The 115343-nt window shown below is 46.7% G+C and carries 95 protein-coding genes and 2 rRNA genes (2 of these 97 cut by a window edge); 21 read left to right on the top strand and 76 right to left on the bottom strand.

What is annotated here, in order from left to right:
• From xdp1 to MARGE09_RS05420, 15 genes are all read right to left on the bottom strand, one after another.
• Window positions 1–606 carry the 5' portion of an exosortase-dependent surface protein XDP1 gene (gene xdp1, locus MARGE09_RS05490; protein ID WP_236986342.1) on the bottom strand. It extends 153 nt beyond the left edge of the window, so only the first 606 of its 759 coding nucleotides appear in the window; its start codon is at window positions 604–606; its stop codon lies beyond the left edge, outside the window.
• A gap of 329 nt (window positions 607–935) precedes the next feature.
• The gene (locus MARGE09_RS05485) at window positions 936–3095 is read right to left on the bottom strand and encodes a di-heme oxidoredictase family protein (protein ID WP_236986341.1); all 2160 of its coding nucleotides are present in this window, start codon (window positions 3093–3095) and stop codon (window positions 936–938) included.
• A 521-nt stretch (window positions 3096–3616) separates the two neighbouring features.
• Window positions 3617–4048 carry an IS200/IS605 family transposase gene (gene tnpA, locus MARGE09_RS05480; protein WP_236986340.1) on the bottom strand — a complete coding sequence of 144 codons (432 nt, stop codon included), beginning with the start codon at window positions 4046–4048 and terminating at the stop codon, window positions 3617–3619.
• A 104-nt stretch (window positions 4049–4152) separates the two neighbouring features.
• Entirely contained in the window at window positions 4153–4641 is a 489-nt protein-coding gene (locus MARGE09_RS05475; protein ID WP_236986339.1) for a hypothetical protein, read from the bottom strand.
• Window positions 4642–4970: 329 nt separating this feature from the next.
• Complete coding sequence (locus MARGE09_RS05470; RefSeq protein WP_236986338.1) at window positions 4971–6338, bottom strand: DUF3943 domain-containing protein; 1368 nt, start codon at window positions 6336–6338, stop codon at window positions 4971–4973.
• Window positions 6339–6476: 138 nt separating this feature from the next.
• The gene (locus MARGE09_RS05465) at window positions 6477–7010 is read right to left on the bottom strand and encodes a lipid-binding SYLF domain-containing protein (protein WP_236986337.1); all 534 of its coding nucleotides are present in this window, start codon (window positions 7008–7010) and stop codon (window positions 6477–6479) included.
• Window positions 6998–8413 (bottom strand): MipA/OmpV family protein, encoded by a 1416-nt coding sequence (locus MARGE09_RS05460; RefSeq protein ID WP_236986336.1) that lies wholly within the window; start codon window positions 8411–8413, stop codon window positions 6998–7000. The genes MARGE09_RS05465 and MARGE09_RS05460 overlap by 13 nt, the downstream gene beginning before the upstream one ends.
• Before the next feature lie 151 nt (window positions 8414–8564).
• The gene (locus tag MARGE09_RS05455) at window positions 8565–9410 is read right to left on the bottom strand and encodes a hypothetical protein (RefSeq protein WP_236986335.1); all 846 of its coding nucleotides are present in this window, start codon (window positions 9408–9410) and stop codon (window positions 8565–8567) included.
• Window positions 9411–9559: 149 nt separating this feature from the next.
• Window positions 9560–10135 carry a lipid-binding SYLF domain-containing protein gene (locus MARGE09_RS05450; protein ID WP_236986334.1) on the bottom strand — a complete coding sequence of 192 codons (576 nt, stop codon included), beginning with the start codon at window positions 10133–10135 and terminating at the stop codon, window positions 9560–9562.
• 554 nt (window positions 10136–10689) lie between these two features.
• Entirely contained in the window at window positions 10690–12315 is a 1626-nt protein-coding gene (locus tag MARGE09_RS05445) for a phospholipase D family protein (protein ID WP_236986333.1), read from the bottom strand.
• A 76-nt stretch (window positions 12316–12391) separates the two neighbouring features.
• Window positions 12392–12763 carry a hypothetical protein gene (locus tag MARGE09_RS05440; protein ID WP_236986332.1) on the bottom strand — a complete coding sequence of 124 codons (372 nt, stop codon included), beginning with the start codon at window positions 12761–12763 and terminating at the stop codon, window positions 12392–12394.
• On the bottom strand, window positions 12760–13686 hold the full coding sequence (locus tag MARGE09_RS05435; RefSeq protein ID WP_236986331.1) for a hypothetical protein: 927 nt from the start codon (window positions 13684–13686) through the stop codon (window positions 12760–12762). Before MARGE09_RS05435 ends, MARGE09_RS05440 begins: the two co-directional genes overlap by 4 nt.
• Before the next feature lie 144 nt (window positions 13687–13830).
• A complete protein-coding gene (locus MARGE09_RS05430; RefSeq protein WP_236986330.1) occupies window positions 13831–14658 on the bottom strand; it encodes a transporter in 828 nt (275 codons plus the stop codon).
• A gap of 194 nt (window positions 14659–14852) precedes the next feature.
• Complete coding sequence (locus tag MARGE09_RS05425) at window positions 14853–15854, bottom strand: DUF1214 domain-containing protein (RefSeq protein WP_236986329.1); 1002 nt, start codon at window positions 15852–15854, stop codon at window positions 14853–14855.
• A 17-nt stretch (window positions 15855–15871) separates the two neighbouring features.
• Window positions 15872–16957 (bottom strand): DUF1254 domain-containing protein, encoded by a 1086-nt coding sequence (locus MARGE09_RS05420; protein WP_236986328.1) that lies wholly within the window; start codon window positions 16955–16957, stop codon window positions 15872–15874.
• 402 nt (window positions 16958–17359) lie between these two features.
• Here MARGE09_RS05420 and MARGE09_RS05415 point away from each other — a divergent pair, with 402 nt between their 5' ends.
• The gene (locus tag MARGE09_RS05415) at window positions 17360–17812 is read left to right on the top strand and encodes a MarR family winged helix-turn-helix transcriptional regulator (protein ID WP_236986327.1); all 453 of its coding nucleotides are present in this window, start codon (window positions 17360–17362) and stop codon (window positions 17810–17812) included.
• A 137-nt stretch (window positions 17813–17949) separates the two neighbouring features.
• Here the strand turns inward: MARGE09_RS05415 and MARGE09_RS05410 are convergent, their stop codons facing one another.
• The 5 genes from MARGE09_RS05410 to MARGE09_RS05380 form a co-directional block, all read right to left on the bottom strand.
• The gene (locus MARGE09_RS05410) at window positions 17950–18564 is read right to left on the bottom strand and encodes a hypothetical protein (protein WP_236986326.1); all 615 of its coding nucleotides are present in this window, start codon (window positions 18562–18564) and stop codon (window positions 17950–17952) included.
• A 266-nt stretch (window positions 18565–18830) separates the two neighbouring features.
• Window positions 18831–29066 (bottom strand): glycoside hydrolase family 6 protein, encoded by a 10236-nt coding sequence (locus MARGE09_RS05405; protein ID WP_236986325.1) that lies wholly within the window; start codon window positions 29064–29066, stop codon window positions 18831–18833.
• A gap of 1 nt (window position 29067) precedes the next feature.
• Window positions 29068–30420: an autotransporter domain-containing protein gene (locus MARGE09_RS05400; protein WP_236986324.1), complete on the bottom strand. Its 1353-nt coding sequence runs from the start codon at window positions 30418–30420 to the stop codon at window positions 29068–29070.
• 171 nt (window positions 30421–30591) lie between these two features.
• Window positions 30592–37932: a calcium-binding protein gene (locus MARGE09_RS21620; RefSeq protein ID WP_275068742.1), complete on the bottom strand. Its 7341-nt coding sequence runs from the start codon at window positions 37930–37932 to the stop codon at window positions 30592–30594.
• Between the two features lies 1 nt (window position 37933).
• On the bottom strand, window positions 37934–39286 hold the full coding sequence (locus MARGE09_RS05380) for an autotransporter domain-containing protein (RefSeq protein WP_236986323.1): 1353 nt from the start codon (window positions 39284–39286) through the stop codon (window positions 37934–37936).
• 454 nt (window positions 39287–39740) lie between these two features.
• Here MARGE09_RS05380 and MARGE09_RS05375 point away from each other — a divergent pair, with 454 nt between their 5' ends.
• From MARGE09_RS05375 to MARGE09_RS05360, 4 genes are all read left to right on the top strand, one after another.
• Window positions 39741–40691, top strand: coding sequence for a hypothetical protein (locus MARGE09_RS05375; protein WP_236986322.1), 951 nt, complete (start codon window positions 39741–39743; stop codon window positions 40689–40691).
• 2 nt (window positions 40692–40693) lie between these two features.
• Complete coding sequence (locus tag MARGE09_RS05370; protein ID WP_236986321.1) at window positions 40694–42094, top strand: c-type cytochrome; 1401 nt, start codon at window positions 40694–40696, stop codon at window positions 42092–42094.
• Window positions 42095–42107: 13 nt separating this feature from the next.
• A complete protein-coding gene (locus tag MARGE09_RS05365; protein WP_236986320.1) occupies window positions 42108–43328 on the top strand; it encodes a twin-arginine translocation signal domain-containing protein in 1221 nt (406 codons plus the stop codon).
• 149 nt (window positions 43329–43477) lie between these two features.
• The gene (locus MARGE09_RS05360; RefSeq protein WP_236986319.1) at window positions 43478–44056 is read left to right on the top strand and encodes a porin family protein; all 579 of its coding nucleotides are present in this window, start codon (window positions 43478–43480) and stop codon (window positions 44054–44056) included.
• A gap of 78 nt (window positions 44057–44134) precedes the next feature.
• On the opposite strand, the gene MARGE09_RS05355 is transcribed toward MARGE09_RS05360, so the two are convergent.
• A complete protein-coding gene (locus MARGE09_RS05355; RefSeq protein WP_236986318.1) occupies window positions 44135–46372 on the bottom strand; it encodes a DUF1631 family protein in 2238 nt (745 codons plus the stop codon).
• Window positions 46373–46709: 337 nt separating this feature from the next.
• On the opposite strand from MARGE09_RS05355, the gene MARGE09_RS05350 reads away from it, so the two are divergent.
• On the top strand, window positions 46710–47702 hold the full coding sequence (locus MARGE09_RS05350) for an adenosine kinase (RefSeq protein ID WP_236986317.1): 993 nt from the start codon (window positions 46710–46712) through the stop codon (window positions 47700–47702).
• A 110-nt stretch (window positions 47703–47812) separates the two neighbouring features.
• Here MARGE09_RS05350 and MARGE09_RS05345 read toward each other — a convergent pair whose 3' ends face one another.
• The 12 genes from MARGE09_RS05345 to MARGE09_RS05290 all read right to left on the bottom strand — a co-directional run bounded on the left by MARGE09_RS05345 (window position 47813) and on the right by MARGE09_RS05290 (window position 57874).
• The gene (locus tag MARGE09_RS05345) at window positions 47813–49039 is read right to left on the bottom strand and encodes a beta-ketoacyl-ACP synthase (protein ID WP_236986316.1); all 1227 of its coding nucleotides are present in this window, start codon (window positions 49037–49039) and stop codon (window positions 47813–47815) included.
• Window positions 49039–49770: a 3-ketoacyl-ACP reductase FabG2 gene (locus MARGE09_RS05340; protein ID WP_236986315.1), complete on the bottom strand. Its 732-nt coding sequence runs from the start codon at window positions 49768–49770 to the stop codon at window positions 49039–49041. The genes MARGE09_RS05345 and MARGE09_RS05340 overlap by 1 nt, the downstream gene beginning before the upstream one ends.
• Window positions 49771–49794: 24 nt before the next feature.
• Window positions 49795–50268 carry a hotdog family protein gene (locus MARGE09_RS05335; RefSeq protein ID WP_236986314.1) on the bottom strand — a complete coding sequence of 158 codons (474 nt, stop codon included), beginning with the start codon at window positions 50266–50268 and terminating at the stop codon, window positions 49795–49797.
• Between the two features lie 41 nt (window positions 50269–50309).
• Window positions 50310–50855, bottom strand: a complete 546-nt coding sequence (locus MARGE09_RS05330; RefSeq protein WP_236986313.1) for a DUF3261 domain-containing protein — start codon at window positions 50853–50855, stop codon at window positions 50310–50312.
• Between the two features lie 22 nt (window positions 50856–50877).
• Window positions 50878–53160: an MMPL family transporter gene (locus MARGE09_RS05325; protein WP_236986312.1), complete on the bottom strand. Its 2283-nt coding sequence runs from the start codon at window positions 53158–53160 to the stop codon at window positions 50878–50880.
• 143 nt (window positions 53161–53303) lie between these two features.
• Window positions 53304–54023, bottom strand: coding sequence for an outer membrane lipoprotein carrier protein LolA (locus MARGE09_RS05320; RefSeq protein ID WP_236986311.1), 720 nt, complete (start codon window positions 54021–54023; stop codon window positions 53304–53306).
• Window positions 54024–54067: 44 nt separating this feature from the next.
• Complete coding sequence (locus tag MARGE09_RS05315) at window positions 54068–54487, bottom strand: acyl-CoA thioesterase (RefSeq protein ID WP_236986310.1); 420 nt, start codon at window positions 54485–54487, stop codon at window positions 54068–54070.
• 75 nt (window positions 54488–54562) lie between these two features.
• Window positions 54563–55318, bottom strand: coding sequence for a glycosyltransferase family 2 protein (locus MARGE09_RS05310; RefSeq protein WP_236986309.1), 756 nt, complete (start codon window positions 55316–55318; stop codon window positions 54563–54565).
• Window positions 55299–55724 (bottom strand): ApeI family dehydratase, encoded by a 426-nt coding sequence (locus MARGE09_RS05305; protein WP_236986308.1) that lies wholly within the window; start codon window positions 55722–55724, stop codon window positions 55299–55301. The genes MARGE09_RS05310 and MARGE09_RS05305 overlap by 20 nt, the downstream gene beginning before the upstream one ends.
• Window positions 55724–56008 carry an acyl carrier protein gene (locus MARGE09_RS05300; protein WP_236986307.1) on the bottom strand — a complete coding sequence of 95 codons (285 nt, stop codon included), beginning with the start codon at window positions 56006–56008 and terminating at the stop codon, window positions 55724–55726. The genes MARGE09_RS05305 and MARGE09_RS05300 overlap by 1 nt, the downstream gene beginning before the upstream one ends.
• A gap of 103 nt (window positions 56009–56111) precedes the next feature.
• The gene (locus MARGE09_RS05295; RefSeq protein ID WP_236986306.1) at window positions 56112–56933 is read right to left on the bottom strand and encodes a lysophospholipid acyltransferase family protein; all 822 of its coding nucleotides are present in this window, start codon (window positions 56931–56933) and stop codon (window positions 56112–56114) included.
• Window positions 56915–57874 carry a chorismate transformation FkbO/Hyg5 family protein gene (locus MARGE09_RS05290; RefSeq protein WP_236986305.1) on the bottom strand — a complete coding sequence of 320 codons (960 nt, stop codon included), beginning with the start codon at window positions 57872–57874 and terminating at the stop codon, window positions 56915–56917. The genes MARGE09_RS05295 and MARGE09_RS05290 overlap by 19 nt, the downstream gene beginning before the upstream one ends.
• A gap of 197 nt (window positions 57875–58071) precedes the next feature.
• On the opposite strand from MARGE09_RS05290, the gene MARGE09_RS05285 reads away from it, so the two are divergent.
• The 10 genes from MARGE09_RS05285 to MARGE09_RS05240 all read left to right on the top strand — a co-directional run bounded on the left by MARGE09_RS05285 (window position 58072) and on the right by MARGE09_RS05240 (window position 65314).
• Window positions 58072–58833 carry a class I SAM-dependent methyltransferase gene (locus MARGE09_RS05285; protein WP_236986304.1) on the top strand — a complete coding sequence of 254 codons (762 nt, stop codon included), beginning with the start codon at window positions 58072–58074 and terminating at the stop codon, window positions 58831–58833.
• 10 nt (window positions 58834–58843) lie between these two features.
• Window positions 58844–59122, top strand: a complete 279-nt coding sequence (locus MARGE09_RS05280) for a phosphopantetheine-binding protein (protein WP_236986303.1) — start codon at window positions 58844–58846, stop codon at window positions 59120–59122.
• 118 nt (window positions 59123–59240) lie between these two features.
• Window positions 59241–59867: a COG4648 family protein gene (locus MARGE09_RS05275; RefSeq protein ID WP_236986302.1), complete on the top strand. Its 627-nt coding sequence runs from the start codon at window positions 59241–59243 to the stop codon at window positions 59865–59867.
• A gap of 4 nt (window positions 59868–59871) precedes the next feature.
• A complete protein-coding gene (locus tag MARGE09_RS05270; RefSeq protein WP_236986301.1) occupies window positions 59872–61296 on the top strand; it encodes an AMP-binding protein in 1425 nt (474 codons plus the stop codon).
• Window positions 61297–61361: 65 nt separating this feature from the next.
• The gene (locus MARGE09_RS05265) at window positions 61362–61706 is read left to right on the top strand and encodes an ApeI family dehydratase (RefSeq protein WP_236986300.1); all 345 of its coding nucleotides are present in this window, start codon (window positions 61362–61364) and stop codon (window positions 61704–61706) included.
• Window positions 61707–61709: 3 nt separating this feature from the next.
• On the top strand, window positions 61710–62600 hold the full coding sequence (locus MARGE09_RS05260; protein WP_236986299.1) for an LpxL/LpxP family acyltransferase: 891 nt from the start codon (window positions 61710–61712) through the stop codon (window positions 62598–62600).
• A 51-nt stretch (window positions 62601–62651) separates the two neighbouring features.
• Window positions 62652–63848, top strand: a complete 1197-nt coding sequence (locus tag MARGE09_RS05255) for a beta-ketoacyl-[acyl-carrier-protein] synthase family protein (RefSeq protein WP_236986298.1) — start codon at window positions 62652–62654, stop codon at window positions 63846–63848.
• The gene (locus tag MARGE09_RS05250) at window positions 63849–64640 is read left to right on the top strand and encodes a beta-ketoacyl synthase chain length factor (RefSeq protein ID WP_236986297.1); all 792 of its coding nucleotides are present in this window, start codon (window positions 63849–63851) and stop codon (window positions 64638–64640) included.
• Window positions 64640–65080 (top strand): ApeP family dehydratase, encoded by a 441-nt coding sequence (locus MARGE09_RS05245; protein ID WP_236986296.1) that lies wholly within the window; start codon window positions 64640–64642, stop codon window positions 65078–65080. Before MARGE09_RS05250 ends, MARGE09_RS05245 begins: the two co-directional genes overlap by 1 nt.
• A gap of 39 nt (window positions 65081–65119) precedes the next feature.
• The gene (locus tag MARGE09_RS05240; RefSeq protein WP_236986295.1) at window positions 65120–65314 is read left to right on the top strand and encodes a Trm112 family protein; all 195 of its coding nucleotides are present in this window, start codon (window positions 65120–65122) and stop codon (window positions 65312–65314) included.
• Window positions 65315–65353: 39 nt separating this feature from the next.
• On the opposite strand, the gene MARGE09_RS05235 is transcribed toward MARGE09_RS05240, so the two are convergent.
• Window positions 65354–65869, bottom strand: coding sequence for an RNA methyltransferase (locus tag MARGE09_RS05235; RefSeq protein ID WP_236986294.1), 516 nt, complete (start codon window positions 65867–65869; stop codon window positions 65354–65356).
• Between the two features lie 179 nt (window positions 65870–66048).
• On the opposite strand from MARGE09_RS05235, the gene MARGE09_RS05230 reads away from it, so the two are divergent.
• A complete protein-coding gene (locus MARGE09_RS05230) occupies window positions 66049–66546 on the top strand; it encodes a hypothetical protein (protein ID WP_236986293.1) in 498 nt (165 codons plus the stop codon).
• Between the two features lie 57 nt (window positions 66547–66603).
• Here MARGE09_RS05230 and MARGE09_RS05225 read toward each other — a convergent pair whose 3' ends face one another.
• The 8 genes from MARGE09_RS05225 to MARGE09_RS05190 all read right to left on the bottom strand — a co-directional run bounded on the left by MARGE09_RS05225 (window position 66604) and on the right by MARGE09_RS05190 (window position 74568).
• Window positions 66604–67968, bottom strand: a complete 1365-nt coding sequence (locus MARGE09_RS05225; protein WP_236986292.1) for a DUF58 domain-containing protein — start codon at window positions 67966–67968, stop codon at window positions 66604–66606.
• Window positions 67965–68975 carry an AAA family ATPase gene (locus MARGE09_RS05220; protein ID WP_236986291.1) on the bottom strand — a complete coding sequence of 337 codons (1011 nt, stop codon included), beginning with the start codon at window positions 68973–68975 and terminating at the stop codon, window positions 67965–67967. Before MARGE09_RS05220 ends, MARGE09_RS05225 begins: the two co-directional genes overlap by 4 nt.
• Window positions 68972–70291 (bottom strand): DUF4350 domain-containing protein, encoded by a 1320-nt coding sequence (locus tag MARGE09_RS05215; protein WP_236986290.1) that lies wholly within the window; start codon window positions 70289–70291, stop codon window positions 68972–68974. The genes MARGE09_RS05220 and MARGE09_RS05215 overlap by 4 nt, the downstream gene beginning before the upstream one ends.
• Window positions 70284–71453: a hypothetical protein gene (locus MARGE09_RS05210; RefSeq protein ID WP_236986289.1), complete on the bottom strand. Its 1170-nt coding sequence runs from the start codon at window positions 71451–71453 to the stop codon at window positions 70284–70286. The genes MARGE09_RS05215 and MARGE09_RS05210 overlap by 8 nt, the downstream gene beginning before the upstream one ends.
• 406 nt (window positions 71454–71859) lie before the next feature.
• Window positions 71860–72813, bottom strand: coding sequence for a stage II sporulation protein M (locus tag MARGE09_RS05205; protein WP_236986288.1), 954 nt, complete (start codon window positions 72811–72813; stop codon window positions 71860–71862).
• Window positions 72810–73502, bottom strand: a complete 693-nt coding sequence (locus tag MARGE09_RS05200) for an RDD family protein (protein ID WP_236986287.1) — start codon at window positions 73500–73502, stop codon at window positions 72810–72812. Before MARGE09_RS05200 ends, MARGE09_RS05205 begins: the two co-directional genes overlap by 4 nt.
• Window positions 73495–73971, bottom strand: a complete 477-nt coding sequence (locus MARGE09_RS05195) for a DUF4234 domain-containing protein (RefSeq protein ID WP_236986286.1) — start codon at window positions 73969–73971, stop codon at window positions 73495–73497. Before MARGE09_RS05195 ends, MARGE09_RS05200 begins: the two co-directional genes overlap by 8 nt.
• 90 nt (window positions 73972–74061) lie before the next feature.
• Complete coding sequence (locus MARGE09_RS05190; protein WP_236986285.1) at window positions 74062–74568, bottom strand: hypothetical protein; 507 nt, start codon at window positions 74566–74568, stop codon at window positions 74062–74064.
• 1074 nt (window positions 74569–75642) lie between these two features.
• Between MARGE09_RS05190 and MARGE09_RS05185 the strand changes: the two genes are divergently transcribed.
• Window positions 75643–76071 carry a hypothetical protein gene (locus MARGE09_RS05185; protein ID WP_236986284.1) on the top strand — a complete coding sequence of 143 codons (429 nt, stop codon included), beginning with the start codon at window positions 75643–75645 and terminating at the stop codon, window positions 76069–76071.
• A gap of 20 nt (window positions 76072–76091) precedes the next feature.
• Here the strand turns inward: MARGE09_RS05185 and MARGE09_RS05180 are convergent, their stop codons facing one another.
• From MARGE09_RS05180 to guaB, 11 genes are all read right to left on the bottom strand, one after another.
• Window positions 76092–77288 (bottom strand): lipase family protein, encoded by a 1197-nt coding sequence (locus MARGE09_RS05180; RefSeq protein ID WP_236986283.1) that lies wholly within the window; start codon window positions 77286–77288, stop codon window positions 76092–76094.
• 14 nt (window positions 77289–77302) lie between these two features.
• Window positions 77303–77833 (bottom strand): DUF6795 domain-containing protein, encoded by a 531-nt coding sequence (locus MARGE09_RS05175; RefSeq protein WP_236986282.1) that lies wholly within the window; start codon window positions 77831–77833, stop codon window positions 77303–77305.
• Window positions 77834–77866: 33 nt separating this feature from the next.
• Entirely contained in the window at window positions 77867–78160 is a 294-nt protein-coding gene (locus tag MARGE09_RS05170; RefSeq protein ID WP_236986254.1) for a PAAR domain-containing protein, read from the bottom strand.
• A 28-nt stretch (window positions 78161–78188) separates the two neighbouring features.
• On the bottom strand, window positions 78189–78776 hold the full coding sequence (locus tag MARGE09_RS05165) for a DUF6931 family protein (RefSeq protein WP_236986281.1): 588 nt from the start codon (window positions 78774–78776) through the stop codon (window positions 78189–78191).
• A gap of 98 nt (window positions 78777–78874) precedes the next feature.
• Window positions 78875–80950, bottom strand: a complete 2076-nt coding sequence (locus MARGE09_RS05160; RefSeq protein ID WP_236986280.1) for a type VI secretion system Vgr family protein — start codon at window positions 80948–80950, stop codon at window positions 78875–78877.
• Between the two features lie 567 nt (window positions 80951–81517).
• Window positions 81518–82099, bottom strand: a complete 582-nt coding sequence (locus MARGE09_RS05155; protein WP_236986251.1) for an Hcp family type VI secretion system effector — start codon at window positions 82097–82099, stop codon at window positions 81518–81520.
• 350 nt (window positions 82100–82449) lie between these two features.
• The gene (locus tag MARGE09_RS05150; protein ID WP_236986279.1) at window positions 82450–83916 is read right to left on the bottom strand and encodes a sigma 54-interacting transcriptional regulator; all 1467 of its coding nucleotides are present in this window, start codon (window positions 83914–83916) and stop codon (window positions 82450–82452) included.
• Window positions 83917–83970: 54 nt separating this feature from the next.
• Window positions 83971–85032, bottom strand: coding sequence for a hypothetical protein (locus tag MARGE09_RS05145; RefSeq protein ID WP_236986278.1), 1062 nt, complete (start codon window positions 85030–85032; stop codon window positions 83971–83973).
• 277 nt (window positions 85033–85309) lie between these two features.
• Window positions 85310–85987, bottom strand: a complete 678-nt coding sequence (locus MARGE09_RS05140; protein ID WP_236986277.1) for a PspA/IM30 family protein — start codon at window positions 85985–85987, stop codon at window positions 85310–85312.
• Window positions 85988–86252: 265 nt separating this feature from the next.
• Window positions 86253–87845, bottom strand: coding sequence for a glutamine-hydrolyzing GMP synthase (gene guaA, locus MARGE09_RS05135; protein WP_236986276.1), 1593 nt, complete (start codon window positions 87843–87845; stop codon window positions 86253–86255).
• 102 nt (window positions 87846–87947) lie between these two features.
• Window positions 87948–89423, bottom strand: a complete 1476-nt coding sequence (guaB, locus tag MARGE09_RS05130; protein WP_236986275.1) for an IMP dehydrogenase — start codon at window positions 89421–89423, stop codon at window positions 87948–87950.
• A 279-nt stretch (window positions 89424–89702) separates the two neighbouring features.
• Between guaB and MARGE09_RS05125 the strand changes: the two genes are divergently transcribed.
• Complete coding sequence (locus MARGE09_RS05125) at window positions 89703–90578, top strand: diguanylate cyclase (RefSeq protein ID WP_236986274.1); 876 nt, start codon at window positions 89703–89705, stop codon at window positions 90576–90578.
• Window positions 90579–90882: 304 nt separating this feature from the next.
• Here MARGE09_RS05125 and MARGE09_RS05120 read toward each other — a convergent pair whose 3' ends face one another.
• From MARGE09_RS05120 to MARGE09_RS05105, 4 genes are all read right to left on the bottom strand, one after another.
• Window positions 90883–91317, bottom strand: coding sequence for an ExbD/TolR family protein (locus MARGE09_RS05120; RefSeq protein WP_236986273.1), 435 nt, complete (start codon window positions 91315–91317; stop codon window positions 90883–90885).
• Window positions 91318–91559: 242 nt separating this feature from the next.
• The gene (gene dinB, locus MARGE09_RS05115; RefSeq protein WP_236986272.1) at window positions 91560–92603 is read right to left on the bottom strand and encodes a DNA polymerase IV; all 1044 of its coding nucleotides are present in this window, start codon (window positions 92601–92603) and stop codon (window positions 91560–91562) included.
• A gap of 49 nt (window positions 92604–92652) precedes the next feature.
• A complete protein-coding gene (locus tag MARGE09_RS05110) occupies window positions 92653–93207 on the bottom strand; it encodes a hypothetical protein (protein WP_236986271.1) in 555 nt (184 codons plus the stop codon).
• Window positions 93194–93850, bottom strand: a complete 657-nt coding sequence (locus MARGE09_RS05105) for a flagellar brake protein (RefSeq protein WP_236986270.1) — start codon at window positions 93848–93850, stop codon at window positions 93194–93196. The genes MARGE09_RS05110 and MARGE09_RS05105 overlap by 14 nt, the downstream gene beginning before the upstream one ends.
• A 709-nt stretch (window positions 93851–94559) precedes the next feature.
• Here MARGE09_RS05105 and MARGE09_RS05100 point away from each other — a divergent pair.
• The gene (locus tag MARGE09_RS05100) at window positions 94560–95816 is read left to right on the top strand and encodes a TonB family protein (protein WP_236986269.1); all 1257 of its coding nucleotides are present in this window, start codon (window positions 94560–94562) and stop codon (window positions 95814–95816) included.
• Between the two features lie 43 nt (window positions 95817–95859).
• Here the strand turns inward: MARGE09_RS05100 and folX are convergent, their stop codons facing one another.
• The 13 genes from folX to MARGE09_RS05035 form a co-directional block, all read right to left on the bottom strand.
• Window positions 95860–96252 carry a dihydroneopterin triphosphate 2'-epimerase gene (gene folX / locus MARGE09_RS05095; protein ID WP_236986268.1) on the bottom strand — a complete coding sequence of 131 codons (393 nt, stop codon included), beginning with the start codon at window positions 96250–96252 and terminating at the stop codon, window positions 95860–95862.
• A 9-nt stretch (window positions 96253–96261) separates the two neighbouring features.
• Window positions 96262–96900, bottom strand: coding sequence for a GTP cyclohydrolase I FolE (folE, locus tag MARGE09_RS05090; protein WP_236986267.1), 639 nt, complete (start codon window positions 96898–96900; stop codon window positions 96262–96264).
• Between the two features lie 147 nt (window positions 96901–97047).
• A complete protein-coding gene (locus tag MARGE09_RS05085) occupies window positions 97048–97473 on the bottom strand; it encodes a DUF2214 family protein (RefSeq protein WP_236986266.1) in 426 nt (141 codons plus the stop codon).
• Between the two features lie 154 nt (window positions 97474–97627).
• The gene (locus tag MARGE09_RS05080) at window positions 97628–100114 is read right to left on the bottom strand and encodes a VWA domain-containing protein (RefSeq protein ID WP_236986265.1); all 2487 of its coding nucleotides are present in this window, start codon (window positions 100112–100114) and stop codon (window positions 97628–97630) included.
• A 161-nt stretch (window positions 100115–100275) separates the two neighbouring features.
• Window positions 100276–100689: a hypothetical protein gene (locus MARGE09_RS05075; RefSeq protein WP_236986264.1), complete on the bottom strand. Its 414-nt coding sequence runs from the start codon at window positions 100687–100689 to the stop codon at window positions 100276–100278.
• Between the two features lie 13 nt (window positions 100690–100702).
• On the bottom strand, window positions 100703–100912 hold the full coding sequence (locus MARGE09_RS05070) for a SlyX family protein (protein ID WP_236986263.1): 210 nt from the start codon (window positions 100910–100912) through the stop codon (window positions 100703–100705).
• A gap of 2 nt (window positions 100913–100914) precedes the next feature.
• A complete protein-coding gene (locus MARGE09_RS05065; RefSeq protein ID WP_236986262.1) occupies window positions 100915–101379 on the bottom strand; it encodes a YcgN family cysteine cluster protein in 465 nt (154 codons plus the stop codon).
• On the bottom strand, window positions 101376–101672 hold the full coding sequence (locus MARGE09_RS05060) for a YcgL domain-containing protein (RefSeq protein WP_236986261.1): 297 nt from the start codon (window positions 101670–101672) through the stop codon (window positions 101376–101378). Before MARGE09_RS05060 ends, MARGE09_RS05065 begins: the two co-directional genes overlap by 4 nt.
• The gene (gene rnd, locus MARGE09_RS05055; RefSeq protein WP_236986260.1) at window positions 101669–102808 is read right to left on the bottom strand and encodes a ribonuclease D; all 1140 of its coding nucleotides are present in this window, start codon (window positions 102806–102808) and stop codon (window positions 101669–101671) included. The genes MARGE09_RS05060 and rnd overlap by 4 nt, the downstream gene beginning before the upstream one ends.
• Window positions 102808–103401: a recombination mediator RecR gene (recR, locus tag MARGE09_RS05050; protein ID WP_236986259.1), complete on the bottom strand. Its 594-nt coding sequence runs from the start codon at window positions 103399–103401 to the stop codon at window positions 102808–102810. The genes rnd and recR overlap by 1 nt, the downstream gene beginning before the upstream one ends.
• A gap of 33 nt (window positions 103402–103434) precedes the next feature.
• Window positions 103435–103767, bottom strand: coding sequence for a YbaB/EbfC family nucleoid-associated protein (locus tag MARGE09_RS05045; protein WP_236986258.1), 333 nt, complete (start codon window positions 103765–103767; stop codon window positions 103435–103437).
• A 47-nt stretch (window positions 103768–103814) separates the two neighbouring features.
• A complete protein-coding gene (gene dnaX / locus MARGE09_RS05040) occupies window positions 103815–105737 on the bottom strand; it encodes a DNA polymerase III subunit gamma/tau (protein WP_236986257.1) in 1923 nt (640 codons plus the stop codon).
• Window positions 105738–105878: 141 nt separating this feature from the next.
• Complete coding sequence (locus MARGE09_RS05035) at window positions 105879–106688, bottom strand: transposase (RefSeq protein WP_236986256.1); 810 nt, start codon at window positions 106686–106688, stop codon at window positions 105879–105881.
• Window positions 106689–106924: 236 nt separating this feature from the next.
• Between MARGE09_RS05035 and MARGE09_RS05030 the strand changes: the two genes are divergently transcribed.
• The gene (locus tag MARGE09_RS05030; protein WP_236986255.1) at window positions 106925–107749 is read left to right on the top strand and encodes an alpha/beta hydrolase; all 825 of its coding nucleotides are present in this window, start codon (window positions 106925–106927) and stop codon (window positions 107747–107749) included.
• Between the two features lie 20 nt (window positions 107750–107769).
• On the opposite strand, the gene MARGE09_RS05025 is transcribed toward MARGE09_RS05030, so the two are convergent.
• The 6 genes from MARGE09_RS05025 to MARGE09_RS05000 all read right to left on the bottom strand — a co-directional run.
• A complete protein-coding gene (locus MARGE09_RS05025) occupies window positions 107770–108063 on the bottom strand; it encodes a PAAR domain-containing protein (protein ID WP_236986254.1) in 294 nt (97 codons plus the stop codon).
• Window positions 108064–108091: 28 nt separating this feature from the next.
• Entirely contained in the window at window positions 108092–108679 is a 588-nt protein-coding gene (locus MARGE09_RS05020; RefSeq protein WP_236986253.1) for a DUF6931 family protein, read from the bottom strand.
• A 97-nt stretch (window positions 108680–108776) separates the two neighbouring features.
• The gene (locus MARGE09_RS05015) at window positions 108777–110852 is read right to left on the bottom strand and encodes a type VI secretion system Vgr family protein (protein WP_236986252.1); all 2076 of its coding nucleotides are present in this window, start codon (window positions 110850–110852) and stop codon (window positions 108777–108779) included.
• A 567-nt stretch (window positions 110853–111419) separates the two neighbouring features.
• On the bottom strand, window positions 111420–112001 hold the full coding sequence (locus tag MARGE09_RS05010; protein ID WP_236986251.1) for an Hcp family type VI secretion system effector: 582 nt from the start codon (window positions 111999–112001) through the stop codon (window positions 111420–111422).
• 601 nt (window positions 112002–112602) lie between these two features.
• A 5S ribosomal RNA gene (gene rrf, locus MARGE09_RS05005) occupies window positions 112603–112718 on the bottom strand.
• 223 nt (window positions 112719–112941) lie between these two features.
• Window positions 112942–115343 (bottom strand): 23S ribosomal RNA (locus MARGE09_RS05000); it runs 471 nt beyond the window's last position.

Below are 115343 nucleotides of genomic sequence, written 5' to 3'. Positions count from 1 at the left end.
GCGATTTGGATTATCGCTTAGCACATCGACATTATCTAAAGACCACAATTGTGTACCTACTAACCAGCTTGTTGAAGCTAACCCTTTAGGGTTGGCAGTTGCCGTATTGCCTTGACTTGCCACATCTAAAAAGTGGCCGCCATCCCAGTCATTAGCAAGCGCTTGGTCCCATTTATTCCCAGCGAAAGTATCCGTTGCAGAGCCCGTACCGGTATAAGCCAAAATAGTCATGTCACTATCGTTACGGTGCCAACCTATCGAAGCAAAATCCAGTGAGACCGCTTGATCAAACGTTAGCAGCATCATGTCGAAGTTTGGCCAGCTGTTATCTGCCGCATGGTTAGGCGAGTTGGCTCGCTCTACTCCTAAGCCGAAACGCCCAAAGGCACCAACCGCCGAACGGTGAATATCCGAGCCAAATTCCCGCCCCATGCGATCATCATAGTAACCACCCGTATAACCAGTAACACTGAGGTTAATCCCCCCTGCCGAGTATTCACGATGCATATCGTATAAACCCGAAGTATCGGTTAAATCAAAATCAATGGCTAAAGCCAACGCCGGCATAGCGAATATGCCTGCCGCGATACATTGCAACAATTTCATAGGGGTTCCTCAACATTACATAAGCTAGGCAGTTAATACTCCGCGCTGCACGCTTGAGCAAACTGTATCTATTATTCTATAAATACTCATCAGGCCATTAGAAGTGCAGACCTTTACGTTTTGCCAAGTAGGTCTCTTCCACAGCAGTACACAAGCAACAGCAAGTTTTCCACCAACAGCTTGCAAGCACGTTGAATATTCTACTCATCGCCCGTAAGCCTTACCGTTACGCACTGTTTTACTGACCATAAAAAAGGCAGCTAAATAGCTGCCTTAAACCAGAAGGCCCATTTGTAAATGGGCTCGACAGTGTATTTTTTAAATCATTCTTAAAGGGATTCGAGGAAACGCAACATTTGTTGCTGTTGCGCAGGCGTTAACTGTTGGTAGTGATTTTTTGAGGCCTCCCCTTCACCGCCATGCCACAAAATGGCCTCTTCAATAGAGCGCGCGCGACCGTCATGCAAATAGCTGTGCGCAGGTGTGCAAACTTCATCGCCTTGATGGCCTGTTGGGTTCGCTACCCCGCCGGCAACACATGCCGATAAACCCAAGCCCCATAACGGCGTTGTTCGCCACTCGGCCCCTGTTGCATTTCCTTCTGCGAGGTTATCTGCCAAACCTTCACCCATATCGTGAACTAGCATATCGGTATAAGGCTGAATATTTTGCCCTTGTAGCTCGGCAAATGGGTGGTATTGGCTGGTTGTATAACTGGCACGGTGGCACTTCTCACAGCCGGCATCCATAAACCATTGTTTACCCGCCACAACATCAGCATTCAACACATCGCGCTGCGGCCGCACACCCAACAGTGCAATGTATTTTACTAAGTCTTGAAGATGCTCATCGCTTAATGGGTTGTCGCTTTGCGGACAAGGCGCTTGGCCAGAGCCACAATCCAAGTTTGGCAGAACACTCGTTTTAACCCCCATATCAGTATTTAATGCGCCAGCGACTTGGTGCGTAATACTGCTAGCACCTGCCTTCCAACCAAAACGCCCCAAGCGCGACTCCCCTGTTACTGGGTCTGCCACAATACGCGCCTTACCTGAGATACCATCATTGTCGCTGTCGTTAATATCTTCCCACGCTAAAATATCGCTCTCGGCAATAGCTTCTAATAAACCCATGCCCACCAATTGTGGCGCTATGCGGGCTGAAAACTGCGCGGGCTCGACCTCGCTAAAAGCGTATTGCGGTGCACGCAAACCATTAACATCATGCCAGGCCGCAATAGAAACTTGCCCTTCGCCGCTAGGGGCGCCCATTAAACTAGGCTGCAACACCGCGCCGATGCGTGGATCTGGCTCACCGTTAGCATCGCCAACTTTAAACACCCACTTATCTAAAGGTACACCAATAGCCTCGGGCAGCGCACGGCCATTGCGCTTGTGGCATCCAGTACAGCGGTCGTTCACTGCATTGCCACCAGCCAGACCCACAACATCATCAAAAATGCCATTTTCAGCGTTTTCATCATGGCTGCCATCCACAAACGAGGAGTGATGCACATGCCGCCCCAACACAAATTTTTGGCCATTATCAAAACCGAGGTTAGTTGCCATTTGCATAAAATGGTTATCCGGTTCGCCAGAATGCATATAAGGCAAGGTCGTCTCACCACCCAACCAAGCTTGCTCTGGGATTTTTACTGAATCCTTCTGATGAAAACCACCGCCTTGTACGAACGTATCACCGTCAATATCCCAAGGCACCAGCCCTTCACCCACAATGTATAGGTAAGTGGTTCCATAGTAGTTAGCGCGCCCGCGCGGTAAGTTATCGGTTAAAAACTGACTCATCTCGAATTCAATTTTATCGCCAATATGTAACGGCCTATTCTCGCGATTATTCCAGGTGCGCTCTTTGTAATAATTAAAATCATCAACCCGTACCATGGTGCCGTTATCGTAATACTCGGCTACCGTATTTAGGCCGCGGTAAAACCATCGGTTCTCGGCTTCGGTATCATCTAATCGCCACTGGGTGAGAACGTTCATGCGAATGGTATCGCCGCCTTTTGCCACCTCATCAATAATTTCAATAGCAGCCGTGCGATGCTCCCAATAAAAAGTTAAAAAATGATCATAAGCTTGAAATTGATTCTCCTTCGCGTGGCGGTCGCGACCACGGTCGGCAAAGCGAGTAACTAACGCATCACCGCGATCAAATTTCACAGGGGCTTCTAACACGGTATCGGGGCCAAAAAGTGGCTTAAGCGCAACAGTTGCGGCGCTACTATTCGAGGCACTGGAGGAGCTAAACACTGGCATGCTGCTAGAACTAACAACCGCGAAACTGGACGATTCACCAGCACTAGATTGCCCTACACCTATACCTACACCCACATCTACACCGCCACTACAACCAGAAAGAAGAGCGCAAGCCAATGTAAAAGCCAACAAACGTTGAAGAGATGTTTTTACTCCAAAACATGAAATGGGCAGAACTGAACTGCAGCGTTGAAAGGCCTGAACGATTGCCATATTAACCTCTGATTATTGTTATAGCGCCTCAGTCATAAGGCGAATGAAGTAGAGGTTAGCCTCGCATATTGTGAATCTAATTCGTCCTACAACACGACTCGGCACGTGCCACTTTACGAAAACGTGATGCACTTTGCAGCATAGCCACCCAGAGGCAGCCACTGCACTTGACAAGACAGGCAAAAATTAAAGCTCTCGTTTACGCTGATAGCTATTTCTCATTACTCGAACAGGCGCTTTGGGAGTAAGGCCAATTTATAAACCGCAGTTAGTAAAGGGGTCTGCCACTAGTCTTTGACTACCCTTTTCCAGCCTTCGCCAAGGGGCTTACAAAGGGTGTAAGTCCCATCAAGCGACTGCTCAAGTTTATTCACTATGGTTATGGAGATGCGCCGGCATACTCCCTCATCGTTTTCGACTTTTGTTAAAGGAGTATGGGAGCCAGAGTTAACTGACCTCCGGCAAAGCCGGAGGCTTATTGGATGACGCCCTCGAAGGGCTCAAATTAAGCGCCCAAGGCGCTATACCTCGAGATTCAACTGATCCCGATGGATATCATTTTTCTCTTGGTTTCTTATGTATTCCCGCGCCATCATTTCATCAAGACCTACCGTCGACACATAATAGCCTCTAGCCCAAAATGCCTCTCCATTAAAGTTACGCTGCTTACCCTTAAAGCGTCTCGCTATCGAAATTGCGCTTTTTCCTTTTATAAAACCAACGGCACTTGATACTGACATTTTCGGCGGAATACTCAAGCACATGTGGACATGGTCAGGCATCACATGGCCCTCCTCGATAACCACACCCTTCTGGCGCGCCAATTCATGAAAAATATCTCCCAAGTGGTGTCGTAACGATCCAAATAACAGCTTGCGCCTCTTCTTCGGAATAAACACAACATGGTACTTACAATCCCATCTCGTATGGGCCAAACTCTTCGGGTCTCGCATAGGTTTATCTCTTATCTTTTGGTCGAGATCAGAGACTACCTGTACCGCGGTATAGGTAGAACCTATGGGAGTCACCCCAGCAGAGCTGGGGGTTTACCTAATGATTAATTACCCGTCTTAGGATTGGACCAACTTAACTCTTCTCCGTTTACACCATTATTAAGAGATACCTCTATAGATTTTTCAAAAATTTTCCAATCTTCATCAGTAAAACTCTGTATCGGTGTTGCCTCGATGGCCCAACGACCCTCTCGTTTACAAATTTCAAATTGAAACGGCTCCTTCTTTTGGGCATTCTTGATAATGAAACGAGAGCGCCGACAGCTAACCCCTTCTGAGGAGTACGTCGACATAATCAATAGCTTGCCAGCCATATCAGATGTAGAGGATTTCCAAACGACAGGTTTAAGATCCTTAACGTCATCCAAGGTATTAGCCACGAACTGCTTAAACTCAACCGCTTCTTCTTCACTAAACTCGGCCAATATTGAGTCCTTCAAGAAATTTACATTTAGAGCGAATGCAGCATCAGCCAAAAATGATGTGAACAAATAAATAGTTAGCAATTTGATTGCCACATTTCCATAACCCATTGTTCCAACCTCTAATTAAAGTGTATTTTGTAACTATTCAGCCATCTGTGAAATTGAGTGCTAATTGATTGTTTTCTAGGCCGCTCAAGCCATCTTCGACTTTGTGCTCCTCGTCTTTGTGCTTCTCAACTTTGTGCCCAGCAAAGTCTAATCTTGCATTCCTTATGCGGTGCAAAGCCTACTTCCACACGTCCTTGCTGGGGCTGGGCACTATGCACGCGATCCCAGCGCGTGCATACCTAGAAAACAATCAATCAGCCCTCTGAGTAAGCAAGATTTTTTATGGCGGCATAGTTACTATATCTTTACCAACATAAAGCAACACCGCGCTAATTTTCGCCACGACCAAAGCGGTAAACGGCCCTAGCGCTAATTGTCTGCTCATGAGTATAAAGTTGATCGCCATAATAGTGCTGCCAATCCAGTTGAGCTGCCCAATTAGAAGATATTTTATGATGCAAACCCGCCCCCACATTCCATAATAGATATTTTTCATCGCGGTCTTTTGCGAATATATGCTCGCCAACGCCCACGCTAACATAAGGGCGGGTACTGGACTGGGCATTAAAATAAAATTGATTATCAAGACTATAGTTTTCGTAGAAAACAGTATCCGTAGTGCTAACATACTCCAATTCATTCGCACGACCATATTTTAAGCGCAAAGAATATTGTTTCGAGAAATAGAGTCCCAAACTCACCTCGGGATAAGCCACATCTTTGTACCCCCATTTTTCATCCAGCGCAATATGGCCTACACCAAGAGTTAAGCCGATAATGCCGGTATCAATAGGGTCACCCGTAGCATCGTTATACCTGCTGTAATATTTAGATTCGGGACGCCCTATGGTATAGCGGGCATTAAACCTGAGCTGCTTATCAAGCTCACCGTTACCCACATCTACATCACCATAGGATACATACCCTGTGCCAGCCGCGATAAGTTGTCGATTAAAAAGGTTGTTTATACCAACACCGATAGCATCTACAGGATCTAAAAGGAATAGGCTTATATTCCCCCAGAATCGAGACCCCCACACCAAGCCACTGCGCTTGCGAATTTCTTGTTCCTTATTAAACGCCCACTCGCCATACGCCCAGCCTAATACAGGCGTCACCACAAGGTCTTGTATGGAAGGAATTTCGGCAAATGCCTCTAAACCATATTCCCAATAGAATGTAGACATCAGGAAAGAGTACATGAACGAATCCCACTGCCGGTAACCCGACTTTCGCGCCGTTTGGTAATACAGTCCTCCAGAGTATGGGTGGCCAATTAGGTTGATATACCAAATATCCCTATCCCAAACAGCTACCTCACTAACATTTTCCCACCATTTATCCTTCAATTTTACGTCATCTTTAGTCCACCCCGTATAGTCCTCTGGCAAAACCGATAAAACGCCAGCAACACCAAAACCATAAGCAGCAACAGACCACGTCATAGAACCCAAGCGAGCCCTATCCTCGCCGTTTTGAGGTTTAAATAACGACACCTTAAATGGCTTTTCGTAAATCGCTTTGTCGACACGAAGGCTTTCCCAGTTTGAATTAGTCGGTTGATTAATGTATTTCTTGATGTCAATCTCGGTAATTCTAGGATTTTCCGCGGCAGGCGTTACCGCAGGCGGCTCCTCGGCGGCAATGCTACGAACAGCGAAAGTAGTAACAATTAAAATCGCGAATATTATTTTCATAGTTCCTCGTTTAACGGATTCATACTGGGCGCCTTTAAGCTTTTTAGGCCAGTTATATCTCTTCAATTTTATCAACTGATTAATCTGCACCCAAACTGCTCGGTCGCCAAAAAACATCAGCGCCAGCCCCAAAATATATTAGGGCTTTAACATGTGGTAACTGTGCATGCCGACACTGCCTTCAATTAATAGCCCGCCGGCAATAATGGTAAAGATAGCGACATCTGCATTGTAGGCTGGCGTCCAACTTTTACCCCACACAACAGCCGTAGCATTCGCTTGCCCGCCGAACTGGAAATCTTGCTGTTGGAACTTGGCCAGCGCGGCCTGCGTTTTGAAAAATATAATTTGACTGTAAAGCTGCCCCCCAACATCCAGCCCTGCCATAAATTGCCAATGAATAAAACGAGCAAGCACATCATCATTTTCTAGCAGCCAACCCGTGCCAAATGCACCACCAAAACCCGTGCCAGCCCTCAACACCTTTGGAATAATCGCGACCGCTACAGCCTCATCAAAATAGGGTTTTAATTCGTCGATACTTTTATAGGGTTCAAGTGCATTTTTAATTTTTGGCGACTGACTAACAGTAGCCTGCCCTTTTTGTAAGCCTGCACAACCGCTTACAGCAAGTACCAATAGCACAAAAAAATAGAATTTTATCTTTTGCATTCAATATGCCCCGCTAATACATCCGACCCACCAGATACGTTACCCAAGATATCGCTCGACGCAAAAATACCCGAGCGATGTATAATAGAAACGCCAACATAACAATCACTTACACTTTTAGACTCACTAAATAGCCTTAGTGGTACGTCAAATTGCGCTTCCAAATAATTAAGGAAATGCGAAGTATTACCGTCACGCTTGGCTTGCTTCACTTGTTCAATTATTGGGATTTTATCCGCATAGGAGAATCCAAATCCAAAACCATAACGGAACAACTCAGCGCCATCCCAACCTTTGTAACCATGCCCCATCGACATAACGTACAAATTATATTCGTTAAAGTTGTCTTGCAGGCCATTTTCAAGTCGTCGATTGACCGAGCCTTTCAACCAAAACTCGGCACGCTCTCCAGCCTTAAGTAATCTTCCCAAAGTCACCCCTGCAAGATAGGTATCAACGTCCTCCGAACCTTGAATATGTGCCCGATGCACTTTATGAAACGTTTCTTCAGCGGTGTAACCTGAATGTAAGCGCCATGACCAAAGATTGGCGGAGTCTTTTTTAGTTTCATGTATTTGAGGGTTCAAGGTGCTGCCAAAGTTATACGTAAAACCAAGGTATAGTTTTAGCAACGAATCTTTATCCACAAGTGGACTCTGGTAAATAACGTCATCTAACGCCTCAATGCTGCCATTGAGAAAAATGGTCCAATTATTGAACACTTGAATATCTGCATTAAGGCCCGCGCGATAAATAAAGGCATCGGTACCAGAATAAACAGGTATATCCTCACGCGCCTCGCTCTCATCTACACCGTAGTAATAGTCGATGAAATTCTCATTCTGGTATATCGCTGCAGCAAAAGGCGAGATATTCCATCGCCCTAAACTAAAGCGATGTTTGTAATTAAGGCTCGCTTCTTGTCCTTGATGGCGGTCGAGCGTGTCATACACCCAACTCAAACCCAACTCTCCATCATCTAGCGGTGAAAATGAAACCGCCAGCCCACTCTCGAAAGTTTGTCTGCGCTCATTTATACCTTCGTAGAAGGGGCTACTTTCAGTTTCTAATCGATCAAATCGATACTGAGAAATTAAATCTATCGAAAACGGCGCTTTCAGTAAATGAACCCCAAATTGTGTTCCACGGCTGAATAGGTAATTGCCCTCGTACAAATACAGCGGTACAAGATCAGAGACTTTTTCATTTTCTATACTAGAGACCGTATCAACATACTTATAAGGGCTCTCGCCGAAACGCCGACCTGCGCCCAGTCCAACAGAACCCGGTGGCGCTTGAGTAAATGGGATATGAGTAATCTGTGTATCCGCGAGCGCAGGGAAAGCAGCGCCAGCCAAAGAGACTGTAGTGAGTATTCGAACCAACAAACTTCGTTGCGTCATACGAGTCACTTCCGTTATAAAAAATTGAGAGAAAGATGCTTATCAGTTTAATTTGAAAACAGTTTAATTTGAAAACAGTTTAATTTGAAAACAGTTTAATTTGAAAAAAAATCTAACGCTTATTCTAAATCAAAGTGGGTGTTAGTACGTTTTAAAATCGATACCCAAGACCAAAATACAACCCTTTATAACCATACTCGATTTTTTGCGATTCGGACTTTGAGAATATTTTTACGTGAGCATCAAAATAAGTTACGCCACCCATACCGACCCAGCGCGGATTGATGTCGTAAGTCGTATTAATCCGAGTTTGCGATATCGTAGCGTTATCACCGTCATAGGACCCAGTTATCGCCGAAAACATAGTCGATATAGACCATTTCTCGGTCAATTTAGATTCAATCTGAAAGCCAATTAGCGGTAATGGAGCCGTCGCTTTTGCGACTTCCGACCTTTTTTCTAGCAGCTCACTCGAGCCACCTTCTAGCGTACCAATGGCATCAAGGCTCAAATCTATATCGAGTAGAAAAATCCCAGCAAAAGCTGATATTTTGTTATAGCCATTGTTAAACGCCGTAAATTTGTAGTGCAAATTGACAAATCGGGTTCGATCCTTCGTCTGGATATAGGCTCGCAGATATACGGCATCCGGTAATTTAAAATTTGCTAGTTGAATATCACTATCGCGACGAGCGCCAAAGTAAGAAGCACTAAATTGATGCCGAGGACTAAGCGTATACTCGGCAAAAATCGTTTGAATAGCGTTGGTCGAAGGGAGATCCAAGTTACCCTCAAGATCAATAAAAATGGGTAAGTCTGAGTCGTAAGGTTCAATTTTCATTTTCGTATCAAAGTTGACCGTCGCAAAACCGCCACCGACAGCCCAAGCCCGAAATTCTCGTTTTGAATCCCCCTCCTGAGCAAACACACATGCAGAGCAAACCAAAAGCTTAACGCACACGAACATACAGGCTGCGAAGCGTATTCTAATTTTCACAGTTTTCACCAACATTTTTAGCCTAAGGTAACCAGCCGGTATGTAATCCGAATTTGAAGGGCGCCATAGCCGATACGCCTGTCAAGCATATAACCTGAGACTATTTAGCAGGCCATTAACGCATTTTTAGAGGTACCGTTTATTTAAACTCAGTTAAGCTCGTCATCTCGCCAAAATTTGGTGCCTTTAATCGTTGCCTGCAATGCCAAACCAGTTTCCGTTAACTGATAAACAGTAATACCATTGGCTACGGCTTCTGCCCCTAGCGCGGCACCTTTATCAGACGCCTTTGCTGCAGCATCGGTTTGCGCACCAAACACCCAACCGTGGGCAACAAAATTGTCCAATGCTTTTTGGGTATCAAATACCATGACAATGCGAAAATCTTTCACTCCTGCGCCAATTCCTATTCCAACCTCACCCATTTTCATGTAGGTCTTCTTACCTTGATTATCGACTACGCCATACCCCCCGCCAAAACTAGCAAGAATGACGTTCACATTGGCATTGCTAAAAACAGCATAACCCGGTGAAGATGCTATTTGAGCTTTGGTATTGGGCTTTTCTTTATATAAACGCGCGAGTGTTTCGTTGCGCATTTTTAAAACCACTTGTCGTTTTTCGGCAACGGTATCGACTTTTGTCGTCGCACAGCCAGAAAAAAATGATATCAATGCTAGCCCAGCAAGTAATTTAATTGTCCATTGCTTTTTAAATGTATTCATAAGGGCACCTCTAAAAATAGTAATTTTTGTGTGAGAGTAAGGAAGCACCGCCCGGAGAGCGGCAGTTTACGTGGTGTAAATCATTCAGCGCATCCTTGCGCTTCACCCTTCGGGCAGCAAGCTGTGCAAATTGATCCTCCAATTTGTGAGGACTCGAGGACGGAGCTAATGTGCATGGATGGACCGAATACAGGTTTTGCAGGAGCGAAAACCTGTAAGCCGCTATCGCGGAAAAAGTGCATTTTTAGAAATGCCCATAAATTAAACCTCTTTTTTCATAAAATAAATTTATCGTACATACAACTTATGTAACTATTCAGCCATGCTCAAATAGGTCGGCAAACTGATTGTTTTCTGGGCCGCTCAAGCCATCTACGACTTGGTGGTCCTGCAAAGTCTACCCCTACGCATTCTTGCTGGGGCTGGGCGCTATGCAAGCGTTCCAGACGCTTGAATGCCCAGAAAACAATCAATTCGCCTTTGGGGTAACCATCATTTCGAACCCACCTGGATAGTTACCAACTTATTAACACTATTACGGTTACTCAACCGCCCTAAAGCTGTGATCGAATAGGCAGCAACCCAAGAATATTCAATTTGAATCTTTCCCAAGCACTTGAGCCAGGCTCTTTACTGAACTCTTTCATCTGATTACCACTCCGCTCGAGCCATTGCAGCTTATTGTCTTCACTTAATACAACCTCATATGTTGAGTCATTTAAGCTTTCCCTTATACTTTTCAGGGCCGCATCTGCGGCATTCTCAGCGTAAATAATTACGCCCAACTCTGTATTTAAATTAGCGGATCTCGGGTCGAAATTAAAACTGCCAACAAATACAGCCTTATTGTCGACGACAAACATTTTGGTATGCAAGGTTGCCCCTGAATCCCCAATTTTTAAACGCTCAGCATCATTCACTTGAGTATCAGCCTTCGCTTCGTACAATTTTGCTCCGGTTTGTATAATTCGCTTGCGATAAGGCGCATAGCCGGCGTGAACGATTGAATGGTTATTTGCTTTAAAAGAGTTAGTGATGACTGTTACAGCCACACCGCGATCGTGCAAAGCCTGTAAACGTCTAATGCCGTCTTTTAGCGGCACAAAATATGGAGAAATAATCACTAAACTATGCTCGGCTTGTGAAATAGCCTCCCCCAAAGCCGAAACAATATTCGTCGCATTCTTAGCCTCACTTTTTAGCCCCTTCTCGGGCGCATCATAAACCAAGGTATACGGTGCCCAAAAAAACTGTTGATTAATATGGAGAGAGAAGCGTTCTAAATCTTCGAGCACCGCAAGTCCGTAGTCGCTATTTTTTGCACCTTGCCAGGTTTGCGCCAGTCGCTCGTGCATTCTCTGAAGCTCTAGAGCCAGATCTTGCCCCTTGTTTGACGCAACCGCCGTTACGGGCACGGCCGGACGACTGTTCCAATATTGGTCAAACATCGCAGACACCTCGCTCACTAAAGGCCCCACAGACAAAACATCCAAATCGTGAAAATTCATAGATTCGTGGGCGGCAAAGTATTCAGTGGCAATATTACGGCCGCCGATAATGGTGAACTGATTGTCTACGGTAAAAGACTTATTGTGTAAACGGCGATTAACTTGTGCTACCCGGTGAAAATCCAAGCCCCGAAATTTACGGTTAGCAAAAGGATTAAAAAGTCGAATCTGAATATTCGGGTGCGACTCCAATGCGAGCATGCCTGCGTCGTAGCCCTGAGTAAAAATATCATCGAGAAGGATACGCACCCTAACCCCACGATCAGCGGCTTGCAGCAAGCTATGTATTAACATTTGCCCCGACAAATCATTTTTAATTAGGTAATACTGTAAGTCGATGCTCTTTTCGGCGGTTTCGGCCATGGCCAATCGCAAAGCAAATGCCTCTACCCCCTCTGTGAGAGCGTAAAACCCCGATTGATCAGCCTTTTTATTCGCGCTCAAACGTTTGGCAAGCTGCCCCAATGATGTCTGTTGGGTATTTTGAATAACGTGGCTTTCTGGGTAGCTTTGCTCTAAATCGACGGTCGAGCAAGCGCTTACCAAAATACCTATACCAAATAGCTGTAAGATCTTAGCCCCTACACTGAAAAAATAGGTATATTTAGGCAAGTCGTTTTTGACATTTCTCCAATTCCAAATAAGCGAGTTACAACTATTTATCCTATTCAATACGAGCCTCTAATTTTTCTAATTTTAAAATTACCTAGTTTGCCATGGCCCCATAAATACAGCCGACAAATAGCATTTACTGTTTCTTACATTGATCCGGATGCACAGGCTCAAGTCGCGTAGCCCAAAGTGCGTTTTTACGCTGCCAGCGGTAAAGTGTTAGTGGATCAGCCTCTTTGTGATCAACAATTTCATAGTGCCGGTTAGCTTCAACAACCCACTGAAAATAACAGATATACTCATACAAGTGCGTGCGATAAACGGCTTGAATTGTATGAACGCCAGGCTGCAACCTCAAATCTGTTTGCTCGGCAATGGCATTGCCGTCCACGGATATAACCGGATGATTGGTTCGTAAGCTGGCAAGGTCCCCCTCTAACACCGGTGCGGTGACGCAACTGGACGCAACAGCCAAAAAAAGCCCAATAAGAATCAGCTTGCAGATCATTGAAACGTCAACCCAATATTATAACCTTCTAAATTTTTATCAAATACATACCCTGCACGCAGCCCAACAGTCCGCACGCCAAACCAGTCGAAGGGCACAATATTCCACTCCCAATCTAGGCCTACACCTACTTCGAAGTAGCGAGTAAATCCAATGGCTTTCGTGGATTGATCTAAAAAATCGTTGTAATTCATGTATATCTTCCACAGCCAAGGTCGCCCCTGCGAGTGCCACCGCGTTGCTGCTGCTAATTCGCTTTTTAATATTAACGACTGGCTCCAACCCCAGGTGTCCAAATAGGCGTAATCTTCACTGTCGGTGTCATCGTAAGAAACATTATATTGACCGAGTAATCGTGCCCGATAGCGACGCTGATACCACGCGTTATAATCGACCTGCAAACTACCGGTAAGGCCATATGATTGAAAAGCCGTACTCCGTGTTCCGTCACTCGGTAATATCTCGGTATCCAATTCGGATAATATATTTTGCAATTTAGAGTGAGTCGTGGTTTCTGCCATCGACACGGACATAAATGGTCGCACTCGCAATTGCTGACTAACCGGAATACTCAGGCCAAAGCTGCCGTGCAAAGCCAGAATATCGCGATCAACGATTAAATGAAGTGGCTGGTCATTCTTATCGAGAAATACTATCACTTCATCTAGCTGACCATGGACCAAGGCTCCGCCCCAATAGCCATCGTTGCTCCAACCATCAACGTTAAAGTCGGCCGTAAAACCCAAACTCGCTCGACCAACCTGCGACTGCCTATTGGGCAGGTTAACTTCTAGATTAATACCTTCCACACCAGGAGATGTTGTCAAATTAATAAAGGCGAGCGCGGCCTCTTGAATATCGATTTCGCTGAGTTCATCTAAGTAATCCACCTGGGCGCAAACACTATTTGATACGAATAGCATCAAGCATAAAATGCAATACGGCTTTGGCCGAAAAGTGTTTTTTTTAGATAGAACATTCAATATTAAAAATATCAATAGAAGGCAGCCCACTCTATTCGCCATTAACCTTTAAAATTACTATTTGTAGAGGTGCACTAAATTCAGTTAAGATTTTTTTGGGAAAACAAAAGAGGCCACCAAACGCAGTGACATACCCTCTGGCCCACTGTCCGTTGTAGTCGCCCAGTAACGTCCAAATGCACCGAGGCTAACCGCCTGGCCACCAAAGTTAAACACTTTCGAAACACCCGCCTGCACAGGTACAGTCCACTCTTTTCCCTTCCAGTCGTAGGTGCTTTCCGTTTGCAATACATAGGAAACACCTTTGCTGTTGGTGTAATTTAGAAATGGTTGAATAAACGTTGCGCTGATATCGGCACGATCATCGTCACCGGCAAACGATTCAATATGATTGGTTAAGGCACCATAAGTCCAAGAACCCGACTGTTTTAACGCCACAGCGGTGCCCCCCCCCCCCCACTTTTTAGCGCCCAGCAAATCATCCGTTGCAGTAGGAATATAGGCCACAGGCCCTGCCCCCCAGATCCAACCGCTGGCAGTGGCCGCTTTAGGTGAAAAGAACACACTTTGCACCACATCACCTAAGCCAGTTTGACTACCGGCGCCGGGGTAAATATCTTTTTGGTTAACCAGCGGTAAAATCGTACGACTAATAATATTCCAGTCTTCATTTAGCTCAAATGGCGCTACTGGTTGAATATTTATCGTTGTCCTTGTGCCCTTATCGTCTGGGCCAATGTTGCTATCGTAGTTATATTGAACCGGCACACTAATCAGCGCCGCCACAGGGTTAGCAAGCTGTTTGGCAAGCTGCTCATCGGTCTGCGCGCAAACCCACGCTGACTGAAGCAGCAGTGCACCAAAGGCGAGTTTTTTACAAATACTATTACCACTAATCAATACGTTTTTCATTTTCGGTTTCCAATAAAACATATTATTGAGAGTTTCAATCCAAAATCACTTTAGTCAGTCGTCAAGGGTACCTCACACCTAACAACCGTTAGACTAACGTCAAAAGTCGGCCACCCGCTCAATCGTCCAGAATGCAGGTTATGCAGTTCTTTAAAAGCCCTATTAATGGTAGAATAATGTCTCAGTCGCCCGCCTCACTTAACCAGCTCGAATGCTGGGAACGTCCATTTGCCGCTCAAGATCTCTTCGCGCGGCTGATACAGGCGCACGGCGTAGCTCCAACCCGGCGTAATGGGGATGCAGTTCACGCGCTCATCATCACAGCCGCCAAGGTGAATGGTGATGGAGCCGTCGTCATTGGGCTTGGCGCTGACGTTGTTGTAGTTGTTGCGGCCCAGCTTATTGGGCTCCATGAAGCCGTCTTGGTTGTAGACGGTAATGGACCAGAATGCATCTACGGGCACATCTTTAGCTGTAACGGCATAGGGCGTTTTGCCGTCGTTCTGGTCGACAGCGTCGACAAGATAAATAGCACCTTTTGCCGGCAGACCAGCCCACCCAGCAATGCCGCCAACTAGGAATTGCACAGGGTCCACATCCTCCTTCTGTCCAAAAGCAAGGCTAGAGTCAATGCTAAGCGCCGCTGCGAGATCATTAAGTGCCTTGCGCGCCACCGCCAGTTGTTCGGTATTCCAGTCCGGTGCCTCAAACGGCCCGGTGCCTCCACCAGAGACGACAACCCCATCTTGCGCGGCATGAGCGGCTTTTACATCATCGGGGTTATTCGGGTCGATGAAAGTGCGAAAAGCCAAAGCGGCAAAGCGCGTTCCGACGCTTTCCTCAGTAAGGCGGTAGGTGCCGGGCTTGGCCTCGACAAAACTGTAGTGATCCTGGTTCATCACATGCATCGACTGATAGCGACCATCGATATCGGGCATCGTGATCTCGACCGGTTTGGACAGATCGAGCATGAGCGAGGAATAGAGGGTATCCACGTTCATCCGGATCACGGGCTGGTTGTCTAGGTCCGCCGTCTTGCGCAGATGCATAATCTTGCCCATTTCGAGGCCATAAGCCTTGATATTCTGGCGGATCATGAAGTCCGTCTCCGCGCGGACAAGGCTTCCCAAGGTGGCATCTTTGGCAAACACAAGCGTTGGTAAACAAAGTATTAGTGCTAATAGTATTTTCATCATCAATTTTCCTTATTTACTTAATTAACGGGCTCAACATCGGGAAAGGTCCAACTACCATCGAGGATTTCGGGGCCCGGCTGATAAAGGCGGACACTATAATTCCAGCCCTCTATAATTGGCAGGCAGTTCTTCCGCCCATCGTCACAACCTCCGAGATGAACCGTCATCGAGCCGTCATCGTTGCGGTCACCCATGATCGAATTGATCACGTAGCCGTCGATGTCGTTCTTCTCAAAAAATCCTTGCGCATTGTAGAGGCTGACCGACCAGAACGCGCCCACCGGTACATCAGCTGGGACTTCGATCTTGTATTCGCCGACAGGGAGGTTGGGGACGTTGGTGAGATACATCGCCTCGGTCTCGGGCAGGCCGCCCCAGCCGACGGCCGCGCCGATTAGGTGGCGGACCGGAGAGACGCTTTCCCGTGTCCCGAAGGTCCTCTCACTTCCGACGACAAAAGGCAATAGCATACTGAGCCGCTCGATTATCGCCTGATATACGTCTTTATCGTAGTCTTGCAAAACGAAGGGCTTGGAAGAGACCGCCTCGATCTTCATCTGGCCCTGGATGGCATTCACTGCGGCGACGTCGCTGGGATCGTCGGCGTCAACCAGTGTGCGCATTAAGACGATCACGTAGGGCGTATCAAAAGTAGCCATGTCGAGTGTATAAGTGCCGCCGCCCAGGAAGACCTTGTTTATGTAGTGATCCTGATTGACGATCATCGCGGCCATGTAGCGCTCGCCTACCTCTGGCAAGCTCAGTGTCGCGCCTTCGGAAATATCGACGACTGCGGCGCTGTAGAGCGTATCGCGGTTCATCCTCACTGTCGGCTGGTTGTCGACCGGTGTTGGCTCGCGGAAGTGGTAGAACTTATTCTCGCCCCCGGCAAGCTTGACGTATTTGTCGAGTTCAATATCGGTGGCCGCGCGGATGAAGTTGTCGAGGCTCACCGGAACCTCGCCGGCTTTGAGCAGCTCGCTTGTATTGCTTTCAGCCCGGCTAGGCGTGGCTGCGGTCGCGTTTTGGTTTGTCGCGCAGGCTGTGAGGTTTAGGCACAGCGCCAAAGCTGCGATGCTGGATAATTTGATTTTGGTATTCATGTTGATTCCTATGGGTTTATTGCCGATCTGCTCATAACCAACTTAACGGCAATTTAAAATACAAAAGCTTTAGAGGCTTTACTGCGCGGCTCAATTATCCGGCTCGAAATGTTAAGAATCTCCATTTCCATTGATCCAGCCTTCCGGTTTGGCAATGCAATTGACTTAATTATGATTGGAATAATTAAATTGGGCAGTTATAAAGCAATGATCAAACATGAAGACCAATAGAGCACCATATCGACAAGAGTAGTTTCGATTCATTAAAGGCTTATCTTCACAAGAAGCTGCTTATCGGAGAGAAACCCACTATATTTGGGCAAACCAATAAACCATTTGATTGATGTCAACAATAGTTGATCTTGTCATGTATTTTTTACAAAACAAATAAGTAGTCACGCGATGCCAACAAAAATTAATTCCATTCAGAATAGTACCAGTTACTTGATAAGCCGATTAGCCCGTACAATGGAGCGTGAATTTGAACAGCACATAGAAGGGATAGGGCTAACGCGAGGTGCATTTGCTGTGCTTAGCGCCATTTACAATGACCATAAAACTAAACCCGCGGAGCTTGCCGCTTTTATTGGCATAGATGGCGCCGCCGTTACGCGTCTTCTAGACCGCCTAGAAAAAACAGGTCTAATAAAACGAGAAGCCAATAAGCTTGATCGTCGCTCTACCGACATTCACATAACGGAAAAGGGGGTGTTAGCCGTACAAGAAGGTGCTGCCGGCTCTAAAGCTATTAACAAAAAGTTCACGCAGGAGCTTGAAGAAACCAACTTCAGGCGACGCTTCGTAAAATGCTGGCTAATTCGAACGCCCCCCTTAAAGACATCTAACAGCCAATGAGGCGCCCGATAATTTAAGGTTTTTGTAGTGCCGCTATTATTGCGCTTTTAATGCAACAGTAGCGGCATTTTCGGGTCCGGTCGATCCCCGCTAAAACCATTCCGTGCATCGCGAAGGCGTATCCAAACTGCACGCCATTAATGTACAAACACCGCCGCCCCCTGCTCAGTGCGCGAGCAAGTATTACACCCATCGGTCCATATCTGGCAATTGAGTGGCATTACTTTATCGCTAGCCACATTTTCAAGAACAACAAGTTGTTTGCCGTTATCAAAGCTAATTTTCTTGACCGTTTTATTCACACGATACACCAGCGCGTAATAAGCGACGTCTGCGGTACCAACCTCCGGCACTGTGCGCTCGATCTCAATAAGTAGATTATCTCCAGCGATGCTTGGCAGTTGTGGCGTTATACCGATAGAGCCTGAACCTTCCGAAAAGGGAAATATCACCAAATTGTACTGATCAAAATCGATATTAGTGCTCGTCAGTACCGACACAAAATTTGCTTTGTCATTCCAGCCGCTTTGACCAGCAACACGATCCATAAACGCATTATAGCTTTGCTGATCAGCCATAATGGCGGCGCTTAAATTACTGTAACCGTGTTCACGTAAAGGGGTCTGTAACTTTAGCGCTATATTCTCGGGCGCTATAAGCGCGTGCATTTCTGGCGGTGTTGCCGAATCACTTCCACCACCGCACGCGGTGAATCCGGTATACATAATTACTATTAATAAAATGCGATACATAGCCCTATCCTTTACTTTAGAGGTGCCCTTTAGGTTTGTTTCTAAGTATACCCTTGCTAGCTAAGAAAACTAAAGATCAAGCATCTTGAGGCATTTCTAAAAATGCACTTTCTCGTAAAGACCGCGCTACCGATATTTGAACCAAGCTATTGCCCATTACACTTTCATACCGCCAACACTAAAAAAGCTTATCAGCGTTAACTGACAAGCTTTTTTGCGTAGTAACTGCAAGTTTACAAAACTACAATTTACAAACCGCAAGCGCCTTAAAACGCTTGATTAATACTATCGGGAGTAAGCCATAATTCGTTATTAACATAAATCCCTTCAAAAGACGGCGTATCAGAAAAGAAATTTTCTACGAGTAGCTCAAACTCAGGAAAATCTGAATCATTGTAATACTCAACAATTAAACCAGATTCCCCTTGATACCACTGCAAGCCTTCGCGCACGACATTCGGTAAGAATATGCGGTTAACACCCTCGTCATCACGAATCACCATTTGGCTATAGTTACCGAAGATATAAAAATCATCGTCCCCTAGGCCACCCACGGCTTTTTGATCAACTTCGATGCCGGTCATTATCAACATGTCGTTGCCCTCACCACCTATCAAATCCGCGCCCTGTAATATGTCATCACCTGGGCCGCCATCTATGGTTATAGAATTGAGCAAGTCCACTAATATATCGTCGCCTGCGAAGCCCTGTATTTGAGTGACAGCTGTTTGAGATTGTCTGTTGCGAACGACAACATCGCTGCCTTCACTTGAAACAAAAGGAGAAAAATTATCCAGCGAAAATTCCCCAACATAACGCTGGCCGTTAACATCTTCCGCCATTAATTGAACGCGAGACTGGGTAATATTATTAAATAATAAATCAGCTAGAGACACCTCAAAGAAGCTACCCTCCCAATCTGCAGCACCGGATAACGTGAACTCATCCCCCCTGAGATACACATCAACGTTTTCTATTGACGTTTCTGGCAACTCAAAATTAACGATCACATCGTCAAATGCCGTAACCGGCAAATTACTTACACTCAAATCGATCGCTAAGGGTTTAGCTGGCTCGATTAAAGACGGCCATGCGTTTTCGATTAACTGAATAAAGTGGTTATCAAACCAATGGCTAGACGGTGTTGGATTTAACTGACCATCACGAAATTCCTCGGTACAGCTTTTTACGGGCACTTCATATTCGGCAAAAATACCTTCTCGCACGGGCGCATCGTCACCATCCGATTCGCCTGGTGGTTTAAACCAGTAAAAAGCGTGCAGGTTGGTATTTTCTGGGTCTGGGCTAGCTTGCGGGAAACTCCCCAAGCCTGCGCGCGAGTTGTTACACCAGTGCCAACGCGCACGACGCTGATCTAAACGATAACCTTGATCAGTACCCTCAAATTGCGGTCGGCGCTCGCCGCCCCAACCATTACGAGAAGAATCAATAATCATACCGAACGATGTTTGCGTTCTTTCTAATAAACTATCGTGTACCGCATTGGCATAACTTTTTGCCGTTGCGTGTGCATTCCAACTATAAAAACCAAAGTTTGGTTTTGTTTCGTCAAAGCCTTTTATGTAGGGCTCTTCATAGGGAATATATTCGGCAACGTTAGTCACGAGACCACTGATTAATTGGTAATTTGTGTCGGTCTCAAAATCCGATTGTGGATCTTGCGAAGCTAAAAATAGCCAATCAATTACTCTAGTGGCCAAGGCATCAATACGCCACCCCAACCAAGCCGCATGCCCAGCATCTAAGTAGCTATAGATATTAGACACCTGTCCTAGCGTCTTCAGTGCATAAGTCACCCCTTGCTCGTAAATGCCATCGGCAAAAGCATATTCACAGTAACTAAAGGGCACTGTGGGTTGATCGTATTCAACGGTAGAGGCTAAAGCGCCCGGTTCAATAGCGGCCACAAAGCGTAAATCAGGAAAACTCCCTGCTAGCGCCGCTACCGTATCAATATAATTTTGGTAACCTTTAAGGCCTTCTTCCGTTGCTTCAAATTCACCTGGGTGGTTACCCGAAACACAATCACGCGCCGGTAAATTAAAAATTACCGTAGAAACTACAACCGGTTTATCACCGGCAAGCGCTTGCGCATTTTCAAGGTGGTCCAGTAAATTCATACGTTCATCAGTTGGCTCGCCACACAGTTTTGCCATGCTATCCAACCAAATGCCGGTAGATTCCCCTTTCACCATTTCCATCGCCGCTAGCATTACAGGGTCATCCATTTGCTCCTGTGTTGAATTTACTCGGGCCGCGTAATCGGGGTCTGAATAAAATTCAGCATTTGCGTAGGGGTTAGATACGCGATCAGCAATACTGCTTTGATTCGGCATAATCCCTTTACAAGCGTTTGCCAGTAATAACGCCCGTGCAGCCTCGGCTTCCGAAGGTGTAATTACGGTTATTTCCATATGAGCATAACTGTATGTACCGTAATCCTCTGCCAATAAAACTATTCTGTTCGCACCCGCACGCAAATCCTCAGCTGGAATTATCAGCTCGCGTTCAAAAATACCGGCCGCATCATTTTCACTTCCAACGCGCGCAGGATACAACTTGCCGTTAACCCAAATACTAGCGATATTGTCGACCAAATAACGTAATTTCAACCTATCACCTTGCGCAACAGTGACATCCGTGTGCGCCCACAAATAGGTATTTAATGGCCAAATAATATTCGCATTAGCGGGGAATGTTGTATCGACCACCAATGGATGATCATCCGCATTAGCAAACGGCCCCTCACCACGCTCCCACTCGGTTAAGTCGGTTTCCACTGAAGAATAATCGGGTAGTGCTTGGTCTATGTAGTCTTCGGGGTCTATGATTTTGTAGGACCAGGTTGTGGGGGAGGTTTCATGTAATGTAGAAGAAGAAATAAGCTCGGCACCTGAAACCAACTCCCCATCACCAAACTGAAAGTACGGAATTCGATAAGCCGCATTCGCAAAATAATTTTCAAACGTGAGGACCGCTTCACCGCCGTCAAAATCGATTAACAGGTCATCGCCGACTTTCACTAAACGGTAAGGCCGCGAAGCAATTTCACCCTCGAATTTAAATGTATCCGTGGTTACCGTGGTACCGTGGCTATAACGCATCACATCGTTACCATCGCCTAAACGGTACAGGTAAATATCGCTGCCGCCATCACTGGTAAGAATTTCATCCCCTGGGCCGCCAATAATTAAATCATCGCCTGCACCACCGACAAGGATATCAACACCCTCGCCACCGCGTAATTCATCGTTACCTGAACCACCATCAAAGGTGTCATCACCGGCACCACCTTCCATCCAGTCAACGCCGGTATAACCCGTATGCTCACTGCCATTAGGCGAGGCTAAAGAATAAACCGGCTGACTCGCTAATAAGGCACCACTGCGAATGGCTTCCGCCTCACCAAACTGAAAGTACGGAATTTGATAAACCGCATTCGCAAAATAATTTTCAAACGTGAGGACCGCTTCACCGCCGTCAAAATCGATTAACAGGTCATCGCCGACTTTCACTAAACGGTAAGGCCGCGAAGCAATTTCACCCTCGAATTTAAATGTATCCGTGGTTACCGTGGTACCGTGGCTATAACGCATCACATCGTTACCATCGCCTAAACGGTACAGATAAATATCGCTGCCGCCATCACTGGTGAGAATTTCATCCCCAGGGCCGCCCACAATAAGATCATCGCCTGCACCACCGACAAGGATATCAACACCCTCGCCACCGCGTAATTCATCGTTACCTGAACCACCGTCAAAGGTGTCATCACCGGCACCACCTTCCATCCAGTCAACGCCGGTATAACCCGTATGCTCACTGCCATTAGGCGAGGCTAAAGAATAAACCGGCTGACTCGCTAATAAGGCACCGCTGCGAATGGCTTCCGCCTCACCAAACTGAAAGTACGGAATTTGATAAACCGCATTCGCAAAATAATTTTCAAACGTGAGGACCGCTTCACCACCGTCAAAATCGATTAACAGGTCATCGCCGACTTTCACTAAACGGTAAGGCCGCGAAGCAATTTCACCCTCGAATTTAAATGTATCCGTGGTTACCGTGGTGCCGTGGCTATAACGCATCACATCGTTACCATCGCCTAAACGGTACAGGTAAATATCGCTGCCGCCATCACTGGTAAGAATTTCATCCCCAGGGCCGCCAATAATTAAATCATCGCCTGCACCACCGACAAGGATATCAACACCCTCGCCACCGCGTAATTCATCGTTACCCGAGCCGCCATCAAAGGTGTCATCACCGGCACCACCTTCCATCCAATCGACGCCGGTATAGCCCGTATGCTCACTGCCATTAGGCGAGGCTAAAGAATAAACCGGCTGACTCGCTAATAAGGCACCGCTGCGAATGGCTTCCGCCTCACCAAACTGAAAGTACGGAATTCGATAAGCCGCATTCGCAAAATAATTTTCAAACGTGAGGACCGCTTCACCGCCGTCAAAATCGATTAACAGGTCATCGCCGACTTTCACTAAACGGTAGGGCCGCGAAGCAATTTCACCTTCGAATTTAAACGTGTCGCTGGTCACTGTGTTGCCGTGGCTATAACGCATCACATCGTTACCATCGCCTAAACGGTACAGGTAAATATCGCTGCCGCCATCACTGGTGAGAATTTCATCCCCAGGGCCGCCCACAATAAGATCATCACCAGCACCACCCACCAGTGTATCGACGCCTTCACCACCGCGTAATTCATCATTACCTGAACCACCGTCAAAGATGTCATCACCGGCACCGCCTTCCATCCAGTCAACGCCGGTATAGCCCGTATGCTCACTGCCATTAGGCGAGGCTAAAGAATAAACCGGCTGACTCGCTAATAAGGCACCGCTGCGAATGGCGTCGGCCTCACCAAACTGAAAGTACGGAATTTGATAAACCGCATTCGCAAAATAATTTTCAAACGTGAGGACCGCTTCACCGCCGTCAAAATCGATTAACAGGTCATCGCCGACTTTCACTAAACGGTAGGGCCGCGAAGCAATTTCACCTTCGAATTTAAACGTATCCGTAGTTACCGTGGTGCCGTGGCTATAACGCATCACATCGTTACCATCGCCTAAACGGTACAGGTAAATATCGCTGCCGCCATCACTGGTAAGAATTTCATCCCCAGGGCCGCCAATAATTAAATCATCGCCTGCACCACCGACAAGGATGTCAACACCCTCGCCACCGCGTAATTCATCATTACCCGAGCCGCCATCCAAAACATCACAACCACCAGCACCATTTAATAAGTCATCGCCACCGGCACCATTAATTTCTTCATCAAAATACTGTCCTAAAAACTCATCCGCCTCAGGTGTTCCATTAATCGTTTCGAAAATACCTTGGCAAGCCAAAGTATTTACACCTAAATCCTCAGCAGTCCAAACAACCTCGTCGGAAAACACCACTCGGTTTACACCGGTATAAGTGGCACTTTCAGCAGCAAGTTGACCAACAAGTGTCACGAATGACTCACTAACTTCATTGTTCAAAACTAACTGAATATTTTCACCCGAGCCAGAAGTTACGCGCTGAATAGTCACCGAGCTTGAGGGAGCATTTAACAGTAAAATATCCGTTTCACGATTACCGTAAATCAAATCGTTGCCTTCACCTAAATTAACAACGTAAGTGTTGGCACCCGCGCCACCATAAAGGGTATCGTTACCGAGGCCGCCCTCTAAGCGATCATCACCTTGTGTTGCGCTTAAGGTGTCATTCCCCGCTAGACCAATTAACGTGTCATCCGTGGCATAGTCATTCAGTGTTTCTGCCTCGGCCGTGCCGGTTAAGGCCAGCAAACGCATCTCCGCCGGCAGCATATCTTCGCCTTCCCTAAAGACAATACGACTCACACCGGTGTAGTCTCCCGCCTCGCCCAGCTGGTTATACAACACAACGGTATTTTCTTCGCCGTCGGGGCCACTCAAAATAATGTTTAAGTGAACACGATTTTGAACACTACTGGTTTGACGAAAAACACGAACCGACTCGCGCGGCACATTCAACAGTAAAATATCCGTTTCACGGTTGCCGTAAATTAAATCGTTGCCTTCACCGGCATTAACTATAAAAGTAGTAATACCGGTATTACTTGTTAGCGTATCGTTACCGGGGCCGCCATCAAGAAGACTGTTAACACCACTCGCAGAAATTGAGTCATTTCCTGCGCTGCCATAAACCGCATTCTGCTCAGCCGCTGCACTTAACGTATCAGCCTCGTCCGTGCCGGCACTCAATAATGCCGTAGCTGTGCTCTGCTGCCCAAAATCATCGGTTACGGTAAAGGTATATAAGTTTTCGCCCGCTAAGCTCTCTGGCGCAAAAACCAAACGGTAAAGACCTTCGTCTAGTTGCCCAAGAATATCGACAGTTTCGTTATTAAGATTTTCCGTTAGGCTAACAATTGGGCGGTCGCCTTCCATTACGGATACGGCAAGCACAACATTACCCGCGCCATCTACGCTGACCATTTCTGGCGTTAAAGCCAAAAATAATAGCGGTGGCGTTGGCATGGTGATAATGTCTTCCGCAGAAATCTCTAAGGGTTCGCCACCGGCTAAAAAGATATCGAATACAGGGGCGATCTCACTATCAAACCAAGCAAGCAATGTAATGCTAGAACCGGCAGCATCCCCTTCGATAATTAAATCGTCACCCAAGCGATAGAACATAAGGTTCTGCGAACTGAACGAGAAACCTAAGCGCAAAATATTGGACTGCGCCGCAGCATCGGCATCAATAGTAATCGCGCCGTGTCGCTGCTCGTAATAGTAAATATTTTGCTGATCATTACCGGTAAAAATATCGCTACCTTCGTAACCTACAAATACATTTAATTCAGCGTCAGCAACAAAAGCATCGTCAGCCTGTGAGCCTAAAAAGAAGCGAGAAGTAATGCTCTCGGACTGCTCAAAACTATTAACAGCATTAAAAGTTACCGTATTAATGTTATTGCTATCGACGTAATCACCCAAGCTAAGGCGGTTGCCATCCAATAAGCCTGCGTAATTAGTTTCATGCGTTACGTTATTAACGGTGAATGTTAGCTCATCAATTATCGCGCCGTCGGCATGCTGCAAAGTGAATTGAGCATAGGCGCTAGAAATATCAAAGCTTTCTAATTCCAACGATAAATTAAAGTCAACCAAAGGTGCTTGGCTACTAGAGCTTGCAATACTGCTAGATTCAACTGAGCTAGAGGATTCGATTTCACTAGAACTTGAATCTGCAATTAACGAGCTAGAAGTATTTACGCTTGATGATATAGAACTACTCTCAACAGAAGAAACAGCCAACGAGGAAGAGCTTTCGGCTACTAAGCTGCTTGAGCTTTCCTCAGAACTACTCACCGCAACCGAAGAGCTACTGCTAATCACTGCGCTGCGAGTCGTTACACTAAAAACGCCTGTTACACCACCCACATCCAGCGTCGCTTGTGTTGTTTCGTTAACAACCGCTGCAGACATTACACGGACAATCACTTCAGCATTCGGCGCAACCGTGCTGGGTTCAGTGGTGAAAGTTTCGCCGCCATCTAAGCTGTATTCACCGCCTAGTATTGAAATAGGCACATTGGCAGTAATACCGGTTACCGTTATAGCGCTAGATACAATGGGAGTATTTAGTTCAGCATCTAACTGGGCATTAAATGTGAAGTTGTCAGGGACTAGTGAGTGCAAGCAGTCACTTCCCTCAACCAAGTTAAATCTGGCGATAAGATCTTGTATGCCAGAACAAGGGATTAAATTATCCTGTATGGCCAAGCTTCTTAGTACGGTATTGGCTGATACATCAATGGTGGTTAGCTGATTATAAGCAAGCCCTAAGCTTGTCAACTTTGTATTGTTCGACACCTCAACCGCAGAAAGCTCATTGCCAGAAAGCCCTAAAACGGACACGTCAGGAATACCAGATAGATCGATTTCGGTAAGAGAGTTATTATTAAGTCTTATTGTTGTTAGAGTTTTACTTACAGGAAGGTTGACTTTACTTAATTGATCATTGTGTTCAACATCCAAATCACTTAACAACATGTTTGCAGACAAATCAAGCTCTGTTAAATTATTTCGATTGAGTTTTAATCTCGTCAAAGCCGTGTTCGCTGAAACATCAATTGCAGACAAAGAGTTATCAATTAGATCCAAAACAGCTAAGCGCGTGTTTGCGGATAAATCAATAGCACTTAAGCGATTATAAGAAGCAAATAGATAAACCAAGGAGTTATTGCCAGTCAGGTCAATTGAACTTATATTATTTACATCGACCATTAAATCTACAAGCTCTACGTTATTAGAGACATCTAACTCACTTAACTCATTATATTGAATCAACAGCTTTTTCAAGACTACATTCGCTGAAACATCTATTGAAAAAATTGCATTATTGCTAAGCCACAATTCCGTCAAACGTATATTTTCAGAAACATCAATAGAACGTAAATTATTATTGGCCAAACTCAGCGTGGTTAACGCAGTTAATTGCTCAATGCCTGTCGCATCGTTAATATCTAAACGCTCACAATTCAGGTCGAGCAACTCGGAAATATTAGTCACCCCCGTCGCCTCAACGCACGCCCTAAGCGCAGGATCAATAAACAAAGAAAAATCAATATCATCACTAACACTACGAGTCGTCACACTAAACGTTCCAACTACACCACCAAGATCCAACGTCGCTTGTGTTGTTTCGTTTACAACCGCCGCAGACATTACACGCACAATCACTTCAGCATTCGGCGCAACCATGCCGGGTTCAGTGGTGAAAGTTTCGCCGCCATCTAGGCTGTATTCACCGCCTATAACGGCAATAGCCACGCTTTCTGTAATGCCCGTCACTGTGATTGCGTTGGAGGTGACAGTGCTATTCAGCTCAGCTTCTGTTTTAGGGGTAAAGCTAAAAGCATCAGGGTTGTTTGCTTTAATGCAGTCCGTTGGGACTACCGACGAAAAACGAGTGATAAGGTCTTCTATTTCGGAGCAAGGGATTAGATTGTCATTTATATACAACTCCCTCAAAGCGGTATTCCCCGAAACATCAAGGGTGGTTAGTTGATTGCCACCAAGGTGCAACACCGTCAAATCCGCATTCGCGGAGATATCTATGTAGGTTAGCGTGTTGCTATCAAGGTACAACAACGTCAAAGCCGTATTCGCCGAGACATCGAGAGTACTTAGCTGGCTAAATCTAACGTCCAATAACGTCAAAGCCGTATTCGCCGAAACATCTAGAGCAGTTAGTTGATTGCGATCAAGAACCAATACCGTTAAAGCCGTAAGCTGTTCGATACCCGAAGCGTCAGAAACCCCGATAGATGAGCAGACAAGAGACGTCAATTCAGAAATCTTAGTCTCACCTGTCGCCTCGACGCACGCCCTAAGCGCCGCATCAGTAAACAAAGAAAAATCAATATCATCACTCGGCGGCTCAATACCTTCACTTGAAGAAGAAATCGCTTCACTACTACTCACACCGGTTTCGCTCGATGCCGCTACCGAACTTTCTTCAGCACTACTTACCGTATTTGCACTGCTACTAGCCGCTGCACTACTCGGTGGGCTAACAGACGAAGGTACATTAAAACCACCCTCACTCGAACTAGCCACTACCGAAGATGGCGTGATATTACTAGAACTTACCGCCGCTTCACTGCTTAGCGCCAATGCACTCGAGGCCGCTGCGGAGACTTCTTCCGCTACGGTAGCGGGAATAACAACCGTCACAACAATTGGGTCGCCGCCGTTGGGCAAGCGCATAATTATTTTGGTATAAACATCTTCCCTTCGCGCAGAGGGTAATATTTGAATGGGTAATTCGACCAAGGTGCCGTCGGTAGTCGTTACCGTCGTTGGCACCGCTGCAAAATCAACGCCTTCTACAGCGGTCCCCTCACCGACCGATACCGCCAATACAGAATTCGCAGCTATAGGCGTCGATAGGTTAACGCTAACAATATTATTTTCGGCCGTAACTACTGGGTTAATAACATCGGCACGCGAAGTTAATGGCAAGGCTACCAACGTTTGCCGCGCGACTATGGTTTCGCCATTACTGGTTGCGGTAATTTCGAAGGCCATGGCCGTGGGCTGTTCTACCCAAGGCAAAATAACCGCCGCACGCAATTGGTCGGGGTTAATTACAACCACTTCTGGGCCAGAAACCTGTCGCCAACTGGAAACTACCGGCCGGCTATTATCCGTTAAACCGGCTTGTAAATTAAGAACCACACCGCTATCGCCGTACTCTTGTTCTTTAACGGTTAACCACAGTTCTGGTGTTTGATTGCCTGTGCTTGAGCTACTTTGCGATGAGTTGACCGTTAGCGTAGGTTCGTTATCGGAATCTATTTTTTGCGCTTCCTGATTATCGTTACAAGCACTTAATAACAACGGTGCTAATAGTAAGGCCAATAGCTTTTTTGACTGTCCATCAAAGAGTGAAGTACCCATTTTATGTCTCATATTAAAGCTCCTTCCTAAAACCTAATTGCACGGTATTGCTGCTGTAGTTTTCTTGCTGCAATAAACTTTGTACGTTAAAAAATACCGCCCAACCACGCGGCAATACTAACGATGCACCGGCATCCACTAGCATGTGGTTTTTATCGATTTCACTCGCGGTTAATTCAAACGCTTGCCCGCCGGAATAACCGTTAATCCCGCGTTGGCCAGAATTAATGACTTGCTCTGCAGTAATGGCAAAACGCGGTAAAAATACGCCCCAATTAAAATTAATGGCTCGGTCGATATGTAGGCTTAAACCGCTTTGTAATGAGCGTGTTTTTTGGCTACTGAAGCTGCTAGGTGTGGGGTTAGCGCTGGACTTTTCTTCTATATAAGCCTCAACAAACTGGCTTTGGTAATTAAGCGATAAACCAGGAATAAATTGCCAACCGCCTTTACGGAAGGTGTATTGCCCTTTAACAAAGGCAAAGCGGTTATTACCCGCGCTATCGGCGTACTCAAAGCTGTAATCTAAACTAGAGTAGCCCAACTGCGCTTGTACATTAAAGGCATCGTCGCGGTAGCTGGCAAAGCCCAAAATACTCACATCGGACATATCAAAGTCGCCATTGCCTTTGCCGTCGCTGTCGGTACCCGCAAATTCAACCGAGCTGTTCGAAAAACCTAGGGCGGCACCGGCCACCCAGTTTTCCCGCCATAAAACATCGGCGCCGATGGTGGCGCCATTTAAGTTATCTTTGTAACCGCTTTGCAATTCGCCGTTATTCATATCGCCAGCATCCTGCTCGCCGCTGCGCATATTTACGCTAGCGAAGATCCCGCCGAAAGCAAAATCGCCGTCCCCTGCCGCACCACCCAATGTGCCGTTTAATCGCGCGACTTCTTTTTCATTAAGTGACGCATAACTGCCGCCATCTAAAAATAACGAAACCGCATCGCGGTGGCTGCGCATGACATTGTTTGCAGCCTTGGGCGCCGCTTGCGCAATACTGGCAGCCTCGACAACACCTTCCTCGGCAACCACTGTGATAATTACCTGCGCCGTATCGCGCTCGCCGGTACTATTTTCGATGGTGTAGGTAAAACTATCAGCACCATAAAAACCATCGTTTGGCTGGTAGCGTAAACCACCGCCCTCTGCCTGCGTTACCGCACCATGGGTGGCCGCCGTATTCCCAACAATGGTCAAACCATCTTGGTCGGTGGAATCGTTAAAAAGCACATCTATTACCACGGCGGTGTCTTGCGGCACTTGGCGATAATCATCTGCGGCATTAATGGCCGCAAAGGCTGGAGAGGCTAAAACAGTAGAAGAAACAAGGGCAAATAGCGCGCGTTGGGCGAAGGGCATAGGAAATCCGTTTAATAGATACAAATTGGTCAAAAAGTGCGCGCAGTCTAGCCAAAAGTGGCGTGCCAGACAATTGTCGAAATTTCTGCCACTCCACAAAAAACGGGCCCTAAGGCCCGTTAACTGGCGGTTTATAAGCAAGCAGCTCTAAACCCTATGTTGTAAATTTGATTACAAGTGCAACAAAACTTGATCTACATCCCACCCAGTGCCGTCTGGTAGCTCAATTAGCTGTACAGGGCTGACAGCAAAAGAGCCGTTGGTATCGGCGAAGTAGGACTGAATAGTGATTTGATCATCGTTAGTTCTATTTTGAATAATCAAATTGCGGCCCGATTGGGTAAAACGTAGATCAGCAAGCTCGATATCACCTTCTAACACCAAGCGATTGGCTTTGCCTGCGCGGTTATCGTTAACGGCTTGTATGGTATCGGCGCCGTCACCGAGCGAAAACATAAAAGTGTCATCGCCGGTATGGCCTTGCAAAATATCGTTACCCGGGCCACCGACTAGAACATCATCCCCTGCATCACCATTTAAGACGTCATTGCCAGTACCGCCATACAGTTCATCATTCTCAGTGCCACCGCTAATAGAATCGTTACCGGCATCGCCATTTAAAATATCGCTGCCAGCCTCGCCATTAATAGTGTCGTTATCGTCTCCGCCAGCCAAAGAATCCGCGCCATCGGCCCCGCGCAAAGTATCCTCACCGGCACCACCCACAATCACATCATCAACAAGTGAACCATCAATGATGTCGTTATTCGGCGTGCCCGCAAATAACGTCGACCAGATAAAGTCACTGGTCCAGACGGTCTCATCGGCAAAGAGAATTTCTTGAACGGGGTTGTTATCATTCTCGGTATCATCGGAAAGGAAGTAGTACTGAATCGTCATACGCTCGCCGGAGATAAACTGCAACACCAGCTCATTGCCCGAGCGCCAAAACGTCGTTTCGCTGGGCAGAATCCCATCACCCAAAATCAGACGATTGTTTTTGCCTTCTCGACGATCGCTAGTCGCATTAATCCGATCACTGCCATCACCCAGCTGATAGACAAACGTATCGTCACCAACGCCGCCTTCTAGCGTATCGTTACCTAAACCACCGGTAAGGATATCATCGCCGTTACCGCCTGATAGGTTGTCAGCGCCCTCCTCACCGTTCAGAACATCATTGTCATTACCGCCCGTTAAGGTGTCTTTGCCGATGCCCCCATTGAGCGTATCCGCACCGTCCTCGCCACTTAACGTATCATTCCCGGCATCACCATGGAGCGCATCATCTCCTGCGCCGCCGCGCAGAGTATCGTCCCCGCTTGCGCCGTTAATCACATCATCATCTAACGAGCCGTCAATCGTATTGTTCCCCTCGGTTCCCGCTAAAAGCACCGACCAAATAAAGTCGCTGGTCCAGATGGTCTCATCAGGAAAGTGAATACCTTGCACGGGGTTGTAATCATTGGCCGTATCGTCAGAAAGGAAATAGAACTGAATCGTCATACGCTCGCCAGAAACAAACTGCAGCACCAATTCATTCCCCGAGCGCCAAAACGTCGTTTCACTTGGCAAGATACCCTCACCCAAAATCAGACGGTTGTTTTTACCGCCGCGCACATCGCTAACTGCATTAATACGGTCACTGCCGTCGCCGAGGCTATAGATAAAGGTATCGTCACCACTTCCGCCTTCTAGCGTATCGTTACCTAAACCACCGGTAAGGATATCATCGCCGTTACCGCCTGATAGGTTGTCAGCGCCCTCCTCACCGTTCAGAACATCATTGTCATTACCGCCCGTTAAGGTGTCTTTGCCGATGCCCCCATTGAGCGTATCCGCACCGTCCTCGCCACTTAACGTATCATTCCCGGCATCACCATGGAGCGCATCATCTCCTGCGCCGCCGCGCAGAGTATCGTCCCCGCTTGCGCCGTTAATCACATCATCATCTAACGAGCCGTCAATCGTATTGTTCCCCTCGGTTCCCGCTAAAAGCATCGACCAAATAAAGTCGCTGGTCCAGATGGTCTCATCAGGAAAGTGAATACCTTGCACGGGGTTGTAATCATTGGCCGTATCGTCAGAAAGGAAATAGAGCTGAATCGTCATACGCTCGCCAGAAACAAACTGCAGCACCAATTCATTCCCCGAGCGCCAGAAAGTCGTTTCGCTCGGCAATATACCCTCACCCAACATCAGGCGATTGTTTTTACCGTCGCGCGCGTCGCTGATCGCATTAATACGGTCACTGCCGTCGCCGAGGCTATAGATAAAGGTATCGTCACCACTTCCGCCTTCTAGCGTATCGTTACCTAAGCCACCGGTGAGGATATCGTCCCCGTTGCCGCCCGACAGGTTGTCCGCGCCCTCACCACCATTCAGCACATCGCTATCACTGCCACCAGTCAAGGTATCTTTACCCATACCGCCATTGAGCGTATCCGCACCCGCTTCGCCACTCAGCGTATCATTACCGGCATCACCATTGAGCACATCGTCGCCGGCACCGCCGCGCAAACTATCATCCCCATTCCCGCCGTTAATCACATCATCATTTAACGAGCCTGCAATCGTATTATTACCCTCGGCTCCCGCTAAAAGGGTCAACCAGATAAAGTCGCTGGTCCAGACCGTCTCGTCGGCAAAGTGGATGCCTTGCACGGGATTGGCAACATTGGCCGTATCGTCAGAAAGGAAATAGAGCTGAATCGTCATACGCTCGCCAGAAACAAACTGCAGCACCAATTCATTCCCCGAGCGCCAGAAAGTCGTTTCGCTCGGCAATATACCCTCACCCAACATCAGGCGATTGTTTTTACCTTCGCGCGCGTCGCTGATCGCATTAATACGGTCACTGCCGTCGCCGAGGCTATAGATAAAGGTATCGTCACCACTTCCGCCTTCTAGCGTATCGTTACCTAAGCCACCGGTGAGAATATCGTCCCCGTTGCCGCCCGACAGGTTGTCCGCGCCCTCACCACCATTCAGCACATCGCTATCACTGCCACCAGTCAAGGTATCTTTACCCATACCGCCATTGAGCGTATCCGCACCCGCTTCGCCACTCAGCGTATCATTACCGGCATCACCATTGAGTACATCGTCGCCGGCGCCGCCGCGCAAACTATCATCCCCATTCCCGCCGTTAATCACATCATCATTTAACGAGCCTGCAATCGTATTATTACCCTCGGCTCCCGCTAAAAGGGTCAACCAGATAAAGTCGCTGGTCCAGACCGTCTCGTCGGCAAAGTGGATGCCTTGCACGGGATTGGCAACATTGGCCGTATCGTCAGAAAGGAAATAGAGCTGAATCGTCATACGCTCGCCAGAAACAAACTGCAGCACCAATTCATTCCCCGAGCGCCAGAAAGTCGTTTCGCTCGGCAATATACCCTCACCCAACATCAGGCGATTGTTTTTACCTTCGCGCGCGTCGCTGATCGCATTAATACGGTCACTGCCATCACCCAACTGATAGATAAACGTATCGTCGCCGCGGCCACCTTCTAACGTATCGTTACCTAAACCACCGGTAAGAATGTCGTCGCCGTTGCCGCCCGACAGGTTGTCACTGCCTTCGCCTCCCACAAGAACATCATTCTCCAGCGTACCGCTCAAAGATAGACCGTCTATGGGAGTGATATCCCCAAGACTTTCAATCATTTGAGCAACCTGATCAACATCCCACGCAGTACTTTCAGCATCGCTAAAGCGAATAAATTGAACGGGATTGGATAAATTATGGGTATTATCTTCGTCAAAATAATCATCAATCGTCACACGATCAAAGCCGTTTATCGCCAGTACCAATTTATTCGCATCGCGCCAATAGGTAATATCGCTGGGTAAAATACCGTCCCCGAAAATAAGTACATTGGCTTTGCCTTCTCGGTTTTCGTAGCTTCCCTCAATCGTGTCCCTGCCGTCGCCCAGATTAAAGTAGAAAATATCGTCGCCTTGGTTACCTTGCAAGCTGTCGTTATCAGGGCCACCGGTTAATTGATCATTACCGGCGCCACCGGCCAGCACATCATTGCCTGCACCACCGGATAACTGATCGTCATCAGCGCCGCCGCTTAAGTTATCTTGACCATCGCCACCGTTCAGAACGTCCGCGCCGGCCGCGCCGGTGAGCTTATCGTTGCCCGCACCACCGTCTATCTCGTCATTACCCGCTTTGCCATCTAGGGTGTCTTCTCCTAAGCCGCCCGCCATAACATCATCGACTAACGAGCCGTCTACTGTTTGATCCGCATCGGTCGCTAGAAATAATTGCGGGTAAAAATAATCTACGTCCCATTCCGTCCGAGCTTCATCGCTAAAGCGAATAAATTGAACGGGATTGGATAAATTATGGGTATTATCTTCGTCAAAATAATCATCAATCGTCACACGATCAAAGCCGTTTATCGCCAGTACCAATTTATTCGCATCGCGCCAATAGGTAATATCGCTGGGTAAAATACCGTCCCCGAAAATAAGTACATTGGCTTTGCCTTCTCGGTTTTCGTAGCTTCCCTCAATCGTGTCCCTGCCGTCGCCCAGATTAAAATAAAACGTATCGTCACCCGCACCACCTTGCAAGGTATCGTTACCGGCACCGCCGGTTAATTCATCATTACCGGTTCCACCTGTGAGCGTGTCGTTACCGTCACCACCAAACAAGCTATCGTCACCCACCCCACCATTTAAACTATCTTGACCGACGCCACCGTTAAGTGTATCCGCGCCGGCATCACCATTTAATGAGTCGTTGCCGTTACCGCCGAACAATTCATCATCACCGGCCGCACCATTAATACTGTCATTCCCTAAACCACCCGAAATCATATCAGCATCAAATGATCCGCGAATAGAATCATCAAACTCGGTGCCGGCTAAAAAGGTATCCCAAAAGTAAACGGTATCCCAAACAACACCATTCGAAAAAATAATTTGCTGCACTGGATTCCACATGTTTTCAGTGTCGTCATTATAGAAATAATTATTAATTGTGACGCTATCGACATCATTTACATGGCGCAGAATTAAATTACTATTGCTTCGACTAAAGCGGATATCTTCAGGACTAATGCCATCTAAAAATATTAATTGATTGTTTTTATCCGCTCGGGACTCGGAGATGGCATTAACAACATCACTACCGTCGTCCAAGGCATAAATAAAGGTGTCATCACCTGCACCACCTTGTAATGTGTCGCGACCCAATCCGCCGCGTAAAACATCGTTTCCGCCACTACCGTTTAGGCTATCATCCCCTGGACCAGCAATAATCAAGTCATCACTACTCGATCCCGCTATAGCCTCGCCCTCAACGCTGCCAATGAAAACAGCGGCATTTCGCTGTGTTTGGTAACCCAAACTATCTTCCACTTCAAACTGTAAACGGGTTCGACCATCAATAAAATCTTCAGGCGTAATTAGCGCGCTGTAGCTATCACCATCAAATTGCGACAGCACATCATCCGTTGTTTCTGTTTCTACTCGTGTCTCTGTCACGCTAACCAAATAACCGCCACCCTCTCTCGCGGCGACATGCAGGCTTGTACCTTGCGTATTAATTTCCTCAAAAGAAGGGCTATCAAAAGTAAACTGAACCGACGGCGCAACAGCCATTTCAACATTGCTTAAATCTGTAAGATCAAGCGATATACCATCATTGAACTCTATGGCAGAAAAGATAAGATTCTCATCGGCTAAAAACCAATCCACCAATCGAACCTGACGATAACTTTCACCAACCGATAGGATTAAATCGTTGCCGTCCAATAAAAACCGTACATCATCGGCAGTAGCGCCATTCGTGATAATCAAACGATTATCAGCTTGCGCCAACGCTTGTATTGCTAATGTCTCATTCTGACCATTAAGCACAAACACATTACTTTGAGCGTTGCCGACTAAAAGGTCATGGCCAACATCCGGTAAGAAAATATCGAGATTATCAGACGCTGTTAAATTATCGTCCCTCTCACTACCGCGTAAAATGGCCAGCGATGCACTGATCATTTGCCCTTGATTATTAGCGGCAATAACTTGGACCACATTATCTTCAGCTAATAACTGCGCCACTGAAAAACCAATCGTAGCCACATTGCCCATTAATAAAGAGGCAAAGTTAGCCTCTTGCGCTACCTCGTTAATAAAAACGGTAATATCATCAACCAAGGCCATTTCAGAAAAAGACAGCTGAATATTTACGCTCTCCGTTTCAATATCAAAACCCGCAAAACTCGCCGTCATATTAAGAGGATTCAGCATTTCTGACGAAGAGCTGCTTGATTCAGCTTCGCTAGAACTTGACGATACAGCTAATGAACTTGATTCGCTGCGAACAGAAGACGACGTTGCTGTTATTGAGCTGCTGGACTCAGGTACTGAGGTTGCGGCACTCGAACTAGCCTCAACAGACGAAGAAGCAATCACACTTGAACTGCTTGAGGCCATAATTGAGGCGCTACTAACTGCCGAGGAACCAATGACAACAGAAGACGAAGTATTAACCGCAGGCGCACTCGAGGAAGCTTCACTGCTTACAGTAACTTCAGGTGCACTGCTAGCGCTGTCTAGACTGCTCTCGGTCGTCACACTACTAATTGCAGCGGCGCTACTTTCTACACCAATACTACTGGGCTGGTTAAATCCACCGTCAGAACTAGCCGCTTCACTACTAAACGCCAATTCACTCGACGCGGCCGCAGCCACTTCCAGCGCCACACTCGCCGGAATAACAACAGTTAAAACAATTGGCTCACTGCCATCTTGGGGGCGCAGCATAATTTTTGTAAAAACATCGACTTGCCGCATTGAAGGCAGCACCGCCATGGGGAGTTCTACACGCTGCCCGCCAGCGACAGTTATTGATGCAGGTAGCTCAGAAAAATCAGTTCCCTCAATGGCGCTGCCACCACGATTAGATACCTCAAATACCGTATTGGCAGGTACCGCTTGCAACAAATCAATCGCCACTGCGGTATCCGTTGCTGAAAGAATAGGATTCGCAACCGTCGCCCGCAAAGGCAAGGGTAAAGCTGTAACTGTCTGTATCGACGTTAGCGTTTGATTATTCGCAACGGCGGTAATTCGAAAGGTAAGTTCGCTAACACTCTGTACAAAAGGTAATACAACACTGGTATTTAATTGGTCAGGGTTAACTACAATAGCGCTTGGGCCACTGATTTGCTCCCACATAACACTAGGCGCTATGGCGCCATCGGTTACGCTCGCCGATAACGCAACAACAACGCCGCTATCGCCATATTCTTTTTCTTTAACCACCAACCATTGTGTTGTGTTTATGCCGACACTAGCCGCTGCACCATTTGATGCTGCACCACCAACTGCCGATGCTGAGCCACCAATTTTTTCGGCGGGCTGATGCTCATTACAGGCGGTTAAGGCAACTGTACCCAACAATAACGGTAATAATATTTTTGGCTGCCCCTTAAGAAATAGCCCTTTAAATAACAGCCTTTTAAATATTGACGTACCCATTTTATGGCTCATATTAAAGCTCCTTCCTAAAACCTAATTGCACGGTATTGCTGCTGTAGTTTTCTTGCTGCAATAAACTTTGTACGTTAAAAAATACCGCCCAACCACGCGGTAATACTAACGATGCGCCGGCATCCACCAGCATGTGGTTTTTATCGATTTCACTCGCGCTTAATTCAAACGCTTGCCCACCGGAATAACCGTTAATACCGCGTTGGCCAGAATTAATGACTTGCTCTGCAGTAATGGCAAAACGCGGTAAAAATACGCCCCAATTAAAATTAATGGCTCGGTCGATATGTAGGCTTAAACCGCTTTGTAATGAGCGTGTTTTTTGGCTACTGAAGCTGCTAGGTGTGGGGTTAGCGCTGGACTTTTCTTCTATATAAGCCTCAACAAACTGGCTTTGGTAATTAAGCGATAAACCAGGAATAAATTGCCAACCGCCTTTACGGAAGGTGTATTGCCCTTTAACAAAGGCAAAGCGGTTATTACCCGCGCTATCGGCGTACTCAAAGCTGTAATCTAAACTGGAGTAGCCCAACTGCGCTTGTACATTAAAGGCATCGTCGCGGTAGCTGGCAAAGCCCAAAATACTCACATCGGACATATCAAAGTCGCCATTGCCTTTGCCGTCGCTGTCGGTACCCGCAAATTCAACCGAGCTGTTCGAAAAACCTAGGGCGGCACCGGCCACCCAATTTTCGCGCCATAAAACATCGGCGCCGATGGTGGCGCCATTTAAGTTATCTTTGTAACCGCTTTGCAATTCGCCGTTATTCATATCGCCGGCATCCTGCTCGCCGCTGCGCATATTTACGCTAGCGAAGATCCCGCCGAAAGCAAAATCGCCATCCCCTGCCGCACCGCCCAATGTGCCGTTTAATCGCGCGACTTCTTTTTCATTAAGTGATGCATAACTGCCGCCATCTAAAAATAACGAAACCGCATCGCGGTGGCTGCGCATGACATTGTTTGCAGCCTTGGGCGCCGCTTGCGCAATACTGGCAGCCTCGACAACACCTTCCTCGGCAACCACTGTAATAATTACCTGCGCCGTATCCCGCTCGCCGGCACTATTTTCAATGGTGTAGGTAAAACTGTCGGCACCATAAAAACCATCGTTTGGCTGGTAGCGTAAACCACCGCCCTCTGCCGGCGTTACAGCACCATGGGTGGCCGCCGTATTCCCAACAATGGTCAAACCATCTTGGTCGGTGGAATCGTTAAAAAGCACATCTATTACCACGGCCGTGTCTTGCGGCACTTGACGATAATCATCTGCGGCATTAATGGCCGCAAAAGCTGGATAGGCTAAAACAGTGGAGGAAACAAGGGCAAATAGCGCGCGTTGGGCGAAAGGCATAGCGAAGTCCATTTAAAAAAATCGATTGATCAAAATTTGTGCGCATTCTAACCAACACTGGCGCTTCGAACAATTGTCGATATTTCTGCCAATGCACTTTCACAGCATGGCAAATGGCACCGAAAGACATTTTCAGGTGATGACTCGGCAAGTCATTGCAGTGACTCTAAAACCCTTATTTTTCGCATACTCCAGCCACTTTAAGGTGGGAGATCTGGGTCGCACTTTTGCGAAAAAATCACCAAATAAGATGAATTCAAGACCACCCAAACAGTTTTTGTGACGAAGTTAAAACTAACGCAAAAAATTACCCGCTATGCTCACTTAAACGGTAAAAAAGCATTCTTATTTTGAATAAAAATCATCAGCAAGAATGATTGAACACGCGCGCAGGTTGCAGCCACTAGCCCCGCCTGTGCACACAATAAATGCACCAACCATTAAGGAAACCATCATGATAACCATTAAAAGGCTTATCGGCCCGCTGGGGCGTCTGGCAGTTTCTGCAACATTACTCTCAGCGGCACCTAGCTTTGCCGAAACTGCGATGCAATGCAGCCAGAAATTACACAGCACGCTTTACGGTCGCTCAGCAACAGCGCAAGAGCTCAATATTGCAGACCCGATGTCAACGGTGGACGCAATGATGAGCAACGACGAATTCATTGAAAAGTTTTCAATGTACGTTAACGCACACATGAACTGGTTACCCGGTGATGGTAAGCGCAACAACCCCGTTTACATGGCCATGAAGTTCTACATATTTAAAGACAACCAAGAAAAACCGTGGAAAGAGCTTTTTACCGGTGGCTATGACCTTTACGACAATGGCTACAACCCCAGAGCAGAAAACTCCGGTTACTTTTCCGACCGCAATTGGAAAAAAGTGTATAAAGGCAATGAAGAGTTCGGCTACAAACTACGCACAGCCTATTTAATTTTAAATAACCAAATAGGTTTGAACCTTGAGGCCTTAACCGTAAACAGCACTGGTGGCAGCGGTCGCAACGCTCGTCAAGACCCAAACAACGTCTGCGTTGCCTGCCACTTTAATTCAGACTTCGCTTTAGATCGTATCGCACAAATCCTACCGCTAGTAGATCGACAATCTAGCGACGCGCAAAACTTGATCGAAATTGCAGCGCCAGGCCCGTTTAACCAACAAATTTACGGTCAACCTGTCAGCAACCTTAAAGAACTCACAGAAGTTCTTGCCAGCCTCGATTCGTTTAATACCAACGCGTGCAACATTGCTTTTCAATTTGTTTTTGGCCGCGAGCATCGCGGCGCAGATAAAGCCTTATTTGAGCAGTGTATTGAAGAGTTTAAAAACGACGGCCACATTACCGCATCCGTTAAGCATTTTGTGGAATCTGACATTTTCTGTAAAAGCGAGGAGGGCTAACCATGAAATTAGACACCCCAACAACCCTCACCTCTTTGACACACTTTGGCGGAATCAAACTTATGCCTTATTTTTCTCGCACCGCCAAACTATGGGCCTTTGCAGGCCTCGCCTTGGCGCTCTCCGCCTGTGTTGGGCCAGTTGAAACAAACTCATCCAGCAGTGAAGCAACGCCATCATCACAAGCTAGTATCAGCTCATCGAGCATGGATGCTGTTTCTTCATTAAGCTCTTCGGTTACTATCAGTTCGAGCTCGATTATTCAATCGTCCTCAGAATCACCTGAGAGTTCTAGCTCAGAAGCTAATTCTAACGAGCCAGATCTAGTCGCAGGCCAAGCCTTTTACAAAAGCACCGAGATATTTACACTTAGCTGTGAGGCTTGCCATGGCGCTAACGGTGAAGGTGCCGCAAGCACCCCGATTCTTTTAGTGGCCTCCGGCAGAGACACCCAAGAAGGCCTTACCCAATACATTGCCGGCGCCATGCCAAAAAATAGCGCCGGCAATTGCACAGGCCCATGCGCGAGAGACACCGCGGCTTATATTTTAAATGGCTACGCCACAACCACCGGAGGCGACTCAAGCAGCGTAACCGTAAGCTCATCAAGCGCTGCCAGCAGCATCCCAACAACCGGCGAAGTAGAGAATGCCGTTAGCGAAGAGGTGCGCAACGAGCGAGTTACCAAAGGTTTAGCCTTTTACCAAAAAGCCACAAACACCTGTGTGGTATGCCACGGCGGCGTGGGCCAAGGCGGCATTGGCGGCAGCCTTGAAAACTGTGATGCCTGTGGCACATGGGAAGGTCTGCGCGCTTACATTGAAGTGGCCATGCCAGACGGCGGCAGCAATGAAGATGGCGTAGGCCCAGACGACTGTGTTGGCGAATGCGCACAAGGCATTACCGACTGGATTTGGAATGTGGTAAACGGCTGGGCATTAACTGAAGTTAACGGTGTTGCAGGCGGCGTTAAAGTCGTCACCGAGGACCGTTACGGCCAAGACACCGCGCGCATTAAAACCTACAGCATGCTAACTGACGATTTCACGCGTATTTTTGGTGAAGTACCTTCTGTTTTAGCCGGCTCACGCAATGCGTTTAAATCAGAACCCGAGTTCTGGCATACCGAAGGTGAAATTGGCGCAGTATCGTTGAATGTTCTCGTTAACTCGGCACTACAAGCCTGCGCCAACGAAAACCTTCCTGCACTCACAGAATCAGCTTTGCGCAGCAGCTGTGCAGACTGGGCAACCCGCATGTGGCTACGCCCTGCTACCGAAGACGAACTGCAATCTTGTATAGATGTAGCCCTAGTTGACGCTGCAGCACTAAATAACGCGAAGGAGCAAGCTAAGTACGCTTGCGTATCTATGATGATCTCACTACCAGCCATCACCTACTAATTGGAGAGTTACCATGATTAAAAGACGACAATTTATACAAGGCACTGCTGCCCTGGGTGTCGCTGGCGTAGCTGGTCTCCCCAATATTGCCAGCGCGCAAAACCAAGCGATGGTTAACGGCAAACCTTCACGCTTATTATTAGTGATGATGAACGGCGGTTACGCCCCCATCATGACCTCGGCTGCCTCGTTTTTAGATAATGAACCGGAAGAAATGAGCTTTGGTTTTAGCCAAAAAGAATTTGCAGCACCCAAACCATTCACGACCATTGGCGACATTAGTTACGACACCGAATCTTGGGGAGCTTTACCACAAAAAGTCTGGGACCGATTTGCCTGCTTAGGCACAGTAGGCGCCTCCAACCACAACTCTGCACACCACTTTTGGAAAAGCCCTGAAGGCGGCTTAGCCCAAGCATTAGCGTCAAAAATGGGTGGCAACGCCGCGATTAAAGCGGCACGCGTAGGCGGTGTAATTGGTGCCAATGATGGCGAGGATGTCGGCGGCGTATCTCTTGAGCCGGTATCTAGCTTAGAGTCTGCATTGGCAACACTGAACGGTGTTGGCGATGTACTCGAAAAAGAAAACCGCCCAATTATGGGAAAAGTTGTCACCAGCACCCAACAACGCTTCGCAGAGCAAGGTTTCCAAAACCGCGAAAACCTCAGCAGTGTGCTGGCCGGTTACCAAGGCTTAGCCGCTTCGATGACAACACCAGCAGCAGAAGTGAGCGCTGCCGAAATCAATGCCGCCTACACTGGCGTCCCCGGGATTGGGCAAAAGTTAAAAGTAGCTGAAGGCTTATTCCGCAGCGGCGTTAATGTAGTGTGCGTTGGTGAAGGCTCTGGCACTTACTGGGACACTCACGACGATAATGACGGTTCACGTTCGCGCGGGTACTTTAAGTTAATGGAGCCAGGCCTTGCGACTTTTTGCGACCGTATGCTCGGCCGCGATGATATGAATGTGACGATTGTGTTTGTCTCTGAACACTCACGCATTCCTTTAATCAATAACCACGGCCCGCATCTCAGTACCATTGTAATTAGCGACAACGTGATTGCTGGTGCCTCTACTGGCGTCACCGATCGCGGCGGATTAATTCCCGATGCAGAAACAGACAAACCCATTAAAGCCTGGAAAGCCGCCATCGGCGAAATTGTAGGCCTTAAAGGCGCCGATAATCCTTGGGGCTCTGCCGCGCAGCATCGAAGTATTATGAAATATGCCTAAACACAAACTGTAATAAAAAAACCGGCTTTTTAGCCGGTTTTTTTGTGCACGACAATCAAGCAGCATTCATATTTTGTTAAGTTTCGCCCCCTATAATTGCGAGCTCAGCTTTAGTAACCGAATATAATTTAACTCAATATGGACTCTTTATGAACAAGTTATTATTACCGCTACTCGCCACAACCTTGCTCAGCGCGCCGTCTTTCGCAGACAACTCAGGCTTTGGAGTCTTTGGGGCGATAGGCCAAGCCAAGCACGACATTGAAATCACAAATGATAGCGACACAAGCTTTGCAATAGGTGGCCAATACCGTTTTAACAGTAACTTCGCAATTGAAGTTCGCTATGATGATTATGGTAATTTCACCACCGTCTCCACAGAAGAAAACATAATAGGCGACAATAAGATATCGACAGATTCTTTAAGCGCGGGGGTTAAAGGAGCCATACCTCTATCTGACCAGTTTTCTATTTTCGCGAAAATAGGTTTTTCCAGCTGGGATATAAATACTAACTATAGCTATAGCTCTTTAGACTCAAGCTTTAGCGGATCAGGGTCGCTCTCGGAATCTGGAACAGACTTATATTACGGCTTTGGCGGCGAATACTCTATCAACGAGAATATTGTTATCGGCTTAGATTACACAATGCTAACGATGGATATCGACAACGACTCTCCAGATTACGACATCGGTAATTTTTCTTTATCGCTAGGTTATAACTTCTAAGGACTACGACTTTTCATATAAATACGGCCCTCACAAGAGGGCCGTATTTATATTCGGTGAGGTTAGTAAAGCCACTATTTAAATATGCTCGACATCCGTACTGGCTGCGCCACTCATATTATTGTAGATATCCTCCAGTGCACGTTCAAAGAACGGTTTAGAGCTACCTGAAACAATATTAGCGGTTTTGGCGATCATTTTACGAGCAAGCTCCAAGCCCGTGAGCATGGCTTCTTTTTTCCCTACCTGATTCACCAACATGTAATGCATAGTGCGCGCGTTATACCAAGCTACTTTAAGACGGCGACCGCCTTCAAATTCAAACCAAGTCCCAAACTCAATTTGTTTTAAGCCGTCAATTACCCGCTGCTCTTCGTCAGAGACATGGTCTGGTTCCAATAATGGAGCCGCGCTCTTTTTCTCTGCGATGACTTTTTCGGCTTCCTCACGCACTGGCTCTGGCTCTGGCTCCGGCGCCTTTTGCGCAATGGCTGCACGTAAAATATCGGTGATGGATTCAATCAGTTTTTCGCCTTTATCGGCGTCATAACCAATCACATCAAACCCGGCCTGCATTTCTGATTGTAAGCGATAAATCAATTCTTTCTGAATTTGAATGTCATTATTATTTGACTTAACATCAACAGCCCACAAGAGGTCGTCCACTAAAGAAAGCGCGCCACTCCACTGTTCCGAATCATCACCATAACGCAACATACAAAAAGATAAATAATCAAACCAAGGCTGCAACAAAAAGAGCAACACAGACGAAGGTAAGTCTTTATCTTCTGTTCGTGTCATTACTTCTTTATTTACGCGGTGCTTCACTTCACGTAGTTTTTCTTCGCCTTGAGCTTTTTCCGCGGCGCGCTTTTCCATTAACTCTTGGCGGCGAACAATATTTTTTGTGTAGGCGTTAAAATCCAACAATATGGAGGTAATCACTTTCACATCGTTGGTGAATTCATTCAGCAAACGGTCAACCGTTTCCCGTATTTTCTCCAACATGTTGTGCTGTATCGTACCGTCATTCCCAATCCAGCGAATGCCTGCTTCGGCAAGGTTATTCAATAGCACTCGCGCTGGGTGGTCTGGATTTTCAAAAAAACCAGGATCAATAAACGCCAATTTTAAAAACGGTGTGTGCAAGTAGCTTAACGCGGCTTTTACAGAGTCTGGCAAGTTACCATCGCGCAGCATGTATTCAAAAACACGACCAACAAGGTCAATAGCGTGTAAGTCGTTATCACCAACACGCCCCTGTCCACCTAACTGCGCACGCAACTGTTGTTGCATTACGCCGACATTCATAGGCGCAGCTATTTGGCCGCCAGCCATGGGGACACCCATCATGCCAAGCGATTGCAACTGAATGGTTTGCAACGCATCGATTAATTGCTGGCTATTCAATGCGGGGCCGGCCCCGCCACCAAATGCTTGCTGCGGGGCTTTAGACATTTCACTTAAGGTTTGCTGTAAGCCGCGAATCGCATCCAACAAAGAGCTTTGATAAGTCGATGAATCTTCACCATCGCCAGCTAATGCTTCTGCCTCACCTTCGATCGATTCACGCTTGGCGACTTTGGGCTTAGATTTACGGTACTGTAAATCTTGCATTAAGCCTTGGTCGCTCAAGTACTGATTAGTATCTGCAACAACATCCGCTGCGATAGCGTGCAATTGCTCACCATAGGTATTTAGTACCGTTTTTGCCGCAGCAATACTCATTGGAATTAATTTACAAGCCTTACGCAAAGATTCGCAAAACTGCACTGGCGCCGAAGGGTTGCTTGCCTCACGAACTGGCTCACCACTATTCAGTAATGCCATACGCTGGTTAAGCGCCCACAATGGCTCGGCTAATTCGTTATCTACAGCCTGTGATATGCCCGATAAAACAAGAGACTCTTCCAACTCAAGATTATCAACAATAGATAACTCGTTACCGCCCGATGCATTAAGTTCTGTGCACAAGGCTTTTTGTTTGAATTTTACAAAACCTTCAGCAACATAACCGGCGTAGTACTCTTCGAGTTCGCTGCGGTTTTTTTGAAATAAGCGCTGAATACCACTAAGCTCTGCAACTTCCTGATTCGACTTTGCCGCATCAATTTGCAAATCGAAGGCATGGCTTAATGCCTTCATGAAGGGCGCAAAACTGCTGTGCGCATGTTTAACTGCAATGGCTTGGCACTTTTTTAAATGCTCAAGAGCTTGCTCTGGCGAAAGCGGCGCCTGCCTTGAAGCGGCACTGCCTGCACTTCCATGAGAACCAGGATTCTCGGAAGATAATTCATCATTGATAAGCCTAGACATAACCTTGCCTCAACATCTCTCTATTCTTACTGCTCGTCGTTGTGAATTTATCAAAGGGCTATACATTAATAGCAGCCCACAATAATCACCCATAACAGAAGCCCACTTGCACTTCCGGCTTACGCCATCCAAACTAGCGGGCTGTCCTCATTTACTTTTTAATAACTACATAACCTATGCTATGCGTTTATACCTCTGCAAGTTAGGTAAAGACGTTAAATTTTGTACAAAACGCCTTACATAACAGCGGTTTATATAACTTAAGTTAAGCCGTGCGACATACGTCACACATGATTGCTTATACTTGCCTGCATTGCAACGACAAAGAGCACAAAAAATGAACAACTACGGCATCTACGCCATTGGCGCTGCGCTAGTCGACACCGAAATCCAAGTTGTCGATTCCGACCTACAAGCACTCAATATAGACAAAGGTGTTATGACACTTGTTGACGAAAAGCGTCAACAACACCTACTTGAGCACCTGCATGACAAATTAGTGGCATCTGAGCTTGCTTGTGGCGGCTCAGCCGCTAACAGCGTTATTGCCGCGCAACACTTTGGCAGCCAAACTTTCTTTAGTTGCCAAGTTGCTACCGATAAGCATGGCAAGTTTTATGCCGATGATCTTATTCGCACTGGCGTGAGCACCCAAGCGCGCGATCACGCCAAAGATGGCACTACCGGCAAATGCCTAGTGATGATTACACCCGACGCCGAACGCACCATGAACACCCATCTTGGCATTAGCGAAACCCTTAGCGTGGACAATATCGACGAGCCAGCATTGCAAGCTAGCAAGTTTGTTTACATCGAAGGTTATCTTGTCACCTCCGCAACGGGAAAACCTGCCGCCATCAAAACGCGTGAACTCGCCAAAGCCGCTGGCGCGCAAATTGCCATTAGTTTATCCGATCCAGCGATTGTAGAATACTTCCGCGACGGATTATTAGAGATTATTGGTAGTGGGGTCGACATAATCTTCTGCAATGAGGGAGAAGCCCTCAATTTCACCCAAGCCCCTACCATAGAAGCTGCAGTCGAAGTACTCAAAAGCTACTGCAAAAGCTTTGTGATTACTCGCGGCGCCGAGCCTACATGGGTTTTTGATGGTGAGGCGCTGCACCAAGTCCACGCTCAACCGGTAAAAGCAGTGGATACTAACGGTGCTGGCGACATGTTTGCAGGTGCTTTTTTAGCCGCCTTAGATCAAGGTAAAACGTATATGGATGCAGCCGCTTTTGCTAACCGTGCGGCGGCCGTAGTCGTTAGCCAATTTGGCCCCAGATTACGTGAAGGACAATACGCGGAGCTTAAAAACGCGCTTTAGCGTGCCCCTTAAAAGACTCAAGCGGCGCACAGTCCATGCGCCGCTTGCCCCGCTAGTAAATATGGTTTTCGAGTCGTAAGCAGCTAAAATTTAATCACTGTTTATTTTTATCACGCCCAGCGTTTGAAGATCAGCGATGTATTAATGCCGCCAAATGCAAAATTATTCGACATCACATAGCTACACGACTTGTCACGGCCATCAGCCATAACGTAATCCAGCTCACCGCACGCCTCATCAGGATTGTGCAAGTTAAGAGTAGGCGCCAACCAGCCACTGTTCATCATCTCAATACTCGCCCAAGCTTCAATGCCACCGCAGGCTCCTAGCGTATGGCCAATATGACCCTTAAGCGTCGATACTGGAACCGCGTTGGGGCCAAAAAGGCTTTCAGTCGCTAAAGACTCTGCAATATCGCCACGCTCGGTTGCGGTCCCGTGGGCGTTCACATAATCGATCGCACTCTTTTCGAGGCTTGCATCCTCTAATGCCATTTCCATGGCAATTTTCATCGTACGCTTATCGGGCTGAGTAACATGGCCACCATCGGAGTTCGTACCAAAGCCGACAATTTCGGCATAAATCGTAGCGCCTCGCGCTTTGGCGTGCTCTAACTCTTCTAATACCAGCGTGCCGGCTCCCTCGCCAATCACCAAACCATCACGATCACGATCAAAAGGACTTGGCGTTAGGGACGGAGTATTGTTTTTAGTGCTTGTGGCGTATAACGAATCAAATACCGCGGCCTCTGATGGGCACAGCTCTTCAGCGCCGCCTGCCACCATCAACGTTTGCCTACCGTATTTGATGGCCTCGTAAGCATAACCAATACCTTGGCTGCCCGATGTACATGCTGAGGAGGTTGGTATCACGCGCCCTTTTAAACCAAAAAACACACCAATGTTTACAGGTGCGGTATGGCTCATCATTCGAATATAGGTCGTTGCTGTTGCACCACCAACATCGAGGCTTTCCAGCATAAGGGCAAAATTACGGGTATCTTCTGTGCTTCCTGTACATGATCCATAAGACACCCCCATCGCACCGCTTTGTATTTCTGGGTCGTCTAACAAACCAGCGTTATCAAGCGCGATTTCAGTGGCGCGGGTCGCCATTAATGAGACGCGGCTCATAGAGCGAATTTTTTTACGCGCATATTTTGGGGTAACGAAGTCCGTTATCGGGCCTGCAAGGTTGGTATTAAAATCCTTAAACTTGGCCCACTCTTCCATTCGCACAATGGCGCTAGTCTGCGAACGCAGCGCTTGCTCAAAGCTAGCCCAATTATCACCAAGCGCAGTAATTGCGCCCATACCAGTTACCACTACGCGCTTCATTAAAACATCCCGCCATTAACAGAAATAACTTGGCGGGTGATATAACTCGCCTGCTCAGAGACCAAATAACTGACCAATGAGGCAACCTCTTGAGGCTCTCCGGCTCGGCGCATGGGTATCATCTTTAGCGCTTCTTCTACCGGCGCTTCGTCGAGCATTTCGGTATTAATCATGCCAGGCGCAACACAGTTCACCGTGATATTGCGTTTCGCCAGTTCAATGGCCAAGGCTTTTGTGGCACCTATAATGCCAGCCTTAGCCGCGCTGTAATTCACTTGACCACGATTTCCCATCATGCCCGAAACAGACGATAAAGTAACAATACGGCCCGCTTTGCGCCGGCGCACCATCGGCATGACAATCGGGTTAAGCACGTTGTAAAAAGCGTCAAGATTAGTGTGTATAACATCATCCCAATCGCTTTCAGACATTGCAGGAAAAGCATTATCGCGTGCGATACCAGCATTGCACACAACACCATAATAAGTGCCATGCGCTTCCATATCCTGCTCTATACATGCCCGCGCAGCGGCGCGATCAGCAACATCAAACTGCAATATAGAGGCTCGCCCGCCCGCCGCCTCAATGGCCGCCAAAGCCTCTTGCGCCTGCGCAATGCGGCTGCGACAGTGTAATACCACCTCAAAGCCATCTAGCGCTAAACGCTCGGCAATTGCTCGGCCAATACCTCGGCCAGAGCCCGTCACTAATACGCGATGAACTGAACTCATGTATACCTCTTTTATTATTGTCGCTTACTTAGCGTCAAGCTGTGCTAACACTGTTTGAATATCATCCGGTTGAATCGCTTTGATTTCAGCGCAAGCAATACTTTTTTCGCCGCGATATATATGGCAATCAAATAGCACCAAATTATTTTCATCACGCATTAATTGCACAACTTTTACGCTTAAGGGAACCGCAAGAGAAAAGCTATGCTCTACCGCGCTATAGCGTCGCGTACCCAATAAAAAACCGACCTCGAGCTTACGCCCCTGACGCCAAGCCTTAACGCCCGCCAGCGCCGATATCGCCTGCGCCATATATTCCAAACCAACCCAAGATGGCACATCACCTTGCTCAGACACAAACAAAGAAGAAGCCGCAACATCCACACTCGCTTCTAACCAATCATCCCCGCAGCTTGTGATTTCTTTGATAAGCAACATGCTTTTGCGATGCAAAAGAAAGGTTTCAATGGGTAATTCTGTAGGGAGCAATGTAGCCATAACACAACTAAAAACGGTCAATTCTAAACGAGGTGCGGGCGCTACAACTCGTGGCGACGAATCGCCACATTAAACTCACTTGCCGTATAAACAATCGGGCTTGAGCCTGCACTCCCTACGGGGTAGCTAATTTCGGCGCGCAATATACCAGAAAACCGTATTTGTCGCTTCCCTCCCCGCTCAACAAACGACCAGCCTTGCGCGCTTTGCGCTTCCAGTGTTGCTATATCAAACTGAATAAACTGCCAAGCTTCGACCAGCTTAGGCACCAGCGCCTTTACAGGGTGCGGCACTGAATAATCAATATTAACTTGCCCACCATTATTGTAGGCAGTCGCGATGCGCTGCCCCAATTGATTTAACAACAGCCATTGCCAGCGCCCCCCTTCAGGCGTTTGCTCGCAGTGCGCTATAACCATCATACGAGTCTGCTGGCCCCGCCATGAAACCATCCACTGTTGCTGCGAAGCCGCAGGACACACTTGCGGAGTAATAGCAGGTAGCAATGCAGGAGTTTGGAACACTGAGCAGCCTAATGCGCTAACCAGCAAAAGCATTAGCGCAACAAAAACACTGTTTTTTTTCACTCTAGGGCAACCCATTTTTACCTCAGCTAGACTTTTGACTTTTCGCGAGCACAGTAATTAGCGGCGCGAACAATAAATTAAAACTGCTGCCCAATAATAGCGTTACACCAAAAGCTTGAATCATTGGCGTTGCACTTAATGCTAATAGCCCAAACGACAAAATACTGGTAATAGCCGATAAGAAAACGGCGCGTTGAGTACTTGCACCCCGACCACCGGAATAGGCAAAAATGCTGTAATCCATTCCTAGGCCAAGCAACAAAAAACTCGCCAAAATATGGAATAAATTGAGTGGTACAGAAAAACAACTTAATAGTGCAACAACAAACAAGCTGCTTGCCAACGGCAATAGCACCATAAATACCGCCCGCCAACGGCGATACAATAACAATAGCGATAACGCAATCAAACCATAAGCCACGCATAACAGCTGCAATGCTGCATGCATTAAAGCGTCAAGTTTATCCGACATTTGCGCCACGCGATCAACCCAAGTCACGCCCTCTATAAATTCACTGCGCGCAATAACAGGTAATTGATGAATGGCCTGTAAAGTAATAAGGCTAACGTAAGAGTTTAATGCTGAGTTATCACCATTGGGCACCTTACCCAGCCACAACATTTTTTGCTCTGGACTAGCTACAGCCAACCACTCACTCAACGGCAAACGCGCCCGCTCGGATAATAAAAAATCAGACCGAATAGATTCCACCGCATCAATAGGAAATCCAACCGATAACATAAAGCGCTCGACGGTTCCCTCTGCTGAATAAAGCTTGTTTTTTTGCAAAGCATAATAGCGATTCTGAGTAGCCAACGACGGAACCCATCGGCTGGTTGCCGAGTAGCCGTCAATAACACCCTCGTGAACCCAGCGCTCCAAATGCTCATCTCGAAAACGCTCCTCAAGTTGCAATAGTTGCTCGGCGGATGATGCGCGTAATAGGAAGTATTGGTTCGACGCTACCGCTTGTAAATGATGCTGCAATCGTTTTTCTGCCGCCATTAATGCATCAGAAGGTTTATACAAAGTACGCGCATCGCTACTTAAGCTAGATTGCGCCCCCCCCCACAAACTAAAAGCGATACAAATACAGGCAATGGCAAACAAAACAAAACGCGGAGCTTTAAACCACAGCTGCCAAAGCGTATACGTAATGCCGGTAAGCCATGCACCACTGGCCGCAAGATTTTGCTTAACAAAATAAGGCAATACCACCGTAACAAATAACCAAGCACTGGCTAAACCTACCATCGAGAATACTGCCACTTGCTGCAACCCTGGCAATTGGGCTTGTAGTAAACAGCTATAGCCCAAGCTCGAGGTAAATAAGCCTAAGCTTAAACTTGGCAAAATATTTTTAAGTGTTTGGTAACTCGAACCGTGTGTATCCCCACCTTTAGATAATTGGCATTTACATAAAAAGTGCAAAGCATAATCAATGGCAACGCCAATTAAACTCGCCCCAAAAACCAAAGTTAATAAATGTATTTCTGCAAATATTGTATGTGTTACCACCACAGCACAAAAACAACCAAAAGCAACAGACGACAAACTCAACAACAACGGCTTAAAACTGCGGAAGGCAAACCAAAACAACAGCAGCACACCTAAACACGAGCCCAATCCAATAGTGCTTATTTCTCGATTAGCATTTGCGGACGCTTCTGCAGCATGAAAAACAATGCCAGAAACTAACAACTTAGCCGCTCCACCTGCCGACACGCTATGCGCTAAGCTTTGCTTCCAAGCTTTAATGCGCCGCTGCGTATCAAGCTTAAAAGAAGCTTGCGTCAACTGCGCTAGTAACATCGCTACAACTGTATTGTTGTCGTGGAACACCAAAAAGTTATCGACAAGTTCAGCATTTAAGGGCGGCTGCAATTGCGCCATTAAGCCAGCCGTTAAGGCTAATGGATCTTCCAGCGGTGATAAAGAAGAACCCATCCCCCCAAAACCCAACAAAGCTTGCTGCGCACGAGCAGTAATAGCATCGGTGTTATTTTCGGTAAGTTCGCGAGCTTGGTTGGACGTTAACAAGGAATAACGATATTTAGCCAATAGCTGTTGCTGTTGCGAAAGGCGCTCGGCATCGGCATTAATATCGTCTACCATCTGTAAATCGGCACTGGCATCAACAGCTTTAATAACCTTCTGCATTGCCAGCAAAGCGGCGCTTTTATTTTCGGCCTCTACAGCTAAAACAATATTATTACCAAAAGTTTGTTGCAGCTGATCATTCACCTGCAAAACAACCCGATCATGTGTAGATGGAGGAAACAGATCGGTTAAATCAGTTGCCAATAAAAACCCTGAATGATGCAAGCGTATCGAAAACAACAGGATAAAAAAACACCACAAGGCGAATAAGGTGCGCAATAAGTTAGTCAGCCTCATGAGAAGTCTATCGCTTAGGTGGGCATAGCAACAAATTTGCTATGCCCATTTTACTGAGCAAAATCACAGAAATTGTCATCCAAAGAGAACCAACGACACTGCTCAGCCTTTAGTACTTCCTTGACGGGAACACCGCGGGAGGCGACTGACTGATTTAAAAACTCGATGCGGGTATGATCGCCGTTGCCTGCCGTTAACTGCACCATTTGTAGTTCAGCTTTAGCCGCTGCATTGCTGCCATCAATAACAACCTGCTGCAAACTTTCCAGCATCACCGCCAGCTTCGGCGTTAAAATCAACTGCCAAGTCTCTTTATTGATCAACCAGCGCGCCTCAAAGCGCGATTCAATTAAAGCAATATCGGCACTTAATATAGCAAATAGAGTTTTATTAATTTCGCGCTGAACAATGCCTTGGTGCTCGGCAGCAATATCGCCACGACCATCGGCTTGCCACGTAATTAACTGATCTTGCGTTATTGTAAATGCATTAAAAAAAGGCTTTTCCGCCTTTAAGTATAGGCCTTGTTTTTGCCAAAAAATAAAATGGCCAGAAGACTTCAAGGTATAAGCAAGGCCGCTTAATGTTTTCTCCTGCTGAAAATCGCCCGTAACAAGCACTCGCTGCTTTAAACTTTCTATAATCGATTGAACGGCAGCATCGGTATTACTGTGTTTACTCGCATCGGCAAATGATTTACCACACAAGCCTAAGCACAAGACTAGCGTATAAAATATCAAGCATCCTGTACTGATTTTACGTTTGATCACACCACATCCTCGGCTTGCGCCTGCGCGTTATTGTTATCTAAAAACTATTCCAAGGGACCCACTTTATGCGCTAATAGCTCACGAAACGCTTTAGGTGTTTCGAAGCACATCTGTGCGGTATTTTTATCCACAGCCACCTGAATGGTATAGCCTTTTGTTAAGCGCTCGCCATTCGCATTTTCAATAACATAGTCAAGTTTTAAGCGGTACTCCCACTCTTTTAAACTACAACGCACAAGCACCGTCTGACCAAACTGTAGCGGCTTCACATACTTGATACGCATATCAACCACCGGCCACGAATAGCCAGACGCCGCCATTTTTTTATAGCCATAGTTAAAGCTGTCTAAAAAATCACAGCGCGCCACTTCAAAATATTTTACATAATGCCCATGCCATACAATATCCATGGAATCGACATCATGAAATGGAATTAATATTTCTGTCTCGGTGCTATAGCGCATCACAATAACCTCAAGCGAATATGAAATAACCTGTGAATATACGGGCCGCTCACAACCCACAGCATGCTTAATGGATTACGTGCGTTTATTCGGAGCTTTTCGTAACCATAAAGAAAAAAAGCGAGGCAACATGCCAAAAAATAAGCGCGTATGCATCCACGTTATACGCACATTATCCTGAACAATATCAAAATGAGAGGGTATATCGTCTTGGTAACGTATATTTGTTTCAATATTGATCACATCTAGCCCCTGCCAATACAACCGAACCAATATATCGGTATCAAAGTCCATGCGTGCGCCAATGCGCTTTCGGTTAAGCAGCACTAGGGTTTCGGCAAGAGGGTACAAGCGATAACCGCACATCGAATCCTTTATTGACTTAGACACCGTATTTACACAAACCCAAAAATCGGTCAGTTTTCGGCCACTGCGCCGCGAAGGCGGCATATCCTGATAACGCCGGCACCCAGACACTACGGCCTGTGGGGCTGCTGCGGCCTCGGTTAAAAACTTGGGAATATCAGTTAAATCGTGCTGGCCATCGGCATCTACCTGCAATGCGTGGCTAAAGCCTAAATCGTGGGCGTATTTAAGCCCTTTACACACAGCGGCCCCCTTACCACGGTTCTCGTCCATACGCAGCAAATAAACCGCATCATCACTATGACTAATATTCACCAATACTGCAGCACAATTGGGCTCGCTACCATCATCCACCAACACACACGGCAACCCCTTTTGCCGAATAGCATCCACAACCGCCCATATTTTTGAGGGGTGATTATAGACGGGAATAATTACGCAAGGGTTAATCGCTAGGGCTTTCATAGACTACACGCCCTTTTGAATAGCTTCGGTCTGCACAAAAAAACTGAAAATCGAGCCATTGCTTATCCCGATTAAAAATCAGCCTAATAACGACGGTGTTATTTGGCTGTATGGGGCTTGTAAATTTTAGGCGATCTACACGTAAAACGGGCCAATCGATATGCAGCAACAAGCTAGCATAGTGCGCAACCCAATCGAGTTGAACAACGCCAGGAACGACAGGGAAATGCTCAAAGTGCCCTTCAAGGCAGGGCAGCGAGGGCGTGACATCAATTGTTAGTTCCACGCCGTCGGTAGCAATAGGCGTTATACCGCGCGCAACGGGGCGGTTGAGCGCTTGCAGGCTTGAAACAACTCCTTGATTCTGTGTCGCGCTCCGTTCGCCTCTGGGGTTTGAGCTAGGCATTACTGAGTGGGTTCTGAGGAATCACCGCTGTCTTCGGGCCGATTAAGTAAATCAAAAACAGCATCAACCACGTCTTGTACGGTGCGTACCTGTTTGAAGTCCGATGGCTGTATGCGACGGCCAGTGAATTCCTTGAGCTTTACCGTCAAGTCGACGGCATCAATACTGTCGATATCCAAGTCTTCATACAGACTGGCTTCTGGTGTTATTTCTTCGCGATCAATCTCAAACAGTGTTTCAAGACTATCTTGAAGAAACGCATATATTTGTTCTTTTGAATACATAACCCACTTCCATCATTATCAATGCATACCTTAGGCAAGAGCGGTTATTGCTCTACCAAAAAGCGGCGCAAGTCTACCAGAGCCTATACCAAAAAGCTTCGCTTTAGCGCTTTGATGGCTTAATGGGGCTACCGGTAAATTCACTGAAGTAAGCGGTTAATTCGCGTGTGAGCTGGCGCGCTGCAGTGCTTTGAAACTGCTCATTTTCTAAATAATGTGATACAGGCATTTTAGGCATAACAGTAATCGTGTAGTGCGCGGGTTCATCAGAAACCTCGTACCACCGCTTATGTTTAAGCAGTGTCGCCGGCTCGCACAAAATGACCACTGGCGTTATAGGCAAGCCGCTACTCAGCGCCAAATTAGAAGGGCCGCGATGAAAGCTAAGCGGCTCACCTGGCCGGCTACGCGTTCCTTCGGGGAAAACGATCAGCGATTGCCCCGCGGCTAGCATATCTAGGCAGCGCGAAAATAGGTTGTTCTCTTCATTATTAACATAATTCGCCGCGCGAACGGCCAGGCCAGTAAAAGGGTTGCGCCACAAGGCTGCCTTTACAATACAGCTGGCATCGCCGGTTAAACCAATCACAAACACCACATCAAGTAACGATGGGTGGTTAGCAATAATCAGTTGGTTGGGCTCGGTTAACGCCTCAACATTATGAAACTCGTAACTAATTAAGCCCAGCGCACGCAATATAGCCACATAACCACGCCAAACTTTTGAAATGGTCAAGCGTGAAATGCGCTCTTTCTTGCGGGCCGATATCGGCAGTATGTACATTAACGGAAACACAGTTAACGACAACGCCACGCCACCAGCCCCAAACAGGCCAAAACCCAACCCTGTTGCAGGAATGCGCCAAGCTTTTGAGCGCATAAAGCGCCGCAGCATGGAATAACGTTTTACTGGTTGAGTTGCCATATGCCGTCGATCTCTAGTAATAAATCGGAACGACACACATCCGCCGCCAAAAATACACAAGGCACGCCAGCATAAGCTTGGGCAACCAATGGTTGAATGGTCGAAATATCTTGTGGGTTGCGAATATACACTTTCAATATACTCGCCTGCCAACGGCCAACAGGAATACGCTGCTGCAGTGCAATATGGCCAATAAGTTGGGCTAAATTTTCTAACGTTGTTCGCGTTTGCGCCTGCACATCATCAATATGCAAAGTTTTATGCCCAACCACACTTGCCGTACCCGAAACGTAAAGTGTACGCCCCAGTACCGTCGCGCGCGCAAACGAAGGGCTGCGCGGGCCATACTGCTCGGGGTAGTGATAAGCCGCCTGCTGCTTGGGGTTCTCGAAATGCTGCGGCGCCTGTTTACTGGCTAAGGCATAAACCAACACATTGCCACCGTGATGCCCTAAAGCACACGCCGATGGATAATTTCCTTCGGCCAAACCGGCGCATTCGAACGCCTGATAACGCCCTAAACAAAACTGGCGGTAACGCTCTAGGCCTTGGGGCTCGGCATTAATATCTGCAAAGTAATTCCACACCCGCACAAGGTGCGAAAAGCCATTATTAGCTATTGTTTGAAATAGTGTTTGGTAAAGCTCGAAAGCAATCGTTTCTAATGTTGCCGAGGGATTGGCTTGCTCATTCGCCCACACGGCCACCACTAAATGCTCGCCATCTTCTGCCCAAAGCACGCCGTCACCCTGCCCGCGCTTCACCTGGCCAGAAGAAACAATGTGCTCCTTCACGCTAGCCCCGGCGATTAGGGGCAACCCTGTACTAATTGCCGCGTCTTGTGTACGCCCAATACAGGTATCATCAAAGGCCACTGCCGCTAACACACCGCTTGGCGACACCTCAGAATGATCTGACGGGACATATTGACAACGTATCACTGACCTCTCCATCTCGCCGCCAACAATAAATACATTAACATCTCGTGGCGCCCGATTAATTTAGCCGGCGATTATAAAGACAATCTCATGCCATAGCACGCAACAAGCACGAAAAGCGCGGTATTCTATCACCTGCAACTTGCCACATTTTCACCACTCCCTTAAAGTACGCGCCTTGATTTTTAGGAGTAAATGCCATGGCCAATGGTGACAGCAACCGTATAGCCCCTCATCCCGTTCTTGAAGAGTATTACGAATCGCCCGAAGCTAGACGCGAGCGCGTAGACGATATGTTTGACTCTTCTGCCGAGCACTACGACTGGATCACCAGCGTTATGAGCTTTGGTTCTGGCCGCTGGTACCGCCGGCAAGCTTTAGTGCGCGCAGGTGTATCGCAAGGCGACAAAGTTCTTGATGTTGGTGCAGGCACTGGTGTGGTTTCATTATTGGCGCAAGAAATTGTCGGCGATAAAGGCTTGGTTGTCTCCCTAGATCCAAGCAAAGGCATGTTAGGCGAAGCCGTAAAATCAGGCGTTAAAAATGCCACCTTGGGCCTAGGCGAAGCTTTACCCTTCCCCGATAATACCTTTGACTACCTCACCATGGGTTATGCCCTACGCCATGTAGCGGATTTAAAAAGTGCTTTCGAGGAATACCAGCGCATTTTAAAACCTGGCGGCAAGATTTTATTGCTGGAAATCACTCGCCCTGAAGGCAAATTTTCAACGGCATTTTTAAAGTTTTACCTAAAAGGCATTATTCCTAATTTGGCAAAAATTTTCCGACGCAGTGCCGACAGCAAAGTATTGATGCGTTACTACTGGGATACGATCGAACAATGCGTGCCGCCAGCAACAATTGTACAAGCATTAAAAGATACCGGCCTACAAGATACTCATCGCGCGGTTGTGATGGGCATTTTCAGCGAATACACCGGCGTTAAGCCCAACAAAGCTTAAGGAGCCAGCAATGAGTGAGCAAACAGAACAAGAACGCGAATTGGCCGAAGTTTTAATTGAAGCGCTAGAATTAGAAGACATTAGTGCCGAAGAGATTATTGCCCAAGCACCGCTGTTTGATATTAACGCACCCGATAGCTTAGGCCTAGACTCTATCGACGCCCTAGAGATTTCGTTAGCTATTGCAAAAAAATACCAAGTGCAATTAAAAGCAGACGACGAGAATAATAAATCCATATTCTATAGCTTGCGTTCGCTCAACCAGTATATTCAAGATCAAAACGGGTAATTTTTAGCGCTACCCAATATACTGAGCCACGGTGTAGCCTACTTTTTCTTCCTGATAAAGGCACCGAGTTGCAACATTAAACTCGGCGTCATTAAACAGCGCTACCTGGCCAACCGCAATGACAAACTTCAATATTAAACCTAGTGTCATCGCCACCATACTATTAATTGCGATGTACCCAGCACTGACCCATAGCGCCTACCTTTTTGAAATTCCCGCTTTGCGTTTCGCGGCAATATTAGGGGTACTTACCGGTGTGTTTTTATCGAACCTGCTACGCCCCTCGATTAAAGCTTGGGCCATTTACACCTGTGCCAATGTAGGTTTAATACTGCTTGCCATAAAACAATCTGACATTTACCTAACTTACATCCCCCCTATTGCTATTCCGCTGTCCTTACTCATTATTTTTGGCAAAACACTAATGCCTGGCAAAGAAGCGCTGATTACAGCAATAGGCGAGGCATCACGCGGCCCATTAAGTTTAGCCATGCGCCGCTACACCTACGGTTTAACGGCTGCATGGTGTGCATTATTTATAACAATGGCTGCATTACCCACATTATTTTTACTGACCGACAAGCAAGCGCTATGGTTTTGGTTTACCAATGTTTTTAATTATCTCATTGTCGGATTTTTATTTATTGGCGAGTTTTATCTGCGTAAAAAAATATTCCCAAACCATAACCATCCAGGTTTTTTAGAATATTTGAAAATTATTTACCTCGCGAACATACGACGTTAATACCATGACAACATATTCGACATCACGCTTAGCCAGCGACAACAACACCCCGCAGGCGACGACCCCGCTCATTGCCGACTATATGCCGAACGCACCCATCGCCTTGCAACCCACTAAAGGCGGTGTCTTAACCATTACACAAAATGAGTTTTTACAACGCGTTAATGCACTAAGCCAAAAGTTACCCAGCGCTGATTTCGCTCTTAATCTTTGTGAGGATCGCTTTCAATTCTTAGTCGTTTTCTGCGCCCTACTTCTTAAAGGCACAACGAATTTACTGCCGCCAAACAGACAACCATTAACACTAAAAGATATTGCCAAGGAATATGGCGACACCTGCTACTGTATTTTCGATAGCCCCAACAAGTGCGACATTGCCCATATTGATGTCAGCCAGCTAGCGCTCGACATAACGCTCGAAGAAATTGCTACTGCGCCCAACATTAGCAACACACAAATGGCGGCCATCGCCTTCACCTCAGGCAGTACCGGCAAACCTAAAGCCATCAACAAACGCTGGCAAACACTCGCCACCACCGCTCAGCTATTAAGCCAACGTTTACTCAAAGCCCCCACAGCGTTGGTTGCTACCGTGCCGCCACAACACATGTATGGCCTCGAAACCTCGCTACTTATGGTTTTGCAAGGCAATGGCATTATGCATAATTCGCATCCTTTTTTTCCTGCCGATATAACAAATGCACTCTGCAATACAGGTATGCCAAGCATTTTAATTAGCACCCCTATTCACTTGAGAGCACTGATTAAATCTGGCGCAATTAATTCAGACACCAAGCCATTGCCACTGCAAGGGGTTATCTCAGCTACAGCTCCACTTCCAGCCTCCTTGGCCGAAGCCTACGAAAATATGCTGGCCTGCCCCTTATGGGAAATTTATGGCTGTACCGAGGCCGGTAGTATGGCTACGCGACAAACACACGCCAACATGCAATGGGCGTTGCTCGAAGGCTTCAAGCTGCACCACAGCACAACCGACAACACGCACCCGCAAGTAACAGCTAGTGCACCTCACTTATTTGAACCTGCACCGCTAGGCGATACCATAGAACAGCTTGACGAAAATCATTTTCTATTAGGTTCAAGGCACCAAGATATTATCAATGTAGGAGGTAAGCGCGCCTCCGTTGCAGACCTTAATCGCCAGTTATTGGATATACCCGGCATCGAAGATGGCGCTATATTTTTACCACCAAATGGCAAAATAGAAAGCCGGCCGGCAGCTTTTGTCGTATCAGCACTCAGCGAGCACGAAGTAAGAGCGGCATTATCAAAACGTATTGATGCCACACTGGTTCCAAGGCCAATTATTTCTGTGCCGAATCTGCCGCGCAATAGCACGGGCAAACTAACGCAGCAAGCATTGCAACAACTTTGGAAAACGCAGCAACGCGATAAAGCCACACAATGATCCTGCAACTAAATTTGAACAAGTAAGATAAACCGCACCGCAGTTACCCTAAAGAGCCCACCGCCATGGAACATTCCAATACTACAAACGCACCGAAATGCGACCACTTGGAAATACAGGTACCGCCATCCCACCCATGTTTTGATGGTCACTTCCCCAGCGCGCCCCTAGTGCCCGGTGCATTACTCTTAAAATGGCTTGCTCAAGCGCTTTTTCAACAGTATGGCGAACCCGTCTCGCGCATTAAGCAAATTAAATTTTATGCACCGATCACGCCCGGCATGCTGTTATATATCGAAAGTACACTGGCAAAGAACACCGTAAAATTAACGGTCAGCTCAGCAGGTAAAGTACTTTTAGCCGCAGGGCAGTTCACCCTCAGCGCCCCCAAAACGCAAGAGCCCGCATAAACTATGAGTAAAGCATGGCAACAACAAAAAGAGCGGGGATCGTCGCGCTTAATTCGCTTTCTCGCATGGATTGCATTAACACTGGGGCGGCGCGCTATTCATTTAGTGCTTTGTTTTATTATTTTTTATTATGTGGTTTTTGCCAAAACAGCTCGCCAAGCCTCTAAGCAATTTATGCTTCGCGCCCTTAAGAAAAAAGCCTCGTATATAGATGTGTATTTACACCTGCTCACCTTTGCGACCGTCGCGATTGATCGCATCTATTTTCTCGCAGGTAAAAACGCCCAGTTCGACATCCACATTACAGGCAAAGAACTTTTCGAAAAATATGCCGGGCAAGGCTGTATTTTATTGACGGCCCACATTGGCAGCTTTGATGTTATGCGCGTGTTAGCCGCCCAACAAAAACAACTAAAGCTGCGCATACTGCTTGATATTGCACATAACAGCCAAGCCCTGGAGCTAATACAAGCACTGGACCCGGTATTAGCACAAGGTGTTATCGACGCAAAAACCCCAGCACCGGAGCTGGCCTTAAAACTCAACGAAGCCTTAGCCAATAACGAAATGGTAGGCATTATGGCCGACCGCTGTACGCAAGGTGATAGGCGACGCACCGTCGAATTTCTAGGCGAACACGCAGAATTCCCAGAAGGCCCTTGGCAATTGGCCGCTGTACTTAAAGCACCTGTTATTGCTTGCTTTGGCGTATACCGCGGCAATAAGCGTTATGATATTCACTTTGAGGTAATTGCAGACCGGCTTGGCAGCTCCCGTAAAGATCGAGGCCCTGCAATCGATAAAGCCATTCAACACTACGTAACCAGACTAGAGCACTTTGCGCAACACTACCCCCGCAACTGGTTTAACTTCTATAATTTTTGGGGTTCATAAAAACGTCCACGCAAAAAATTAAAAACATTTTTTATTTTAGAATTACATAATATGCAACCATTACTGATCACAGACTATACCTACACAAGCTGCCTAGCCGCCGGCCGCGAGCAGAACTGGCAAGCCATTAAAACAGGTGATTCCAAATTAAAACCTTGTGACTTTTATGGCATTAACGATTTAAGCACTTGGGTCGGCGAAGTCAGTGACCTAGACACTCCATTACCACAACCATTATCGCATTTTGACTGCCGCAATAATCGGCTTGCATGGTTAGCGCTGCAGCAAGATAACTTTTTAGCTCAAGCTAAAATGGCAGTACAACGTTATGGAGCCAGCCGTGTTGCGGTATTTGTAGGAACAAGCACCTCGGGAATCCACGAAACAGAAAAAGCTTACTTTGAATCACACCATAAAAACGCTCCGCTACCTGAGTGGTACAACTACCAAACCACCCACAACATATACTCTTCAGCTAGCTTTACCGCTTTTGCTACCGGTGCAACAGGCCCGGCCAGTGCAATATCCACAGCGTGCTCATCAAGCGCTAAGGTTTTTGCTACCGCACAACGTGCAATCGCAAGCGGCCTGTGCGATGCCGCCATTGTAGGAGGCGTTGACTCATTATGTTTAACAACATTGTACGGGTTTCATGCTTTACAACTGATTTCCGCCAACCCTTGCAAACCTTTCGATACCCATCGTGATGGCATTAATATTGGAGAAGGCGCGGGCTTTGCTATTTTAGAAAAAATCGATGCTCCACACCTAGCAGGTTCACAACATCCACAACTATTAGGTTACGGAGAAAGCAGTGATGCATACCATATGTCTTCCCCGCACCCCGACGGCCGCGGCGCTTTTCAAGCGATGACGATGGCGCTACATAAAGCAGGGCTCGATAGCGCAAACATTGATTATATTAACTTGCACGGAACAGGCACGCCTGCGAACGATCGCGCAGAATCGGCGGCCGTTGCCAAGCTATTTAAAAACAGCTGCCCCGCAAGCTCCACCAAAGGTTGGACGGGGCATACTCTTGGTGCCGCAGGCATAATCGAAATAGCCATATGCCTGCAAGCCTTACAACACAATATTGCCCCCAAAAATAAAAATTTAGAAGAACAAGATCCTAACAGCCAAATTCATATCCTTAAAAATAATTATTCAGGACTATTGCAATACGCGCTGAGTAATTCATTTGGCTTTGGTGGTAGTAATTGCAGTTTAGTGGTAGGAGTAAAGTAAATGCTATCTGTCAGCATCGAAAGTATTGGCATTGCAGCCCCAGGATTAAACGGCTGGAAAGAAAGTACCAAAGTATTAAACGGCACTAAAGATTATTGCCCAACCCCTTTGGAGAAATATAAACCCTCACTACTACCGCCCAACGAAAGACGTCGCGCGACCGAATTAGTACGAATGGCGTTTCGCGTTTGCGAGGACGCATTCGCACAACGCCCAGACGAAAATGCCGCGCAATACGCAACGGTATTTGCATCGTCCGGAGGGGACTACCCAATTATCGATCAAATTTGTCGATCGCTATGCGAACCCGAACGCTTAGTATCGCCCACGCGTTTTCACAACTCTGTTCACAACTCTGCGGCTGGCTATTGGAGCATCGCCGTTGGTGGGCAGCGTGCATCAACCAGCCTTTCAGCACATGATGCCAGTTTTGCCGCCGGCCTCTTAGAGGCAATGACTTACTGCCAACTTGAACAACAACCCTGCTTGCTTGCCGTGTACGATATTTGCCCACCAGAACCATTACAAGCAAAACGCACTATTCCCGTAGAATTTGGTACGGCCTTATTATTAAAACCCACTGCCACCGAGCAAAGCTTAGCCACCATCCGCCTGCAAGGATTCTGCAATAACGACATAACACCACTAGCCTCTCCGCCCCTTGAAGCGCTACGTCAACAAAACCCTGCCGCGTGCAGCTTGACACTACTTACCTGTATTGCACAACAAAAAAGCTCAACCGTTATTTTTGAAAATGGCTTTCAAAATATTGCTCTAGAGGTAACCCTTTAATGCAAACTCCTATTTGCTCAAAAGATATCGCCAAACTAATTCCCCACACGGGCAATATGGTTTTGCTCGATGAAATAAGCCAATGGGATAACAACAGCATTACTGCCACAGCGCTTAGCAAAACACTGCATGATAACCCGCTACTTGAAGAGTCTGACAATTATCGTTTTGATAGCATTCTGCTAATTGAATATGCCGCGCAAGCTGCCGCTGTACATGCAGCCCTACTTGCCAGCGGTTTAGGCGAACAGCGCCCAGCCTATATTGGCGCAGTAAAAAATGTGGCCATTATGCAGCCAAGCCTAGACCCAAGATTAACGACAACCATTAAAGCCAGCATGCTATTAGCCAATGCAAGCGGCGCAATTTATGATTTTGAATGCCAACAAAATCAAACAACCGTGATTAGCGCAAAGTTAATATTAAACCAACCCGCTTAGTACAAATTACTTTTACAACGCACTTTTAAAAGGCCCTCTATGATTAATCAAGAACTACTCGACATACTTGTATGCCCCAAAAGCAAAGCTCCGCTCACACTCGACCAATCCGCTCAAGAATTAGTTTGTGAAACCAGTGGGCTAGCCTATCCAATTCGCGACGGCATTCCTGTAATGCTCGTCACTGAAGCACGAGAAATTGGCGCAGCAGCGCGGGCACAAGAGAAACTCTAAGTCTTTAGAGTTTAGGGGGCAGTCATCTTAGCCCCCTGATCAATCCTGCTTAACGACTAAACGGTTATTCACATCTCGGCTCGTTTTAATACGATGGGCGTGATCAATCGACTCGTTCTTTTTGGCAAGGCGATCATACAAAACCACATTCACCGTAGCCGCCAAGTTCATGCACCCAATAGTGGGAATATAAACAACCGCATCAGCAACATCCACAAGCGTCTGGTCGATAGAACCATCTTCTGGCCCAAAGATATAAACAGCACTTTCTGGATGCTTAAACTCAGGCAGCGCAACAGCCCCTTCCACTAGCTCAACACAGACAATTTTTGTACCGCTAGGCAAACCCTCAACCAATGATTCAACCTGTACTAGTGGTATCTTTGTGCTTACTGACTTTGTGTCTGTATGGTACTTTGCAGCGCGAGCAAAGCGCTTGCCCGTATAGCGCACAGCACTCACACCATAACAACCCGCAGCCCTCATTACAGAGCCTACATTAGATGGGCTTTTGGGGTTAGATAACCCTACAACAACTGCTTCAAGATTATTCATCGGCGCAAGCTTACTCAATTATTTCCCGCATATTTTATCATCAAAGGGCTAAACCAACCGGATAATACACCTACTAATCTTATATCAATCCAATATATTCCACCTTGAATAAAAGTTTGATATTGTGGGGCGCCGAAAATCAAAACCACTCCCCAAAACGACTTAAACAGGATTTTATTATGGTCACATTAAAACGCTCAAGTCTTACTGCAATCGCTATTAGTAGCCTATTGGTTAGCCTCAACACCAATGCTGGCGAAAAAATAATAATCCCAGAAGCTGTACCATTTGGTAAAACAAGCAATGCAACTGCAGCCGTAAAGGAAAAGTGTGAACTAGGCGAAAAAGTATCCGCTTACATCGACAAATACTCAAAGCTTGTAGAGGTTGGGGATGGGACAACAGCCAAACATATCGACATGGAGATTAGCGAAGTTTTCGCGCCCGGCGGCGGAGCTTGGTCTGGACCTAAGTGGCTAGAAGTTACCGGCACATTAAAAGATGGCACTAAAGAAATTGCCAGCTTTCGCGCCAAACGCTTTAGCACTGGCGGCGCGTTTGGCGGCTTTAAAGGAACATGTGGCATACTAGCTCGATGCACAAAAGCACTAGGTAAGGATATAGCTACCTGGCTAAAAGAACCTACCGATAATGCAGAGCTTGGCGATGCCAAATAGCGATTAAGGCCAAGGTAATTCAGTCATAGGTTAATAACCTATGACTGCAAGGCAAGCCTAAAATCGCCCACTACGCTTTAACTTCAAATACTCTTGCACAAGTTTTATATGCAATTGAGAAGGTAAAGCATCAGTTATAAGAGCGCCCATTGTTTTAATTTTAGCTAATACCAAACTGCGTGATTTTAGATAATCGGTTATTGCACAACAAGATAGCGCCGAACTCAAATTAGCTACTGGTTCCTCTATTTTTTCATCAAAATAGTTATCACGCAAACTGGCAATCATTACCATGTGCTGACGAGATAATAGTTTAATAGCTTCCTGTAAGTCACTTGCGTCTTCTTCTCGCACACTGGTAATAATAACAACCAGAGCACGCTTTTTACGCTTACTCAAAAATGCTTGCGCAACCTCCAAATAATCGCTTGCTTTAGTTGTACTTTGAAGGTCATACAACTGGTTCATTACAGCATTAATTCTTGCTGGGTGCTTAAGGGGAGTAAGCCATCGCTGCTGATCAGCACTGAAACTCATCAAGCCAACGCCATCACCCTGCCGCAACGCAATATAGCTGGTAAGTAATACGGCATTTAAAGCGTGGTCAAAAAAACTTAAATCAGCGTCTTTTCCCCTAAGTCTTCTGCCGCAATCTAATAAAAAGAAAACGTCTTGATCTTTTTCATCCTGATAATCCCGCGCAATAGGCTTGTGGTGGCGCGATGTTGCATTCCAATCAATCTGTCGCATAGCATCGCCTTCACGAAACTCGCGCAACTGATGAAAATCACTACCTGCGCCACGGCGTTGCTGCAGATGAATACCCATCCGAGCGATTTGATGCTCCAGCGTTACACTAGCCGATTGAGCTATGGGGGCAAAATTAGGGTAAACCTTCACAACTTCAGCATTTTCAATAAAGTGATTATGCCGCCAAAACCCCCATCGACTGGTAATACGAAACCACGTTTTATTAAACTGAGCTGCACCGCGGTCCTTAGGATAAATAGTGTACTTAAGCACTTTAGTGCTGTTGGCGGATATAGAAAATTTTAGGGGCAAACCCTTGCTATCAACCGCGTCACAATGTAATTCGGTCAATTCAATCACTAAATCGCGACGGCTAGAATTTTCTATATCAATTTGCACTTGCGCATATACACCAAGCGATAAACTATGGGGCAACTTGCGTTGCACACGAATAGCGCTATCCCCTCGAGAAACCAGCCAATCGATAACAACCAATATGCCCGCAGCGGCCAATGCAAGCCACCATAAAGAAAATATTGTATTGCTACTCTCTACACCACTTAGGGGCTCTCTATAAATATCGACACTCGTAAAAAGCCGCCATAAAAATATAACCGCCGCGGCAACGCATAGAGCACTAACTAGCTGAAGTAATTTAACCGTCGGCTTCATAGCCTAGGAGCATCCACGCTATCAATAACTTTAACGAGCACTGAATCTACCGTTAGGCCATCTATTTCCATCTCGGCAGATAAGGAAACCCGATGACGCAATACAGGTAGGGACATAGTTTTAACATCGTCAGGTAAGACGAACGAAGCACCACGCAATAAAGCATGAGCACGCGCAGCACGCACAAGTGCCAAACAGGCCCTAGTACCCGCACCACGAAAAAAGAAAGCCGCATCACGTGTCGCGCGCACTAAACGCACGGCATATTCACTAACCTGCTCATCCAAAACAATGTTCGATACTGTTTTCTGTAAGCGCTCCACATCTGAAGGGCTAAGAAATGCAGCTTGCGAGCGACTCACTTCTGTATCATCAACCGTACCAGCAGTAATTAATTTTGTTAATGCTAGCTCAGCGGCTTCTGTGGGGTAATCTAAAAGAACTTTAAATAAAAAGCGATCCAATTGCGCTTCCGGTAAAGGGTAAGTACCTTCTTGCTCTATAGGGTTTTGTGTTGCCAACACCATAAAGGGTTTCGGTAATGCCTTGGGGTTACCCTCCAGCGTTACTTGCCTTTCTTGCATAACCTCTAAAAGCGCAGCCTGTGTTTTTGCTGGAGCGCGATTGATCTCATCGGCCAATAACAAGTTAGTAAATACCGGCCCTCTACGAACGCGAAATTTACTCTCATTCATATCGAATAAGACATGCCCAGTAATATCTGCCGGCATCAAATCTGGCGTAAACTGAATACGCTTAAATTCTCCACCAAAGCAATTAGCTAGCGTACGTACCAACAATGTTTTACCAAGCCCGGGAACCCCCTCAAGCAACACATGACCATTACACAACAACGCCATCAACACTTGATCGACAACGGCACCCTGCCCTATCACTTGGCTATTGATAAATTCACGAACATTTTTTATAACCTGCAATGCGTCATCAATTGCTGAATTTTCTGTACTATTCGGCACTTCATTGTTTGCGTCGTCCAATGCCATCATAAGCCCCCTCTTAATTTTTGTAGTATTTGTACGGTTTTTGTAAAGCCATCATCATTTAGCTTTTCGTCTTGATATAGCGCATTCTGGATAAGCACCACACTAATCCCACTGTGATTTGACAACATATTAATGCGGTCATCCTGTGATGCCGACTCGAACCCAGACATCCCTTTTTTCGCAGCCGAAACAATGTCTTCTCTGAGTGGTTTTAACAGTTTTACTTGCCACTTATTTCGCCAATAAAAACCGGCACTTGCAGCTAGATGCTCATGAAATGCTCTGCGCGAAGTCGCTTTAAATTCGCGCTTTGCCCCAAAATAACCTGCCACATACCAAAGGCTGCATACAAGAAGTAACAAAAGCGAGAGTAATAGCTCGGGCATTATGTTCTTTAGAATACGCCACAATGAAGGCATTGTTGAGCCATATAAAACAGCAGAATATTCGCCATTGCTAAGTACATCCCACAAATAGGCGTGATCAAAATGAGCGACATTGTGGTTATCTAGTAGCACCTCGCCTGCCGACAACGAAATAAGGCCCGCGCCGACCTCCAATTGCGCAAAATGAACACCATACTCTGTGCCAGCCCAATAAATCAGGCGTTGCTCGGAATCAAACCATTCCTCGTCATTCATTGCAGGGTGATAAATATCAACAATGGAATCCAATTCTGCTTTAAGCTCAGCATCAACCCCTTCAAAAGATAGTAACGTTAAGTAGTCTTGCCCAACATCACTTTCATACTGCTCGATAAATTCAGCTTCGCTCAATGGGTTGTTACTTTCCTCAATCAAACGACCTTCGTCATTTAAACTTTCGTTATACCGCCTTAATTCTTCGCCCACTTGTTCAGCGACTTCTTGGGGGGAGTCTTTTTCGCCCTTGCCGGATAAGTCATCATCATTTTCAGAATCTGACCAGTAATCTGCTTCATACAAAGAAACGTTTAGCTTTTTAAGCAGGTAATCATTTTCCGCGCCATCAAGCGTTAGACCAACAAATAACATCCCGCCACTTTTGACCCAAGCCATTAAATCCAAAATTCGCGCTTCAGAAAGCAAAAGATCACTATTCGCTATATATATAAACTGATATGTGTCTAGATCACCAAGATCAAAATAAGAATCAGCCGTTTTGATACTACCGCCATTTTTTTGCGCATAGAGTTCTAGCGCTAAATAAGGGTTTTTACGCGCGTCACTCCCCCAGCCTATATCTTTATTCTCCTCATAATATTCAAAGGTGGAATAAAAGAGATAGACCAAAACAGCACATAGGATAACAAATAAAAAGATAACGATACGATTAAGCACGGGGGAAAACCTCCGTCCACGAGGAGCAAAGACTTTCTATTTCTGCCGTTAAAGGTAATTGATGTCCGTACGCTAATTGTTGCCAAAGGCTTGTCATTTTTTGTACGTAATCGCTTAATTCGTCATTCCCACGAACTTTAACAATTGATACACATTCATTTTCAGTATCACTCGCTGAAAACTCAAACTGATGATGGTGTATTAAAGCGCCTAACAAAGAGCGATACAACAAACTGACAGCCTCACGATATAACTCTTGCTGCCATAATTTAAGCACCTCAAGAGGAACATCTTCAGGCAAACTTTCTTTGCGAACATCCAAGCCAAAAAGGGAGTCGGGGGCCTCTACTTCAATTTTACCTTTTCGCGTTTGGCGAACATAAAAGCGTATCGATTCGCGATAGCGAAATATTACTATAGCGATCACTAAAAAGAACAAACCCCATAAAACATACTCAACATAGAGCATCGGGTTCTGCCACACACCATCAGGGCCATCAAATCCAGCAAACAATTTAATCAATTTCTCGATTAATGTTATCAACCATTCGGGAATTTCTTCTTCACGTTTTTGCTCTATATTTTTTAATCGCCAGCCGCTCACCGTTTCTATTTGATGAAACTCTTCGCCCGCCAAAATTTCAACAATATGCTTTTTTGCGTTAACAGCTAAAACCGAGCGGGGTGAGGCTTCCGTTACTTCAGGCATCCCCCCTGCTGCAGCCGGGTAGGCTGTATCCTGAGCATAGGCCGGCTGTGGCACCAAATAGAGCCAACCCGTCAGGCATAGGCATAACACAACAGGCAGCACTTTAGCATTAGGGGTTGTTAAACTTTGCCTCTTTTGAAATTCTGCAGACAAGTGCCTAAAGCGGATTTCAATATCCCAAGCTTCCAAATCGATCCGCCTGCTTATATACAGACAAAAACCGCATACGGTATAGAAAGGAGCCACCAAGCACATCATCAAAAAAGCAAATACGTTGTAAAGCCAGGATGCCGCATCTTGCTTTGTTAACATTAATTGCCAATAATCTAGCTCGATATTTTCCGGCACCATCAAAACAATAAAACTCACAACGCCAATAATCAAAAACATTTCGATATGAAGGCAGATAATTGATAACCAGTAAGCCACCCCACCATACTGACGATGCAGCACACTTAACCTTGAACCCCTCGCCTTACCTCGTAACTGTTCAAGCAAGGTTAAAGGCATGTCAAATGATCGAGTTAAGCTGAACCGTCTAAACGTCAACCAAGCTAATACATCATGGCGATATAGTGACGGTAACCGCGTAAATGCGGCCCAAAAGCCTATAGGCTCATTAAATAGGCGCCTACTGGCGATATATAGAGGACCGCGATCAAGCAAGGGCTTTAACCACCAAACAAGCAAATATGCCACCCAATTATAATCAGGAAAAATTGCACTTACAGAAAAAAATATAATAAAAGCGGGCACAAACCAGATCAAAAATAGAGGTAGCCACCAAGCTCTAGCTAGCACAACGCCTAGATCAATTGCTTCCCACGGAGACCGAGTTCGGGCATTAATACAAATTTTACTAAGATCCATTGCGTCGGCCACTGTAACTGAAATAAAGGCCATGCATTAGCCAAAAAGTGCCACCGACCACATACTTTACGATAGACGGTACACCCGTGGTCGAAGACCAAAATGCCTCCACAAATGCAGCTATTAATAACATCAATATAACGCCATACATAATAGTGATGGCGTCTTTGCCAGCAAATTTCAATGAATTTTTTATCGAATAAACACCGGGTCTAATTAAGGCATAGCCCAGTTTAAGCCCAGCTGCACCACTAAAAACTATCGCCGTTAACTCAAACGAGCCGTGCCCTGCAATAAATGGATAAAACGTAGCGCCAAAACCTAGCTGGGTAAGGTGCCCCGCTACAGCACCAATAAAGACGCCATTAAACACAAGAAAAAAAACAGACCCTGCGCCATATAAAATACCTCCAGCAAAGGTGCGAAAACCAATACCAATATTATTTTGAATATAGTGACCAAACATCAATATATCAGTATCAGAGCTACGCTCCCGCCCGATCTTTTCATTGTCCGCACCGTACATAGCCTCCATGGCGCCAACATTACTCACATCCATCACACTATAAATAAACTCGGGGTTTATATAACAAGCCGTACCCATCGCCAATAAGGGCAACATAAATAGTGCCGCGGCGATAGTCACAAAAATCCAATTTCGCCGAATAGCATTAGGAAAATCAAAGACTAAGAATTCTAACCATTGAAAGTGATAACGGTAGTTATGCTGATAGAAAAAGTGATGACCTTTCGTTACAAGATCATTAAGATAATCGATAAGCTGCGGGCTATACCTGCGATGCTTAGCTAAGGCTAACTGATGACATAACTCCCTGTAATACTGAGGATAGCGCTCGTCCGCTGCCACAGTCTTATCGATGAGTAATTGCTCTAGGTAATCCCAACTTTGCTTATATTTTTGCTCAAAGCTATTTTGCTTCATTCTCGCTTCCCTAGTAACCAAGCGCCAATGCCCTGCAAATAATAAACGCCTTCTCGCTGTTTTTTACCTGTTAGCGGCTCGAGTATATCCGCCAATTCCTGCTGACGAGATTCAGATATCTGATCATGCCTTCGAGTAAAGCTAGCAATAGCCATCTGATCCTCTAGCGTTAGCGGCATAGCCGCTGGTTGAGGTTTTACCTGCGGCACACTAAAGGCTTTTGATGTCGCCCTGCGATGCACCACTATTGATCCCGCCGCAAGATCACCTAAACGCTGAAAATGCTGCGTGCACGTCATGCTCACTAACCCAAGAACGTAAGCAAATGGCAGCATATCAACCGCGCGCAATAAGTTGCGAATAATGGAGGTACTCCAAGTAACAGGCGTAAGGTCATCATTAACAACAGCAATTTGAAGCATTTTTTTACCTGGCGTTTGACCTCCACGCAACACTTCAAATAACACAGGGTAAAACCACTCAAATAAAAAGCTGAATATCATAAATAATCCCCAACCTGCCTCTCCTAAAAAGGCAAACAGCGCCGTCAGCAGCATTAAAACAACTAATCGAATCGCCAAATCAATTGAATAAGCCAACACCCTAGGAACGGGGCCAACCATTTGAGCACTAAGGTCTATTGCCTCGGGGGTTTCAACGTCGTACGACGTATCGTAATCGTTATTCATTATCGATAATTTTATTAATCTTATATTGTAAATAAAGAGGGCCAAAAATTGTCAAAAAGGCATTAGCCCAACTATAAGAGCCTTTCTCAGCATTGACATACATATGTATCGCACTACGTATTTTATAGCACCATATAAAATACATAATAAGATAACCTAAACTACCAACCGCAAGAATACCGGCTACAATTGGCGGTAGAAAATCACCCGCATTCGCTATTAGTGAGATCGCCCACAAAAAAACAGTGATATTGACGAAAAGCGGACTTATTTGATAAGTCATACGTTCATTTATCCGCTGCGTTCTATTGTACTGCCAATATATGGAGTAAATTCCAAAAGTAATAATAGATAATCCAAAGACACCCCAAGCAGAAAAGCGATCAAAAACTTCACTAAGCTTACCCGTCGGGGTATTTTCCACCTCAGCCTCAGGTGCTTTATATGGATTTTGTTCTGATCCGCTCATACATCCTCCTTTCGTACTTTTAAGACAATATGCCGCCTTCAAAACCTGCGACCAAGAAGCTTAGCTCTACACCCAGACCTCGCTGATTACTTAAAAAGTAACCCCTACAGAAACCTCCGGCGTGACTTCTGTGCAATGCTTTTTCCAGCTAGAAGCACATTCTTGGTAGCTTACAATAGTAGCCCCTACTCGAAAGTTAAAACCATTAGCTGAATCCAAGACAACCCCTGCTCTAGCCCCAATCGCTGACAAATTATCATAGGTTTCAACAAAGGTTTCTCGATATAAAACGCCAACATAAGGCTGAATTGCATCAAGCTGAGTAAAAATATAGGTCATCGATGGCGATATTTCATATATATCATAATCCCCACCGAGCCAAAGGTTTACTTCAGCACCAAGTTCTAGCCCATCTACAGGGTAAAAACCGGCGCCTATGCCAAGAACCGTATAATTATCACTTAAGGCAGACCCAGAACCCACAACGAAGCTGAAGCGCCGACTACCAGCATCGAAGTCTTCACTTGCTATAGCTGGGCCGCTCATACTAATTAGCATGAATATACAAGCAAAAATTCCCACTCTTACATAATTCATATATACCTCCTTATTAACTATCCAGATGGACCTAAAATGATACTCGCCCAAAAGGCAAGCCAATGGTTTGCTGAGTGCCTATTCACCTAGAGCACCCAGCTAGCAAAGAGCAATAATAACAGGTTATTAGGCAGCGAAAGCGGCAGAATCGCTGGACATAAGGGCTAACTTCCTCTATCGCCGGAAAACAATGAGAAGGCCCAAAAGACCGGAGCCGCGCCCACTTGCGAAGAGCGTACAGAGCTTGTTCGGCTGCGAAAATAAGTTAAAGAGTTGCGAATGGAGAAAGAAATTTTAACAAAGCCGTTGCGGAATCTTAAACCTAGAAACCGCAGTTGAGAGTCAAAAAGATGCGTATTCCGTTGGTGTGCATGGCGTGTAGTAAAAATATGTAGTCACCTTATTGGTGATGAATCATTTTTATCACGCGTCAGGTGCACCAAGGGGATGCGTAGACTTTGATGGTTCAACTGCGGTTTTTAGGTTAAAGAGGGCACCTCTAAAAATAGTAATTTTTGTGTGAGAGCAACGACAGGCAAGTGCTCCTGCTTTGCCTGCATACATGCCATCCTTGCAATAAAGCACCGCCCAGACGACTGAATGGATTCAGGAGATAGAGCGACGCATCGGTGCAGGAAGCACCTTATTAGAACGGCGCAGGAGCTTGCCGTCGAGGAAGCCAAAGCCGAGAGCCGCAGTTTACGTGGTGTAAATCATTCAGCGCATCCATACGCTTCACCCTGCGGGCAGCATGCTGTGCAAATTGATCCTCCAATTTGTGAGGACCCGAGGACGGAGCTAATGTCCATGGATGGACTGAATACAGGTTTTGCATCGGTGCAGGAAGCACCTTATTAGACATGGTACCGCCACATGGAAGTGGCTGACTAGAATAACGCAGGAGCAGTTATCGAGGAGCCGAATGTCGAGGAGCAAAAACCTGTAAGCCGCTATCGCGGAAAAAGTGCATTTTTAGAGATGCCCAAGAGTTATTATCGTCAAACAACTGGCTGACCTAGACACACCTAAACATTTAGGATACAACTAACTAACGAAATATAAAGTAGAACACCAATGACAAGTTATATCGTTTTTAAATGGAGCGCGCTTTGCTTGGGAATCGCACTCACTGGGTTAGCGCTTACCATTTTAATTGGCATGATATTTTTTGGTACAGATGACGGTGCTGATAAGATCCGTCAAAAACCAATTATCAAAGCGTTAACGCCAATAGGTAACTTTTTACTCACCGGATCCATTTTTGTCATGATTATTTCCGGTCTTATTCATTATGTATTTAGCCCGCTAAGCGCTATTTCATGGTCAGCCAAAACAGTATCGATTGGACTGATCTGTTTTGGCTTATCACCGGTATTTTTTATGATTATCGGCGCACTAGCTAAATCGCAGAGGCTAATGACAAATGGAGCTTACATTTTCTTTACTGTACCCATAGCCATTGCAGGGCTTATAGGCACTGGAATATGGGCTCTTTTTAATTAGCTCGCCAAGTTATTCCAAGGCTACAAAGCGCGTCCATCTGCAAGTGCGTGGCTTAAAGCTTGCTTCGCCATTGTTTGCGCCTTTACTTGCAGCTTACGTAATAAATCCCGAATTACAGCCTCACTCCAATTATCACTATCTGCTAACTTCTTTGCCAACCCTAAAAATTGAGCAATTTTTTTCATTAGAAGTGTAATCCAAGTCGATAACGACCCTTCAACCAGTGAATTCTTTGCCAGAACAAAGGCCAAGCGATCCATCAATGTCGTGTAAGTTGACTGGGCAAAGGAAGCCATATTCCCAACCACACTCAAACACTTTTTAATCACAAATTTAAAAGCGTGCTCAATTTTCTGAAAATTTGAAAGTGAATAAACGCACTGCCCTCGATCAGTAAGCCAAGCGGAAACATTTACATCTGAATAATCAGTTTTACGGTTTGAATAAAGTTTTTCCCATGAAAGGCTTTTCCCGCTAGAACCATTTGTAACCGATGTCACGTACTCGCCCATATCATGCCATTTACCGCCTGGCAACAGTCCCGGCGAGAACAAAAGGTAATCTCGACCTTCGTTCGGTGTATGTGTAAATGGCCAAATAGGAATGCAGGGAACCACATCCGTTTTATGATAAGCACGAAAAACGTGATCACAGCCAATTAAACTAGTACAACCCGCCGAAAAATCATCAAGGCCGACTCTCGGGCTACCAAACGAATATAAAAACACCTCAAAACTTGTTGTTTGTTTGATCCATTCAGCCGCTAATGTTGCCAAAGCTCCACCAAGACTATGCCCCAAGCAATGCACCTTTGTACCTGGTGGCAATCCTTGAATAAAAGGGGCTATTTGAGGCTTCATTGATTTAAAAGAAGAATTAAACCCGTCATGCACCCGATTGCCACACTCTGAACGACCAAAAAGCATGTTGAAATTTGTCAGCCAATCAGCTAAATATTGTGTCCCACGAAATAATACAAATGCATGACCAGCCAACTGATTCTGCCCAACCAAAACAAACCCAAAAGCAGTTTTCACTTTAACAAAAGCTGGACCTCCGGTTTTACCAACCAACATATTGTTATCAGCAAACTGAAGATTACCTTGATACCGTGTATTTAATACTTTTTTGGCTTCGTCAAGCGTGTCAATTTTAGTCAGTGCATATACATCTTTACACAGTCCAGCAACCACTTTAGGGGTAAATGGATTCGCCACAACATTCTCCTTTTTTAATCATCATCAGTTGTAAAAAAATCATCGGCTGTAACTGGCGTATCGGGCACAACATTCCACTCGCACAATGTCACGAACGGCTGACCGTCTACACTCACTACACTCTCCTCTCTAGCGAGATCACAATTTATTATTAACTTCTGGCCTTTTGCTTCAGAGTTCTCACTTTTATCCATCTTTACACCAGACCAAAATTTTATGGCCTGCCCATCAACATCAACTGTCAGTAATTGTTTTGCTGCAAATTGAGACGGCAAAACACCTATAGTCTTCCGCTCATAGATAGCAGGCATCTGAAAGTAACCTTCGGCATCGGTAATCACACTATCGACCACCTCACCCTGCCAATCTGCAACCCTCGTTATTTTTGAGTTACCAAGCGGCTCACCATCTTTTAAAAGGTAACCCGAAACCTCTGAAAATGTGCATGCCTTTCCTGCGTCAACAATTGTCACTGCTTCCCCCTTACACGAAGAAATAAATAAAATAGCTATAAGTAAAAGAAAACTGATTTTTAATACTTTCATTTTTTTAATACTTTCATTAAATCCACTTTTAGTTTATCCCCCAATCAACACAGTAGGACAGCCCACCACAATTTTGCCGCCATGCGCGGTGCTATCGCCCATACGCGCGGCGGGCTTTTTACAGATCATTACTGTGGTACTGCCCATCACCACCACATCGGGCGGCCCAACGCAGACGCAAGTACTGCCAAGTGTGGCAGAGGGCAATTTACCAATTAATACCGTCGGGCCGCCCGGCGAGACGATGGGGCCGCCCACATGCGGGACTGGCCCCGAACTGAGTGGGCATACGTGCATGTCGGTAATGCGTGATGCGGGCTTTCCCATGGGTGTTCCTCAGGGTAGGTTCGTTGTGTTAATTAACAAGCGGTTGTACTTGACCACTGCCACCGCGCGCTAAGTCGAAGCCTTGCGCAAAATACGTCGGGTAGCGATTTTTAGCCTGCTCGGCATCGCCTTCGACAGCCGCTAAATTAACCGCACCACCAACGGCATGGGCATAAAGGTATTCCGGCGGTGCGACTTCAGGGTCGTCTTGCGGCGCTAAGCTGCCTGTGGACCACGCGGCCGCCATAGCCGCCCAACTTGCCGGTGTTTTGTGTTTGAGTTTTTCGGCTAACTCGCGGCACAGCAAGCGCAGCTCTTCTGTCGGCGTGCGTACCCAAGCTTCGGTAGCCGTAATGGCTTGCGCTTCTAGTGAGTTTTCTTCAATGGGGTTTTGCCGTACCGCTAAGCACGACCACCAAACGGCCTCGCGCTTGGGTAAGGCGTGCGCCAATAAACGCACGGCATCTAAATTGAACTCCGCTTTCATTAATTGCTCGACGACTGTGGCAGGATGCTGAGTGGCATCAATATGTTGCTCGGCCTCGTCTTCACTTAAGTCCATATGCTGAAGTAAATCGCCCGCGACAGGGACTGCGATTTTCACAAAATCATTCATGGTGTTAACTCTTGCATTAAACCCTTTTTATTAAGGGTTTTAATCGTCGAAAAATATTTTTCTGTTTTCTGTTTTCTGTTTTCTATTTTTTACAACAATTAGTTAATCATTGTTATGCCGCCTTTCAGCGTTAACATACCGCCAGCCTTAACTTCGGCCATCGCATCGCCTTTACACGTTAGCATCATGCCTTTGATGGTGATGCCTGCCGGCGTCATTTTGATACTGCTTGAACCACACTTAAATTCTATCGAAGCCAGCGATTCCACTTTAACACCGCCTTTCGCATTGACCGTGTATTTACCTACATTGGCTTTAACCACGTGATCACCCTTACCCAAAGTCACCTTGCGATCGCCCATGTTAATGCCGAGAATGTCATCGCCTTTGCTGATCGTGGCCTTTTGATCCCCTTTGCTGACGGTAGTGATTTTATCGCCTTTCGATATAGTATTTTTCTGGTCGCCTTTACTCACTGTCGTGGTGTGGTCGCCTTTACCTACAGTGGTATCGTAGTCACCTTCATCTACTGCGACTGTGCGATTGCCTTTTTTGACCGTGATGCTTTCGTCACCTTCGGTGACGGTGATGGTGCGGTTTTGCAGCACCTCTAAAGTTTGATCATTTTCCACCAAACCGGTTTGGTCGTTATGCACCACCCAGTTATGGTCTTTACCCGCTTCCATGTATACCTCTTCGGAGTCGGGCTTATCATCAAAGCGGAATTCATTAATTTGGCTGCTATCGTATTGGGTTTTCCAGCCGCTTTGGGTGGCGGTGTAATTGGGGCCTTCGTTGGTACCGTTATACACCGCGCCCGTAATAATGGGCCGGCAAGGGTCGCCATTGATATAGGTGACTATCACTTCTTGGCCAATGCGCGGGACAAAGTTAGCCCCCCAGTTTTTACCCGCAAATGCTTGCGCAACGCGTACCCAGCAAGAGCTTTGTTCACTGTGCCATGGGAATTTTACTTTTAGCTGAGTGTACACATCAGACGAGCTATCGGATTCGGTCGCTTTTACTTCTTCGACAGTGGCGACTTGTGGCGCATCGATGGTTTTGGGCGCACGCCGCCATAATGGGCGCACTAATTTGGTTGAGGGTACACACTCAAAATCATTTTCAAAAAAGGTATCGCGACCATTGCCTTCGCGCGCCGTCACGGTCATGCGGGTAATGGTATAAGTACCCTGCTCGCTTTCCAGTGGGTGTTCAATAGTAAAGCGTCCGCCGGCGGCTAACTGGCCACAATCGCTGGTGCCATTGGCTAAATCAAATTGCCCTTCTTCGGCTTCGATAATACTGGTTGCGCGGGCGGTGTTGTCGCCGCTGTCAAAGGCGTGCTTTGAGTCGCCGTCGGTTTGAAAGCGATAAATACCGAAATGACGCATGGTATAAGGCGATGCGCCGTTTAAGTCACTGGTGGTATTGACCTTACTTTTATATTGGTTGGTCGTGGCGAATTCGTTGTAATCGGTGGTTTCGACGGCGTTGGTGTGGAAGCTGTAGCTACGCTCCCACCGGTGCACGCTGTTTTGGGTGGGCTGACTGCCGCCACCGTCGTAATCTAAGGCATCAACATCGCAATCAAAAAAGCCTTGCGCGTCATCCACAAAAATCAGTTTATGCTCACCGTCTTGGTGCTTAAAATAATAACTAATGCCTTCTTCGGCGAGTAAACGGTGAACAAATTCATAATCGGTTTCATCAAACTGTACGCAATATTCACGCGTAAGCGGTTTGCCGTTTAATGAGAAATCGAATTTTAAAACGCTGGAATAATGCCCCAGCACTTCATCGATAATATCTTTTGCGCTTTTATCTTGGAAGATACGGTTATTGGAATTAAGGCTTGTAAACCATAAACCCGGCACCACGCTCATATGGTAACCGCGCAAGCCGTCGTCGTTCACATCTAACATGCGTAAGCCATTCACATAACCGTGAATGTAACGACACTTTTCTTCACCCTCGGTATAAATACTCAGCGTGACGGCTTTGCCAAGCAAGTCGGTATGGGCGACGGTGTGGTTATTGGAGAGCAAACCCAGGTCGTATTGAAAATTACCGGAAATACGCTCTTCGCCATCTAAGGCAGAAACAATAAAGGTATCGGTCGCTAAAGGCGTTTTTATCCGAACTAAACGACTATTCTGGCTAAGCTGAGACATGACAAACCAACAATAAGAAGTGTGAAAACTTAGCCTCTGACATTGCGCAATTCAAAGGCACAAATTAAATGGGCCGACGCACCCGCTATATAACGAATACTCGGCCCAAGGTGATCGAGGCGACTGCAGCTTTCATCCACATACCCTCCCTGATAAGGCTACTGATAAACAACATCCTACGCTTATCAATCTTCCCTGCAGAAATTCAGTATTCCATGAATCTCTGTGTGTTTTCCCTAACAATAAACTCCACCCCTGGTGCCCATCCCTTAGGCTATACATATCCTGTGTGTTGAATCATTCAACACGTTCCTCTCGTAAAAACATCCCAGTCTATTCCGTGAACCTACCGTGGTTCGTGTATTCCTTATCACAACAGCCTGTTGTTTATCGCTATCCTAGCGTTCCCTGTTTGTTGCACGCCACTCATGCATCTTGCATGAATCACTCTTTTTAAATAAGGGCTATTCAGTGTTAATCCCTCACAGAAGACCACATCCGTGTGAGGAGAACTGACTAGCAAGATGGCGCCCGAGAAACGCTCAGGCCGCCATCGCATCACCCGACTTAGATAGGTGTTGCAGTAGTAAGGTCGTAGCCAGACAAACCAAGATCGCTGTTGATGTTGGTTTTGTCAGCGTGACGCAAGTCAGCTTCGATTTTAGCAAAGCTCAAAGAAATGGTTTCTTGAGGTGCTGAACCGGCGGCTGCAGAGATGTTGTAAGAAGAGATGATGCACTCTTCCAAAGTGATAATAGCGAAAGTTTCAACCGCCGTTGCGCCCGTTTGAACAACGTGGAACTTAACAGTCACACCCGTATCACCGGTTACAGATTGCTTAAACAAGCCACCAGAAGCTGCATCTAATGATTTAGTGATAGTGACTTCGCTCAAGCTTGGGCGAGTCGCTTCACGGTTAGACATTGCACCGGCTTCCATGGTGATGGCACGACCTACACCGAAGTTGAAGCTGTCCACTTCAATCCAGCCTTCGAAACCTTGTGCGGTTACGTTGCCAGCAGGAGTGTTCTCGTTGTAGTTCATGTAAATAGCCATGATTGAATTCCTCTTTCCAGATAATGAATGTTGTTTGTTAAAGGTTTTGTTGTGCTGCTCATCAGCAACTGGAGGCCATTTAAACAGAGCCATTTACGGATGAAAACCCCCTAATTTTCACTTTATTACCCACTCTGACACCTTTTATTCAACCGACACTGGCACCCTTTTTTTGCCCACTCTGACACCTTTTTTATACGTCTAAAAAATGTACAGCTTTGACTCTGACACTCTTTTTTAATACACGTAACAACCGCCTCAAAGCCACGGAATTCAAGGTCTGTCGGGACGATTTACACCTACAAGGGAAACAAATATTGGGACGAGTCGCTCACCGTGACTCTGACACTATTTATTGGAAATTAATTTCGATTTATTTTTCAAGCGTGAAGAAAGCGGCAGGATTAACAGCTAAAACAGAGATTCACCCCCTGGATTTAACTCTAAAGAGCCGCCGATATATGCTTTTTAACCGTGCGCCTATCTAAGCCAGTAATGGCCGCTACTTTTTCGTAGGTCCCTTCTTTACGATAAAGGCTACTGCAATAAGCCGACAGTAATTCATTCGCGGTCAAGCCGCCCGCCATGGTAGATTCCACCCACACAGGAAGCTTTTCTCGCGGAATATATTCACCGGTATATTCACGCCCCAAGACAGTTCTACGCACAGCCTGCTCCAATTCCCGCACATTGCCCGGCCAGCTGTAGTCTGGCGGTATGCTGCGCTGTAGCTTTTCCAAAACATCACTAGCCATAGCCGGCGACGGCTGCCCAGTTAAACGCTCCATTAAACTTTCTATTAATAAACCCAACTCTTTTGGATCTTGCTCTAGCCGCTCGCGCAGTGTTGGCAATTCAATAACATCCGATGATAAGCGATAATAAAAATCATGCCTAAATTCACCCGCTTCACGTAATTCGTTAAGGTTGCGATTAGTAGCCGCTATAACACGACCCGAAAAACGACAAATATCGTGTGCACCCACCGGCGAAAAACGGCGCTCCTGTAACACTTTGAGCAACTTTATTTGTATAGAGATATTTATATCGCCAATTTCATCTAGAAATAGCGCACCATGAGCATTACACCGCTTGAACAAACCATCGTATTGACTAATAGCGCCGGTAAATGCCCCTTTTGTATGACCAAACAATTCAGATTCCAGCAGCCCTTCGGGGTACTCTAATAAATTTATGGCTACGAACGACTCTGTAAACTTCGCTTTGAATGTTTGACTTTCTACATCAAAAGGGATTAAGCCCGAGCACCCAATGGCCTTAGCAGCAGCGCCTTTACCAGTACCGGTTTCGCCCAACAAAAGCGTAGAAAAATCTTCCATGCGGCTCCATAAGTTATTTACATACAACAAGGCATCTGATGTAAAGACGTTATTCCATAAGTCTCGCCGCAAACGCTTAATACACGCCGCATTTCCGGTTAGCTCGCGATTAATGAATAAATAGGCTCTGCGCAACTGATAAAACAAAGCGAAATATTTTTCGCTCTGCGTATTGTCTAACCCCAATTGAGCCAAATCCTGAAAAGCACTTTTCGAAAATTTTACTTTCAAACGGCGCTCAGGCTCTTTAATTTGCTGAGCAATAAGAGCATCTAAGTCATCAATATAACGATCGTAAATAAGAAACAAATTGGCCGCCATATATAAGTGGCGATCATCGCTGCTAGCTAAATCAGAAAGGCCATTAACCCCTTGCTGCGCCAAAGTAGTCATAACACTCTCAAGCTTCGGCTTTAACAAGACATAAAAATGCTCTGTACTACCCTCACCTAAACTTAGCCCAGTTAAAGCTTCTATTTCGGAGACCTCATGATCAAAAGGGTTGGAAAACATAAGATCTGCGACAGTTTGCAAAAACGGACGCTGAGCACTAGGAAGTGTTTTATTCATAATATCACCAGACAAAACCAAGCAAGCCACAGTAAACACTGTGGCTTTGTTTAATTAATAATCCCAACTCTGAAAATATTGACGCATCTTTCCGATACCCACTTTAATCGCACCGCCGTGTTTTTCAATCAATGAGCCGAATACAATTGCTAACACTCCCAGCCCTGCTAATGAAAACCAGTTATGAAATGCAAAACCATCAATTAGAGATATTACCCCAAAAGCCATACTTGCCAACACAGTGATGCTACCAAAAGCTAACACGTAACGTCGTTCAGAAAAAACAGCAAATCCGACTAAACCCGCACCACTTAAAAAACAATAAATAGACGATGTTACATCTAAAGAAAATAGAAGATTCGCACAGGCCAATACCGTTATCAAAACAGCCGCAATACTGCCGTAAATATGCTTAGCACTCGAAGCCCGCAAAGACAATTCAAACAACAACGCTCCGGCAACAATAGAAAAAACAAAAGCACCTGTTGATAAAGATGCATGTAATTCACTACCAATTAACGAGGAAACACTTGCAGACACGCCAACAATGGGCAATATCGATATCGATTCAAGGAGCGATCGAAATGCGCTTTTTGCCGGTAAAGAGCTTGAGCATTGACGTGCAGCTAACAACAGGCTTACCGCAATAATCAATGGCACAATTGCACCAAGGCTGTGAAACATATTGCGCCCCAACAAGATCATTAACGGCACAAATAAAATTGTTTTCGCAATAAATCCCTCCCGATTTCTAAGGGTCACATCTAACGTACTCGCTTTGACAACATGGTAAATCACCCCAACCAACAGCGACAAAGCCAAAAAGCCGATAAACATCTCATTACGCGACGGCAGCAATAGCAGCAAATTACCCAGCAAAAACACGATAGTGAAACGCATAGCAGAGCGACGCGCGATGACTTTAAAACCAAAAATTATTAAAGGCACCAGAACTAGCAAAGCACTCGAAAACAAAAAAATCGTTTTTGCTGAGTAGCTCGCCACCCAAGTCATCGAACCATGTAAATTCGTTATAGGATCGCCCGCAATTGAATAGATAAATGCCGCAATAATTGCAAAATTAGCTGATATAAAAACGAGCGTCAACATCAGCAATAAACGCGCACCTTTTTGCTCCTTTAACCATCGACTACAAACAAGCCCCACCCCAGCCAAACCAACTGTGTGCGCCAACAATATTAAATAACGACTAATATCACTACCTTGCCCAAACCCTTGGTACAGATAAATAGAAACAGAAGCCAATAACGTAATGGCACCTAAGCCGCGCAATAATCGAGGTAAAGAGTAGCGACTGTGCTCGGTCATGGCGGAGTTGTGTTTTTGCTCAGGGGGTATTACAGGTTCTGCAACACACCCCACTACAGAGGTATTATTCATGATTTTTACCCTCTATATCTTGTAGTTCACCCGTTAAAGCCGCCAGCTCTAAGCGCAAAGCATGCTCCTCTTCTTCACTTACAAACTCTTGCTCTAACGTACTGGGCGATTGAATATAACCCTCGTTACCACTTAATATTTCTGTTTGCGCCACCTTAACTTCCCAGCGCTCAAAAGTCGTCGTTAAATCGTCGGCCATATTTTGCTCTACCGCATTCATGCTTCGCAAAGCATCAGCCGCCGATTCACGGGTACGCATTAAATGTTGTTTATTGAGCATATCGGTTACACGCACTTCGGCCTGCTTCACGTCAAATGCGAGCCGCTTACTGACTCCTTCGTGCTGGGCTATTCGCTCAAGAAGTGACGTTTTTTGTGCTAATGCAGCCTTGCGTTGGCGCAAACACTCCAACGCCTTAGCCTGATCGTTTTGCCCTATGCGCTGCGCCCTTTGCGTCCAACTGTCTATCGCTGCCTCTATACCTGCAAGCTCTTGCTGCATGGCACGGCCGTCCTGCTCCACACGCGCCAAGCGCACTTTGGATTTCGCCAGTGCTTGGCGCGCCTCTTTTAAGATGGCGTCAACTACGGCATCCTGATTTTCTATCTGGCTAATCGCCTGATCCAAGCTGCCGGTTAATGTAGCCTGTAAACGTTTGAAAATTGACATAGGGTATTCCTCGTATTGCTGTTGATGATGACAACTAGCTATATCAAAGGCCGTACCAGCCAGACAAAATTTATTTTTGCCTTAAAAAACAGAAACTTAAAATATACCCAATGCAGCCACTAGAATCTAAAACAAAAAATAATACATAAAATGATCATAGCGACATACATAATGGGTACACCATTGACACTCCATAGTTAAGGCGAAAAAAAACCAGCGACTTAGCGCTGGCTTTAACAAAAGGTTTAGGGCTTGTTTGCAGAGGTTATTCCCACTCAATAGTCGCGGGCGGCTTACTGGATACATCGTATGCTACGCGGGAAATACCACTGATTTCATTAATGATTCTATTAGAGACAGTCTCCAGCAACTCGTAAGGCAAATGCGCCCAACGCGCCGTCATAAAATCGATGGTTTCTACTGCGCGCAGCGATACAACCCACTCATAACGACGGCCGTCACCAACAACCCCAACCGATTTAACGGGCAAGAAGACCACAAAAGCTTGACTCGTTTTGTGGTACCAGCCCGCATTGTGCAGTTCCTCCAAAAATATAGCATCTGCCCCACGCAAGATGTCGGCATACTCTTTTTTCACTTCACCAAGAATACGCACCCCCAAGCCAGGCCCTGGGAACGGATGGCGATACACCATATCGTAAGGCAAACCAAGCTCTAAACCCAGCTTGCGCACCTCATCTTTAAATAACTCGCGCAAAGGCTCAACCAAACCTAGCTTCATATCTTCTGGCAAGCCACCCACATTATGGTGCGATTTAATCACATGCGCCTTGCCTGTTTTAGAGGCCGCAGACTCAATCACATCAGGGTAAATAGTCCCCTGCGCCAACCACTGAACGTTGTCAATTTTTGATGATTCTTCATCAAAAACATCAATAAAGGTATTACCAATAATTTTGCGTTTTTTCTCGGGATCGCTCTCGCCGGCCAAGCGGCTTAAAAAGGCCTCTTCGGCATCAACGCGAATCACTTTAACACCCATGTTTTTAGCAAACATGTCCATTACCTGATCACCTTCATTTTTGCGCAACAGACCATTATCGACAAAAACACACGTTAGCTGATCACCAATGGCGCGATGCAACAAAGCAGCAACAACAGAAGAATCAACTCCGCCAGATAAGCCCAACAACACATGATCGGAACCTACCTGCTCACGTACACGCAATATTGCATCTTCCGCAATATTGGAAGGCGTCCACAAGGCTTCGCAGCCACATATCTCAAGCATGAAATGCTCAAATAACGCGCGACCTTGCGTGGTGTGCGTTACTTCTGGGTGAAACTGTACACCATAGAATTTCTTAGCTTCATCGAACATACCAGCAATAGGGCACGATGCGGTACTTGCCATCACTTCGAAGCCCTCTGGCATTGTCGTCACTTTATCGCCATGGCTCATCCAAACATCAAGCAGGCCGTTACCATCATGATCGACGTGATCTTTAGTTTCTTTAATAAAAGCATTAACGCCTTTTAAAGTAATTTGAGCATAACCAAATTCACGCTCATTGGAGCCTTGCACACTACCACCTAGCTGCTCGGCCATCGTTTGCATACCGTAGCAAATGCCCAACACTGGCACCCCCATGGTAAAAACGCATTCAGGCGCGCGCGGAGAATTCAACTCCGTTACCGACTCGGGACCACCGGCTAAAATAATCCCTTTAGGGGCATAAGCCAGTATTTCAGACTCAGCCATATCGAACGCGCGAATTTCACAGTAAACCCCTATTTCACGCACGCGGCGCGCAATAAGCTGCGTGTACTGAGAACCAAAATCTAAAATCAAAATGCGGTGCGAATGAATATCAGGGAGGTGCGTATCGGTAACCATAAATATGCCTGGCAAATAAATCAGAGAAAGCGAAATTAAAATAAAGGAAATATAAAAACAAAAACCCGCACTCGGCGGGTTTCATTAAAAGCAGCCGAACACTTAACGCCCGCTAATGGGGTAGTTAGGGGCTTCTTTTGTAATACTAACGTCGTGCACATGGCTCTCCCCCATGCCAGCTGAAGTCACTCGGACAAATTCTGGCTTGGTGCGCATAGTTTTCATATCTATGCTGCCGGTATAACCCATAGCGGCTCGCAATCCACCCATTAACTGATGAGTAATAGCTGCCAGCGGCCCCTTGTAAGGCACTCGTCCTTCAATGCCTTCAGGCACAAGCTTTTCCATACCTTGGCTAGAGTCCTGAAAGTAGCGATCTGATGAACCTTGGGTTTGAGTCATTGCGCCCAAAGACCCCATTCCACGGTACGATTTGTAAGTACGCCCTTGATACAACTCAACCTCACCAGGCGCCTCTTCTGTACCGGCAAACATAGACCCCATCATTACGACACTGGCACCAGCAACAATGGCCTTAGCCAAATCACCGGAAAAGCGAATACCACCATCGGCAATAACAGGAACGTCAGTGTCTTTAAGGGCTTCTGCAACATTGGCAATAGCGCTAATTTGCGGAACACCAACACCCGTCACAATGCGTGTGGTGCAAATTGAACCGGGGCCAATTCCCACTTTCACAGCATCGGCGCCAGCCTCTACCAAGGCTAAAGCCGCCGCAGCAGTTGCAATGTTGCCGCCAATCACTTGAACCTGCGGGTAATCTTTTTTGATTTTGGCTACGCGGTCTAATACGTTTTTGGAGTGACCGTGCGCGGTATCAACCACCAACACATCTACGCCAGCCTCAACAAGCGCCTTAACACGGGCATCGGTATCAGGGCTTGTGCCCACGCTCGCGCCTACACGCAAGCTGCCATCGGCATCCTTACAGGCATTAGGGTAGGCTTCAGCTTTATTGATATCTTTAACAGTAATAATGCCCGTCAGGTTGAAGTTGCCATCAACCACCAACACTTTCTCAATACGGTTTTTGTGCAGTAAAGCGCGAACCTCATCAGGCCTTGCACCTTCCTGAACGGTAACAAGCTTCTCTTTGGGTGTCATAATACTTGCCACACTGGCATCCAAATTTGGCTCAAAACGCACATCGCGCCCTGTCACAATCCCCACCAAATCGCCGCCATCTAAAACAGGTACGCCCGAAATTGAGTGATGCTTGGTCAACGCGATTAGCTCGCTAATGGTTGCAGAGGAATCAATTGTGATTGGGTCTTTTACTACGCCGGCTTCAAACTTTTTTACCAAGCGCACTTGGCGAGCCTGATCTTCGATGGTCATGCTTTTATGAATAATCCCTACCCCGCCCTCTTGGGCAATAGCAATTGCCAAGCGCGACTCGGTCACAGTATCCATAGCGGCCGACACCAACGGCATATTCAGTGTAATGCCCCGCGTCAGCTGAGTTTTTATGCTTACATCTTTGGCTGTAACACTGGAATAACCAGGCACCAACAAAATATCATCGAAGGTCAGCGCTTCTTGAGCAATCCGCAACATAGGGGTAACCACCTTAATTTGGGCAAAAAAAAATGACCTACGCTACTTTCGGCTCACACCACGGCAAACAACGCAAAGTAAACAGTAGGCATTTAGGCCACGTCAAAATTTAACGGCGCATTATAGGCGTTTCGTTAGGCAGGGTAAATGTTTCGCGCAATATGTCGACCAATAGCTAGCGGCAAGAGCAAATTGCACCCTGCCAGGCCTCTAGCAAAACAAAAAGGGTCGACTAGACTTAAGAGCATTATTGACCAGACACAAGAAGGAACTCGGTTAATGCTATCTGCATTTCGCCACGCCATAAAAGCTTTTGCACCGCGCACCGCCGTTCAAGCATTGCTACTTGCCCCTTTAGCCTGCACAACACCTTCAATACTGGCAGACACCATCACCATACATTCACGCGATGACGCCACAGCCCGCTATGCGCTCAACATTTTTGAAATGGCAATGAACAAAGCGCAAGCCCCCTACACCCTCAATATTCAAAAAAGCAAAAAATCAGCGATTACCTTGCGCCGAATGCTCGAAGCCGGCAAAACCGATGTGATCTGGGCCACCACATCACAAGCACTAGAAGACAAATTTATTGCTGTGCGCATCCCTTTATATAAAGGGCTAATGGGATACCGTACACTGCTTATTCAATCCGGCTCTCAGCCGATTTTTGATGACATAAACAACCTAACCGACCTGCAAAAAGTCAGCTTAGGGCAAGTACACTCATGGGCCGATACCACCATATTGGAAAAGAACGGGCTCAACATTGTAAAAGTCACCAAACATAAAAGCCTGTTTAACAAACTGAAAAAAGGCGACTTTGATGCAGCGCCAAGAGCCATTCACGAAACAATCCAGGAGGCGCAAGTTTACGATGGCTTTGCGGCCGAGCAGCGCCTGCTACTGCACTATCCACAACCCATGTACTTATTTGTAAGTGCACACAAACCCGAGCTGGCCCACCAGCTCATATACGGCTTAAGCAAAGCCGTACGCGATGGCAGCCTAGATGTTTTGCTGTACCGCGAGAGCAATGTAAAGCAGGCCATTCAAGAACTTAAGCGCAACAAACGAACCCTCATTGAATTGGCAAACCCTGACCTACCCTCCAAAACACCCCTCGGCAACAAGCAGCTTTGGTTGTCGCTTTAAAACAAAGTAACTATTCGGGTGGGTGCGAAACAATGGTCAGCCTAAAGGCGAATTGATTGCTTTCTGAGCATTCAAGCGGCTGGAACGCTTGCATAGCGACCAGCACCAGCAAGGATGCGTGGGGGTAGACTTTACAGGAACACAAAGTCGTAGATGGCTTGAGCGGACTAGAAAACGATCAGTTTGCAGACCTATTTGAGCATGGCTGAATAGTTACAAAACAAAAAAAAGCCCAGCTTGTTATCAAGCTGGGTTTTTTAAGGTGCGACATTGAAGCCGCTAAACCTAAATTACACTAAAAGCACTATCTTTTCTTTTTATCGTTAAAGGGTACTAACGATACGCCGCCAGCCTTAGCCGCATAAGCCGCATCGGCAATGCCAACATAAGTCTCTGCACTAGAATCCTCGTGTGCGCGAACAACAACACTAGACTCAGGGCTTTCGGCTTTTTTCTGCGCAACCAAGGAACGAACAGCGCGCAAATCTACACGACGACCGTCAATGGTAATTTCATCCTGCGCATTCACCATAATGAGAATGCTCTCAGGCGAATCAGGGTTAGGAGGCGTTTCGGCCTGATTAGGATCAGGAACGTTAACGTTGATCGTCTGCTCTTTCACAAAAGAGGCAGTAACGATGAAGAAAATTAGCATGATGAACACAACGTCCAACATGGGGGTTAGATCGATATCGGCCTTATCGGCCTCTTCCTGGCGATTACGCTTTCTACGACTCACTAGTTAGTCTCCACAGAAGCCTAATGCGATGATGGCAGCAACTGCAGCATCTCGCTTTTTTTATTTTGACGCTAGCGCTGCTAGGCCTACTTTTTGGAACAGTAACACTTTAACTACCTGCTAACAGTAGTATAACGCTGTTACGTAACATCGGCGAAAAATTCAACGCCCATTGCCCTCGAGCGGGCCATTCTACATGAAGTTTTTAAGCTTGTGGATGATTTTTAGAAGCGCAGCAATTGTCAGAATAACGCCAATTGCACCCCAACCGAATCGCCAACCACCTTAACACCTACCCCTAGCAAGCGAATTTTTAATGATGAACGCGCCATCGCCTGCTTTAGCAGCTCGACATAACCCGCATCATCCAGCACCGTACAGCGCCGCTCCACAGTCGTAGAAACGAAGTCTGAAAATTTCACCTTTACAAACAACTTCGTTATTTTTGCGCTCGCCTGTGCCTTGGTAATCCGGCCGCGCAACTCCCCCAACAATGCCGGCAACTGAGCAATACAGGCACCACTAGGCAAGTCGTGATCATATGTATGCTCCACCCCTATAGATAGCCGTTCGCGACTGGGGAGCACAGGGCGATCATCGCGGCCATATGCTCGCTCGTGCAACCTCACACCAAACTTACCAAAGCGCTTAAGCAATACCTCCAAACCACATTCACGCACATCGGCACAGCTATACAGCCCCATGCTTGCCAATTTAGCGGCCGTTACCTTACCTACCCCACTGAGCTTAGCCACCGGCAAAGCACGACTAAACGCATCGTTTTGTTCTGGCGTAATTACCGTAATGCCATTGGGCTTTTGCCAATCGCTCGCCACTTTGGCCAAAAACTTGTTGTTAGCCACACCAGCAGAACAGGTAATACCTACCTCAGAGAAAACCCGCGCGCGAATCTCTTCAGCAATGCGCGTCGCGCTACCATCGCAACGGCTAACAGCCGAAACATCGAGAAAGGCCTCGTCCAGTGAGAGCGGCTCGACCAAGTCGGTGTAATCATAGAATATTGCTTTCATTGCCTTCGACGCTTGGCGATAAACCTCAAATCGATGGGGTCGCAAGATCAGGTCTGGGCAAAGCCGCAAAGCGTGAGCAGCCGCCATTGCCGAGCGGATGCCAAATTTACGCGCAGGATAATTACACGTTGAAATAACACCGCGGCCATTGCTACTGCCGCCCACAGCAATGGGGAGGTCGCGCAAATGCGGCGCATCTCGCATTTCCAGTGCAGCAAAAAAGCAGTCTGCATCAATATGAATAATCTTGCGCACAACCCCACCAAAACTGTACATTCAAACAGTATATTAGCGGAACAATTCTTTAGCGTCGAGCGCTTATGGTGACCTTGGGTACGCCATCATCGGCAACGCATACCGCGGTATAATGCAAAGCATCGCCATCCAGTGATTTAGCATCAAAATCCCACTGATAGCGCTCTTCACCCTCAGAACCACCAGCGAGCGACTTAGGTTTACCTTCAAGCCAAGAGATATCTATCATTTGCTGCGTTTTTTCAAGCAGCAGTTTATGACACGCCATTGCAGAGTTTTTTTCTGGCGTTAGCGACACGTAACCATCGCCGTCAATCATTTCGGTGTAAGTTTTGCCAGACTCCTGTAAACACAAAACGCGATAAATGGATTTTTCTGGTGTACTTTGACGAAGGTCGAGCGTTGCTTGCTTCACTTCTATACAACGGGGTAGATCAAGCGCTGCCTGTGCCGCGCTAACAAGCTCGATGTAATGCCCTTGATATTTCGCGGGCAACCATAAGGCCTTTTCATTTAAGGGGGTATCGAGCGCCCACGACGCATTAGCAAAAACCAGCAGCAAGCATAAACACGTACAGCCAACACCTTCCTTAATGGATAGCATCAACCGTCCCCGTTAACATTGCATTGAATATAAAGCCCATTAAAAAAATAAGCTTATCCTCGTCTTGCTCAACAAATTGCACACCGTACTCTTTACCATCCTTCTTCCGAATACAGGCATCTACAGTAAGTAAGCGGGAAATACCATGAACCTGAAATTTGCCTTTTATAACTATATGGTCTCCCACCTCACCCAAGTCATCGAACATCTTCACCCGACCGCCACCAGTGCTCACATCAAGCAGCTTACCTGCGACACCGACGATCGATTTATTATCAACGTTGCTAACCAAAACCGGCTGCGCCACCACCACCCGCTTGGCTGCGCGCAAACGCTTAAACTGGATAACCGAAGGGAAGTCTAGATAGATCATTAAGGCAGGAATATCGCTGATATACAGCACAGTCGTTGGAAAGAGCGCCACACCACTATCAAGAAACACGCGAATCACAACCTTCTGCCCCTCCTCTAAGGCGGGGAACACCCCCTGTGAAGGAGGCCCGACGATTAGGCTTTCATCCGCCAAACAGCCAATCAGCGTGCAGCTGAACACCATTGTTTTGTCACTAGGGTTCGGGTGCATTAACAACTGCTGACCAAAAGTAATTTCTAGTGCCTGAAAATCAATCTTTTCGTCTGCCATAGTATATTCACTGACTCACTTTTTATAATAGTGACAAAGAACACAGTCACCCGCTCCAAACCCCGTATGCCGACACTGCATTTAGCTTAATAATTTACACGCTCAAATTAAGAGTATCGGCCATCATCTAAATAAGTTTAGCTAAAGAACACCAGATTGAAGCAAAGCGGAGGAAATTGGTCTATGTTTTTGATACGAAACCAGATAGAAGAAACAGAAAAAATAAATACATTTGGTAGTAATTAACACAAAAAGAACATGAAGACATACAGGCAGCGAGCCACCAGCAGGCCTATGAACCGTTTGTAACAGGCAGCCCCCTTGCTTACATTTTTTATTTATGGCATTACTATGGGGCACTTCTATAAATAGTAATTTTTTTGTGAGAGCAAGGAAGCACCGCCCGGACGACTGAATGGATTCAGAAGGTAGAGCGACGCATCGGTGCAGGAAGCACCTTATTAGAACGGCGCAGGAGCTTGCCGTCGAGGAAGCCGAGAGCCGCAGTTTACGCGGTGTAATGAGGGCTCGAGGACGGAGCTGACGCCGCTATCACGGAAAATGTGCATTTTTAGAGATGCCCTATGGACAAACAGCCGCATAATGAATACACACGGAAGCGCCTCAATACGGTAAAATTGGAGGCCGTTGCACACAATTACCATCATTAAATACCAATAAAAACAATAACGATAAAAACGAGACTAGTATGTATTTGTTAACTACCGTCAGGCGTTACGCGACTTGCACCCTTGCAGTAGCTTGTCTATTTGTTTGCCACAAGGCTTCGGCCGCATTAGACCTAAACGGAATAGCCTCCCACAGTGAATTTGGAAAAGACCAATACATGGCGGCTCTGTACCTAGAAGATCTTAGCGCAGACGCGAAACAAATACTCCTCAGCAACCAGCGCAAGCGGATGGAAATTAAAGTGGTGGCAGACCGCTTATTTTCCCGAAAATTTAAGCGCCAGTGGATTGAAGGCGTAGCGATTAACGCCGGCAATTTTGACCTCAAGAAGCACGCTCAAAACCTAGCAGACTTCAGCAACATGCTGAAAATAAAACTAGTAAAAGACGATACACTCACCATTGAGCGTACATTTCGCCGCGGCGTTGAAGTTGCGGTAAACGGCGTGATGCTAGGCACCATCGAAGATGTAGAGTTTTTTGACTTAATTCTGCGATCTTGGATTGGGCCTGTGCCACTTTCAACAGACTTTAAAACCGACCTATTACAAGCTGGCAGCATTGAGCCAGACACGCTGGCGCGCTTTAAAAACATCCGCACAACCCGCGAACGGGTCGCAGCACTAAATACCGGCTTAGCCGCCGCTGCAGCAACAGCGGCAGTGGCGGCCGCAGCCCCTCCCAAACCAGAACAAGCAAGCCCTCCAGCACAAATAGCGGCTAGCGAGCCATCAGAAGCCACCAGCGCCTCTAGTATTAGCGAAGCGCTAGCAACTCAGACAGAAACCGAAACGACTCAGCAAAGTACGCAAGCCTCTAGCTCTGCAGCGAATAGCAGCACTACTATTGCCGACACTACAAGCGACTCATCAAGCGCGCCAGCAGCTGAAACCGTAGCGACCTTGCCGAACCAAATTTTGCAGCAAGAAGATGTATTTGATGATGAGGAAGATGATTTTTCTTATACCGCCGCCGACTTATTATCGCGCCAACTGTACCTATCGAAATTAACACGTTGGACGGGCAGCTATATCAAATACCCTAAATCCGCATTGCGCCGTGGCAACCAAGGTACTGTTAGGGTAACCATTATCATAAACAGAAAAGGCGACGTAACCTCGGCCAACATCATTAAAGAAAGCCCATACAAATCGTTAAATAAAGAAGCACTAAAAGCGATCAAACGCGCCAGCCCTTACCCTGCTATGCCAGACATAATCACCGGCGACAGCTTTGAATTCACGCTACCCGTTGTGTTTGCGCTCAGAGATGAGTAAAAACTGTTAGCTTAAACAGCCGGAGTTTCCTCGGCTGTTTAAGTTAAAATCCAGCTTCCCAAGGACCACCGCGCTCAGTGCGAGCGCCGCCTAAAGCCATAGATACGGAATCTGAATAGCGTAAAGCGCCCACCTTATCGACCTCGACCTCACCTTTAAGAACATCGGGGTGAGCCATCACTAGCTCAAGTATTTCGTAAGTCATACGCTCCAACAAAGCGAAACGCTGGTCTTCAACACGCTTAATAATCGCTTTACATATAGTTCGGTAATTAAGTGCATCTTCTATAATGTTACTTTCTACTGCAGCTTGTGCTTGGCAGTGAATCACTGCATTAATGATCACGTCTTGGCGGTTATTAATTTCTTCTTCTTTGATGCCAATATAGGTCCGTAAGCGCAAATTTTTGATTCGTATTATGGCTGGAATTTGCATAATGACTCCTTAAGACGCTAAAAATTCTGCACGCGTTGTGGCATTACTTTTAAAAGAGCCGCCTAATGCAGTAGTTCGGGTACTGGAGCTGGCATCCATAACGCCGCGCGCCTTTACACAGAAGTGTGTGGCATCGATAGTAACCGCAACGTTATCTGTTTCTAGCAACGTCTGGAGGGCCACTAACAGCTGCTGCGTTAAGCGCTCTTGCACCTGTGGGCGTTGAGCAAAAAACCGTACTAACCGGTTAATCTTCGAGAGCCCTACAATCTTGCCCGCTGGCAAATAGGCAACGCGAGCAAAGCCATCAATGGTCACAAAGTGATGCTCACAGGTACTGGTTAAGCCTATATCGCTCACCATTACCATTTCATCAGTGCCCATTTTGTTGTCGATGACCGTTAACTTCGGGAAGTTCTCATAATCTAGGCCGCTAAAAATTTCTTGGACATACATTTTTGCAATACGCCGAGGCGTTTCGCACAAGCTATCATCGGTAAGATCTAGGCCCAATGTCGTTGCCACTTCAGAAAACAGCGCCTGCAGCTTTTCTTGTTTTTCTGCACTTGAAAGAGGGCTATCCCCCATGGGGGTTTCCAAACCGCGACGAAGCAATGCTTCGCGTACTTTTTTCGCTTCTTCCAGCATGGATTATTAACCTTAAATAGTAGAGACAGTTACTACGTCAGAAAGCAGCAAAGCGATGAGCCTTAGGGCAACTGTATAGGTGCATCAAAAAAGTGAAGTAAAATTGTAACGCTTAACGCGAAAGAATCCGACCTAAAATTGCGCACGTCAGAGAATACGCGGCGCCAGCGCCAGTAACATCAAAACCGAAAGCATTGCGACCTCCAGCTTAACCACAAAAATAACAGCCGGAGAAATACTCATGCGGGACATTAACGCGCCATTCTTAAGCTTAAGAAAAGTCATTGAAGGGTATGTAGAAACCAATGCTACACCGGCGAACAGTATGAGCTTTGCGAGAAATAACGGTTGGGAAAGAAGGTTTCCCGGAAGCTCTGAGCCAGTAAGCCAGATGATAAAACCTGATATTAAAGTAATTAACGCAGACCAACTGTAGGCAATATCTAAACGTAACAGCGCCGCTAATTGGGCCAAAGACAAGCGTAAACTAAGGTGCCTTACCTGCATAACGGCAATAGCGATTAAGGCAAGCATCGCTGTGCAGTGAATTGCATAAATAACAAGCTGCACCATTCGCTGTCGTATTTCCAGGTAAATGTGTCGAAGAGCTAGTACAACCAACAAGGCACGCACTAATTTGGGCCGCTAGTATACGCAACCGCTTTACATCGAAAAGCACAACACCCAAAAAAGGTGCGCCAATACACAAAACGGGAATACCAATCACTTATTTGTCATCGTCGTCATCGAAGTCGAAATCATCAAGGTTTATCTCACCAGCCATATTAGAATCTGGCTTTTTAGTGGGTTCCTCAGCGTCGTCATCTAACTCGTCGATAAGGTTTGAGATGGCATCATCAAGCTCGTCCTCCGCCAAATCCAGCCCCTGTGCCTTAAGCATCGCTTGAGCCATATCCTCCTCTTCAGGCTCCTCTTCGGGTTCCTCCTCCGCGGCCTCTATTTCGGGCTCAGTAACGGTATCGGAGGGAAGCTCGTCTTCTATCTCAGGCTCTTGTGGTTCACTCTGTTCAGCCTGAGGAGAAACAGCAAAGGTATCATCATCCCCGGCTTCAGAGTCCAAAGCAGAAAGGTCGAAATCAAAATCTTCGTCGATACGCTCTACCTCAGGTTCCCTCGGCTCCTCAACCTGGAGGTCCTCTGTCTCGGGCATGGCCTCGCTTTGCACTTCCGGCTCCTCGATATCGTCCTCCTCGAAATCCATATCGGGCTCTAGGTCCTCCATTGGTGGAATTTCATCGTCAATCTCTTCCATTTCCATGGTCCCAGGGTCTATCTCGGGTTCTTCCTCTGCACTGGTATCTTCCTCTGCAACCGCCGGCTCAGGCTGCTCATCGGTCGCGTTTTCTGGGCTTTCTGATGTCGCACCGAGGATTTTACGAAACGCAAAGATACCAATACCTAGCAGCAATAAATTGCCCACCCCCAAACCGATATAAAACAAAAGCTCAGAACTTTCTTCAGCAACAGCTACTTCCTCTTCAGGCGATGGCTCCGCAGGAGCTGAGGACGCAGAAACTGAAGACGCAACGCTTGAAGCGACATCTTCTTTTGGAGTAGCCACTTCTGGCTCACCAAGCATGGAGGCAAAATCATCTCCAGGGGTATTCTTAAAATCGAGGTCGTTTAACGTGTACTCAAATACCTCGCCCCGATCATCCACTCCCGTCACCTTAACCTGCAGCTGATACTGGCCCTCTTGCTGCGGTAAGATGGCGTATTCCCACGTGTCTTTTTCGTTAATTTCAAGCGGGTATACGTGCTTACGCCGGTCGGGCGTTAGTAGTGACAGTGCCATCTGGGTATTATTGGGCTGAATATGCTCTGCATTCTTACGAATGATAACGCGGTACTCGCGCTGACTATTATCGTTATACCCTTTCTTCAGCTCAGCCTCGAAAGGCATACTAATAAGCAACTGATGAGAAAACCCCCGCTGAAAGCTTTTTCCATCAAGCTCCACTTTAATCAAATACTCGCCGGGCTTTTTAAAACCATCCATTGAAGCGGAAAAGACACCGTTAGAAGGAGGCGAATTGGTATCCATATTGTGCATCCACGATGGATCGATAGAGCCTGAATATGTTGACTTTGCCTGTATTGATAAAATATTTAAAAAGTCTTTACGTGTAATTATTTTATTGTCTTCCTGAAGCGCCAGCTGTAATTCCAGCACACTTCCAACAGGGGCGTTAATAGGTAACGGCTTTACCCGTAAATTAAGATCACTAACCACGGTAATACGACTACCGGCAGCTAACTTACCGGAGACCTGCCACTCCCCCTCCAAGGGCCGCGTTACAGTGACTAAATCGTAGCCGTCTGTATGGTGCCAGCTTACATCTGCACTTAAATCTCCATGATGGACAGGCTCATTATCTGGGCCAATTAAAGCTATCGACTCTGCTGGGTTACCCCTGAACATTAACGCGGTAAACTCCTCGACAGAGGAGTCAACAACAAAGCGGTTTCCCAATAATGGCAGCTGCTGAGATGGTGCCGCTGCATCGAACGCCTTTAGGAACTCCGGCATCAGCTCATCTGCTGTTTTAGCTGTACCAGAATGGCCGTCCGTCGCCCTAGACAGTTTTTTCATTAATTCTGTATCAGCATGATCAGACAAGGCAATGGTATGAATGCTAAACCCTTGGTCTTTTACCAACGGTAGGATTTTATCCACAATCCTGCGCCATTCCTTTTGGTTAACAAGTGGGTCTTTATCAATATCAACCATGCCGTCAGTAAGCAGTATGATATGCGCCTTGCCTTGCGATGTAGGGGTAACGGCCGTCGCCTTTTCTAGCGCGCCCCCAATGTTGGTATAAAGCCCTACCGAATTAATCTCTCCCGCTTTTTGAGTGGCCATCTCGCGCCACTGGCTATCCACCTCACCAAATGGCACTAACATATTTACCTCTTTACCAAAGGTCCATACGCCAGCATGACTACCGTCGGGTAACAGCTCCATCAATAAATTAACCGCCGGCTGACGAAGGTTTTGCGGGTCGTTGCGTTTCATGCTGCCAGAGATATCAATAACTAAGCGCACATCGGCTTCACCCGCCCAGCTCGAGGTAGGCACTAATAGAAAACCTAGCAATAACCACAACAGCAAGCGCGGCAACACCAAGCATTGCCGTAATAGCTTCGCGAGCAAACGTATAGAACCACGTGTTACTTGGTAACGATGATGCACATCCATCCCCACAGTGACTTATTAACAGTTAAAAGGAATTCCTTTTACCGGCTACCTTTTAGTTATAGCAGGTCTTGCGTCACGTAGAGTAATGGATTGAAATTTCATGGGGGGTCCTCCCCTTAGCAGGGGAGAGATTCTTGGTGTAGGGCTGCGTACTCTTAAACCGTGCTAGCACCGGCACGTTGTTTATCACTACGCTCACGAGCACGCTTGACCGTTGCGCTCGCTTTTTGCTGAGAATCAGCCTTTATAGAAAAAGCAATTTGAATGATTAACGCAACCATTGCAGCGCCAGCAATAGCCATTAACAAAGGCGTACCTGCGCGCCAAAAAGCATCCGCGCCATCAAACAGACCATCACTACCAGCAATAAGCCAGGCCGGCGCAAAAAACTGGCCACCATCCTCAGTGGGCCAAGGCATGCATAAAGCCCCAACCATAGCGCCAAATAATAGTGACCGAATAGGCTTAACAGGAAGTTTGATCAATAAATACCACCAGCACAAAAGGCCCAGTACAGCGCCGCCGCCATAAACTAACCAACCATGTAAATGTTCCGATGCTGTAAACATAATTAAAAACCCATTAATAATGCGGTGGACGCTCGTTGCCATTAGCCGGCGCTATCTGTTCAAACTCATCAGATAACTCTAAAAACTTCTCGCGTAATATCTGTATATGCTGCTTGGCCTCTAATAAATCACGATCTTGTAGAGCGATATGATCGCTCAGCTTTGCAATAGCGTCTTCCTGAAAGGCCAGCCGCTGCTGCAATTCAACAATATCATTATTCATATTTATTCCCCATCGACCCACTGCAAGACATACTCTTGGTAATCATCTTCATCAATACCTGCAGCATGCTGTACTTTGCCACTTACAGATAAACCGTGTTTATGCATTAGCGCTTTTCCCCCCGCCCGAAGGTGATGCCAGCGTGGCAGATCTAGGCCTTGCGCTACACGCTTGTAAGCACAGCTATTTGGCAGCCAAGGTAGGGCTTGATGATAATTCTGCTGGGTTAATTTAAGACACTCAGGCACCCGCTCAGTACGGTTTTCATAATCGCCACACTCACAAGACGTCGTATTTAACAAATCGCACGCCAAACTTGTGTAGTGATATTCACCGGTTTCTTCGTCTTCGAGCTTGTGTAAGCAACACAAACCGCAACCATCACATAGCTGTTCCCATTGGTCGCTGTTTAAGGCATCTAAGCCTTGGCGCCACCAAAATTTGGATTCAGTGTTAGGCTGGGTCACTTCGCAAGCTTACTATTGTGCTGGTTAACCGCCTGCATATAATCATCCTCATTCACAGGTGGTAACTGTAAAAAGTAGCCTTTTTCATTCAACGCCGCCAGCACTTTAGTAATGTCTTCTTTTACCAACTGCTTCTGCGGTGTTAGCACCATCGAAAAAGCCAGTTGCGGTTGGCCAAACATATCAAGCAGCGCTTCTGGCACATCGGCTAAACCTTTCAATTTAGGCACATATAAATACAGGCCGTCTTTCTTCGCACTACGGTAAATATCACAAATTATTTTTTGCGTCATAGAGATATACTTTCAAAGAATTGTTTTCGCCACCCTTGCAGGCAAGTGAGCAAGGCATCCACATCTCGGCTATCAGCCGGAGTAGTTCTTGCCACCATTTGATAATCCGCTTTACGGGCAAGAATTTCAGGTGCGATACCATATTGCTCGGCAATAGAATTTACAGTTTCCTTTAACCCTTTTACGCGCTCGCGCTGAGCCTTAGTCAGTGGTTTTTGCGAAGCTTTTAATTCAACAGCCGATGAATTTTCGGCAGGGTCAAGTAAGCTCAAAATGGCTTTGCCAAACTTTCGAATGGCACTATCGTGAAAACCCAAAGCTTTTAACTGAGCAAGCGCATTCGGTTTTCGTTGAATAACTTCAAAGAGCTGAGCATCCTTTAAAATGCGGGTACGCGGTATATTGCGCTCTCGCGCGGTAATTTCGCGCCAATCGAATAGCTGCTTTGCCACGATAAGGTCTTGTGCGTTCAAGCGCCATGTATTATTGGATTTATAGAACCCACTAGACGGGTCTGCATTCGCAATATAATTATCAATAATCGCTTGGCTTTCTTCATACACCCATGCTTGCCGCTCTTTAGCCGCCAAGCGCTGCTCAAGCAGCACGGTGAGTTCAAATAAATAATCTACATCCAGTGCCGCGTATAAATTTTGCGCATCACTTAATGGCCTAGCTAGCCAATTGGATCGCGTTTCGCCTTTTGGCAGTTCTACCTGTAAACACTCATTGACTAAATTTGCATAACCTACGCTAGCACCAATACCTAGCAAAGCCGCTGCAGCTTGGGTATCAAACAATTTATTGGGTAATACACCAAGTAGCGTATTAAAAACATCGAGGTCTTCTGAGCAGGCGTGAAAAGCTTTAATAACGTCATCAGAAGCTAAAACACTAGCCAAAGGTTGCCAATCGGTAATATCCAAAGGGTCGATCAGATAGTTGGCATTGCCATCATTAACCTGAATTAACGCCGCGATTGGGTAATAGGTATCAACCCGCATAAACTCGGTATCAACGGCCAACAAACGGCATTGCAACCAAGTGCTGCAATAATTGGCTAAGGTTTCATCATCATTAATAAAAATAATGCTCTGGCGCAATAATGAGCCAGGACTTACAGGTACATCATCCATTAAATTTCTCTTCGGCTAGCTAAGGCGTGCGCCAAAGTTCCGCCATCAATAAACTCGAGTTCACCACCCAAAGGAACCCCGTGGGCAATACGTGATACTTTCAGTTTGTGTTGTTTCGCCATTTCAGCAATGTAATGTGCTGTGGCCTCGCCTTCCATTGTTGGGTTGGTCGCTATAATCACTTCGTCAATTTCGCCAACGGCAAAGCGATGCGCTAATTGCTCTAAACCCAACTCTTTGGGGCCAATACCATCTAGCGGTGAAAGCTTACCCATAAGGACAAAATACTTACCCGAGAAAGTGCCCGATTGCTCTAAAGCAAAAACATCGGCAGGCATCTCAACTATGCATAGCAAGCTGGCATCGCGACGCGTACTTTTACAAAGGCTGCACACGGTCTCTTCGGTCAATGTGCGACAGCTTTCGCAACGCCCAACCTTTTCGCAAGCCTGCGTTAAAGCACCAGCCAAGCGCAAAGCACCCGATTGATTTCGCTCTAGCAACTGCAAAGCCATGCGCTGAGCAGACTTCGGCCCTACACCAGGCAACACCCGTAAAGATTCAATCAGCTGACTAATTAAAGGGCTATACACCAAAAAACTCCGAGTAACAAAACATGTCGCACATTAAAAAGGCATTTTGAAACCCGGGGGCATTTGCATACCGCCCGCTAAGTTCCCCATCCGGCTTTTGTTTTCGGCTTCGACTTTTCGTACACAATCGTTCACCGCAGCCGCTAACAGGTCTTCTAGCATTTCTTTATCCTCAGTCATTAACGACTGATCAATACTCACACTTTTCACATCATGGCGCCCATTCATAGTGACAGTAACCAAGCCAGCGCCGGCGCTACCGTTAATCTCAAGCCTGCTGAGTTCTTCCTGCATTTTTTCCATGTTTTCTTGCATTTGCGACTGCATTCCCTGCAGTTGTTTCATCATGTCACCAAGACCATTCATAGTGGCTACACCTTTAATTGAAGGGGTTCATTAAAAACACTAGCGAGCTAGTGCACCTTAACTGACTCTACATCCAGCACGGCACTAAAATGGGCCTGTAAATCTTGCACAAAGGGCTCGCGCTGCATTTTATTAATTGCTTCGGCCAGCGCTTGCTGGCGTCTATTTTCAGCATCAATAGCCGGCGTGATCATATCTGACGTGATTGCAGCCAGCTCGATATGGACCTTAACCGGAGTCTGAAAATAATCGTTGAGCAAATCATTAAAGCGCTGCTTATGCGAATCATCAAACAATGCGCCTTTGTTTTGATCTAAACAAAAGAAAAAGTGCCCGTCTTCGCAATTCACTAAAGCACAGTTAGCCACAGTGCTTTGCAAAACCCCTTTCACTCCCAAACTATGGTACACCGAAAGCCAGTGCTCGGGCTTAACGCTTAGAGGGTCTCGAGGTGCCTCGGCAGGAGCCTGAACCGGCACAACTTGTGACTCAGCGGGTTTAGGCGGCGGCGAAGCAATTTGCGAGGCTGGTTTTAATCCCGATAATTCAGGCGCATTCAATAGCGCCTCAAGGGACTTTTTTGCGGTATCGGCGACCTCTGGACTTTCTGTTACCGCGTTGGCTTTTAACGTGTTGGGTTGTGCCGTTGGAGCGGGCGCCTGTTGGTTCTCCCACGGGGGAGTGGCCTCAACCGGCGGTGCTGTGACAGGTTGCCGCTCGACGACTTGCTGACGAGGCTCTGGAGCCGCTGAAGGTAAAACCGCTGGCGGTATATCTTGAGCAGGGGTCGCTTCTGGCGGTGCGGGTTCATGGGGTACCGCTGCAGCCGGCGCCTCTGTCTGAGCGGCAGTGCGCGCAAGCGTTTGCGTAGGCACATCGGCCACGCCTTGTGGCTTAAACGCTAACATGCGCAGCAGTGTCATCTCTAAACCCGAACGCGGATCTGGCGATAAATGTAAATCTCTGCGCCCGATTAAAGCTGTCTGGTAAAAAAGCTGTACATCTTCGGGCGGTAACAATTGGCACAATTCTAAAATGGTTTGGCGATCGCCGTAGCTATTGTCCAGCGCTTCCGGCATGGCCTGCGCAATTGCAAGGCGGTGCAAAAAAGTAATTAACTCACCCAGTGCGCCATAGTAATCTGGGGCGTGCTCAGAAAACTCAGCGACAGCGGTTAATACCTCTGGTCCGCTACCATGAATGAGCGCACGTACAAGTTTTTCGATTAACTTATGGTCGATGGTGCCAAGCATGGCAATGACATCAGCATCGGACACCTTGCCACCACCAAACGCAATAGCTTGGTCGGTTAGGCTAAGCGCATCCCGCATACTGCCGTCCGCCGAACGCGCCAGCTGCCACAAGGCAGCATCTTCACAAGGAATAACCTCTTCGCCTAAAACGAATTGCAAGTGATCCACTATGCGCTCGGGCGACATGTTTTTTAAATTAAACTGTAAACAACGCGACAATATCGTTACCGGCAATTTTTGCGGGTCTGTTGTTGCCAGCAAGAATTTAACGTGCTCGGGCGGCTCTTCTAAAGTTTTAAGCAGTGCATTAAAGCTGTGCGTAGACAGCATGTGCACCTCATCGATCAGGTAGATCTTATAGCGACCACGCGTTGGCGCGTACTGAACGTTGTCGAGTAGCTCGCGGGTGTCTTCAACCCGTGTACGCGAGGCTGCATCGACTTCAATAAGGTCGACAAAGCGCCCCTCGGCGATCTCCATACAAGACGGGCACTGGCCACAAGGCTCGGAGCTTACGCCTGTTTCACAGTTAAGGCACTTTGCCAGAATCCGTGCAATAGTCGTTTTACCGACACCGCGCGTCCCGGTAAACAAATAAGCGTGATGCAAACGATTATGATCAAGCGCATTAATGAGCGCCTTTAAGACGTGCTCTTGCCCAACCATTTCACGAAAAATACGCGGCCGCCACTTCCGGGCCAATACCTGATAGCTCACTCGCTCACCCTAATGCGTACACAATAGCTACGCACGGTTAAAAATTAGAAGTCAAAACAACGGGGCATTATAGCGGAGTTACGAAAGGGGTTATAGCAAAGCGTGAATATCAGGCAATGAAGCTCATTGCCTGAGTCGATACTAGCTTTTTAAAGGCCATTGCGCAGAAGCTGCCAGTGTTGGTTTTATTACTGGCATATTTGGGTCGGTAATAACAGGCTCGGTCTTAGCCGCGTCATCAGCCATGTCATCATTTAGCTCTTCCGCATCTTTGCGCGGTCGCCCCCGCTTAAGCGGTCTTACACGCTGGTTCGCAACTTGCTCGATTTTATCTTTAAACGCATCACCACCTAACACATGCCCAAGCTTAATCGTTTCGGCAATATATTGAGATAAACGTTGATCAAAATCATAACGAAATAAGCGTCGATACTCTTGGCAACGCTCAACTCGCGTTTCACCTAAGGCATCATAAAGGCGGTGATCGATTATAAGCGGGCTATGCTCTAGGCCCGCATGATGGCGAAAACTCGACCACGGATAGTCATTCAGGGAGTCGCATAACCCTTTGTACATGGGCTTGAGCTCGACGTAACGATAACAGCTCAGCAAATAGGAAGCACTGTCAATCAAGCTAGACTTATAGCGCCCATCCCAAAGCGTACCCGAGCGCTTATAACGGTGGTTTACATATTGAACATAGCGGCGCCCCAAGGACTGCATTAATGACGAAACGCCATTAGCCATCTTGGGTGTTGCGACAATTTGTATCATATTGGGTAGCAAAACATAAGCGTGAACATTCACGTTATATTGCTCGGCGGCAGACTTTAAGCTCTGTAAATAAAACTCATAATCTTCATCATCGAAAAAACACGATAAACCGTTGTGCCCTACCTGGACAATATGCTGAGGGATATCCGCTATCTGTAAGCGGGGTAACCTAGGCATAACGCATGACTCTCCTTTGGCTAAAACAGTGATGTGTATTGATAATCACGGTGAGATACGATTAATGATAACCGTCAGCTATTAGGCACGTTCTAAATACAACGCCAAAGCCGACATCCAAACACTAATGCGTATTTACGGGGCCGAACTTTAACCTAAAAACACAATGGTCGCATCCCCTTCGATCACTCATTTATCTGTTAGGATACTTACGTCTTTATATTCACACGAATACTATGAAGCTTCTAACCTCTGCGCGCTATTGGTTCTGCATGACATTTCACTTTTGCGTTATAACAGGGTGTAGCACGCTAAAGTGTGATCATTGCGCTATCGAGCAATTCGCTGTCGACAATTTTCCGCCGCTTTTTACGTACAGCCAATACACTAACCAAGCCCCTGGCTGGCGATATATTTACCTAGAAGGCGATGGCCGCCCCTGGAAGCGCGGATACATTCAAAGCAGCAACCCCACTAGCCGACAAAAACTTACGCTTAAACTTATGATGGCAACACCGCAAGATAGCGTATACCTAGAGCGCCCATGCTACGGGTTTACATCAGTACCACCAGCCCCCTGTGAACCCTACTGGTGGACCAGCGCCCGCTACAACCAACAAGTGGCCGAAGTATTAAATGACGCGCTAAACCAAATTCAGCAACAGTATGGGCACAAGCCCTTAGTATTGATTGGCCACAGCGGGGGCGGCACTTTAGCCATGCTTATTGCACAAAAACGCAAGGACATAGCGGGTATTGTCACCCTAGCCGGCAACATAGACCCTGACGCTTGGACCAAGCATCACAACTTCCTTCCACTGAAGGAGTCATCAAACCCCAGTAGACAATTACCGCTATCTAGCACGGTATTTCGGTGGCACTATGCTGGCGAAAATGATCGCAATATTCCGCCAACACTCATAAAACAAGCCCTCAGCAACGACCCTCTTGCGGAGCTGAATCTAATCGACAGCGACCATAACTGTTGTTGGCTCAAACACTGGCCCACCATAGCCGAACGGTTACGCGCTCTAGAACAACGAAGCATTACAGCACAGTAACCACATTCCCAGCTGACCAATTACCCCCCAATCAATACAGTAGGGCAGCCGACCACAATTTTGCCGCCATGCGCGGTGCTATCGCCCATACGCGCAGCGGGCTTTTTACAGATCATCACTGTGGTGCTACCCATCACCACCACATCGGGTGGCCCAACGCAAACGCAAGTACTGCCAAGTGTGGCAGAGGGCAATTTACCAATTAATACCGTCGGGCCGCCCGGCGAGACGATGGGGCCGCCCACATGCGGGACTGGCCCCGAACTGAGCGGGCATACGTGCATGTCGGTAATGCGTGATGCGGGCTTTCCCATGGGTGTTCCTCAGCGTAGGTTCGTTGTGTTAATTAACAAGCGGTTGTACTTGACCACTGCCACCGCGCGCTAAGTCGAAGCCTTGCGCAAAATACGTCGGGTAGCGATTTTTAGCTTGCTCGGCATCGCCTTCGACAGCCGCTAAATTGACCGCGCCGCCAACAGCATGGGCATAAAGGTATTCTGGCGGTGCCACTTCAGGATCATCTTGCGGCGCTAAGCTGCCTGTCGACCAAGCGGCCGCCATAGCAGCCCAACTTGCCGGTGTTTTGTGTTTGAGTTTTTCGGCTAACTCGCGGCACAGCAAGCGCAGCTCTTCTGTCGGCGTGCGCACCCAGGCTTCGGTGGCCGCAATAGCTTGCGCTTCTAGCGAGTTTTCTTCGATGGGGTTTTGCCGTACCGCTAAGCACGACCACCAAACGGCCTCGCGCTTGGGCAAGGCATGCGCCAGCAGGCGCACGGCATCTAAATTGAATCCCGCTTTCATTAATTGCTCGACGACTGTGGCAGGATGCTGAGTGGCATCAATATGTTGCTCGGCCTCGTCTTCACTCAAATCCATATGCTGAAGTAAATCGCCCGCGACAGGGACTGCGATTTTCACAAAATCATTCATGGTGTTAACTCTTGCATTAAACCCTTTTTATTAAGGGTTTTAATCGTCGAAAAATATTTTTCTGTTTTCTGTTTTCTGTTTTCTATTTTTACAACAATTAGTTAATCATTGTTATACCGCCTTTCAGCGTTAACATACCACCAGCCTTAACTTCGGCCATTGCATCGCCTTTACACGTTAGCATCATGCCTTTGATGGTGATGCCTGCCGGCGTCATTTTGATGCTACTTGAACCACACTTAAATTCTATTGAAGCCAACGATTCCACTTTAACACCGCCTTTCGCATTGACCGTGTATTTACCTACATTGGCTTTAACCACGTGATCACCCTTACCTAAGGTGACTTTGCGATCGCCCATATTAATGCCGAGAATATCATCGCCTTTGCTGATCGTGGCCTTTTGATCCCCTTTGCTGACGGTAGTGATTTTATCGCCTTTCGCTATAGTATTTTTCTGGTCGCCTTTACTCACTGTCGTGGAGTGGTCACCTTTACCTACAGTCGTGTCGTAGTCGCCTTCATCTACTGCGACTGTGCGATTGCCTTTTTTGACCGTGATGCTTTCGTCGCCTTCGGTGACGGTGATGGTGCGGTTTTGCAGGACTTCTAAGGTTTGATCATTTTCCACCAAACCGGTTTGGTCGTTATGCACCACCCAGTTATGGTCTTTACCCGCTTCCATGTATACCTCTTCGGAATCGGGTTTATCATCAAAGCGGAATTCATTAATTTGGCTGCTATCGTATTGGGTTTTCCAGCCGCTTTGGGTGGCGGTGTAATTGGGGCCTTCGTTGGTACCGTTATACACCGCGCCCGTAATAATGGGCCGGCAAGGGTCGCCATTGATATAGGTGACTATCACTTCTTGGCCAATACGCGGCACAAAGTTAGCCCCCCAGTTTTTACCCGCAAATGCTTGCGCAACGCGTACCCAGCAGGAACTTTGTTCACTGTGCCATGGGAATTTTACTTTTAGCTGGGTGTACACATCAGACGAGCTATCGGATTCGGTGGCCTTTACTTCTTCGACAGTGGCGACTTGTGGCGCATCGATGGTTTTAGGCGCACGCCGCCATAATGGACGCACAAGCTTGGTTGAGGGTACACACTCAAAATCATTTTCAAAAAAGGTATCGCGACCATTGCCTTCGCGCGCCGTCACGGTCATGCGGGTAATGGTATAGGTACCCTGCTCGCTTTCCAGTGGATGCTCTATGGTAAAGCGTCCGCCGGCGGCTAACTGGCCACAATCGCTGGTGCCATTGGCTAAATCGAATTGCCCTTCTTCGGCTTCGATAATACTGGTTGCGCGGGCGGTGTTGTCGCCGCTGTCAAAGGCGTGCTTTGAGTCGCCGTCGGTTTGAAAGCGATAAATACCGAAATGACGCATGGTATAAGGCGATGCGCCGTTTAAGTCACTGGTGGTATTGACCTTACTTTTATATTGGTTGGTCGTGGCGAATTCGTTGTAATCGGTGGTTTCGACGGCGTTGGTGTGGAAGCTGTAGCTACGCTCCCACCGGTGCACGCTGTTTTGGGTGGGCTGACTGCCGCCACCGTCGTAATCTAAGGCATCAACATCGCAATCAAAAAAGCCTTGCGCGTCATCCACAAAAATCAGTTTATGCTCACCGTCTTGGTGCTTAAAATAATAACTAATGCCTTCTTCGGCGAGTAAACGGTGAACAAATTCATAATCGGTTTCATCAAACTGTACGCAATATTCACGCGTAAGCGGTTTGCCGTTTAATGAGAAATCGAATTTTAAAACGCTGGAATAATGCCCCAGCACTTCGTCGATAATATCTTTTGCGCTTTTATCTTGGAAGATACGGTTATTGGAATTAAGGCTTGCAAACCATAAACCCGGTACCACGCTCATATGGTAACCGCGCAAGCCGTCGTCGTTCACATCTAACATGCGTAAGCCATTCACATAACCGTGAATGTAGCGGCACTTTTCTTCACCCTCGGTATAAATACTCAGCGTGACAGCTTTGCCAAGCAAGTCGGTATGGGCGACGGTGTGGTTATTGGAGAGCAAACCCAGGTCGTATTGAAAATTACCGGAAATACGCTCTTCGCCATCTAAGGCAGAAACAATAAAGGTATCGGTCGCTAAAGGCGTTTTTATCCGAACTAAACGACTATTCTGGCTAAGCTGAGACATGACAAACCAACAATAAGAAGTGTGAAAACTTAGCCTCTGACATTGCGCAATTCAAAGGCACAAATTAAATGGGCCGACGCACCCGCTATATAACGAATACTCGGCCCAAGGTGATCGAGGCGACTGCAGCTTTCATCCACATACCCTCCCTGATAAGGTTACTGATAAACAACATCCTACGCTTATCAATCTTCCCTGCAGAAATTCAGTATCCCATGAATCTCCGTGCGTTTTCCCTAACAATAAACTCCACCCCTGGTGCCCATCCCTTAGGCTATACATATCCTGTGTGTTGAATCATTCAACACGTTCCTCTCGTAAAAACATCCCAGTCTATTCCGTGAACCTACCGTGGTTCGTGTATTCCTTATCACAACAGCCTGTTGTTTATCGCTATCCTAGCGTTCCCTGTTTGTTGCACGCCACTCATGCATCCTGCATGAATCACTCTTTTTAAATAAGGGCTATTCAGTGTGGATCCCTCACAGAAGACCACATCCGTGTGAGGAGAACTGACTAGCAAGATGGCGCCCGAGAAACGCTCAGGCCGCCATCGCATCACCCAACTTAGATAGGTGTTGCAGTAGTAAGGTCGTAGCCAGACAAACCAAGATCGCTGTTGATGTTGGTTTTGTCAGCGTGACGCAAGTCAGCTTCGATTTTAGCAAAGCTCAAAGAAATGGTTTCTTGAGGTGCTGAACCGGCAGCTGCAGAGATGTTGTAAGAAGAGATGATGCACTCTTCCAACGTGATGATAGCGAAAGTTTCAACCGCCGTTGCGCCCGTTTGAACAACGTGGAACTTAACAGTCACACCCGTATCACCGGTTACAGATTGCTTAAACAAGCCACCAGAAGCTGCATCTAATGATTTAGTGATAGTGACTTCGCTCAAGCTTGGGCGAGTCGCTTCACGGTTAGACATTGCACCGGCTTCCATGGTGATGGCACGGCCTACACCGAAGTTGAAGCTGTCCACTTCAATCCAGCCTTCGAAACCTTGTGCGGTTACGTTGCCAGCAGGAGTGTTCTCGTTGTAGTTCATGTAAATAGCCATGATTGAATTCCTCTTTCCAGATAATGAATGTTGTTTGTTAAAGGTTTTGTTGTGCTGCTCATCAGCAACTGGAGGCCATTTAAACAGAGCCATTTACGGATGAAAACCCCCTAATTTTCACTTTATTACCCACTCTGACACCTTTTAATCAACCGACACTGGCACCCTTTTTTTGCCCACTCTGACACCTTTTTTATACGTCTAAAAAATGTACAGCTTTGACTCTGACACTCTTTTTTAATGCACGTAACAACCGCCTCAAAGCCACGGAATTCAAGGTCTGTCGGGACGATTTACACCTACAAGGAAAACAAATATTGGGACGAGTCGCTCACCCTGACTCTGACACTATTTATTGGAAATTAATTTTAAAATAAATATTTAAAAGGTAAAGAAAGGGCAAACGAATCATCGAATAACTAATAATCGAAGCCCAGGTGCATCAAAGATGTTAACGAGATAGCAATTAAATTTCTCTTAGTTATCTATTCAAATTTTATAGCAGTCGCTATTCTTAAGGCCGCAGCAACACAAAAGCCTTCTGCCTTTTTAGATCGATAACGTCTTTCCGTGCAGCCGGCCAACGACTTTTCATCACGAAGTTAAATCCGCCCTGCTCAGTCCAGCCGGCGTGAAAGCATTAGCCATAAAAAAAACCCCTTAATCGTAAGATTAAGGGGTTTTTCGGAATAAAACCTGACAATGACCTACTCTCACATGGCGAAACGCCACACTACCATCGGCGATACATCGTTTCACTACTGAGTTCGGTATGGGATCAGGTGGTTCCAATGCTCTATTGTTGTCAGGAAAACTGTTTGGTTTGGTTAGGTCTTAGTAAGTTTAACGTTTAGCTAAGCTTATGCCCTTCCGCACCGAATAAGTCGACGAATTGCGAAGTTTGTAGGTTTGTAGAATACGCTGTTTTGTATTTTACGCTGTAATATCTTAGATAGTTTGTTTATCTCTTACACTCTATCCGGTGTTGCATTATGACTTTATCTTTCTCAGTCAACACAATCACTTCTGTTATATGGTCAAGCCTCACGGGCAATTAGTACTGGTTAGCTCAACGCCTTACAACGCTTCCACACCCAGCCTATCAACGTCGTAGTCTTCAACGGCCCTTCAGGGGGTTAAACCCCAGGGAAATCTAATCTTGAAGGAGGCTTCCCGCTTAGATGCTTTCAGCGGTTATCCCGTCCGAACGTAGCTACCGGGCAATGCGTCTGGCGACACAACCCGAACACCAGGGGTTCGTCCACTCCGGTCCTCTCGTACTAGGAGCAGCTCTTCTCAAATTTCCAACGCCCACGGCAGATAGGGACCGAACTGTCTCACGACGTTCTAAACCCAGCTCGCGTACCACTTTAAATGGCGAACAGCCATACCCTTGGGACCGGCTTCAGCCCCAGGATGTGATGAGCCGACATCGAGGTGCCAAACTCCCCCGTCGATATGAACTCTTGGGAGGAATCAGCCTGTTATCCCCGGAGTACCTTTTATCCGTTGAGCGATGGCCCTTCCATACAGAACCACCGGATCACTATGACCTACTTTCGTACCTGCTCGACATGTACGTCTCGCAGTCAAGCTGGCTTGTGCCATTACACTAACCTCATGATGTCCGACCATGATTAGCCAACCTTCGTGCTCCTCCGTTACTCTTTGGGAGGAGACCGCCCCAGTCAAACTACCCACCATGCACTGTCCCCAACCCCGATAAGGGGCCTAGGTTAGAACCTCAAACATACCAGGCTGGTATTTCAAGTGTGGCTCCACCGCAACTAGCGTCACGGTTTCAAAGCCTCCCAGCTATCCTACACAAGTAGGCTCAAAGTTCAGTGCAAAGCTATAGTAAAGGTTCACGGGGTCTTTCCGTCTAGCCGCGGGTATACGGCATCTTAACCGCAATTTCAATTTCACTGAGTCTTGGGTGGAGACAGCGTGGCCATCGTTACGCCATTCGTGCAGGTCGGAACTTACCCGACAAGGAATTTCGCTACCTTAGGACCGTTATAGTTACGGCCGCCGTTTACCGGGGCTTCGATCAAGAGCTTCGCACAAGTGCTAACCCCATCAATTAACCTTCCGGCACCGGGCAGGCGTCACACCGTATACGTCCACTTACGTGTTTGCACAGTGCTATGTTTTTAATAAACAGTCGCAGCCACCTGGTCACTTCGACCAGCCTCAGCTTAGGGAGCAAGTCCCATCACCAAAGCCGGCGTACCTTCTCCCGAAGTTACGGTACCATTTTGCCTAGTTCCTTCACCCAAGTTCTCTCAAGCGCCTTGGTATTCTCTACCTGATCACCTGTGTCGGTTTGGAGTACGGTCTTTATTGCCTGAAGCTTAGAAGATTTTCTTGGAAGCAGGGCATCAATCACTTCGGTTTGCAAAGCAAACCTTCGTCATCAGCTCTCAGCCTTAGGGGACCGGATTTGCCTAATCCCCCAGCCTACAACCTTAAACGTGGACAACCAACGCCACGCTGACCTAGCCTTCTCCGTCTCTCCATCGCAGCAATAAATGGTACGGGAATATTAGCCCGTTTTCCATCGACTACGCATTTCTGCCTCGCCTTAGGGGCCGACTAACCCTGTCCCGATTAACGTTGGACAGGAAACCTTGATCTTCCGGCGTGGGAGTTTTTCACTCCCATTATCGTTACTCATGTCAGCATTCGCACTTCTGATACGTCCACCGAGCCTCTCAGCTCGACTTCAACCGCTTACAGAACGCTCCCCTACCATGCACTAAGTGCATCCGCAGCTTCGGTTACCAGTTTTAGCCCCGATAAATCTTCCGCGCAGGCCGACTCGACTAGTGAGCTATTACGCTTTCTTTAAAGGATGGCTGCTTCTAAGCCAACCTCCTAGCTGTCTAAGCCTTCCCACATCGTTTCCCACTTAACTGGTATTTGGGACCTTAGCTGGCGGTCTGGGTTGTTGCCCTCTTGACAACGGACGTTAGCACCCGCTGTCTGTCTGCCGTAATTGTACTCCTCGGTATTCGGAGTTTGCATGGGGTTGGTAAGTCGGGATGACCCCCTAGCCCAAACAGTGCTCTACCCCCGAGGGTAAGATACGACGCGCTACCTAAATAGCTTTCGGGGAGAACCAGCTATCTCCCGGCTTGATTAGCCTTTCACTCCGATCCACAAGTCATCCCCTCATTTTTCAACATAAGTGGGTTCGGTCCTCCAGTTGATGTTACTCAACCTTCAACCTGCCCATGGATAGATCGCCGGGTTTCGGGTCTAATGCATGCGACTCGACGCCCTATTAAGACTCGATTTCTCTACGGCTCCCCTAATCGGTTAACCTAGCCACATACATTAAGTCGCTGACCCATTATACAAAAGGTACGCAGTCACTCCGAAGAGCTCCTACTGCTTGTACGCACACGGTTTCAGGTTCTATTTCACTCCCCT

It is taken from the genome of Marinagarivorans cellulosilyticus (assembly GCF_021655555.1).
GTDB classification, from domain to species: domain Bacteria; phylum Pseudomonadota; class Gammaproteobacteria; order Pseudomonadales; family Cellvibrionaceae; genus Marinagarivorans; species Marinagarivorans cellulosilyticus.
Note: the sequence above shows the minus strand (reverse complement) of the source record. Positions and strands in the feature narration are given on the sequence as shown.

Excerpts from the sequence above, each read along its gene's own strand:
- MARGE09_RS05485 (WP_236986341.1), bottom strand. The coding sequence starts at position 3,095 with ATGGCAATCGTTCAGGCCTTTCAACGCTGCAGTTCAGTTCTGCCCATT.
- tnpA (WP_236986340.1), bottom strand. The coding sequence starts at position 4,048 with ATGCGAGACCCGAAGAGTTTGGCCCATACGAGATGGGATTGTAAGTAC.
- MARGE09_RS05475 (WP_236986339.1), bottom strand. The coding sequence starts at position 4,641 with ATGGGTTATGGAAATGTGGCAATCAAATTGCTAACTATTTATTTGTTC.
- MARGE09_RS05470 (WP_236986338.1), bottom strand. The coding sequence starts at position 6,338 with ATGAAAATAATATTCGCGATTTTAATTGTTACTACTTTCGCTGTTCGT.
- MARGE09_RS05465 (WP_236986337.1), bottom strand. The coding sequence starts at position 7,010 with ATGCAAAAGATAAAATTCTATTTTTTTGTGCTATTGGTACTTGCTGTA.
- MARGE09_RS05460 (WP_236986336.1), bottom strand. The coding sequence starts at position 8,413 with ATGACGCAACGAAGTTTGTTGGTTCGAATACTCACTACAGTCTCTTTG.
- MARGE09_RS05450 (WP_236986334.1), bottom strand. The coding sequence starts at position 10,135 with ATGAATACATTTAAAAAGCAATGGACAATTAAATTACTTGCTGGGCTA.
- MARGE09_RS05440 (WP_236986332.1), bottom strand. The coding sequence starts at position 12,763 with ATGATCTGCAAGCTGATTCTTATTGGGCTTTTTTTGGCTGTTGCGTCC.
- MARGE09_RS05435 (WP_236986331.1), bottom strand. The coding sequence starts at position 13,686 with ATGCTATTCGTATCAAATAGTGTTTGCGCCCAGGTGGATTACTTAGAT.
- MARGE09_RS05430 (WP_236986330.1), bottom strand. The coding sequence starts at position 14,658 with ATGAAAAACGTATTGATTAGTGGTAATAGTATTTGTAAAAAACTCGCC.
- MARGE09_RS05425 (WP_236986329.1), bottom strand. The coding sequence starts at position 15,854 with ATGATGAAAATACTATTAGCACTAATACTTTGTTTACCAACGCTTGTG.
- MARGE09_RS05420 (WP_236986328.1), bottom strand. The coding sequence starts at position 16,957 with ATGAATACCAAAATCAAATTATCCAGCATCGCAGCTTTGGCGCTGTGC.
- MARGE09_RS05415 (WP_236986327.1), top strand. The coding sequence starts at position 17,360 with ATGCCAACAAAAATTAATTCCATTCAGAATAGTACCAGTTACTTGATA.
- MARGE09_RS05410 (WP_236986326.1), bottom strand. The coding sequence starts at position 18,564 with ATGTATCGCATTTTATTAATAGTAATTATGTATACCGGATTCACCGCG.
- MARGE09_RS05405 (WP_236986325.1), bottom strand. The coding sequence starts at position 29,066 with ATGAGACATAAAATGGGTACTTCACTCTTTGATGGACAGTCAAAAAAG.
- MARGE09_RS05400 (WP_236986324.1), bottom strand. The coding sequence starts at position 30,420 with ATGCCCTTCGCCCAACGCGCGCTATTTGCCCTTGTTTCTTCTACTGTT.
- MARGE09_RS21620 (WP_275068742.1), bottom strand. The coding sequence starts at position 37,932 with ATGAGCCATAAAATGGGTACGTCAATATTTAAAAGGCTGTTATTTAAA.
- MARGE09_RS05380 (WP_236986323.1), bottom strand. The coding sequence starts at position 39,286 with ATGCCTTTCGCCCAACGCGCGCTATTTGCCCTTGTTTCCTCCACTGTT.
- MARGE09_RS05375 (WP_236986322.1), top strand. The coding sequence starts at position 39,741 with ATGATAACCATTAAAAGGCTTATCGGCCCGCTGGGGCGTCTGGCAGTT.
- MARGE09_RS05370 (WP_236986321.1), top strand. The coding sequence starts at position 40,694 with ATGAAATTAGACACCCCAACAACCCTCACCTCTTTGACACACTTTGGC.
- MARGE09_RS05365 (WP_236986320.1), top strand. The coding sequence starts at position 42,108 with ATGATTAAAAGACGACAATTTATACAAGGCACTGCTGCCCTGGGTGTC.
- MARGE09_RS05360 (WP_236986319.1), top strand. The coding sequence starts at position 43,478 with ATGAACAAGTTATTATTACCGCTACTCGCCACAACCTTGCTCAGCGCG.
- MARGE09_RS05355 (WP_236986318.1), bottom strand. The coding sequence starts at position 46,372 with ATGTCTAGGCTTATCAATGATGAATTATCTTCCGAGAATCCTGGTTCT.
- MARGE09_RS05350 (WP_236986317.1), top strand. The coding sequence starts at position 46,710 with ATGAACAACTACGGCATCTACGCCATTGGCGCTGCGCTAGTCGACACC.
- MARGE09_RS05345 (WP_236986316.1), bottom strand. The coding sequence starts at position 49,039 with ATGAAGCGCGTAGTGGTAACTGGTATGGGCGCAATTACTGCGCTTGGT.
- MARGE09_RS05340 (WP_236986315.1), bottom strand. The coding sequence starts at position 49,770 with ATGAGTTCAGTTCATCGCGTATTAGTGACGGGCTCTGGCCGAGGTATT.
- MARGE09_RS05335 (WP_236986314.1), bottom strand. The coding sequence starts at position 50,268 with ATGGCTACATTGCTCCCTACAGAATTACCCATTGAAACCTTTCTTTTG.
- MARGE09_RS05315 (WP_236986310.1), bottom strand. The coding sequence starts at position 54,487 with ATGCGCTATAGCACCGAGACAGAAATATTAATTCCATTTCATGATGTC.
- MARGE09_RS05310 (WP_236986309.1), bottom strand. The coding sequence starts at position 55,318 with ATGAAAGCCCTAGCGATTAACCCTTGCGTAATTATTCCCGTCTATAAT.
- MARGE09_RS05305 (WP_236986308.1), bottom strand. The coding sequence starts at position 55,724 with ATGCCTAGCTCAAACCCCAGAGGCGAACGGAGCGCGACACAGAATCAA.
- MARGE09_RS05300 (WP_236986307.1), bottom strand. The coding sequence starts at position 56,008 with ATGTATTCAAAAGAACAAATATATGCGTTTCTTCAAGATAGTCTTGAA.
- MARGE09_RS05295 (WP_236986306.1), bottom strand. The coding sequence starts at position 56,933 with ATGGCAACTCAACCAGTAAAACGTTATTCCATGCTGCGGCGCTTTATG.
- MARGE09_RS05285 (WP_236986304.1), top strand. The coding sequence starts at position 58,072 with ATGGCCAATGGTGACAGCAACCGTATAGCCCCTCATCCCGTTCTTGAA.
- MARGE09_RS05280 (WP_236986303.1), top strand. The coding sequence starts at position 58,844 with ATGAGTGAGCAAACAGAACAAGAACGCGAATTGGCCGAAGTTTTAATT.
- MARGE09_RS05275 (WP_236986302.1), top strand. The coding sequence starts at position 59,241 with ATGACAAACTTCAATATTAAACCTAGTGTCATCGCCACCATACTATTA.
- MARGE09_RS05270 (WP_236986301.1), top strand. The coding sequence starts at position 59,872 with ATGACAACATATTCGACATCACGCTTAGCCAGCGACAACAACACCCCG.
- MARGE09_RS05265 (WP_236986300.1), top strand. The coding sequence starts at position 61,362 with ATGGAACATTCCAATACTACAAACGCACCGAAATGCGACCACTTGGAA.
- MARGE09_RS05260 (WP_236986299.1), top strand. The coding sequence starts at position 61,710 with ATGAGTAAAGCATGGCAACAACAAAAAGAGCGGGGATCGTCGCGCTTA.
- MARGE09_RS05255 (WP_236986298.1), top strand. The coding sequence starts at position 62,652 with ATGCAACCATTACTGATCACAGACTATACCTACACAAGCTGCCTAGCC.
- MARGE09_RS05250 (WP_236986297.1), top strand. The coding sequence starts at position 63,849 with ATGCTATCTGTCAGCATCGAAAGTATTGGCATTGCAGCCCCAGGATTA.
- MARGE09_RS05245 (WP_236986296.1), top strand. The coding sequence starts at position 64,640 with ATGCAAACTCCTATTTGCTCAAAAGATATCGCCAAACTAATTCCCCAC.
- MARGE09_RS05240 (WP_236986295.1), top strand. The coding sequence starts at position 65,120 with ATGATTAATCAAGAACTACTCGACATACTTGTATGCCCCAAAAGCAAA.
- MARGE09_RS05235 (WP_236986294.1), bottom strand. The coding sequence starts at position 65,869 with ATGAATAATCTTGAAGCAGTTGTTGTAGGGTTATCTAACCCCAAAAGC.
- MARGE09_RS05230 (WP_236986293.1), top strand. The coding sequence starts at position 66,049 with ATGGTCACATTAAAACGCTCAAGTCTTACTGCAATCGCTATTAGTAGC.
- MARGE09_RS05225 (WP_236986292.1), bottom strand. The coding sequence starts at position 67,968 with ATGAAGCCGACGGTTAAATTACTTCAGCTAGTTAGTGCTCTATGCGTT.
- MARGE09_RS05220 (WP_236986291.1), bottom strand. The coding sequence starts at position 68,975 with ATGATGGCATTGGACGACGCAAACAATGAAGTGCCGAATAGTACAGAA.
- MARGE09_RS05205 (WP_236986288.1), bottom strand. The coding sequence starts at position 72,813 with ATGAAGCAAAATAGCTTTGAGCAAAAATATAAGCAAAGTTGGGATTAC.
- MARGE09_RS05200 (WP_236986287.1), bottom strand. The coding sequence starts at position 73,502 with ATGAATAACGATTACGATACGTCGTACGACGTTGAAACCCCCGAGGCA.
- MARGE09_RS05195 (WP_236986286.1), bottom strand. The coding sequence starts at position 73,971 with ATGAGCGGATCAGAACAAAATCCATATAAAGCACCTGAGGCTGAGGTG.
- MARGE09_RS05190 (WP_236986285.1), bottom strand. The coding sequence starts at position 74,568 with ATGAATTATGTAAGAGTGGGAATTTTTGCTTGTATATTCATGCTAATT.
- MARGE09_RS05185 (WP_236986284.1), top strand. The coding sequence starts at position 75,643 with ATGACAAGTTATATCGTTTTTAAATGGAGCGCGCTTTGCTTGGGAATC.
- MARGE09_RS05175 (WP_236986282.1), bottom strand. The coding sequence starts at position 77,833 with ATGAAAGTATTAAAAATCAGTTTTCTTTTACTTATAGCTATTTTATTT.
- MARGE09_RS05170 (WP_236986254.1), bottom strand. The coding sequence starts at position 78,160 with ATGGGAAAGCCCGCATCACGCATTACCGACATGCACGTATGCCCACTC.
- MARGE09_RS05165 (WP_236986281.1), bottom strand. The coding sequence starts at position 78,776 with ATGAATGATTTTGTGAAAATCGCAGTCCCTGTCGCGGGCGATTTACTT.
- MARGE09_RS05160 (WP_236986280.1), bottom strand. The coding sequence starts at position 80,950 with ATGTCTCAGCTTAGCCAGAATAGTCGTTTAGTTCGGATAAAAACGCCT.
- MARGE09_RS05155 (WP_236986251.1), bottom strand. The coding sequence starts at position 82,099 with ATGGCTCTGTTTAAATGGCCTCCAGTTGCTGATGAGCAGCACAACAAA.
- MARGE09_RS05150 (WP_236986279.1), bottom strand. The coding sequence starts at position 83,916 with ATGAATAAAACACTTCCTAGTGCTCAGCGTCCGTTTTTGCAAACTGTC.
- MARGE09_RS05140 (WP_236986277.1), bottom strand. The coding sequence starts at position 85,987 with ATGTCAATTTTCAAACGTTTACAGGCTACATTAACCGGCAGCTTGGAT.
- guaA (WP_236986276.1), bottom strand. The coding sequence starts at position 87,845 with ATGGTTACCGATACGCACCTCCCTGATATTCATTCGCACCGCATTTTG.
- guaB (WP_236986275.1), bottom strand. The coding sequence starts at position 89,423 with ATGTTGCGGATTGCTCAAGAAGCGCTGACCTTCGATGATATTTTGTTG.
- MARGE09_RS05125 (WP_236986274.1), top strand. The coding sequence starts at position 89,703 with ATGCTATCTGCATTTCGCCACGCCATAAAAGCTTTTGCACCGCGCACC.
- MARGE09_RS05110 (WP_236986271.1), bottom strand. The coding sequence starts at position 93,207 with ATGCTATCCATTAAGGAAGGTGTTGGCTGTACGTGTTTATGCTTGCTG.
- MARGE09_RS05105 (WP_236986270.1), bottom strand. The coding sequence starts at position 93,850 with ATGGCAGACGAAAAGATTGATTTTCAGGCACTAGAAATTACTTTTGGT.
- MARGE09_RS05100 (WP_236986269.1), top strand. The coding sequence starts at position 94,560 with ATGTATTTGTTAACTACCGTCAGGCGTTACGCGACTTGCACCCTTGCA.
- folX (WP_236986268.1), bottom strand. The coding sequence starts at position 96,252 with ATGCAAATTCCAGCCATAATACGAATCAAAAATTTGCGCTTACGGACC.
- folE (WP_236986267.1), bottom strand. The coding sequence starts at position 96,900 with ATGCTGGAAGAAGCGAAAAAAGTACGCGAAGCATTGCTTCGTCGCGGT.
- MARGE09_RS05085 (WP_236986266.1), bottom strand. The coding sequence starts at position 97,473 with ATGGTGCAGCTTGTTATTTATGCAATTCACTGCACAGCGATGCTTGCC.
- MARGE09_RS05075 (WP_236986264.1), bottom strand. The coding sequence starts at position 100,689 with ATGTTTACAGCATCGGAACATTTACATGGTTGGTTAGTTTATGGCGGC.
- MARGE09_RS05070 (WP_236986263.1), bottom strand. The coding sequence starts at position 100,912 with ATGAATAATGATATTGTTGAATTGCAGCAGCGGCTGGCCTTTCAGGAA.
- MARGE09_RS05060 (WP_236986261.1), bottom strand. The coding sequence starts at position 101,672 with ATGACGCAAAAAATAATTTGTGATATTTACCGTAGTGCGAAGAAAGAC.
- rnd (WP_236986260.1), bottom strand. The coding sequence starts at position 102,808 with ATGGATGATGTACCTGTAAGTCCTGGCTCATTATTGCGCCAGAGCATT.
- MARGE09_RS05045 (WP_236986258.1), bottom strand. The coding sequence starts at position 103,767 with ATGAATGGTCTTGGTGACATGATGAAACAACTGCAGGGAATGCAGTCG.
- MARGE09_RS05035 (WP_236986256.1), bottom strand. The coding sequence starts at position 106,688 with ATGCCTAGGTTACCCCGCTTACAGATAGCGGATATCCCTCAGCATATT.
- MARGE09_RS05030 (WP_236986255.1), top strand. The coding sequence starts at position 106,925 with ATGAAGCTTCTAACCTCTGCGCGCTATTGGTTCTGCATGACATTTCAC.
- MARGE09_RS05025 (WP_236986254.1), bottom strand. The coding sequence starts at position 108,063 with ATGGGAAAGCCCGCATCACGCATTACCGACATGCACGTATGCCCGCTC.
- MARGE09_RS05020 (WP_236986253.1), bottom strand. The coding sequence starts at position 108,679 with ATGAATGATTTTGTGAAAATCGCAGTCCCTGTCGCGGGCGATTTACTT.
- MARGE09_RS05015 (WP_236986252.1), bottom strand. The coding sequence starts at position 110,852 with ATGTCTCAGCTTAGCCAGAATAGTCGTTTAGTTCGGATAAAAACGCCT.
- MARGE09_RS05010 (WP_236986251.1), bottom strand. The coding sequence starts at position 112,001 with ATGGCTCTGTTTAAATGGCCTCCAGTTGCTGATGAGCAGCACAACAAA.